Source organism: Paenibacillus kribbensis (assembly GCF_001705305.1).
In the GTDB taxonomy this organism is placed as follows: domain Bacteria; phylum Bacillota; class Bacilli; order Paenibacillales; family Paenibacillaceae; genus Paenibacillus; species Paenibacillus kribbensis_B.
The window spans coordinates 1-115,343 of the sequence record NZ_MCBP01000007.1; the positions used below are offsets into that span (position 1 = coordinate 1).

The 115,343-nt window shown below is 45.2% G+C and carries 101 protein-coding genes, 2 pseudogenes, 1 CRISPR repeat array and 1 other annotated feature (1 of these 105 running past the window's edge); of the genes and pseudogenes, 86 read left to right on the plus strand and 17 right to left on the minus strand.

All coding sequences use genetic code 11. The features are described from left to right. Positions 1 to 68 precede the first annotated feature (68 nt). The 10 genes from mauJ to BAZ21_RS14120 all read left to right on the plus strand — a co-directional run bounded on the left by mauJ (position 69) and on the right by BAZ21_RS14120 (position 10,670). Positions 69 to 650 (plus strand): methylamine utilization protein MauJ, encoded by a 582-nt coding sequence (gene mauJ, locus BAZ21_RS14075; RefSeq protein ID WP_068501686.1) that lies wholly within the window; start codon positions 69 to 71, stop codon positions 648 to 650. A 181-nt stretch (positions 651 to 831) separates the two neighbouring features. Further along, complete coding sequence (locus tag BAZ21_RS14080) at positions 832 to 1,977, plus strand: hypothetical protein (protein ID WP_068501691.1); 1,146 nt, start codon at positions 832 to 834, stop codon at positions 1,975 to 1,977. Between the two features lie 237 nt (positions 1,978 to 2,214). Then, complete coding sequence (locus BAZ21_RS14085; RefSeq protein ID WP_068501695.1) at positions 2,215 to 2,952, plus strand: abortive infection family protein; 738 nt, start codon at positions 2,215 to 2,217, stop codon at positions 2,950 to 2,952. 925 nt (positions 2,953 to 3,877) lie between these two features. Continuing rightward, a complete protein-coding gene (locus tag BAZ21_RS14090) occupies positions 3,878 to 5,995 on the plus strand; it encodes a BglG family transcription antiterminator (protein ID WP_068501699.1) in 2,118 nt (705 codons plus the stop codon). A 59-nt stretch (positions 5,996 to 6,054) separates the two neighbouring features. Continuing rightward, entirely contained in the window at positions 6,055 to 6,363 is a 309-nt protein-coding gene (locus BAZ21_RS14095; RefSeq protein ID WP_068501702.1) for a PTS sugar transporter subunit IIB, read from the plus strand. A 27-nt stretch (positions 6,364 to 6,390) separates the two neighbouring features. Next, complete coding sequence (locus BAZ21_RS14100) at positions 6,391 to 7,680, plus strand: PTS sugar transporter subunit IIC (protein ID WP_068501703.1); 1,290 nt, start codon at positions 6,391 to 6,393, stop codon at positions 7,678 to 7,680. A gap of 48 nt (positions 7,681 to 7,728) precedes the next feature. Continuing rightward, a complete protein-coding gene (locus BAZ21_RS14105; protein WP_068501706.1) occupies positions 7,729 to 8,127 on the plus strand; it encodes a hypothetical protein in 399 nt (132 codons plus the stop codon). A gap of 41 nt (positions 8,128 to 8,168) precedes the next feature. Continuing rightward, positions 8,169 to 9,035, plus strand: a complete 867-nt coding sequence (locus tag BAZ21_RS14110; RefSeq protein ID WP_068501709.1) for a class II fructose-bisphosphate aldolase — start codon at positions 8,169 to 8,171, stop codon at positions 9,033 to 9,035. Positions 9,036 to 9,148: 113 nt separating this feature from the next. After that, the gene (locus BAZ21_RS14115; protein ID WP_256021060.1) at positions 9,149 to 9,760 is read left to right on the plus strand and encodes an AAA family ATPase; all 612 of its coding nucleotides are present in this window, start codon (positions 9,149 to 9,151) and stop codon (positions 9,758 to 9,760) included. Between the two features lie 172 nt (positions 9,761 to 9,932). After that, positions 9,933 to 10,670: a tyrosine-type recombinase/integrase gene (locus tag BAZ21_RS14120; RefSeq protein ID WP_084011650.1), complete on the plus strand. Its 738-nt coding sequence runs from the start codon at positions 9,933 to 9,935 to the stop codon at positions 10,668 to 10,670. A gap of 72 nt (positions 10,671 to 10,742) precedes the next feature. Here BAZ21_RS14120 and BAZ21_RS30390 read toward each other — a convergent pair. Continuing rightward, positions 10,743 to 10,900 (minus strand): annotated as a pseudogene (locus BAZ21_RS30390) (IS4 family transposase); the annotation flags it as partial. Positions 10,901 to 11,060: 160 nt separating this feature from the next. Here BAZ21_RS30390 and BAZ21_RS14125 point away from each other — a divergent pair. The 7 genes and pseudogenes from BAZ21_RS14125 (at position 11,061) to comI (ending at position 14,717) form a co-directional block, all read left to right on the plus strand. Beyond that, positions 11,061 to 11,732 (plus strand): annotated as a pseudogene (locus BAZ21_RS14125) (response regulator transcription factor). Continuing rightward, complete coding sequence (locus tag BAZ21_RS29005) at positions 11,729 to 11,905, plus strand: hypothetical protein (RefSeq protein ID WP_176718152.1); 177 nt, start codon at positions 11,729 to 11,731, stop codon at positions 11,903 to 11,905. Before BAZ21_RS14125 ends, BAZ21_RS29005 begins: the two are co-directional and overlap by 4 nt. A gap of 55 nt (positions 11,906 to 11,960) precedes the next feature. Then, positions 11,961 to 12,383, plus strand: a complete 423-nt coding sequence (locus BAZ21_RS14130; RefSeq protein ID WP_068501716.1) for a hypothetical protein — start codon at positions 11,961 to 11,963, stop codon at positions 12,381 to 12,383. Positions 12,384 to 12,622: 239 nt separating this feature from the next. Further along, on the plus strand, positions 12,623 to 12,952 hold the full coding sequence (locus BAZ21_RS29665; RefSeq protein WP_256021063.1) for a DUF3024 domain-containing protein: 330 nt from the start codon (positions 12,623 to 12,625) through the stop codon (positions 12,950 to 12,952). Positions 12,953 to 13,021: 69 nt separating this feature from the next. Then, entirely contained in the window at positions 13,022 to 13,450 is a 429-nt protein-coding gene (locus tag BAZ21_RS14140; protein WP_068501719.1) for a hypothetical protein, read from the plus strand. Between the two features lie 232 nt (positions 13,451 to 13,682). Further along, a complete protein-coding gene (locus BAZ21_RS14145) occupies positions 13,683 to 14,279 on the plus strand; it encodes a hypothetical protein (RefSeq protein ID WP_068501722.1) in 597 nt (198 codons plus the stop codon). Between the two features lie 345 nt (positions 14,280 to 14,624). Further along, complete coding sequence (gene comI / locus BAZ21_RS29670; RefSeq protein WP_007431380.1) at positions 14,625 to 14,717, plus strand: competence inhibitor ComI; 93 nt, start codon at positions 14,625 to 14,627, stop codon at positions 14,715 to 14,717. 421 nt (positions 14,718 to 15,138) lie between these two features. On the opposite strand, the gene BAZ21_RS14150 is transcribed toward comI, so the two are convergent. Then, positions 15,139 to 15,564, minus strand: coding sequence for an exosporium protein C (locus BAZ21_RS14150; RefSeq protein WP_068501725.1), 426 nt, complete (start codon positions 15,562 to 15,564; stop codon positions 15,139 to 15,141). A gap of 390 nt (positions 15,565 to 15,954) precedes the next feature. On the opposite strand from BAZ21_RS14150, the gene BAZ21_RS14155 reads away from it, so the two are divergent. After that, a complete protein-coding gene (locus BAZ21_RS14155) occupies positions 15,955 to 16,554 on the plus strand; it encodes a YdeI/OmpD-associated family protein (RefSeq protein ID WP_068501728.1) in 600 nt (199 codons plus the stop codon). A 315-nt stretch (positions 16,555 to 16,869) separates the two neighbouring features. On the opposite strand, the gene BAZ21_RS14160 is transcribed toward BAZ21_RS14155, so the two are convergent. Further along, entirely contained in the window at positions 16,870 to 17,718 is an 849-nt protein-coding gene (locus tag BAZ21_RS14160; protein ID WP_068501729.1) for a sulfurtransferase, read from the minus strand. Positions 17,719 to 17,817: 99 nt separating this feature from the next. Beyond that, complete coding sequence (locus tag BAZ21_RS14165) at positions 17,818 to 18,762, minus strand: DMT family transporter (RefSeq protein WP_068501732.1); 945 nt, start codon at positions 18,760 to 18,762, stop codon at positions 17,818 to 17,820. Between the two features lie 249 nt (positions 18,763 to 19,011). Here BAZ21_RS14165 and BAZ21_RS14170 point away from each other — a divergent pair, with 249 nt between their 5' ends. The 10 genes from BAZ21_RS14170 (at position 19,012) to BAZ21_RS29015 (ending at position 28,585) form a co-directional block, all read left to right on the plus strand. Beyond that, positions 19,012 to 19,917: a hypothetical protein gene (locus BAZ21_RS14170; protein ID WP_068501735.1), complete on the plus strand. Its 906-nt coding sequence runs from the start codon at positions 19,012 to 19,014 to the stop codon at positions 19,915 to 19,917. Between the two features lie 212 nt (positions 19,918 to 20,129). After that, complete coding sequence (gene dapD, locus BAZ21_RS14175; protein ID WP_068501738.1) at positions 20,130 to 20,843, plus strand: 2,3,4,5-tetrahydropyridine-2,6-dicarboxylate N-acetyltransferase; 714 nt, start codon at positions 20,130 to 20,132, stop codon at positions 20,841 to 20,843. Positions 20,844 to 21,022: 179 nt separating this feature from the next. Further along, positions 21,023 to 22,159, plus strand: a complete 1,137-nt coding sequence (locus tag BAZ21_RS14180; RefSeq protein ID WP_068501742.1) for an N-acetyldiaminopimelate deacetylase — start codon at positions 21,023 to 21,025, stop codon at positions 22,157 to 22,159. Between the two features lie 76 nt (positions 22,160 to 22,235). Beyond that, entirely contained in the window at positions 22,236 to 23,345 is a 1,110-nt protein-coding gene (locus BAZ21_RS14185) for an ABC transporter ATP-binding protein (protein ID WP_068501747.1), read from the plus strand. Then, on the plus strand, positions 23,335 to 24,147 hold the full coding sequence (locus BAZ21_RS14190) for an ABC transporter permease (protein WP_010345230.1): 813 nt from the start codon (positions 23,335 to 23,337) through the stop codon (positions 24,145 to 24,147). Before BAZ21_RS14185 ends, BAZ21_RS14190 begins: the two co-directional genes overlap by 11 nt. Then, positions 24,137 to 24,958, plus strand: a complete 822-nt coding sequence (locus tag BAZ21_RS14195) for an ABC transporter permease (protein ID WP_068501751.1) — start codon at positions 24,137 to 24,139, stop codon at positions 24,956 to 24,958. Before BAZ21_RS14190 ends, BAZ21_RS14195 begins: the two co-directional genes overlap by 11 nt. Next, on the plus strand, positions 24,955 to 26,028 hold the full coding sequence (locus BAZ21_RS14200) for an ABC transporter substrate-binding protein (RefSeq protein ID WP_068501754.1): 1,074 nt from the start codon (positions 24,955 to 24,957) through the stop codon (positions 26,026 to 26,028). The genes BAZ21_RS14195 and BAZ21_RS14200 overlap by 4 nt, the downstream gene beginning before the upstream one ends. 463 nt (positions 26,029 to 26,491) lie before the next feature. Next, positions 26,492 to 27,634 (plus strand): hypothetical protein, encoded by a 1,143-nt coding sequence (locus tag BAZ21_RS14205; RefSeq protein ID WP_068501757.1) that lies wholly within the window; start codon positions 26,492 to 26,494, stop codon positions 27,632 to 27,634. A 14-nt stretch (positions 27,635 to 27,648) separates the two neighbouring features. After that, positions 27,649 to 28,032, plus strand: coding sequence for a hypothetical protein (locus BAZ21_RS29010; RefSeq protein WP_068501760.1), 384 nt, complete (start codon positions 27,649 to 27,651; stop codon positions 28,030 to 28,032). Positions 28,033 to 28,204: 172 nt separating this feature from the next. Further along, positions 28,205 to 28,585, plus strand: coding sequence for a hypothetical protein (locus tag BAZ21_RS29015; protein ID WP_068501764.1), 381 nt, complete (start codon positions 28,205 to 28,207; stop codon positions 28,583 to 28,585). Positions 28,586 to 29,045: 460 nt separating this feature from the next. Here the strand turns inward: BAZ21_RS29015 and BAZ21_RS14220 are convergent, their stop codons facing one another. Beyond that, complete coding sequence (locus BAZ21_RS14220) at positions 29,046 to 30,209, minus strand: aminotransferase A (protein WP_068501766.1); 1,164 nt, start codon at positions 30,207 to 30,209, stop codon at positions 29,046 to 29,048. Positions 30,210 to 30,524: 315 nt separating this feature from the next. Between BAZ21_RS14220 and BAZ21_RS14225 the strand changes: the two genes are divergently transcribed. From BAZ21_RS14225 to BAZ21_RS14270, 10 genes are all read left to right on the plus strand, one after another. After that, positions 30,525 to 30,926: a VOC family protein gene (locus BAZ21_RS14225; protein ID WP_068501770.1), complete on the plus strand. Its 402-nt coding sequence runs from the start codon at positions 30,525 to 30,527 to the stop codon at positions 30,924 to 30,926. Positions 30,927 to 30,967: 41 nt separating this feature from the next. Further along, positions 30,968 to 31,498 carry a GNAT family N-acetyltransferase gene (locus BAZ21_RS14230; RefSeq protein ID WP_068501773.1) on the plus strand — a complete coding sequence of 177 codons (531 nt, stop codon included), beginning with the start codon at positions 30,968 to 30,970 and terminating at the stop codon, positions 31,496 to 31,498. 202 nt (positions 31,499 to 31,700) lie between these two features. Beyond that, complete coding sequence (aspA, locus tag BAZ21_RS14235; RefSeq protein WP_007431358.1) at positions 31,701 to 33,110, plus strand: aspartate ammonia-lyase; 1,410 nt, start codon at positions 31,701 to 31,703, stop codon at positions 33,108 to 33,110. Between the two features lie 190 nt (positions 33,111 to 33,300). After that, entirely contained in the window at positions 33,301 to 33,891 is a 591-nt protein-coding gene (locus BAZ21_RS14240) for a restriction endonuclease (protein ID WP_068501777.1), read from the plus strand. A 172-nt stretch (positions 33,892 to 34,063) separates the two neighbouring features. Further along, positions 34,064 to 35,068, plus strand: coding sequence for a BMP family lipoprotein (locus tag BAZ21_RS14245; protein ID WP_068501780.1), 1,005 nt, complete (start codon positions 34,064 to 34,066; stop codon positions 35,066 to 35,068). A gap of 28 nt (positions 35,069 to 35,096) precedes the next feature. Beyond that, positions 35,097 to 36,761, plus strand: coding sequence for a methyl-accepting chemotaxis protein (locus tag BAZ21_RS14250; protein WP_068501783.1), 1,665 nt, complete (start codon positions 35,097 to 35,099; stop codon positions 36,759 to 36,761). A 177-nt stretch (positions 36,762 to 36,938) separates the two neighbouring features. Continuing rightward, entirely contained in the window at positions 36,939 to 39,380 is a 2,442-nt protein-coding gene (locus tag BAZ21_RS14255) for an AraC family transcriptional regulator (protein WP_084011652.1), read from the plus strand. Between the two features lie 129 nt (positions 39,381 to 39,509). Continuing rightward, positions 39,510 to 40,517: a tripartite tricarboxylate transporter substrate binding protein gene (locus BAZ21_RS14260; protein WP_068501786.1), complete on the plus strand. Its 1,008-nt coding sequence runs from the start codon at positions 39,510 to 39,512 to the stop codon at positions 40,515 to 40,517. Positions 40,518 to 40,565: 48 nt separating this feature from the next. After that, positions 40,566 to 41,567, plus strand: coding sequence for a 2-keto-3-deoxygluconate transporter (gene kdgT / locus BAZ21_RS14265; RefSeq protein ID WP_068501790.1), 1,002 nt, complete (start codon positions 40,566 to 40,568; stop codon positions 41,565 to 41,567). 143 nt (positions 41,568 to 41,710) lie between these two features. After that, the gene (locus BAZ21_RS14270) at positions 41,711 to 42,064 is read left to right on the plus strand and encodes a hypothetical protein (RefSeq protein ID WP_068501793.1); all 354 of its coding nucleotides are present in this window, start codon (positions 41,711 to 41,713) and stop codon (positions 42,062 to 42,064) included. Between the two features lie 195 nt (positions 42,065 to 42,259). Here the strand turns inward: BAZ21_RS14270 and BAZ21_RS14275 are convergent, their stop codons facing one another. Together BAZ21_RS14275 and fdhF are read right to left on the minus strand one after the other, a co-directional pair. Further along, positions 42,260 to 42,742, minus strand: coding sequence for a DUF1641 domain-containing protein (locus BAZ21_RS14275; protein WP_068501799.1), 483 nt, complete (start codon positions 42,740 to 42,742; stop codon positions 42,260 to 42,262). Between the two features lie 13 nt (positions 42,743 to 42,755). Continuing rightward, positions 42,756 to 45,698, minus strand: coding sequence for a formate dehydrogenase subunit alpha (fdhF, locus tag BAZ21_RS14280; RefSeq protein WP_068501801.1), 2,943 nt, complete (start codon positions 45,696 to 45,698; stop codon positions 42,756 to 42,758). Between the two features lie 723 nt (positions 45,699 to 46,421). Here fdhF and moaA point away from each other — a divergent pair. The 5 genes from moaA (at position 46,422) to BAZ21_RS14305 (ending at position 50,528) form a co-directional block, all read left to right on the plus strand. Beyond that, a complete protein-coding gene (gene moaA / locus BAZ21_RS14285; RefSeq protein ID WP_068501803.1) occupies positions 46,422 to 47,435 on the plus strand; it encodes a GTP 3',8-cyclase MoaA in 1,014 nt (337 codons plus the stop codon). 40 nt (positions 47,436 to 47,475) lie between these two features. Further along, complete coding sequence (gene fdhD / locus BAZ21_RS14290) at positions 47,476 to 48,288, plus strand: formate dehydrogenase accessory sulfurtransferase FdhD (RefSeq protein ID WP_068501806.1); 813 nt, start codon at positions 47,476 to 47,478, stop codon at positions 48,286 to 48,288. Between the two features lie 55 nt (positions 48,289 to 48,343). Then, positions 48,344 to 48,592, plus strand: coding sequence for a molybdopterin converting factor subunit 1 (moaD, locus tag BAZ21_RS14295; RefSeq protein WP_068501808.1), 249 nt, complete (start codon positions 48,344 to 48,346; stop codon positions 48,590 to 48,592). A 59-nt stretch (positions 48,593 to 48,651) separates the two neighbouring features. Beyond that, the gene (locus tag BAZ21_RS14300) at positions 48,652 to 49,356 is read left to right on the plus strand and encodes a molybdenum cofactor biosynthesis protein MoaE (RefSeq protein ID WP_068501813.1); all 705 of its coding nucleotides are present in this window, start codon (positions 48,652 to 48,654) and stop codon (positions 49,354 to 49,356) included. 92 nt (positions 49,357 to 49,448) lie between these two features. Continuing rightward, on the plus strand, positions 49,449 to 50,528 hold the full coding sequence (locus BAZ21_RS14305) for a thiazole biosynthesis adenylyltransferase ThiF (protein WP_084011654.1): 1,080 nt from the start codon (positions 49,449 to 49,451) through the stop codon (positions 50,526 to 50,528). Between the two features lie 98 nt (positions 50,529 to 50,626). Here the strand turns inward: BAZ21_RS14305 and BAZ21_RS28545 are convergent, their stop codons facing one another. Beyond that, positions 50,627 to 50,944 carry a hypothetical protein gene (locus BAZ21_RS28545; RefSeq protein ID WP_141694979.1) on the minus strand — a complete coding sequence of 106 codons (318 nt, stop codon included), beginning with the start codon at positions 50,942 to 50,944 and terminating at the stop codon, positions 50,627 to 50,629. A gap of 112 nt (positions 50,945 to 51,056) precedes the next feature. Here BAZ21_RS28545 and BAZ21_RS14310 point away from each other — a divergent pair, with 112 nt between their 5' ends. Together BAZ21_RS14310 and BAZ21_RS14315 are read left to right on the plus strand one after the other, a co-directional pair. Beyond that, positions 51,057 to 52,592, plus strand: coding sequence for a right-handed parallel beta-helix repeat-containing protein (locus tag BAZ21_RS14310; protein ID WP_068501816.1), 1,536 nt, complete (start codon positions 51,057 to 51,059; stop codon positions 52,590 to 52,592). Between the two features lie 285 nt (positions 52,593 to 52,877). Continuing rightward, positions 52,878 to 53,225, plus strand: coding sequence for a DUF2294 domain-containing protein (locus BAZ21_RS14315; protein ID WP_068501819.1), 348 nt, complete (start codon positions 52,878 to 52,880; stop codon positions 53,223 to 53,225). A 21-nt stretch (positions 53,226 to 53,246) separates the two neighbouring features. Here BAZ21_RS14315 and BAZ21_RS14320 read toward each other — a convergent pair whose 3' ends face one another. Further along, positions 53,247 to 53,675: a DUF4395 domain-containing protein gene (locus BAZ21_RS14320; protein ID WP_068501821.1), complete on the minus strand. Its 429-nt coding sequence runs from the start codon at positions 53,673 to 53,675 to the stop codon at positions 53,247 to 53,249. A 164-nt stretch (positions 53,676 to 53,839) separates the two neighbouring features. Here BAZ21_RS14320 and BAZ21_RS14325 point away from each other — a divergent pair, with 164 nt between their 5' ends. Further along, positions 53,840 to 54,520: a hypothetical protein gene (locus BAZ21_RS14325; protein WP_068501823.1), complete on the plus strand. Its 681-nt coding sequence runs from the start codon at positions 53,840 to 53,842 to the stop codon at positions 54,518 to 54,520. Between the two features lie 199 nt (positions 54,521 to 54,719). Beyond that, positions 54,720 to 55,012: a CRISPR direct-repeat array (repeat unit 32 nt; unit sequence GTCGCTCCCTATATGGGAGCGTGGATTGAAAT). A gap of 258 nt (positions 55,013 to 55,270) precedes the next feature. Here the strand turns inward: BAZ21_RS14325 and BAZ21_RS14330 are convergent. Next, on the minus strand, positions 55,271 to 55,486 hold the full coding sequence (locus BAZ21_RS14330) for a helix-turn-helix domain-containing protein (protein ID WP_068501826.1): 216 nt from the start codon (positions 55,484 to 55,486) through the stop codon (positions 55,271 to 55,273). Positions 55,487 to 55,658: 172 nt separating this feature from the next. On the opposite strand from BAZ21_RS14330, the gene BAZ21_RS27970 reads away from it, so the two are divergent. The 9 genes from BAZ21_RS27970 to BAZ21_RS14375 all read left to right on the plus strand — a co-directional run bounded on the left by BAZ21_RS27970 (position 55,659) and on the right by BAZ21_RS14375 (position 73,272). After that, positions 55,659 to 56,309 (plus strand): hypothetical protein, encoded by a 651-nt coding sequence (locus BAZ21_RS27970; protein ID WP_084011656.1) that lies wholly within the window; start codon positions 55,659 to 55,661, stop codon positions 56,307 to 56,309. Between the two features lie 578 nt (positions 56,310 to 56,887). Continuing rightward, positions 56,888 to 58,369 carry a carboxypeptidase-like regulatory domain-containing protein gene (locus tag BAZ21_RS14340; protein ID WP_068501829.1) on the plus strand — a complete coding sequence of 494 codons (1,482 nt, stop codon included), beginning with the start codon at positions 56,888 to 56,890 and terminating at the stop codon, positions 58,367 to 58,369. 270 nt (positions 58,370 to 58,639) lie between these two features. Beyond that, positions 58,640 to 60,109 carry a hypothetical protein gene (locus BAZ21_RS14345; RefSeq protein ID WP_068501831.1) on the plus strand — a complete coding sequence of 490 codons (1,470 nt, stop codon included), beginning with the start codon at positions 58,640 to 58,642 and terminating at the stop codon, positions 60,107 to 60,109. Positions 60,110 to 60,323: 214 nt separating this feature from the next. Next, a complete protein-coding gene (locus BAZ21_RS14350; RefSeq protein ID WP_068501833.1) occupies positions 60,324 to 61,202 on the plus strand; it encodes a hypothetical protein in 879 nt (292 codons plus the stop codon). Positions 61,203 to 61,397: 195 nt separating this feature from the next. Next, entirely contained in the window at positions 61,398 to 65,984 is a 4,587-nt protein-coding gene (locus BAZ21_RS14355) for a fibronectin type III domain-containing protein (protein ID WP_068501836.1), read from the plus strand. Positions 65,985 to 66,393: 409 nt separating this feature from the next. After that, positions 66,394 to 67,104 carry a response regulator transcription factor gene (locus BAZ21_RS14360; RefSeq protein ID WP_068501839.1) on the plus strand — a complete coding sequence of 237 codons (711 nt, stop codon included), beginning with the start codon at positions 66,394 to 66,396 and terminating at the stop codon, positions 67,102 to 67,104. Beyond that, positions 67,076 to 68,503, plus strand: coding sequence for a sensor histidine kinase (locus BAZ21_RS14365; protein ID WP_068501842.1), 1,428 nt, complete (start codon positions 67,076 to 67,078; stop codon positions 68,501 to 68,503). Before BAZ21_RS14360 ends, BAZ21_RS14365 begins: the two co-directional genes overlap by 29 nt. Positions 68,504 to 68,754: 251 nt before the next feature. After that, positions 68,755 to 71,889, plus strand: coding sequence for an efflux RND transporter permease subunit (locus BAZ21_RS14370; protein ID WP_068501845.1), 3,135 nt, complete (start codon positions 68,755 to 68,757; stop codon positions 71,887 to 71,889). A gap of 33 nt (positions 71,890 to 71,922) precedes the next feature. Beyond that, positions 71,923 to 73,272, plus strand: coding sequence for an efflux RND transporter periplasmic adaptor subunit (locus BAZ21_RS14375; protein ID WP_068501847.1), 1,350 nt, complete (start codon positions 71,923 to 71,925; stop codon positions 73,270 to 73,272). Between the two features lie 306 nt (positions 73,273 to 73,578). Here the strand turns inward: BAZ21_RS14375 and BAZ21_RS14380 are convergent, their stop codons facing one another. Further along, the gene (locus BAZ21_RS14380; protein WP_068501853.1) at positions 73,579 to 74,088 is read right to left on the minus strand and encodes a discoidin domain-containing protein; all 510 of its coding nucleotides are present in this window, start codon (positions 74,086 to 74,088) and stop codon (positions 73,579 to 73,581) included. A 762-nt stretch (positions 74,089 to 74,850) separates the two neighbouring features. Here BAZ21_RS14380 and BAZ21_RS14385 point away from each other — a divergent pair. After that, positions 74,851 to 76,464 (plus strand): pectate lyase family protein, encoded by a 1,614-nt coding sequence (locus BAZ21_RS14385; protein WP_068501856.1) that lies wholly within the window; start codon positions 74,851 to 74,853, stop codon positions 76,462 to 76,464. 116 nt (positions 76,465 to 76,580) lie between these two features. Here BAZ21_RS14385 and sigK read toward each other — a convergent pair whose 3' ends face one another. After that, positions 76,581 to 77,282, minus strand: a complete 702-nt coding sequence (sigK, locus tag BAZ21_RS14390) for an RNA polymerase sporulation sigma factor SigK (RefSeq protein ID WP_068501859.1) — start codon at positions 77,280 to 77,282, stop codon at positions 76,581 to 76,583. 252 nt (positions 77,283 to 77,534) lie between these two features. On the opposite strand from sigK, the gene BAZ21_RS14395 reads away from it, so the two are divergent. Then, on the plus strand, positions 77,535 to 78,005 hold the full coding sequence (locus BAZ21_RS14395) for a DUF523 domain-containing protein (protein ID WP_068501862.1): 471 nt from the start codon (positions 77,535 to 77,537) through the stop codon (positions 78,003 to 78,005). A 92-nt stretch (positions 78,006 to 78,097) separates the two neighbouring features. On the opposite strand, the gene BAZ21_RS14400 is transcribed toward BAZ21_RS14395, so the two are convergent. Continuing rightward, entirely contained in the window at positions 78,098 to 78,847 is a 750-nt protein-coding gene (locus tag BAZ21_RS14400) for a YdcF family protein (RefSeq protein ID WP_068501866.1), read from the minus strand. A gap of 192 nt (positions 78,848 to 79,039) precedes the next feature. On the opposite strand from BAZ21_RS14400, the gene BAZ21_RS14405 reads away from it, so the two are divergent. The 5 genes from BAZ21_RS14405 (at position 79,040) to BAZ21_RS14425 (ending at position 84,683) form a co-directional block, all read left to right on the plus strand. Then, a complete protein-coding gene (locus tag BAZ21_RS14405; protein WP_068501868.1) occupies positions 79,040 to 79,927 on the plus strand; it encodes a DMT family transporter in 888 nt (295 codons plus the stop codon). Between the two features lie 215 nt (positions 79,928 to 80,142). After that, positions 80,143 to 80,919, plus strand: coding sequence for an NAD-dependent epimerase/dehydratase family protein (locus BAZ21_RS14410; RefSeq protein ID WP_068501871.1), 777 nt, complete (start codon positions 80,143 to 80,145; stop codon positions 80,917 to 80,919). A gap of 203 nt (positions 80,920 to 81,122) precedes the next feature. Beyond that, positions 81,123 to 82,118: an ABC transporter permease gene (locus tag BAZ21_RS14415; RefSeq protein ID WP_068501874.1), complete on the plus strand. Its 996-nt coding sequence runs from the start codon at positions 81,123 to 81,125 to the stop codon at positions 82,116 to 82,118. 18 nt (positions 82,119 to 82,136) lie between these two features. Further along, on the plus strand, positions 82,137 to 83,030 hold the full coding sequence (locus tag BAZ21_RS14420) for a carbohydrate ABC transporter permease (RefSeq protein ID WP_068501877.1): 894 nt from the start codon (positions 82,137 to 82,139) through the stop codon (positions 83,028 to 83,030). A gap of 111 nt (positions 83,031 to 83,141) precedes the next feature. Continuing rightward, positions 83,142 to 84,683 carry an extracellular solute-binding protein gene (locus BAZ21_RS14425; RefSeq protein WP_068501880.1) on the plus strand — a complete coding sequence of 514 codons (1,542 nt, stop codon included), beginning with the start codon at positions 83,142 to 83,144 and terminating at the stop codon, positions 84,681 to 84,683. A gap of 341 nt (positions 84,684 to 85,024) precedes the next feature. Here the strand turns inward: BAZ21_RS14425 and BAZ21_RS14430 are convergent, their stop codons facing one another. Both BAZ21_RS14430 and BAZ21_RS14435 read right to left on the minus strand, forming a co-directional pair. Next, entirely contained in the window at positions 85,025 to 87,286 is a 2,262-nt protein-coding gene (locus tag BAZ21_RS14430) for an AraC family transcriptional regulator (protein ID WP_068501883.1), read from the minus strand. 221 nt (positions 87,287 to 87,507) lie between these two features. Then, the gene (locus BAZ21_RS14435; protein WP_068501886.1) at positions 87,508 to 88,221 is read right to left on the minus strand and encodes an expansin EXLX1 family cellulose-binding protein; all 714 of its coding nucleotides are present in this window, start codon (positions 88,219 to 88,221) and stop codon (positions 87,508 to 87,510) included. A 284-nt stretch (positions 88,222 to 88,505) separates the two neighbouring features. Between BAZ21_RS14435 and BAZ21_RS14440 the strand changes: the two genes are divergently transcribed. Together BAZ21_RS14440 and BAZ21_RS14445 are read left to right on the plus strand one after the other, a co-directional pair. Further along, on the plus strand, positions 88,506 to 89,657 hold the full coding sequence (locus BAZ21_RS14440; RefSeq protein WP_068501889.1) for an iron-containing alcohol dehydrogenase: 1,152 nt from the start codon (positions 88,506 to 88,508) through the stop codon (positions 89,655 to 89,657). Between the two features lie 178 nt (positions 89,658 to 89,835). Further along, positions 89,836 to 90,552 carry a metal-dependent hydrolase gene (locus BAZ21_RS14445; RefSeq protein ID WP_068501892.1) on the plus strand — a complete coding sequence of 239 codons (717 nt, stop codon included), beginning with the start codon at positions 89,836 to 89,838 and terminating at the stop codon, positions 90,550 to 90,552. Positions 90,553 to 90,651: 99 nt separating this feature from the next. Here BAZ21_RS14445 and BAZ21_RS14450 read toward each other — a convergent pair whose 3' ends face one another. Then, the gene (locus BAZ21_RS14450) at positions 90,652 to 91,731 is read right to left on the minus strand and encodes a M42 family metallopeptidase (RefSeq protein ID WP_068501895.1); all 1,080 of its coding nucleotides are present in this window, start codon (positions 91,729 to 91,731) and stop codon (positions 90,652 to 90,654) included. A 183-nt stretch (positions 91,732 to 91,914) separates the two neighbouring features. On the opposite strand from BAZ21_RS14450, the gene spoVAC reads away from it, so the two are divergent. The 16 genes from spoVAC (at position 91,915) to leuS (ending at position 107,689) form a co-directional block, all read left to right on the plus strand. Continuing rightward, positions 91,915 to 92,418 (plus strand): stage V sporulation protein AC, encoded by a 504-nt coding sequence (gene spoVAC / locus BAZ21_RS14455; RefSeq protein WP_068501898.1) that lies wholly within the window; start codon positions 91,915 to 91,917, stop codon positions 92,416 to 92,418. Next, positions 92,418 to 93,440, plus strand: coding sequence for a stage V sporulation protein AD (spoVAD, locus tag BAZ21_RS14460; RefSeq protein ID WP_068501901.1), 1,023 nt, complete (start codon positions 92,418 to 92,420; stop codon positions 93,438 to 93,440). Before spoVAC ends, spoVAD begins: the two co-directional genes overlap by 1 nt. Beyond that, positions 93,437 to 93,793, plus strand: a complete 357-nt coding sequence (gene spoVAE / locus BAZ21_RS14465) for a stage V sporulation protein AE (RefSeq protein ID WP_068501902.1) — start codon at positions 93,437 to 93,439, stop codon at positions 93,791 to 93,793. The genes spoVAD and spoVAE overlap by 4 nt, the downstream gene beginning before the upstream one ends. A gap of 207 nt (positions 93,794 to 94,000) precedes the next feature. Then, complete coding sequence (locus BAZ21_RS14470; protein WP_068501905.1) at positions 94,001 to 94,960, plus strand: AAA family ATPase; 960 nt, start codon at positions 94,001 to 94,003, stop codon at positions 94,958 to 94,960. A gap of 3 nt (positions 94,961 to 94,963) precedes the next feature. After that, a complete protein-coding gene (locus tag BAZ21_RS14475) occupies positions 94,964 to 96,211 on the plus strand; it encodes a DUF58 domain-containing protein (protein ID WP_068501908.1) in 1,248 nt (415 codons plus the stop codon). Then, positions 96,208 to 98,454: a DUF4129 domain-containing transglutaminase family protein gene (locus tag BAZ21_RS14480; RefSeq protein ID WP_068501911.1), complete on the plus strand. Its 2,247-nt coding sequence runs from the start codon at positions 96,208 to 96,210 to the stop codon at positions 98,452 to 98,454. The genes BAZ21_RS14475 and BAZ21_RS14480 overlap by 4 nt, the downstream gene beginning before the upstream one ends. Positions 98,455 to 98,599: 145 nt before the next feature. Then, a complete protein-coding gene (locus BAZ21_RS14485; protein ID WP_068501914.1) occupies positions 98,600 to 99,130 on the plus strand; it encodes a YqeG family HAD IIIA-type phosphatase in 531 nt (176 codons plus the stop codon). Beyond that, a complete protein-coding gene (gene yqeH / locus BAZ21_RS14490; protein WP_068501916.1) occupies positions 99,123 to 100,250 on the plus strand; it encodes a ribosome biogenesis GTPase YqeH in 1,128 nt (375 codons plus the stop codon). Before BAZ21_RS14485 ends, yqeH begins: the two co-directional genes overlap by 8 nt. A 107-nt stretch (positions 100,251 to 100,357) precedes the next feature. Next, positions 100,358 to 101,230 carry a shikimate dehydrogenase gene (gene aroE, locus BAZ21_RS14495; RefSeq protein ID WP_068501920.1) on the plus strand — a complete coding sequence of 291 codons (873 nt, stop codon included), beginning with the start codon at positions 100,358 to 100,360 and terminating at the stop codon, positions 101,228 to 101,230. Positions 101,231 to 101,299: 69 nt separating this feature from the next. Then, positions 101,300 to 101,596 carry a ribosome assembly RNA-binding protein YhbY gene (yhbY, locus tag BAZ21_RS14500; protein ID WP_025718850.1) on the plus strand — a complete coding sequence of 99 codons (297 nt, stop codon included), beginning with the start codon at positions 101,300 to 101,302 and terminating at the stop codon, positions 101,594 to 101,596. An 18-nt stretch (positions 101,597 to 101,614) separates the two neighbouring features. Next, the gene (nadD, locus tag BAZ21_RS14505) at positions 101,615 to 102,205 is read left to right on the plus strand and encodes a nicotinate-nucleotide adenylyltransferase (protein ID WP_068501922.1); all 591 of its coding nucleotides are present in this window, start codon (positions 101,615 to 101,617) and stop codon (positions 102,203 to 102,205) included. After that, positions 102,189 to 102,785, plus strand: a complete 597-nt coding sequence (gene yqeK / locus BAZ21_RS14510) for a bis(5'-nucleosyl)-tetraphosphatase (symmetrical) YqeK (RefSeq protein ID WP_010345307.1) — start codon at positions 102,189 to 102,191, stop codon at positions 102,783 to 102,785. Before nadD ends, yqeK begins: the two co-directional genes overlap by 17 nt. Continuing rightward, on the plus strand, positions 102,782 to 103,129 hold the full coding sequence (gene rsfS / locus BAZ21_RS14515) for a ribosome silencing factor (RefSeq protein WP_007431300.1): 348 nt from the start codon (positions 102,782 to 102,784) through the stop codon (positions 103,127 to 103,129). Before yqeK ends, rsfS begins: the two co-directional genes overlap by 4 nt. After that, on the plus strand, positions 103,126 to 104,034 hold the full coding sequence (locus BAZ21_RS14520; RefSeq protein WP_068501927.1) for a CvfB family protein: 909 nt from the start codon (positions 103,126 to 103,128) through the stop codon (positions 104,032 to 104,034). The genes rsfS and BAZ21_RS14520 overlap by 4 nt, the downstream gene beginning before the upstream one ends. A gap of 2 nt (positions 104,035 to 104,036) precedes the next feature. Further along, a complete protein-coding gene (locus tag BAZ21_RS14525; protein ID WP_068501930.1) occupies positions 104,037 to 104,810 on the plus strand; it encodes a class I SAM-dependent DNA methyltransferase in 774 nt (257 codons plus the stop codon). A 121-nt stretch (positions 104,811 to 104,931) separates the two neighbouring features. Beyond that, positions 104,932 to 105,189 (plus strand) — a binding site (T-box leader). Between the two features lie 61 nt (positions 105,190 to 105,250). Continuing rightward, positions 105,251 to 107,689, plus strand: coding sequence for a leucine--tRNA ligase (leuS, locus tag BAZ21_RS14530; RefSeq protein ID WP_068501933.1), 2,439 nt, complete (start codon positions 105,251 to 105,253; stop codon positions 107,687 to 107,689). On the opposite strand, the gene comER is transcribed toward leuS, so the two are convergent. Continuing rightward, the gene (comER, locus tag BAZ21_RS14535) at positions 107,670 to 108,515 is read right to left on the minus strand and encodes a late competence protein ComER (protein ID WP_068501938.1); all 846 of its coding nucleotides are present in this window, start codon (positions 108,513 to 108,515) and stop codon (positions 107,670 to 107,672) included. The two genes, leuS and comER, sit on opposite strands and share 20 nt — an antisense overlap. A 215-nt stretch (positions 108,516 to 108,730) precedes the next feature. Here comER and BAZ21_RS14540 point away from each other — a divergent pair, with 215 nt between their 5' ends. The 6 genes from BAZ21_RS14540 to BAZ21_RS14565 form a co-directional block, all read left to right on the plus strand. Continuing rightward, positions 108,731 to 109,357 (plus strand): ComEA family DNA-binding protein, encoded by a 627-nt coding sequence (locus tag BAZ21_RS14540; protein WP_068501941.1) that lies wholly within the window; start codon positions 108,731 to 108,733, stop codon positions 109,355 to 109,357. An 89-nt stretch (positions 109,358 to 109,446) separates the two neighbouring features. Then, positions 109,447 to 109,965 (plus strand): deoxycytidylate deaminase, encoded by a 519-nt coding sequence (locus BAZ21_RS14545; RefSeq protein WP_068501944.1) that lies wholly within the window; start codon positions 109,447 to 109,449, stop codon positions 109,963 to 109,965. Positions 109,966 to 110,219: 254 nt separating this feature from the next. Next, positions 110,220 to 112,790, plus strand: a complete 2,571-nt coding sequence (locus tag BAZ21_RS14550) for a ComEC/Rec2 family competence protein (protein ID WP_373441560.1) — start codon at positions 110,220 to 110,222, stop codon at positions 112,788 to 112,790. Between the two features lie 323 nt (positions 112,791 to 113,113). Next, positions 113,114 to 114,103 (plus strand): iron-hydroxamate ABC transporter substrate-binding protein, encoded by a 990-nt coding sequence (locus BAZ21_RS14555; RefSeq protein WP_084011660.1) that lies wholly within the window; start codon positions 113,114 to 113,116, stop codon positions 114,101 to 114,103. Positions 114,104 to 114,344: 241 nt separating this feature from the next. Then, the gene (locus tag BAZ21_RS14560; protein ID WP_010345316.1) at positions 114,345 to 114,893 is read left to right on the plus strand and encodes an RNA polymerase sigma factor; all 549 of its coding nucleotides are present in this window, start codon (positions 114,345 to 114,347) and stop codon (positions 114,891 to 114,893) included. Then, positions 114,890 to 115,343: the 5' end (the start) of an anti-sigma factor gene (locus BAZ21_RS14565; RefSeq protein ID WP_068501947.1), read on the plus strand. 1,013 nt of this gene lie beyond the right edge of the window; 454 of the gene's 1,467 nt are visible here — the first part of the coding sequence; it begins with the start codon at positions 114,890 to 114,892; the stop codon falls past the right edge of the window. The genes BAZ21_RS14560 and BAZ21_RS14565 overlap by 4 nt, the downstream gene beginning before the upstream one ends.

The window sequence follows — 115,343 nt, forward strand, 5'->3', positions numbered from 1 at the left end:
TTTCTTGAACTCTGCTGTAAAGGTACGTCGTTGTTTAGGCATGTAGATGATCCGCTCCTTATGAAGATATGTTTATTCTACAAGCCCTTATTTTTGTTGTCCAACTAAGTGTAGCCGATCCAGAGATCATTGCTGGTGGTGGATGGGCCTCTCATAAGACGCCTACTAACGTTGCGTTTCGAAAATTTGCAAGGATAGGTGGGGGAATAGATTTAACTAGTTACAGGCAAATAGCTTCAACACATGAACAGAAAATTGCTTTAGGAATTTATAGAGAAGCATTCAGTTCAAATAGTATTTTTTATAAATTTTTGAGTTGTTTTAAAATCATCAATATGACTTATAAGACGGGGAAAGAACAAAAAGACTGGATAAATAATAATATAGAGAAACTCATTAAAAGTAAAAGTAAGATTGAACAGTTGAAGCAGGAAGGCATCACTAACTTGGGAGAACATTTTTATCATTCCGGGAGATGTGCTATAGCACATTCTAATATCATTAGCGGCGAACCCATTGCAGATGCTGACAATCATGAAGATAACTTTAGGATTGGAAGAGAGATTGAGGTTATCAAAGAATTAGCGGAAATAATTATGAGTGATGAACTAATGATACCGACTAGTGGACAACTAATTAAGTATTATTAAGCGTATCCATGGAGTCACGGTACAGCACATAACATAATATTCACGTATCATACGCCCTCGGCCCGGCAGAGGGATTTCAGGGAAGCAGAAGCAGCCGGATATACCTGGCATACGCCAGGCGTCGTGAATACGGGAACGTTATGTGACACAAGAGCAAAGTAAATTATTGAGAGGGAATTCGATGATGCAAAACAGAAAAAATTATCTTAATGAAATGTTAAATGATCGTGGAAATGTAATCCGATTTATTAGTATTACTATATTATTATCTTTTGGACTTAATGTTATTGCTGGGAGTATAACCTTAACCAGTGGTTTTAATGCACAGACGGGTTTTTGGCTTGGAGGTGCTGTTTCATTACTTGTTCTTTGCTACCTTATTCGGTTCGTATTGAAGAGTTTGAGAAAGATTATAACTATTGAAAGTTTTATCATTCATGATAATAACGAAAATTCGCTTCTTGATATTGATAGGTACAAGTTTTCAAGAAAAATCAATGAATATTTAGTAGCTGCAATGTCAGAAGATAAAGATATTAAAGCAATTTGGGATCGAGAACCGATAGGGTGTTTCCATACAGTTGGTGATTGGATACATGGAAGAATAAGTAAGTCTAGAATTGTGATTGAAGAGCTTGTTGAATATTTTATTATCGAAGAATTATCAACTCACCTCACAGATTATTTTAATGATGACAGATATAATGAGAAAAATCTTCAAAAGATAGGGCGAAATGAGATTCCTGAAGTACTTTTCCAGAACAGATTTCTAAATTTATTTTCAAAGCCTATGGAAGAGAGGGCTTCATTTGAAATTAAAAAAAACAAGGTAGAAGAACCACCGAAAGAATATATTGTGAATGGCAAGAAGGTAGTTCTCAAGGTGGGTGAAACAGTTTTTGCATATGGTAAGGATGGGGCAAGATTTAATCGATTTGATTTAGTTTTACCTAGAAATAGTAAAGTAAAAAGAATTGATAAAAATACAATTCGATTAACAACTGATAGATTTGATATTGATATTTTTGTCAACTTTGAGGAGGAAAATTACTATCCTCCAGATGGATTCATTGAGCATTATTTATGCCCTGGGATAGACAGAACTGACAGTTTCTTTCGGTTTAAAGGATATAAAATTAATATTGAATTGCAAATTAAATTTAAAATTCTAAAATTTCTATTTAACGGAAAGTGGGAATTCTTTTACTGGCTGGATTCTTATTTAGATAAGATTAATAAGGATATGTCAGCTGATGTATATTTTGAAAGAATAAATTGGGAGTCTACTTATACGATGCTTGAAACAATCAAAAAGAATAAAGATTAATTTGCATTTCATAGAAGGCTATTGCGTCACATAACAACATATTCACACTTCAGGGCATTCGCCCCTCGGTCCGGCCGAAGTCAGATGTGGATTCAGGGATGCCATTGGCAGTAGCGGGGAGGATTATTCAGCTCGACACATCCTTCCCCCTAAGATAAGAGCTATCTAAGAGGGAAGGACGTCGTGAATACGGGAACGTTATAAGAAATCCCCATAAAATTAAAGAGGGTGAATTGTTTGGAAGACACTTTAATAGAAGTTGAGACATTGAAGAATATAGTAGTCTCAAAGGCAACAGGTGGTGTTGTCAACGAATTGGAGTATAGAAATCTCCGAAAATCATTACTCGAAAACCAACGAATTAAGAAGTACTTGCCACGGTTTATACATACTTGTCGTACTATTTCTGAATTTTGGGGATATATCAAGCAGGAATCGGATACTTATCAAGGGCGTCGTGATCATTTGAGAGATGAATTTGATGCAGTCCTTACTTTATTAGAGAACGACAATAGTATACCAGCAGATAATATAATTACTGAGACTCTTTCAGGCAAAGTAGATGCACATTATATCCAAGAAGCTTGGACAAAGTCCCTTGAAAGAAGAGAGTCTGATCCAGAAGGTGCAATTACGATTGCAAGAACATTGTTGGAAACTATTTGTAAATTCATAATGGATCAAGAAGGAGTGAAGTACGAGGATAAGTGGGAAATGCCTCAACTTTACAAGGGTGTTCAGTCGGTTTTAAACTTATCCCCCGATAAACATACAGAGGATATATTTAAACAAATATTAGGTGGATGCTCTTCGGTTGTTAATGGGTTAGGTTCCCTAAGAAATAAGCATAGTGATGCACACGGTAGAAGTCATAGAGTACCAAAGCCATCAAAGAGACATGCACAATTAGCTGTTAATCTTGCTGGAGCTATGGCTGACTTTTTATTTTCTTCTTGGGAAGAAAAACCCAAATAAATGAATAGTTGTTTGTATGAATTCCAGGGCTGACGTTGACATCTTATAACATAATATTCAAGCTGCGGCTCCGTTGGAGCCTTGGTCTGCGAGTTGGATTTCGGAGAGGCATATCAGCAAACAACCCCATTGGGGTTCATGAATACAGAAACGTTATAGGAAATATCAGCAAACCATAATGATCTAGAAATTTCAGAGAAGGAATGAACCGATAATATGATGATTTCATACAACGTTGGTTCAAATAAATTCCAATTTAGAGTCGCTAGTATTTTATTACATAATAATAAAGTCCTACTTCAGAGGTAACTGTTTTTCCATTTTCATCCTCGTTCTACTTGCTTTTCTACTTCGTCAACCACTAATTATGGTTTTGAGCCATTAAGCGGCCTTGGTCCTGAATTTCTTTGGACTGAGGCCGTTTTTTTTTGCTTGCAACCGTTCATAATTGTAAAAGTGGAGTAGGTCCTAATGTCTCTTTCAAGCTCCTCAAAGGTAGGATAAGTATCTAAATAATACCTCTCATTTTAAAGTTCCCCAAAACGATTCCATAGGGCTATTATCGATGAAAGCCAGCGAAGTGTATTGATAGCCTCAGTCACTATGAAGCATAGGTTTACTTCCCGAAGCTTCTAGTAAAGCTAATTTCAAGGTCTGGAACACAAGAAGCTTGTTATTTGGAACGCCCGAATACATAGGAGACAATGGATTTGTCATAAAGGGCCAAGAATAGCGCTCTTAAATACGCTTTTTGACCCCTTCAGCTTCATTAACCGGTACACACGTTTAAGGTAAATCTTTTTTTTCGTATGATATCCACCAGCTCGGTAGCGCTTACATTCTTGCGAATTAAAGTTGCAAAAAGCTGTACTAAACTTATTAAATTTAAATAACTATAATCAAATTAAGAAAGGGGTTACATTTTATGAAGGAACGGACACGACGAATATTTGCAAGATTTTTAAGAGTAAGTACGCCATTAACTTTTGAGGATTTGAGCAAAGAATTTCGTATCAGTGAACGTACTTTACGAAACGAATTGGTGCTGATTAATGAATATTTGGCTGAAAATAATTATCCAGTTGTTACTACTTCAAGAGGCGAAGGAATGAAATTGGTTCTGCCTGATAAAGAAACGAAAAAGTTACTGGCGCAAGTCGGTGACAATAAGGAAAAGAATTATTATCGACCGGATGAACGTTTTCTTGCCTTGCTGTTGGATATTACAGATACTACAAAAACCACGTTGCTTTATGAAATGGAAGGGAAGTTGCAGGTATCTAAAAGTACGTTGGATGAAGATATGCGTAAACTTCGTCAATATTTAAATCAATATGGGATTTCCGTCGAAAGCTTGACGAAGCAAGGCATTGTATTGCAAGGGGATGAGCGGTCCATACGGTCTATGCTGTTTGAGGTTATTAATAGTATGACAGATATTGATCAACTGATGCGGTATACAGATACCGTAAGTAAATTTGTACTGGATTATTTGGATCGAAAAGTATTGCAAACACTCGGGAAACATTATGATGAATTATTGAAAAAGTCTAATGTGGAGACTAATCATGTGTACCGTAACCAGATCACTTTGTTTGTAGCTATATGGGGAAGACGTGTACAAGAAGGAAATACCGTTAGTGAATTAACAAAGGCACGGGCAGAGATAAAAGAAGGCCCGGTAAGAAATTTTGTGGATTCGATTTGTGCCGATTTTTCATTATATCCTTCGTTAAATGAAATTAAATATATTACATTCACCATTGAATCGTTGAAACCAAAAGATATGAATAGTTCATTTGATTGGGTTGCAGCACAATTGTTAGCGATTCAATTAATAGAACATGTAGAGAAAGTAACGGGGATTCCTTTTTCTCAGGAAGAAGAAGATTTATATGAAGGTTTGTATAAGCATATCACCGGATTGTTAAGTAGAACCAAGAACGATTTACAGGTATTTAATCCATTGAAAGACACGATTAAAGAATCTTATGCAGTAATTTATAACGCAGTAGCCTGCTTCAGCAAGCGAATAGAGGATTATACCAAGAAAGCATTATCGGAAGATGAGATTGGCTTCCTAACCGTGTATTTTTCCACTTCAGCAAGCCGGATGAACCAAGAAGAACAAGATGTTTATCAGGCGGTTGTCGTTTGTAATCATGGAATTTCAACCGGAAAACTATTAGCTTCCAATTTAAAAAGGCAGTTCAATATCGAGATTGTAGCCGTTTTAAGCTCGTATGAATTAGCTTTTATTGACAAGTTGGATGTAGATCTGATCTTTACTTCAATTCCCATTGAGTACCCTAAAAAGCCGATTTTATTACTAAACCCTATTTTAATGGAAAGTGATAAGAAGGAAGTGAAAGCGTTCTTATTTGAACACCAAAATAAAAGAAGAACGATTTCCAATAAATTGGATGCCACGAAGCTTATCCAGGATGTTCTGGCATTGATCGTTGAAAGCGGCGGTACGATCACACAGGAAAGCTATGAGAAAGTAGAAGAAACTTTCAAACAACATCATTTAAAAATTAATACAAGGGAGATACAGCCGATGCTGCAGGATGTTTTAACGGATTCTAACATTTTACTAAATCAGGAAGGGCAAGACTGGAAGGAGGTGATAATGAAGGTTGCAATGCCTCTATTACAAGAGGAGGTCATCGAAGGGCGATATATAACCGCAATGATTAAGTCTGTTGAAGAATTTGGGCCATATATTGTTGTGGGAAAGCATCTAGCGTTAGCACATGCACGGCCAGAAGACGGAGTCAATAAATTAGGCATCAGTGTCATGACGTTGAAGGAGCCAGTTCATTTTGGCCATCCGGATAACGATCCTGTAAAAATTGTCTTTTGCTTAGCTGCAGTAAATTCACATTCGCATATAAGAATTATGAAAAGTCTGGTTGAGTTAATTGACGATACAGAAAAATTAAATAAGTTAATTGTTGCAAAAGATATGAGGGCTTTTAATGAGGCATTACACGGGAATCCCCCAATTCAGGATATACAAAGCGAGCAGAAGATTCAATAAGACAGATTTCAAGATAGGATGAGTAGAAACCAAACGATTTAAATTAAGGGGAGAGCAGTATGAAAAAAGTAAATATCTTATTTGTATGTGGAGCAGGCTTGGGAAGCAGCTTTGCTTGTCAAATGGCGGCTGAGGATGTTCTAAGGAAGCTGGGTGTTGATGCGAAACTGGATCATAGTGATATCTCGTCCGCAGTATCAAATAAGCCGGATATCATTATGACTGCACAAAATTTCCAAACTCAATTTGAGAAATTCTCAATTGATCCCAAACAAACGACAATTATTTATTTGAAAAATATTGTATCCAAACAAGAAATTGAAGAAAAAATCACCCCGGTATTACAGGAAAAGGGCGCTTTGGCTTAATCCATTCTGGAAATAAGGAGGGAGAAAATGGGAGTAGTAAACTTTATTATCCAGAATATCTTGACACAAGCATCAATCACCGTTGCGTTGATTGCCATGTTAGGATTGATTTTGCAAAAGAAGTCATTAGGACAAGTGATTTCAGGTTCGTTAAAGACGTTGTTAGGGTTTATGGTGTTGTCGGCGGGTTCTAGTATTATTGTCAATAGTTTGACTTATTTTGGAAAGATTTTCACAGAAGGGTTCCATATGCAAGGGATTATTCCTTCGATTGAAGCAATTAACGGTCAAGCAATGAATGACTTAGGTTTAGGTCGGGATATTGCATTAACATTTTTGGCTATCTTTGTATTCAATATTTTAATTGCGCGGTTTACGAAATGGAAGTATATCTTTTTAACGGGTCAGGCGATTCTTTGGATGTCAACGATGACAACGGTGTTTGGTTATTTCGCAGGTTTGCGCGGCGCCGCATTGATTTTGGTAGGCGGTTTCATTGGGGGGATTTTTGCCGTAGCTATGCCGGCGATTGCACAACCGTTTGTTCGTAAGATTACGGGTATGGATGAAATTGCTCTGGGACATTTTTGTACGGTTGGATATGTATTTGAAGCGGGTGTAGCGAAACTATTTGGTGAAAAGGGTGAAAACAAAAAATCAGTTGAAGATTTGAAATTACCAACGCAATTAGAGTTTTTACAAGATACGTATTTATCATTGATGGTATTGATGGTTCCGCTTTATATCATTACGGCAGCGTTTGCAGGTCCAGAGTTTGGTTCTACCTTATCGGGAAATACCAACTATATCATGTTTGCGTTTATACAGTCTATTCAATTCGTAGTAGGGGTATATGTCTTATTAGCCGGGGTTCGCTTATTGCTGGGTGAAATTGTTCCGGCATTTAGAGGGATCGCAATGCGCCTGGTTCCAAATGCGGTACCTGCGTTGGATTGTCCAGTACTGTTTCCATATAGCCCTAATGCAGTCATTGTAGGGTTCATCACAACTACGATAGGTTCAATTATTGCCATGTTTGTATTGCCTGTCTTTGGTTGGGCTATGATCTTGCCAGGTATACTAACAAACTTCTTCGCGGGTGGTACTGCCGGGATCTTTGGTAACTTAACGGGTGGACGTCGCGGAGCAATTATTGGAGGTATTGTACATGGCTTCTTCATTACGCTGTTACCGGCACTGTTAGTTACCATTTTCAATAATATGGGATTTGTCAATGCAACAGCGACAGATGTAGATACCGTAACAGCCGCTTTACTATATGCATGGATCATTGGTCCAATTCTAAAAGCATTTTAGGAATTTAAGTGGACCTTTTTAAGAAAGAGGTAGTGGGAGGTTTGCATCATGTTTGGATTTGGTAAGAAGAAGAATAAAGAACCGAAAAAAGAAGCGGCAGCAGAAGTGGTATTAACAGAAGAGCGTAAGGAAGAATTATTACGTACTATTTCCTTGAAGAAGGAAGAAGTAAGTCAAATAGCTGGAGAGGAACAAGCAAAAGTTTATGAAGAGATCGGCTTAGCATTTCATGAGCTTGGTGAAGAGGATGATGCGATCGATGCATTTGAAAAAAGTCTTCAAGCAAAAAAATCAGTTGGAGAAGGTTATAAGACTTTATTAAAACTTTATAACAAGAAACGTGCGGAAGCAGCAAAAGTAAATGATGAAGAATCATTACAGATCTATTTAAAGAAGATGGATCAAATGATGCAGGTTTCTAAAGATGTTACACGTGGTGTGCGATAAGGTAGCAAAATATAAAGAATTCTCAGGAGGGATATGATTTTATGTATATTACATTAAAAGAAGCAGCACTAAGAGCTGAAGAATTAAATTATACTGTCGGTGCATTTAACGCACATAATTTAGAGATGTTACCTGATATGATACGTGCGGCAAAAGAGCAAGGGGCACCCATTATTATTCAAACAAGTATTGATACAGCGAAATATATAGGTCATGAAAATTTCGTTGCCGTATGCAAGTCTATGGCTACAACAGAAATGGTAGATGTAGTGTTGCATTTGGACCATGCAAGAGACTTTGATGATATTAAAGAGGCAATTCACAAAGGATATACATCCGTAATGTTCGATGGTTCTCATTTACCTTTTAAAGAGAATATTATGAAGACAAGAGCGGTAGTAAACTATGCTCATAAACATGGTGTTTCAGTAGAGGGTGAATTAGGAACTATTGGCGGTACTGAAGAAGGGATCCATGTAGATGAAGATAAGAAGAGCTATACAGATCCCAAAGATGCCGTAGATTTTGTTAGAGCAACAGGAGTAGATGCTTTAGCAATCGCAATCGGTACTAATCACGGTCAATATAAATCCAAAACAGAAGTAAATATACCACTATTAAAAGAAATCAATGCGGTAGTCGATGTACCTCTAGTTATCCATGGGGGGACAGGTGTAAACGAAAAGGATATTCATGAATTAATTGATAATGGGATTCGTAAATTCAATGTTGGTACTGAGTTGTTAGTAACATGGACACAAACAGCGAAGGAAACATTTAGAGAAACAAAAGTAAATAAATCATTACGTCATAATATCATCCCATGTAATGAGGCAGTGAAAGAAGTTGTAAAACACAAAATAGGAATCTTTATGAATAAAGAGGGTCATCTCAATACAGTAAAATAATTACAAAAGTGTGTTAGTCTTTTTCATAAGGGATAATGAAGAGCAGAATAATAAGAAGAGTACAAGAATTCCTTGTGCTCTTTTTTAATGAGGTGATAGGGATGGATAGGGTTTTGATCTTATTAGCGGGTTTACCAGGTACAGGAAAAACTTATCTGAGCAATATCTTGATAAATTCTTTAGGTCCATTTCATATGCTTTCTCAGGATAGTCTGAAAGAATACTATTCTGATTTGTATGGTTACAATAATCTGGAAGAAAAGCAAGAGGTAGAGAAGATAGCATGGGTAAAATATTATGAATTAATGGAGAAACAAATGCAAGGAGAAAAAAATATCATATCTGATTATCCTTTTAGTCAGAAGCAAAAACCCAATATTCAGAAATTGGTAGAAGAATATGGTTATAAGGTTCTGACTATTCGATTAATTGGAGATTTAGATATTTTGTTTGAACGACAAAAAAAGCGGGATTTGGATCCGTCAAGGCATTTAAGTCATATTGTAACTTCATATAAAAAAGGGCGGTATTTGGCCGATAGAGGTAAAGCAGATCATTTATTGACTTATGAAGAATTTATAAAAAGATGTACAACAAGAGGATATGACACGTTTAAACTAGGGAAGTTATATGAAGTAGATGTAACAGATTATACAAAAGTGAATTATTCTAAGTTGTTGGAAGATATAAAACTGTGGGATGAAAATGATTGTGCAGAGAATTGAGTAAGTATAGGAAAATTCCTTGGTCTAAAGAATTAATCCTGAATTCGGTCAATATCGAGAATAATGTGAAGAAGATAAGAAGTGAATTGCCAAATTGTATGAATACAATAGATATATATACTGATGGTTACTACTTGAGGTTTCAACGGATTTTCTGAGGAATCAATTCATTATGGTGATGGTCGAAAAAAAGGGATACAAGCTCAATACGATCAATAACCGGATCAAAGCCATAAAACGACTCTTTCAGTTCCTATCGGACGAGGGCTGGATTGCGCATAATCCTGCTGAGCATTTGAAGTTGCGCAAAGGCCACCGGCCAACGATAGCTTCATTCTCAGAGGATCAGGTTATTGCACTGCTTCAGCAACCTGATCAGCAGACCTTCACCGGCTTCCGTGATTTCGTCATGCTGTCCTTGGTTTTGGATTGTGGTCTGCGAGTTGGTGAACTGACCAAGCTTAAAATGAACCAGGTCGATGTGAAGGAAAGCCAGTTGCTCGGGGTCATCGGGAAGAGTCGGAAGCCGCGGGATATTCCATTTTGTGACGATGTCCGCAAGTTGCTGATTCGGTATATCAAAGCCAGAGGAGAAGTACCGTCATCGCACTTTTTCGTCACATTGGATGGCCATTCGCTAGGGGTACGATCTGTTCAAGCCGCTATTCGAAAGTATGGGGAAGCGGCGGGGATTAAGGACGTACGCTCCAGCCCGCATACCTTCCGGCATACCTTTGCCAAGCTGTATATTATGAATGAAGGCGATCCCTACAGCCTGCAGGATATTTTGGGCCATACCTCGCAGGACATGGTCAAAGAATACGTGAATCTGTGGCGGCCGGAGATGAGATTCAAGCATGCGAAATCGTCGTCTATGAGGCGATTGTATAAAGAGAAGTTATTGGATTGAAGAGGGGAAATCGTGTGGGAGGGTATTGATGTATCTTCCCACTTCCATTTTGTGGTAATCCAATTACACTTGAAATAGGAGGACGAAGACGAGTTGAAACAGGCTGGCCGGACTGAAGTCCATTCGTTTACGGAATCCTGCTTGCCGAAGATATTTCATGACGTTCAGTTCTTGAAAACCAGACTTTACTTCGTTAGTAGTTGATCTAGATTGGGCTGATGGTCTATCATAATAGGTGACACCACTGAAATATATCGATTTGGTTCAAAGTTTGAAAACCATTTAAACGATAATTACAATTCCAATTAAATAATGTATTTTATCGGAGATTAGATTGAAGATTCCAATTTCGAGACGTTCACTGATCACAAAAAAACGGAAGTGGTGCTAATGAAAATATTGATAATTGAGGATAACGATGTCATCAGAGACGAACTGGCTCTGTTTTTGAAAAAATATGATTACGAGGTTGCGGCACTGACCCAATTCGATAGGGTAATGGAAGACATCGAACGCGAAAGGCCCGATCTGATCTTGCTCGATATTAACCTGCCTATGTTCGACGGATTTCATATCTGCAGAGAAATCAGAAAAAAATCAGATACCCCAATTATTATCGTCACAAGCCGCGACAGCGAGGTGGATGAATTGATGAGCATGAACCTGGGGGCCGACGATTTTGTTGCAAAGCCCTACAATACACAAATCTTGCTGGCCCGGATTGCGTCAATTTTGAAGCGGACTCGCGGATTATCGGTCAAGGCGTAAGACAGCCTTGCATACGGAGAGCTTAAGCTGAACTTGTTGAGCGGGACGATTGTCCATAAAGACAAAGAGCTCGAATTGACCAAAAATGAATTGAAAATCCTCTCTTATATGATCAGGAAGCAAGGGAGCATCGTATCTCGCGAAGATCTGATCGATTATTTGTGGAGCTCGAACCTTTTTTTGGACGACAATAATTTGTCGGTGAATGTCGTCCGGCTTCGGAAGAAACTCGAGGAAATCGGCATGCAGAACAGCATCGAGACGCGGCGCGGGCTCGGGTATATTTTGCCATGAGAATCGTGGATTATATCAAGGATAGATTGCTGTTCCTGATTATGAACATCCTCATCTTTGTTGTGCTGTGCTGGATGTTGATGCTTTTCCGGGTAGGTAGCGGACTGATAGCGGTGATCGGCTGCATATTGGATTTCGAAGAGGCTGGAGCAGGCAGACGAGGGAGTTCATGAATACAGAAACGTTAGGCGAAATATTGTGATCATACAATGAAGTTCGGGGAGAGCCATGAAGATATTCTTAAAAAAAACAGATGAAAATAGACTTGATGTACTGTCAGTAGATATGAAGTGTTTGTTGAAGACGAGTTTTTTTAAATCATTAATCTGTCCAGGAAAGTATCTTATGTTCACTTGTACTTGCGGTATATTTGGTTGTGGGGGATACTATGGTGAAGTCAGTCATGAGGATGATAGATTGTTTTGGTTAACTGAGCAATCGCCTTTTAAGGAACAATTCGTTAAGACTTCTAATAAATTTGCTTTCTCCTGGAACCAAATAGTCGATTTCTTAGAAGAATTAATACATAAATTTGATGATCTAAAGAGCATAATGATTACGCACGGCTTGAACTTTCAATATGATGTAGAAAGATATAGAGGAATAATTAAAGAGATAAAAGAGCGAGCAAATCAGAATAATAATAATTAAAGCAGGTTTAAAGAAGTTACAATGATTTCATTCAACGCTAAGGGCCGAGGCAAGTCGATCCGGGTCCCGGAAGCATTAGGCGAGGAAGTGACTGCTGGGACAACTTTGCACTGACTAAGAGCATCGCGCCCAGGCCTTCGGCCTTTAAGTCGGTGAGGGTTCGTGAATGCAGGAACGTTATGAGACATCATTGTGATATAATCATTGCAAAACGGATCAGGGCGGGAGAGACAAAATCCATGGATAACTTTACGAGTAAGCGGATTAATAAAATCATGGAAAAATATATACAAAATGCAGTACCAGAACATGTGAAAAACCAGATTAAAATCAGTTATAAGATCAGAGGAAATCATGTGACATTAATTGAAGAAAGACAAGGATTCAAAAGTGATCAATGGGTGCAGTTACCTGTAGCTCAGTTCAGATTAGATGAAAACGAATGGAAAATATATTGGCAAGACAGCAAGGGGAAATGGCATTTCATAGATGATATAGAACCGGATGAAGATTTTGAAAAACAGTTAAAGATCGTGGATGAAGGGCATAACGGACTGTTTTGGGGATGATTCAAAGAGGTCAATGACATCTCATAACATAATATTCAAATCGACCATATTATTTAAGAGGTAAGCACAATGAAGATAATAAGAAATAAAGAAGAACTTGAAGGCACTTGTTATATTGAAATTTTGCCTGGTAGATATCTTGGTCAATGTTGGAATGATACTTCAATCTTTTTGACTGAAGAAGTATTTGGTTTTATAGAGAAATCAATTGAAAGTGAATATACTACTTATGATCACTATGCTTTTAATGAGATTCAAAAGGAAATTTGGTGGAGAATCCTAGGGAGATTAGAAAGAGTAATGAATCTTCTTGAAGGACAACCCGAAATGAATACACTTAAAGAGCATATTGGCTTTTTCTTTGGATGTAGTGAAGATGAATTTATAAAAGACTATGAAAATAACATTGAAGAACTGAGAGAATTAATTAACGAATTTCAAACATGGATTAAAGAGCAGTTGAAATCCCAAAATTATATTTCAGTACTAGGCATTTAGCTAATTCGAGGAAGTTGTCGACATCACATCACATAACATCTTATTCACGCTGCGGAACTTGATGGCTCCTTGGTCCTCCCGAGGAATTTTCGATGGAGTGGATCTAGGCTGATAAACTTGCGAACCTAACCGCGTCGCGGCCGCCTCGTGGGGCTTAAAGTTCTCGGGTTCGTGAATACAAGAACGTTAACTGAAATTCCTGTAAGATAAATAAAATTAAGGGGAATCAACAGTGCCTTACACTAGAGCAGTAATAATTGATCCATATTATGATAAGCCTGAATGGATTACGAACGAAGTTACTCGAGAAGAAGTTATCCCCCTTTCTCCTCAATCAAGTGAGCAAGATGTTGAATTATTTTTGATTCTTCTATTTGGTTACAATCATATCAATATAGAACAATCATTTTGTTTGTCTTTCAATGAATTACTGCAGCAAGAAGAAGTCGCTATTTCAGGAGGGATTGCCTTCTTTGAAGACGAGAGTAAATATATATTACCAAGCTGTTGCTGTGGGTTAGAAGATTTTTCTAATGTTATTTACTCTATTTCAAATAAACAAAGTCCATGGATGGGACATGATCCTACCCCAGGTATTACATATATCGGTGATCAAGCATATGTTTGGCCAGATGGTCAAGAAACACTCGATAGTAATGTTTATTTCCCTATACAATATTCATATAAAGAACTAATAGACAGTCTAGATAAAACACGAAAAGAAATACAGGAATTTATTGAGGGCCCATTATATAAATGGATTAACAAGAGAGACAAAGAGATTGCTGGCACTATGAGAGACCGGATGAAACAATGGATTATGAAATAAGAAAGTTATGGAAGTATTTCGAAGAAGACGGGAACTCCAGTTAACATTGTATCTACGCTGCGGACTTTGCCCTTAGTTCATCAGAAGTTGTAAGCGAAGAAGCTGAATCAGTGAACAATCCTGCGAGGCTAAGTCCGTTGGATCCAGTTGCGTTGCTCCCTTAAGCCTCTCAGGTTCGTAGATACAAGAACGTTATTTGATAGAAATGATGGACAACAAATAGAATTAAGGAAAAATGCAAGAAAGTAGATAAGAACGCTTGTGCGCAGATGTAAATACAGGTAAAATATAGCTACAATTGAATCTTGGGTGGGTATGGGTTCCCTTCGAAAGGAGGTGAAACCCATGGAAGTGAAAGATGCGATGACTCTGATGCTATTATTTGGAACATTCATTCTTGCACTTTTAACGTATATTAATAACAACAAGAGAAAGTAAAAACCCACCCCAAGGTTAACGGCCAAAGGTGGGTTTCTATTCCATTGACTTTAGAAGGGATAAACCATCCAAGCCAATTGTACTGACCAAGTGTTGACGCACTTGGTCTTTCTTTAAGGATATGATAACACATGAGAAAAGATGAATCAAAGCAAAAAATAGATAAACGAAGTGAAAAAGCAGGCTAGCAAGCAACCTCGAAGAAGCATTTCCATCATATAACATCATATTCAAGCTGCGTCTCCGTTGGAGCCTTGGTCTGCAGATGGATTTCGGAAATGAGCAAAAGCAGCCCATCCTCTGACGAGGAACGAGCTGCTTATTACTTTTCTATCTCTTTTTCCATTTTGGAGTACCTATTCCCTCAAAATTGAGGTTTTACAGGGCTATCATTCAAGTACTGGAAATTGCAAATATGGTATTAGGTTCTCGTTTTAACGGCTAATCCACTAAACGATACAGGTCCAACAACATCGGCTCTTGTATTTGCAGTAAGGTTTTCTGCTGTGACTGTGTAAACATGGGCACCGGCTTTTACATTTCTATCTTCCGCCTGGAACGTAACTGCATAATTTTGTTCAGAACCAACAGATTCGATACCTTGTTGGGTGTTGAAAATCTCTCTTCCATCGCGGAAGATTCTAAAGAGTATTTGTGCAATGCCAGTGACACCTCGAACACCCACAGTTGCTACTAAATCTACCCGATTAGGTTGAGAATTGACTGGAATCCGTAAAGTGATTGTTGCCAGGAGAGATCTTGCTGGTGAACGTCGGATAATAAATGAGTTTGCTAAGTTGAATCTACGGCGCGGCTGTACAGCAGCCTTATCGAGAATACGTACCAAAATATTCACTCCTCTTGTTTGATATCTCCAAGATATGTTGGATACAAAGAGAATGATTGGGCAATTATGTAAGATGCTTTGATTTGAATCAAATACATTATGAACAATGGTAAAGAGCAAATTACAGGTGGTGGTGAATAATTGTAAGGGGACGTACAAGAAATCCTAACCTACTACGTATTTCATAACTGTAACGTTACTAAATAATTATAATCCACCAGGAGCGCTTCAGCAGACATAGAATGACGTTAGTGGGAAACGATAGTTAAAAAAGTGATTTTGTATTTCAATGAAGGTGCTGACATCCTATAACATAAAATATTTTTCTTGAGGTAATATGAAGATAGACATTCAAAGGGAAATAGATTAAAACAACAGGAGGAAACTAACATGACAAATAGAGATAAAATGAATCCTAAGGTTGATGTATATTTAAGTAAAGTCAGAAAGTGGCAGGAAGAAATGGAGAAACTGAGAGTGATCATTCTTGACTGTCAGCTGACTGAAGAATTGAAGTGGGGTAAACCTTGTTACACATTTCAGGAAAGTAACATAGTTATAATACAAGGATTTAAAGAACACTGTGCGCTTATGTTTTTCAAAGGTGCCTTGTTAAATGATCCCAATGGTATTCTAATCAAACCTGGGGAGGATACGCAGGCGGGGCGCCAGATTCGGTTCACCCATGTTGGAGAAATCGTTGAGATGGAAACCATCTTGAAAGCCTATATTGTTGAAGCCGTTGGAGTGGAAAAAGCCGGTTTAAAAGTGGATTTTAAAAAGAGTACAGAACTCATCATTCCTGAAGAATTTCAAGCTAAATTAGATGAAAATCCTGCCTTGAAAACTGCTTTTGATGCATTGACGCCGGGACGGCAAAGAGCATACGTTATGTATTTTTCTGCACCCAAACAATCCAAAACTCGGGAGTCAAGGGTTGAAAAATGTATGCAGGACATTCTCAATGGAAAGGGATTAAATGATCGGTAAATTCGATAAGAAATAAAGAATTGAATTAATAACTATAGTTGAGATCACAAGCCTGCGTTTTCGTACGAAAAAGGTAATATTAGAAAAATAAATCCCCCTAACCCCTCTTTCATTTTTCAAAGCAGAAAAAATCAAATTTATAACTAATAGTGAATACCTATTATTGGGTAAATGAATGAAAAATATTTTTTGAACTCTCTCTGCTTTTAGCTCAAGTTGATTTTTTTGACTTTTGAACAAAGCAAATATACTGCCGTAAGCCTAATCGCCTAGGACAGTGTATTTGTTTTTAGTACCTGTATATCCGTTGAAAACTTATTCTTCCCCGGTTGCCACCGGATTTTCCTCGTAACTGATCCAGTCGCTCCAGCTTCCCGGATATAAACGCACCTTACTAAACCCAGCTTCATTCAGGGCCAGTACATTGGGACAGGCGGATACGCCGGAACCGCAATACACGATAATTTCTGCATTTGGGTCAAGGTCGGCAAAGTGTTCTTGCAATTGTTCCGCATTTTTAAAGCTGCCTTTTTCGTCCAATGCTTCTTTCCAAAAGAAATTCACCGCACTGGGGATATGCCCCGCTGCTCTATCAATGGGCTCCTCCAGCCCCAGATAGCGCGGACGCTCACGCGAGTCGATCAATATATGAGAGCCTGCGGGAACGGAGCCTGCGGACACACGTTGCACCTCTTGCATACTTGTGAGCATTTGCGCCTGCGCATTCGGCGTGAATGTGCTTGGAATGCGAATCGGTTGATCTGCCGTAACGGGGAACTTCGCTTCCTTCCAAGCGCTGTAGCCTTCTTCCAGTACATATACCTGCTCATGGCCGAGATAGCGCAGGAGCCACCAGAAGCGGGAAGCCATCATACCGCCTTGGTCATCGTAAGCGATGATGCGTGAAGTTGCGTTGATTCCGGCACGACTCAGACGTGCGGCAAGTGTATCCACATCAGGTAATGGATGGCGACCACCATGCTCGCCAAGAGGAGCGGTAAGGTCTTCTTCCAAATCGAAGTGAATCGCCCCTGGAATATGGTCTTCATTAAATTGAGTCCGTCCAGCCCCGACTTGTCCGAGCAGGGAACGGCAGTCGGCAATGATAATGTCCGGCTCATACAAGCGAGCCAGCAGCCAGCGTTTGGATACGATGGATTTCATAGAGGATTCCGCCTTTCTTTTTTCAGTAATGTATAAGGGTTTCCGCAAAATCCTTACATTTATAAATTGAGTATGGTTTATGAATGTGGGGTAAATAAGCTAAGAACTGGCCTTAAGGGGGTGCTCCGTGTTGGACAGTTCACTTTGGTGGACGACTGGCTTTTTAAAATCCGTTCCGTATCGGATAAAAATCCATACCCCCAGCAGGATGAAGAAGCCTGCACCAAATTGCAGCGCTGATAGTCTTTCTCCCAGCAGCACCCAAGCTAGCAGGGAAGAAATAACGGGCTCGCCGAGTACCGCCATCGACACCGCGGTGGCGTTAATGTATTTGAGCAGCCAGTTAAACAGGTAATGTCCGAACAGTGTAGGCACAATCGCAAGCAACAGGAACAGTCCCCATTCCCGTGGTGCATAGCCAGTAAAAGGAATGGCATTGACCACATTATACAGCGCAAGTGATGTGGCTGCGATGATGAAAACCCAAAAATTATACACAAAAGCGCTTAAATGATCACGCAGATGCTTGCCCATCAGCATATGAATGGAAACAGCTACCATGCCTAAAAAGGAAAGAGCATCTCCGAGCAGAGCTTGCCCCGAGACGTGAAAATCTCCGGCCCCGATGGCCAGTGAGCCGACAAAGGCCAGCCCCATTCCCATGAGCATCGCTCGATTCGTGCCTGTCCGGAAAAACAAAAAAGAACCGAGCATGACAAGGATCGGCTCCAATGTCATAATAACGGTAGAGCTTGCAACGGTGGTCAGTCGCAGTGAGCCCATCCAGAGCAAGAAATGCAGTCCTAACGCGACACCGGACCAGAGGATCAGTATCCACTGCTTGCGGGTGAGGCTGAATAGCTCGGTGCGGTATTTCCAGACCAATGGCAGCATGACGAGATTGGTCAGGTACAAACGGTACATAGCGATGACGGACACCTCGGCTTCAGACCATCTGACGAAGATCGAAGAGAACGAAATGGCGATAATACCTACGATGTACAGTAATTCAAAAGAAAACGACGGTTTGTGTGCTTGATTCATTTGTGGCAGCTCCATCCGTATGGAGGAAAATAAATACGTCTATGTTCCTTCCAACGGTATCTCGAAAATTAGGCTTAATACAGCCCATTATACCGTACCTGACATCTGCGTGGTATGAGGATTTTGCAAACACCTGAGAATTTAAAAAAACAGGAGCAGGAGAAGGACATTAAAATGCAGGAGACTAAGTGTGCTGTAGCGTAGAACTTTTGCCGAACAAACTCGTCTATCATAATGGAGGTGGATTTTATGAAAAAAAACAACACATTTTCAATCATACTATTGACTGTAGTGGCAGTGTTGGCCCTGTCAGCCTGTGGAACGAAACCGCAAACCAATAACACCGCACCTCAAGGGGCAAACCAACCGCAAACGCAACAGCCACAAGTGAAACCGGAAACGGACGCTGAGCCGGAGGTCAAACAAGGCACAGGCGTATACAACGGAGCCGCTGATCCGCATACGGTTGAAATCGAAGTCAATGGCGAAGCCCAATCCTTCCAACTGGGGGACGGACTGGACAAGGTAGTGGCCGGACTTGAGGAAGGCGATTCAGTATCGTTTGAATATAGCGAAAAGGCTGTTGAGGGGGACGCGACCGCGAAGCAGCTCATTTTAACGAAAATACAAAAAACAGAAGCTGCAACAGGCAGCAAGGAAAACGGAAGTTCCAGTCAAGCAGTAGGCGGGGAACGCTCGAAAACGCAAGCCTTTGAGCTTACTCTTGAAGGGAAAAAGGAAACGCAGACGGCTACATTGGCACAAGGAGAGGGCTATTCGCTATATGTGTTTGATCCGATGTCTCTGTTTCCCGACCAAAACCGCGTAGCCTTGGCGGTAGATGATCATTATTACGCTGAGATTACGAAGCTGCCTTCGGATTTTAACCTGGATGAGCTTCAAAATGAAGGCGAGAAGGATCTGGCATCCATAGGCAAGGTGCAAAAGCTGGACAAAGCAGCAGTGCCTCAAGAGCTGTCCAGCAGCCGTCTGTTCTTGCAAGCGAGCGGTTCGAAGATCACACAACAATATATTGTTGTGGAAAATACAACGGGTGCTTTCATCGTGAAAGTGAACATTCCCCAAGGCGAACCTGCTGAAGGCTTTGAATCCTTCATTTATACATCGCTGGAGAGCTTACAAGCTAATAAATAACCCTGTTTTGATGTTGGGCGGTCGCTGGCTTACAATAATGAATCAAAGGCAGTCAAACTGCTGAAACTTGTTATTTTAGATACTAGCTTAGCACTCTGAAGATCTATTCTGTAATTGCGAGACCTGCACTTTTGTGCTATAAAGGATGAGAGAATAAGATCATTCCGGCTTGCGAAGTCGTATGAAGTGATAAAGGAGTTGTTCGATTTACTATGTCCATCGAAATGAATACACAAGAAGTCATCAACGTAATTAAAAACAGCAAGAAAAAGACGCCTGTTAAAGTATATGTAAAAGGAGCTTTGGCTTCCGCATCCTTTGGCGAGAATGTGCAAGCTTTTATTTCCGGAGACAGTGGTGTTGTATTTGGCGATTGGGCAGACATCAAGCCTGTACTGGATAGTGCAAACGCTAAAGTGGAAGATTATGTGGTGGAAAATGACCGCCGCAACTCTGCTGTGCCTATGCTTGATCTGAAGGGCATCAATGCACGTATTGAGCCAGGCGCATATATTCGCGATATGGTTGGCATCGGCAATAATGCAGTCATTATGATGGGTGCAGTGATTAACATCGGTGTTACGATTGGTGAAGGCACGATGATTGATATGAATGCTGTACTTGGCGGTCGTGTTAAAGTCGGCAACATGTGCCATATCGGTGCAGGCGTTGTCCTTGCGGGTGTTATTGAACCACCGTCCGCACAGCCTGTTATAGTAGAAGACGAAGTATTGATCGGTGCAAACTCAGTCGTATTGGAAGGCGTACGAATCGGTAAAGGTGCGGTTGTTGCAGCCGGAGCAGTCGTAACGGAAGATGTGCCTCCATACTCCGTGGTTGCTGGCACACCAGCACGTGTGATCAAACAGGTCGACGACAAGACGAAATCCAAAACTGAGATTTTGAAAGAGCTACGCGTTCTGTAAGAAAAACGTTTTTGAATGTACCAAAGGTGAACGATTCCTTGTCAGAGATGAGATGTACTGACACACAACTTAGGGACGAAGCACAACGGACAAGGCTCGGCGGCTGCGCCGGGCTTTTGTCCTTTTATTCTTTTGCCGGATAAAAGCTGGTGAGCTAGAAAAAGGAGGCGGAGCACAAAATGAGCACAGTTGATTACCGTTCTTTTGTCCAAATACGAAGAGATTTACATCAAATTCCCGAACCGGGTTTTGAGGAATATAAAACACAGCAGTATTTGTTGAATTATTTGGGAACGCTCCCTCAGGAGCGTCTGGAAATTCGCACATGGCGTACGGGTATAATGGTGTTCATTCATGGTACGGCCCCCGAACGCCGCTATGGATATCGTTGCGATATGGATGGCTTACCGATTGAAGAAGAGACGGGGTATGAGTTTCGTTCGACCCATCCCGGCTATATGCATGCTTGCGGACACGATTTACATATGACGATTGGGCTGGGAATAGTTACTCATTTTGCAAGCCATTCCATGAAGGACGATCTGGTTGTAATATTTCAACCTGCCGAGGAAGGGCCGGGCGGAGCGTTGCCGATGCGTGATAGCGCAGAGCTGGCAGACTGGCTGCCGGATGAAATTGTCGCGCTGCATGTGGCACCGGAGTATCCGGTCGGTACGATTGCGACTCGTCCGGGCATTTTATTTGCCAACACGTCGGAGCTTTTCATCGATCTGAAGGGTACAGGCGGGCATGCTGCCTATCCGCACAAGGCGAATGACATGGTAGTCGCTGCTTGTCAACTGGTGGGACAACTGCAAACGATTGTAGCTCGTAATGTGAATCCGCTCGATGCAGCGGTCGTTACCGTCGGTAAGGTTAGCGGCGGCACGAAGCAGAATATTATCGCGGAAACCGCACGTTTGGAGGGTACCATTCGTACATTGTCAGCGGGTACCATGAAACTGGTTAAATCGCGGATTGAAGCGTTGGTGCGCGGTATGGAAGCTGGTTTTGAATGCCAGGCGGAAATTCATTATGGCTCCAATTATTTGCAAGTGTACAATGAAGCCAAGGTGACAGAAGAATTCATGAACTGGGTCAGTGATCGGCAGGATGTGCAGCTCATTGAATGCGGGGAAGCGATGACCGGCGAGGATTTCGGATATTTTCTGGAGCGGATTCCGGGCCTGATGTTCTGGCTCGGTGTTGATACGCCTTATGGCTTGCACCATGCCAAGCTGGAGCCTGCGGAAGAAGCGATCGGAGTGGCCATTCGTGTGCTGACAGACTATTTTACATGGAAGTCTCAAGGGTAAAATGATACGGACTGAATAATTATATTTAATGAAGAGAATGAAATGGAATGAAGTCGAATCTTTGAAGGAGGGTGTTATGGGAGAGCAAACCATCATCCGATTTGAACGGGTGACGAAGCAATATGACAACGATCCCCCGGTGCTGGCGAATGTCAGTTTTGAGATTGAGCGTGGTAAATTTTATACACTGCTGGGCCCTTCCGGCTGTGGTAAAACGACGATTCTGCGTATGATTGCAGGCTTTGCAGAGCCGACAGAGGGCTCCATTTATTTGAATGACAAGCTCATTAATCGTGTTCCGGCCAATGAGCGGCAGGTCAATACCGTGTTTCAGGATTACGCGTTATTCCCGCATCTGAATGTGTTTGAAAATGTCGCTTTTGGTCTGCGGATCAAAAAGATGAACAAAAAAGACATTCAGGAAAAGGTGACACGGGCGTTGTCCTTTGTCAATCTGGAAGGCTACGGCGAACGGGAAATTTCCGAGATGTCCGGGGGCCAGCGTCAGCGTGTAGCCATTGCAAGGGCCATCGTCAATGAGCCGGAGGTTCTGCTGCTGGATGAACCGTTGTCTGCGCTGGATCTGAAGCTGCGTACAGAAATGCAGTACATTTTGCGCGAAATGCAGCAGCGCCTTGGAATTACCTTTATTTTCGTTACGCATGATCAGGAGGAAGCGCTGGCTATGTCGGACGAAATTTTTGTCATGAACAAAGGAAAGATTGAGCAGAGCGGCACGCCTAACGATATTTATGATGAACCGATCAACCGGTTTGTTGCCGATTTTATTGGTGAATCGAATATTGTCCCTGGGCGTATGATTGCGGACTATCAGGTGGAATTTAACGGTCGACAGTTTGAGTGTGTAGACGGTGGGTTGCGTCCGAACGAACCGATCGAAATCGTGATCCGGCCGGAGGATTTGGAAATTACCAGTGTGGCTGAGGGTAAGCTGCGTGTAAAGGTGGATACTCAATTGTTCCGCGGTGTTCACTATGAAATTAGCTGCTATGATGATTCGGGGCAGGAATGGCTGGTGCATTCCACCAAAAAGGCGGAGCTTGGCAGTGAAATCGGCCTGCACTTTGACCCGGAAGCGATTCATGTGATGCGTTTCGGGGAAACAGAGGAAGAATTTGATCGGCGTCTGGAGGCCTATGAAGAGGTGGAGCAGCATGTCCGGTAATACAAGAGCAGCGTATTTGCTGCCTTACTATTTATGGATTGTACTGTTCGTAGTAGCACCGGTGGTGCTTGTGTTTTACTACTCTTTATTTGATGTGGACGGTCATTTCACATTCAGCAACTATGCACAGTTTCTGACACCTGTTTACTTGAGCATGACGCTCAGCTCGTTTTGGTTTGCATTTTTGATTACGGTATTTTCGCTTCTGGTGGCTTATCCGGCGGCGTATTTGCTCACACGAACCAAGCATAAGCAGTTATGGCTATTGCTCATTATTTTGCCGACATGGATTAACCTGCTGCTCAAAACGTATGCTTTTATCGGTATTTTCGGTACCTATGGTCCGGTGAATGCTGTGTTAGGTATGGTTGGACTGGGGGGACAGCAATTACTGTTTACCAGCTCCAGCTTTGTGTTTGTGTCGGTGTACATTTTTGTGCCTTTTATGATTTTGCCGATCTTTAATGCGTTGGAAGGGCTAAATCCTTCATTGTTGGATGCAGCACGTGATTTGGGAGCCTCCAAATGGACAGCGTTTCGCCGGGTCATTTTTCCGTTAACGCTTTCGGGCGTGCGATCCGGCTGTATGGCCGTGTTCATTCCAGCGCTGTCGCTGTTTATGATCACCCGTCTGATTGCGGGCAATCGTGTCATTACACTGGGAACGGCGATTGAGCAGCATTTTCTGGTGACACAGGATTGGGGGATGGGCTCTACGGTGGCTGTGTTCCTGATATTGGCGATGGGTATCATTATGGTGGTCACATCGGGAACGAAACGGAGGGTACGACATGGCAAATAAAAATCGATTCGGGAATATGTATTTGGTGATCGTTTTTCTCGTGTTGTACGCCCCCATTTTGTATCTGATGTACTATTCCTTCAACAGCGGCGGGACGATGCACAAGTTTGAAGGGTTTACGCTCCAATACTATAAAGAGGTGTTTGCAGACACTCGCTTGATCATTATTGTCATTAACACCTTGGTGATTGCGTTGCTGTCGTCTGCATTGGCTACGATTATTGGCATCATGGGAGCACTGGCTATTCACCAGATGCAGAACCGTCGGGTCAAACATACGCTGCTGTCGCTCAACAATGTGCTGATCGTGAACCCGGACGTGATTATTGGTGCGTCCTTTCTCATTTTGTTCACGATGGTCGGGATTAAGCTGGGCTTCTATTCGGTCTTGTTATCCCATATTGCATTTAGTGTGCCGATTGCGGTCATTATGATTTTGCCGCGGCTGCAGGAAATGAGTCCATCTCTGGTCGATGCAGCGCGTGATTTGGGCGCCAGCCGTATGGATGTGCTGACCAAGGTCATTTTACCCTTTATCAAGCCGGGGATTTATGCGGGGTTCTTTATGGCGTTAACGTACTCGCTGGATGATTTTGCGGTGACCTTTTTTGTGACAGGCAGCGGCTATTCGACCTTATCGGTGGAAATTTACTCACGTGCCCGTCAAGGGGTTTCCTTGTCCATCAATGCGTTGTCCACGCTCATTTTCCTGTTTACAGTGCTGCTGGTGGTGGGCTATTACTTTATTATGCGCAAGGCGAACCGTAACGGGAAAAAAGAGCCTGCAGCGGAAATGGGGGTGCCTAGATGAAGTCGCTTGTGCGCGTATTTCTCTCCATTTTTATTATCTCGTTTAGCCTGATGGGGGTGGCGGCTTGGCTCAACTCCAGTCAGGGCTACTCTGGTGGCAATACGCTGACGGTGTACAACTGGGGAGACTACATTGACCCTGAGCTGCTGGAAAGGTTTCAGAAGGAGACGGGGATTACCGTCATTTATCAGACGTTTGACTCCAATGAGGCGATGCTGACGAAAATCGAGCAGGGTGGAACTTCGTTTGATGTCGCGGTTCCTTCGGAGTATGCGCTGGCTAAAATGAAGCAGGAGCACCTTTTGCTTCCGCTGGATCACAGCAAGCTGCCGAATTTGAAGCATGTGGATTCTCATTTTCTGAACCTTTCATTTGACCCAAGCAACGAATACTCGGTTCCGTATTTTTGGGGTACGGTCGGGATCGTGTTTAATCCGGAGCTAACCAAAGGCATTGATTTTCATAGCTGGGATGGCCTGTGGGACCCGAAGCTGCGCAACAATTTGCTGCTGGTCGATGGAGCTAGGGAGATTATGGGCATGTCGCTGAACAGTCTCCACTATTCCTTGAATGATACAAACAAGGCGCATTTGCAGCAAGCTTTGACGAAGCTGGAGAAGTTAGCGCCGAATGTCAAGGCCGTTGTTGGTGATGAGATTAAAATGCTGCTGGCTAACGAGGAGGCTGCAGCTGGTGTTGTCTGGTCCGGCGATGCGTCGGAAATCATGGATCAGAACGACAAGCTGGATTACATCGTTCCGGATGAAGGCTCCAACCTGTGGTTTGATAACATGGTTATTCCCAAAACGGCTACCCACGTGGATGCGGCCCATAAATTCATCAATTTTATGATGCAGCCCGATGTAGCCGCTCAAAATGCCGAGTTTGTAGGCTACTCTACTCCTAACAAAGAGGGTAAAAAGCTGCTGCCTGCAGATATTTCTGGCGATGAGCGGTTCTACCCACCGTCCGAAATTACCGACAAGCTGGAGGTATACGACAATCTTGGCAAGCGGATGCTAGCTCATTATAATGAGTTATTCCTGCAATTCAAAATGCATTTAAAATAATGGAGCGGCGCGTGGATTCAGGTTTTGAGCTTTAAAGGTCGCTGCGGTGGCGGATGGTGCTTACCATCGCTGTTAAATTCCGATTTTTTATGATTGGATATATAAAGGTTAAAATAGGAATTTAAAGGCGACCGTTTACGCTTGTCCAGCACCATTCCGCCCCCTCCGCTGCGTCGTGCTTAAAGCAACGCATCCATGAATCCCACGCCGAGGTGAGGGAGTAGAGGAAGAGCGAACAGGCCGTTGAATCACCTGTATGGGTGGTTTGCTATTATCCCTTTTGAGTAGACAGTTTGGAATAAGCCCCCTAACTATCTATATTCAAAAGGGATTTTTTTACGTCTTTTATCAAGTTTAAAATATGTTTACTATTTAATATTTTTCGTATATATTAATATTTGGAAATTTGTTTTATAAATTTTTCCTACAGAACTAGATTAAATCAACAGAGGAGATTACTTCAATGAGCATTTCATTAAGAATAGAACGCAAATCCGGTGGTGAGCCAATCGAGTTTGTAAAAGGTGAAATCATTGGTTTTACTTATATGAACAATAGTTCCAAAAACCTTTCAGCTAAGTCTTCAATTTTGGCACATTCACTACATATTCGGAGCAAAATTCCGCTTCATTCGCTTCCTTCAGTTATAGGCAATGCGGATAATTCCAACATGCTGTATACATGGGCAAACACAGAATATAAACCTGATAGTGAGGATTACTATCGAAAATGTAACATCCAAATCGTGAGAAATGAAAACACGATCCGAGAAATTGCGTTTACACACGCTTATGTAGATAAGTATCAAGAACAAATTGATACCAGCAGAGAGATACTTGAGTTTGAACTTGTTTTAAAACAAAAAGAAGATCAATTGGGAAAAATTCAATACAGCCCTCAGTTAGAACCTAAGGAAACAAGAGAAAAGGATCTGTCTGATGTCTCGCAGGAAGTACTGGAAGGCGCATATAGTAAGAATATGTCAGTGTATGCTGGAAATAATACTTTTCCGTTTGAAAATCCTATGGTAGAACTAGAAAAGGCTTGGGTGCGAGGTGTAGAACAGGTAAAAGATTCGACAGACACCGTAATACATTATCCTGATCGTAAAGCATTTACATTAGTAGCTGTTCCTATAGCTCGAAAGAAGTACGGGGACATCACAGCCAATTTACTTCAACATTCACTTGATTACAAACCAGGGAATTTACACTTTAACGAATGGTCATATGAGGCGCAGCAAGTTAAAAAATCTAAAGAGCACATCGCAATAGTTAATGACGAAGTCAAAAAAGCTAATGCTAATAAAGTTAAAAGTTTTTCATATAATGGATCTAAGGGATTAGAAAGTGATAAAGATTTATATAATGCTTTTCACAACATGTATTATGAAATAAATGGAAATTACGTTGACGGGCAATGGAAAATTACTACAATATATTATGATATATATAATTTCGAATATAATTTTAAACAAATGTTTACTGGGCACAACAAACTCGGTTGGGCTGCGGCCAATCTAACAAATTTAATGGAATCATGGGGAACACTCAATGAGTATACATCTTATGTTACAGTAACTGATGCAAGAAAAGCTTGGAAGTGAGGTGTGAATTGCAGATGAAGCGTAGATACATCTTTATCTTGATTGCTATACTAGTTACAACTACTACTCTAATTTTCCTGGTGAATTCTGGGGATAATACGAAGTATAAATACCCATCAGGCAAAGATACCGTAGAATATTTTGGTGATGGGACTTTTCAAATTTTTAGAGGGGGGCCGCACGACCCTTTAATACTTTATAATCATCTTGCTGATCCACTGGAAAACGCTGTTGATAATATTGTGTCATATAAGATAAAAAAAAATATCGTATATGTGGTTGGTGAAAATAGCTTCATTAAATTGGATTCAAGTACCAACACGTACGAGCAAAAGAAACGGATTTCCGACTTTACTTCCGAAGATAGAGAGATATTCAATAAATTAATGGAAAAATAGAGGAATATCATAAGCAAATGTGGTTGTACACAAGAAGAACTATATCAAAAACATATACAAGCAAAAATACTGACTCTTGAAATTAAAGATCATGGGGAACACTCAATGAGTATACATCTTATGTTACAGTAACTGATGCAAGAAAAGCTTGGAAGTGAGGAATAAATCGCAGATGAAGCGTAGATATATCTTGATCTCTCTACTAGTTATAGCTACTACTCTAATTTTACTATCAAATTCTGGAGATGATACGATACGTAAGTACCCTTATGGCAAAGATACGTTAGAGTTTTTTGGCGATGGGACTTTTCAGATTTACAGGGGAGGAGGATCGGGTGAGCCTCCAATACTATACACTCATCAAATTGAAGCACCAAATTCAGTGATTGATAACGTTCTGTCTTATGAGATAGAAAAAAATATCGTATATGTGGTTGGTGAAAATAGCTTCATTAAATTGGATTCAAGTACCAACACATACGAGCAAAAGAAACGGATTTCCGACTTTACTTCCAAAGATAGAGAGATATTCAATAAATTAATGGAAAAATAGAGGAATATCATAAGCAAATGTGGTTGCCAGGGAGCTTTAATTTGTTCACAAAGGTTAAGTTAACATGCGGTACTGGGAACACTAAAACTAACTGAAACGTATCCAGCTTGGTTTAAACAACAAAAGCCCGGTTGAATACCGGACTCAAGCAGCTTAGTTTAAGGACATTTTCTTTACTGTCAACTTGACAGGGGATAAGTTCAAATTCAAGGGCTGTCTTTATATTTACTCACCGTGCCAAGCGGTGAGTATTGTTTTTTAACCCTGCTGCTCCACACACGTTAGAGAATTGTGGGGACTTTAAGGCGGGTAGTAGCGAAGCGGGCCATTTGAATCTGGAGAAGCGGTAGCGTTCGCCTTTGCTGTGGGATTCTTACCTATAAATGTTTTATACAATCCAAGAATCCCACTGCAACAGCGATCGGAAGATCAAATGGACCGCGTAGCGCCTCCTCCCACCTTAACTCCTCACAATTCCTCTAACAAACCTTTCTATTTTATCCAGCCCCTGCTCAAGCACTTCTGGTCCGTAAGCGTAGGACAAGCGAATGTATCCTTCGCCATAGGAAGAAAAGGCATCTCCCGGCACGACAGCAACTCCATGCTCTTCCAGCAGTTTCAAGGTGAAATCCATCGAGCTTAATCCAAAATGGACGATGGAAGGAAATAGATAAAAGGCTCCCTCGGGTTTCTCCAGCGGAATTCCCATGTCTGTCAGCCTTCCGTGCACATAATCACGGCGCTTGCGGTATTCTTCGCGCATCGGAAGTGCATCGTCCACACCGGCGGTCAGAGCTTCCAGCGCAGCATATTGGCTGATCGAGCTGGCACAGGTCACGTTGTACTGATGAACCTTAACCATGTGCTGTGAAATTTCAGCGGGTGCAAGCGTAAAACCAATGCGCCAGCCCGTCATGGAATGTGACTTGGACAGTCCGTTGATGACAATGGTACGTTCCCGCATACCTGGAAGTGCTGCAATGGACACGTGGGGTGCATCGTAAATCAGTTCGCTGTATATTTCATCCGAAATGACAAACAGTTCGCGTTGCTTCAGCAAATCGGCGACCGCTTCCAATTCCTCACGGCTCATCACCCGCCCGGTCGGATTCGAAGGATAACCGAGGATGACTGCTTTCGTCCGCTCGGTCAGGTAAGGCTCCAGCACCTCAGCAGTGAGCTTGAAACCGCTGCTGCGAGTATCGGCAAACACTGGCACGCCACCTGACAAACGGATCAATGGCTCGTACCCCGGGTAGATTGGCACAGGTAGAATGACTTCATCGCCGGGTGACAAAATGGTGCGCAGGGTAATATCCAGTGCTTCACTGGCCCCGTTCGTTACGATAACCTCATCCTGGCCACGGTAATTCAGCCCGTATTTACGGGCTACAAATGCCGCTGCGGCTTCACGTAACTCGGGTAGTCCGGGATTAGGCGTATATGTGGTGCGTCCTTCGTTAATCGCTCGATGGGCGGCCTCCATAATATGCGCAGGGGTAGGGAAATCCGGCTGTCCAATCGTAAGGGACAGGGTTCCGGGCAATGTGGCAACCTTATTGGCAATTTTGCGGATACCACTGATTTGAATGTTTTTAACTTGATCGTTAAGCAAATGCTCCATAGCGTATGTGCCACCTTTTTCTGTATTAGAACAAGTTTACAATAATATGATCTGATTATGCTACGGCAAGAAGAATTCATTTTTGCTTTTTACATGAGGGCTTGCTGGAAAAGGAAGCGCAGCGATTACCCACGACTGTCAGGATCGGTCTATATGTAGCGCAGCGACTGTATTATCTCGGACCCTGGATAAGCTGAATTGGCAGCAATGGATCATGTATATGTCAGATTATTTGACTTTATACGATAGTTAAGTTATCTTTTTTGAGAAGCAGTATGAGAAAAAATTTTAAGACGTATGAAGAGGTGAAATGCCGTGGGAGTAACAGCCAAACAAATTTTTGTGAATTTACCGGTTAAAAACCTGCAGCACTCCATTGATTTTTTCACTGCAATTGGATTTGAATTTAATGCTCAATTCACCGATGAACATGCAACCTGTATGGTGGTTAGTGAGCATATCTTTGTCATGCTGCTGGTTGAAGAGCGCTTTAAAGCTTTTACGACAAAAGAGATCTCAGATGCAACCAAAAGCACGGAAGCGATTATCGCTTTATCGGTGGAGAGCCGAGCAAAGGTGGACGAGATTGTTCACAAGGCTTTGGAAGCGGGAGGCAAGCCTTCGAACGAACCTCAGGATCATGGTTTTATGTACGGATGGAGCTTTCAGGACTTAGATGGTCATCTATGGGAGCTCCTTTATATGGCAGAGCAGTAGCAGAAATAGTAGCGGAAGTAACGCCATTGGGAGGAATCATAGTGTCTAACAAAATAATAGTCTATCCTATCCAAGCTCTGAACGAAGAAGTGACAGATACACTGACTCGACTGTTAATCGACGTGGTGACAGACGGTGCCTCTATAGGCTTTTTACCACCACTGACCTATCCGGAAGCAGCTGCTTACTGGAATAGTGTGCTTAAGGATGATGTGGTGTTGTGGATTGCCGAGAAGGACGGAGTGCCTGTGGGCACGGTTCAGCTTCATTTGGCTCAAAAAGCCAACGCTACTCATCGTGCGGAAATTGCAAAGCTTATGGTGCATCCTTCCGGGCGCAGGCTTGGGATTGCACGGCGGTTAATGAAGGCGGCGGAAGAAGAGGCACTGCGTCAGGATAGATCGTTGTTGGTGCTGGATACACGGGTGGGTGATCCTTCCAATAGACTATATGAGTCCATCGGCTTTATAGAAGCGGGCGTGATACCGGGTTATGCCAGATCGGCTGATGGTCAGCTGCATGCCACGCGATATTATTATAAGCCCTTGAATCCGCATGCTGATCATTGTTGAGCATTTGTCGAATAATCATGGTATATACAGGAAATCATAACTTGTCATAAAATAGCGTAACCTTTTTTCGCGTTAATTCGACTGGAAAAGCACGGGAATGGGAACGTATAATGAAGGAGGGACCGTCCCAAGGTCTCTGTATGGTCAATTCGGCTGGTCTGGATTGAAGATCGTAGCACACACAGCGGAGGAATCGAAGAATATGAGGCTGGAGCATGATTTTTTAGGTAACAAGGAAGTGCCGTCAGACGCCTATTATGGTGTACAAACCCTGAGGGCAAAAGAAAATTTTCCAATTACAGGCCAACGGTTGCATCCTGAGTTGATTAAGGCCATGGCGATCGTCAAAAAGGGAGCAGCGACGGTAAATATGGAATTGACTCGTTTGCATCGCCCCAAAGCAGAGGCCATCATCCAGGCAGCTGACGAGATCATTCAAGGGCAGTTGCATGACCATTTCATCGTTGATCCGATTCAGGGCGGCGCAGGCACGTCTATTAATATGAACACCAATGAAGTGATTGCAAACCGGGCGCTGGAGCTGATGGGCAAGCAGCGTGGAGATTATCAGGAGATCAGCCCCAATAACCATGTCAATATGGCGCAATCGACCAACGACGCTTTTCCTACAGCAGTCCATCTGGCTGTATTAAGTATGATTGATCAGTTGCTGGTCACCATGAGTGAGCTTCAAGAAGCGTTTTCCCGTAAGGCGAAAGAGTTTGACAGTGTGATTAAAATGGGCCGGACCCACTTGCAGGATGCGGTGCCGATTCGCCTGGGACAGGAGTTTCAGGCCTATGCGCGTGTGCTGGGCCGTGATATCGGGCGCGTTCGTGCGACCAAGCAGCATCTGCTGACGATTAATATGGGTGCGACTGCGGTTGGTACCGGTTTGAACGCAGACCGTCGTTATATTCAGCGTGTCGCTGAGGTGTTGGCAGAGGTTAGCGGCTTCCCTCTGGAAGCTGACGAGAATCTCGTGGATGCTACACAAAATACGGATGCATACACCGAAGTATCTGCTGCGCTGAAAATTTGTATGATGAACATGTCCAAGGTGGCAAATGACATCCGTCTGATGGCCTCCGGGCCGCGTGCTGGTCTTGGAGAGCTGAGCCTGCCTGCTCGTCAGCCGGGGTCATCCATTATGCCGGGCAAGGTCAATCCGGTAATGTGTGAGGTCATTAACCAAATTGCTTTTCAGGTCATTGGAAACGACCATACGATCTGTCTGGCTTCTGAGGCAGGGCAGCTGGAGCTGAATGTAATGGAGCCTGTGCTTGTCTACAACCTGCTGCAATCGCTGGAAATTATGAAGCAAGGCTTCAACGTTTTCCGTATCCATTGTGTGGACGGAATTGAAGCCAATGTAGAGCGGTGTCGTGAATATGTGGAAAATAGTGTAGGCATTATTACAGCACTTAATCCTCATCTCGGATATGAAGTCGTATCCCGTATTGCACGCGAGGCCATCACGACAGGAAAATCGGTGCGTGAACTGTGTTTGCTGTATAATGTCCTGACCGAGGAAGAACTGGACATTATTTTGGACCCGTATCAAATGACTCAGCCTGGCATCGCCGGAGAGTCTTTACTGAATCGTGAATAATTTTGCGGAGTATTGAGTTTAGAGAGCTTTGAGGCAAGACGAAGATAGCCCCGTCGAATCTGGCGGGGCTTTTATGATGTTAATGTGAGTGTAACATGGGAGATGCAATACGTGTGGGCCAGGTATAACATAGGACTTATCTGTTAGTGACACTGCGACTGCACGTCTATTGTAGAAAAGGGGAAGAGAAATGCTGCTGGAGCAATTATCCGCATATAGGGAATTAGGGATAGGACTCATTGTAGTCTTCGTGTTGCTTGCACTTATGATAAGGGCACTTATACGTGGTCGCCGGAATCGAATTTTACGCGATCTGGACCCACGGAAAATCGGAATTCAGGATATCGATCGGATGGAGGACGGCTCGGAATTTGAGCTTTATTTGCAGCGGCTCTTATCCGCCCTCGGCTATCAAGACATCTATAAAACCACCGGCAGCCGGGATTTTGGCGCGGATCTCGTGTTTACAGACCGTGCAGGCGACAGAATCGTAATCCAGGCTAAGCGCTATGGTGTGCAACATCCGGTAGGGTTGGGTGCCGTGCAAGAAATTTATACCTCTATGCGTTATTATGCGGCAGACAAGTCTGTCGTCATTACCTCCGGGCGTTATACCGATTCCTGTAAAACACTTGCTGCTGTGAACGGGGTTAAATTATTGGACCGCAACGATTTGGTGGACATGATCGATTGGTTCAAGGCGAAACACCGAGAGGAAGTCATGGATTTAATAGAAAGTAAAGCAGATGTGATTGCTTCCAAATGGAGTAAGAGCAAATAGATTTGGGGACTGATTGTTAGGCGACGTGATTCAAGCCTGAGGATCAGTCCTATTTATTTTCTCATAATAAAATAAAAGAACTGAATTTACAGAAATTATCATGAAAAAATCTGCTATTACAACCGATATAAAGATGTTGGGGATTTGCAAATAATGTTGAGGTGATATGTTCATGAAGAAGCGAGCTGTATTATTAACTTTTAGGTGGGTTCCCATAGTCATCATTTTTGCATTACTGCTGGGGGCATGTGGACAATCGGCAGCACAAACCAAGGCGCAGCCCATGAAGGTGGGAATCGTACTGTCAGACATTGGTCTGGGCGACCAATCTTACAGCGACGCTGCTTTCCGAGGCTTGATCAAGGCACGGGATGAAGGGAAAATTGTGTTTGAATACCGGGAAATTTCGGAGACCAAGACGTATGATGCTGCTTTTGAGCAGCTTGCACAAGAAAAAGCTGATTTAATCATTGGATTGGGTTACATGGTAAAGGACAGTCTGGAAGCCGTTGCTAAAAAATATCCGGACCGCAGCTTTTTAATCGTGGATGAAAAATCGGATTTACCGAATGTGGCTTCAATCACCTTTAAAGAAGAAGAGGGCAGCTTTATGGCCGGAGTCGTCGCAGGTTTGACGAGTCACACAGAGCAGGTAGGCTTTATCGGAGGCGTGGAGTCTCCCCTGTTAAAAAAATTTGAGGCCGGATATCGCACAGGAGTTCAATCAGTCAAGCCGGATGCCAAAATCACCGCGACGTATGCCGGAGATTTTGGAAAGCCGGAGCTAGGCACGGAGATTGCACAGGATATGATCAATCGGAATCAGATTGATGTTATTTATGCAGCAGCAGGTCTTACGGGCGTAGGTGCGTTACAGGAGGCACAAAAACAGCAGAAATTTGCTATTGGTGTCGACAGCGATCAGTTTTTCATTGCGGAAAAAGCGGTTGTCACCTCAATGATTAAAAATGTGGACATTGCGATATATAAAGCAGTCACAGGCTTTGCAGATCATCAAAGAAAATTTACGGACAAGAATATGGTGTTCGGTCTTGCGGAGGATGGGATAGGATTAGCACCTATTCGTGTCGTGACACTGAATCCGGAGCAGCAAAAGTTGCTGGATGATTTAAAGGAAAAAATCAAGTCCGGCGCACTTGTGGTACCTGCCCAATAAATTTTCGCAAAACGGAGGATGAATGTTGATGAAACTGCAAGGTAAACTGGTGCTGAACGCGATGGTTTCCCTGATCGCTTGCCTGGCTTTAGTGGCATATATTATTTTCGAATTACTACGTATTAACTCGCAAAGCAGCAATCTTGTCCCTGCTATGTTAAATGTACAGCAGCTCAATGCTTATTTGATTCAATCGGGGCAGGCACTGCAAAATTATTCTTCTTCCATGACGGAGAGCAACAAAGCCGACGTGTCGAAGCAGCTGACTCAGTCTGAAAAAACGATTACATTGCTTTCGCAGGGCATGATGCAGACTGAAGCACAGCAAAAGCGTCTGAATACGATTAAAACCAAATTCAGCAAGTTTAAGGCAGCAACGGAAAAAGCAATGAGCACTCAAAATAGCCCGGAGTCCAAGCGGGAGGCCATGCGTGTACAAGGGATTCAAAACGATGTATTTATGCTGGACCTGCTGACTAAGGCACGTTATGACGAATACACAGAGGACTTAACCAAGAGCATTCGTTTTACCTGGCAATTGGCCTTGGCAGGTGCTGTTCTTCTTATGGTGGCGGTCGGGCTATATAATACATATACCTCCAGGCAGCTTGCCCTCAGAACCCGCAAGTTAACGGATGCCGCAAAGCAAATTGCCGAGGGAAATCTGACCGTGCAGCTCGCCCAAACGAAAGGACGCGATGAGCTGGATGAGCTCAACGAGTCGTTCCGGGTCATGATTGGCAACTTGCGTACCATCGTTCTTTCCATTGATCAGGCAGGCAATCGTGTCGATCTGATGGCTAGGGATATTGATCAGCATAATGAAGCCATGAAGGAAATTGTGACCCAAGTCAGCACGTCAACGGAGGAACTGGCGATAGGCAGCCAGAAAATTGCCGAGGATCTGTCGACGACGGTTGGTGTGGTGGACGAGATGCAGCAGAAGTTTGAGGCCAATCTGCTGGAAACGACGCAGTCGACCGCGTATAGTGAGGATGCTTTGCGTGCCGTTGAGCAGGGTACGCAGGTCATGAGCGATCAACTGCGCATCGTTGCGGAAAATCGTTCAGCGATGGCCGAAGTGGAACAGACGGTCAAGGAGCTGGAGGCCAATGCAGCCGAGATTACAACCATGACCGGCTACGTATCTGAAATTGCCAGCCAGACGTCGCTGCTGTCCTTGAATGCTTCCATTGAGGCTGCACGTGCAGGTGAAGCGGGGAGAGGCTTTGCCGTCGTAGCCAATGAAGTGAAAAAACTGGCAAACCAATCAGAGTCCGCTGTCAAGCAAATTTATACTGCTGTTGAGAGTATTACACAGGCCATGGATAAGGTGAAGACTTCTGTGGCGCAAAGTCAGGAGCTGTTCCGTGAGCAGGAGAAGGCAACCTCCTCCACCGGCGAATCGTTCGCAGAGATTAGTGGCAAAGTGCAGCAAATTGCTAGCCAAGTCAGCAAGCTATCGACAGATATGAATGTATCGCGGGAATTAAGCGTACAGGTGCAGCAAGCTATCGAAAATATGAGTGCTATCACTCAGCAGTCTGCCGCAGGCAGTGAAGAAATTACGGCATCCACGGTGGAACAGAAGCGTTCCTTTGAGGAATCGGCTGAGAAGGTGAAAGAGCTTCGTCAGATTCGCGAGGAGATGCAGCGCGAGCTGGATCGTTTCCAGGTGGAGAAAACGAGCTAAACAGCACGAAATGATCTGGAAGAAGTCTTACCCTTGTCAAGGGGGACTTCTTCTTTTTGATTTTAAAAGATGTAACTTCTCTGAAATTCCGTTATATATAGGCAGGGAATTCCCTATCTGGTGTCAAATAGATTTAGGAGAGTATGTCATTATATCTACATCCTGAGCAAGAGAAAGATGGAGAAGGAAGTCCGGAAGGATGAAGTTACGGGAATGTTGCGACTTAAGCTTCGACTAATGCTGAAAAATAAACAGACAAGACTGATTCTGCTGCTTACTCTATGCGTTTCGTTCGTTATTAGCGGGATTGGCCTGCTATCCTATTCGAGGTATCGTGAAGGTTTGGATACCGAGCTGAACACACCTAATATAGAACTGCTGCAAATTAATCTGGATGTGACCAATCGTGCTTTTCGTGAGTCAGATAACATGGCACTTGATGCGGCTTATCACCCCGATGTGGAGGCATTTGCTCGTATCCAAGCAGATGGAAATTCGCTATCCAACAGCGCTTCCATAATAAAGCGACTCCAAAAATACTTGAAAGCCCTTTCTTCACATGAAGAGATTGATTCGGTTGAAGTGATCTCATTGCAGAATCATGCGCTTGTGTCCAGCAATTACGGCTTCTTGCCTGATTGGAAACAGGCACCGGATACCACGTGGGTTCCCTGGATTCAGGACATCCACAGGAAGCCGCTACTGATTAAGCGGAGGTGGTATGGCACAGATCCTCAGCATGGGACGGTAGAGCTGCTATCGCTGGCCAGGCCGATTGTAGCGGATGGGAAGGTCATTGGTGCGGTGCTGATCAATCTGGATTACGACCGTTTTTTCTCCAAACTGTATATTCATTTATCCAACTCGCAATACGTGTATGATCTGGAAGGTGAACTGATCTATCCCAAGCTGAGATCGTCCGTACCCTTAAATGAGATGGACAGAGTTTTGAAAGAGCTGGATGTGAGTCCCTATGCTTATGTAGAGATAGGGGATATGGAATATATGGCAAACCAGACCTTTTCTGATGTAACGGGCTGGCGCCTGGTATCGCTCGTTCCTATGGACAAGCTCCTGAAAAATGTAAAGCTGGCGCGCAATATGATGCTGTGGCTGGCCTTTATCTCTATACTGGCTGGGTGCTCAGCGGTCTACTATTACAATTATGCGGCTTTTCGCCCCATGAAAAAAATTAATAGCCTGTTGAATTCGGGCAATAAGGGAACGCGCCAAGGAGGGTTGTACGACCTGGAGCCTGTGATTAGCAAGCTGGTTGGAGAGTTCCACCGCAATTCACTGGTGGTTGAGCGAAGCCTGCCAGAGCTGCGTTCCAAATATATTGAAGATGTCATCCAGCGTAGAATGGGCATACAGGAAATGCGGATGAAATGGGAGCAGTATTTTTCCGATTGGGACGGCAATCCCCTGGTTGTCATGATCGTGTCGATCGACCGATATTCCACGTGGGCCGCAAGTTTTCCAGAAGAGGATGCGATGCTGCTTAAGTATGCGCTGAACAATATTTTGCTGGAGACGCTGGAGCCTTGCTGGAAAGCGGTAAGCGCGCCGGATGAGGAAAGTGGCTTTATTGTGCTGCTACAGTTCGGCGAGAAAGCATACGAAGCTGGTACGGAAACTGCTGTCCAGGAGGGCATTGTGCTTTACAAAAGTGTAGACAGGCTAATCCAGGTTGTCAGTGAGCATCTTCCTTTGACGATTTCTATTGGAGTTGGTCATGTAGTCAAAGATATTCAAGAGGCGCGGGAGTCCTACGTAAAAGGAAAAGAGGCCCTTAACCTGCGTTTGTATGAGGGGTATGGACGTTCACATACAAATATGGACTGCGACGTATATGTGGAAAAGGATGGCTCAGCGGATGTGCTGCCACAGGAGCAGACTCGGGATTCAACGATGCTGGACAATCGGCGGATTGAAATGATTCATACTCTGGAGTCACAGGAACCGGGTGCAAGTGCCAAGCTGATCGGCCAATGGATAGAAGAGCTTCGTCTTCACAGGACAGCTCCAGCCCAAGTTTACCTCTTTGTCCATGAATTGCTGGAAGATTTGCTAAAATGGTGTACCACCCAAAGTGTGACACCGCCGGATAAGCTTGCTGATTACCATTGGAATCAGATTCTGACGCAGGATCTGCAAGACATTGAGGCATTGCTGGTCGTCATTTTGACGGATATGGAAGAAAAATGGAATGGACGCAGACAATCCAAGGATTTTGTGCGTGTGCAAGAAATGATGGATTATATGGAGCATCATCTGCATTTAAACATAGGGCTTCAGGAGATTGCGGATCAGGTTCACATGAGTGTATCCTCGGTGAGCAGCATGTTCAAGGAAGAGACGGGGAGTACCGTTTACGACTATTTGACTGGATTACGTATGAAAAAAGCATGTGCTTTACTGTGCGAAACCCATTTGAAAATTAGTGAAATTGCAGACCAGGTCGGATACCGGAATGAGAATAGCTTTATTCGTGTATTCCGCAAGCATAAACAGGTGACTCCCGGAAAATTCCGGGAAATCAGCAAATGTTCTAATGAATATGCAGATCGACCAAAAGGTCGAGACGCTGGCGTTTTAGAGGATAAATACGAAGATTAAGCGATAGCTGTGGCCCTCCACGGTGCGGTACATTGGCTTTATGTAAGCGCAAAACATGGCCGAATACGTTGGGGGGTGAAAACGGGTTCATAGTTGACCCGGTTTATTTTTTGGAGAAGAGGGCACGAAATGAAGAAAAAGTCATGGCAAAAATATGTGCTGGTTGCGGCAGGAGTAGCTATGCTTTCTGCCTTGAGTATCAGTGAATATGTGGATCACCGCACCCTGCGGGATCACAGCAGTACATTTCCTGCGAAGCCAATTACGCTTGTCGTTCCTTATGCGGCGGGGGGCGGTACAGATATTACCGCCAGAGCGTTGGCAAAGGCCGCTGAAAAGCATCTCGGTCAGCCGATCATCGTCGTTAACCGGACGGGAGGCGGCGGCTCCGTTGGGCTGATGGAGGGGGCTGAGGCGCAGGCGGATGGCTACACTGTAACGTATCTGGTTGCGGAGCTGACTACGTTACCCCATTTGGGACTGCTGCCGCTCACCTATGAGCGCTTTAAGCCGCTGCTTCAAACCAATATGGACCCTTCTGCCATTACGGTCAGGGCGGATGCGCCGTGGAAGACAGCGGAGGCATTTCTTGAGGATGCCAGGGCCCATCCCGGCAAGCTGAAAATGGGCAATGCAGGCACGGGGAGCATCTGGCACCTCGCTGCCGCGATGCTGGAGCAGAAAAGCGGTGTTCGCTTCACTCATATCCCTTATGAGGGGGCGGGGCCAGCCGTTTCCGCTTTGATGAGCGGATTCGTGGATGCTGTACCCGTCAGTCCAGCAGAAGTGAAAACATATGTGGACCAAGGGAAGCTTCGCATACTGGCTATCCAGGCAGATACTATTTCGGAAGCGTTTCCAAGTGTGCCGACACTTCAGCAGGCAACTGGGCTGCGTGTACATTTTAACGGCACTTGGAGAGGGCTGGCTGTACCAAAGGATACACCGGATGACATTGCCGGGACGCTGGCAGACGCACTGATCAAGGGGACTGAGGACGAGGAATTCAGGGAGGAAATGCGTAAGCATGGGTTAGGACTGCGTGTCAAGGATGCAGAGGCATTCGCACAGCAGTTGAAGGAGAGCCATAATACCTTCGCAAGACTGATTCCTGATCTCGGCCTGAGCCGCAAATAAACCGGCCTTGTTTTTGCATTGGCAAAAACGAAAGGGTTGAACGAAGTTATGAAAATTAAACAAAGCATTGATAAAATTCCAGGGGGCATTATGCTGGTGCCGCTGTTTATTGGCGCACTATTTCATACGTTTACGCCATGGGCAGGAGACTATTTTGGATCTTTTACCAAGGGGCTAATGACGGGGACAGTACCCATTTTAGCCGTGTGGTTTTTTTGTATGGGTGCTTCCATTGATGTTCGGGCGACAGGTACTGTATTACGTAAATCAGGTACGCTTGTATTGACTAAAATCGCAGTCGCCTGGGTAGTGGCGATCATTGCGTCCAGACTGCTGCCTGTGGGTGGTGTGGAAAGCGGGCTGTTTGCAGGTTTGTCCGTACTGGCGCTGATTTCCGCCATGGATATGACCAACGGCGGGCTGTACGCCTCTATTATGCAGCAATATGGCTCCAAGGAAGAGGCGGGAGCATTCGTGCTGATGTCCCTGGAATCGGGTCCATTGGTGACGATGCTGATTTTGGGCAGTACCGGATTGGCCGTTTTTGAGCCGCAGACATTTGTGGGCGCTGTATTACCATTTTTGGTCGGCTTTGCATTAGGCAATCTGGACCACGATTTCCGTAAATACTTTGGTAACGCAACTCAAGCCCTGATTCCATTTTTCGGCTTTGCACTTGGTTGTTCCATTGACCTGAGTGTCATTGCCCAGACGGGCGTGCTTGGTATTTTGTTAGGCATCTTTGTCATTATTATTACGGGTATCCCACTGATTCTGGCGGATAAATATATCGGCGGCGGCAATGGTACGGCAGGGATTGCAGCCTCCAGTACGGCAGGTGCAGCGGTAGCGAACCCGGTCATTGTCGCCAACATCAAGCCTGAGTTTCTGCCTGTAGCACAATCAGCAACGGCATTAGTTGCGGCTTCGGTCATTGTAACCTCCATTTTGGTACCTATTCTGACGGCATACTGGGCCAATTATATGAAGCGCAAAGGAGAGTCCAAAGGCGCAGGGCCTGTAAATCCGGGCGCGAATGTGCCTAAATAAAGCTCCGATTGCGCAGTAATATTTGCTGTTATGGCTCATTCCATTACCCGGGAAATGCTTTTGCAGATACACTGTGTTTTCTTACATTACAAACCTGTCCTAAAACGCTCCTGCAAGCATACATATATAAGCAGAGGAGCGTGATGGATTTGGAAAACAAGGTGCGTCGCTACTATCAGCTAAAGCAGAAGCAGAAAGAAATTGAAGGCGAGTTGAATGATCTGCGTCATGATATTACGGAGCATTGCGCCCAGCAGGGAGTGGCAGAATGGGAAATTGGCAGTTACCGCGTCAAGGTTGTGCAGCAGCACCGCAAGGAATATGATCACACCAAGCTGTATAATTCACTGCCAGATCCGCAGCTATGGCGCTTGTTTTCCAAGCCGGATACTACGAAGATAGCCAGCTTGCTTAAACTGAAGGTCATCGCGGAGGAGCAAATCAAAGATGCCGTTTCGTTGAAAACGGTGACGCTATTGCAGGTGGATAAAAAATAAAAGAGCTGTCCCAAAAGCCATGAAATAGCTGCTTGGGACAGCTTTTTTTCTGGAGAAGGATCGACTTGGGAACTCGGTGTGGACGCTCCGCGAATGGACCGTTGTTCCAATCGTTGTGTCACCACGATCCTCTTCGCAAACGTCATACCGAAGCTGTAGCTGCCAAGATTGCACACTAAGGGAACGTTGTATTAGCTATTTATTGGACAGCCCTTTTCCCATCCCTTTAAGAAAATGAATGCCAAAGCCCATCGCCCGGTTTACATCCGGATCATTCATCGCCTTCATGAGATCGCGCAGCCGGGTCTTTTTTTGCTGCTGAAGATGCTCTTCGGCTTCGCTCAGGCCTGAAGTCACACTGCTTGCCAGCTTGTTCATCAGCTCGGGGTCTATCTCGGACAGCATTCCGGCTGCTCCCATCAGATTATTGATGATATTTGTTACTGGTTTGCGCGTCGCTTGTCCCACAGCGATTTTGGCAATGCTTTCTTTGGCTTTCAGCATAGACTGTGCTGCTTCGAGAAGACCGCTGTCGTGCAGCTCACGTACAATTTCGAGCGTTTTCTGCAATGCGGGCCCGTTGTCTGCCAGATCAGCAGTAAGCTGATCCAGTGATTGTTGTTGTCGTTCTTCTTCTGTCAAAACACGTTTTCTCACAATTGAAATAGGCTTAGCCATGAGTCCGACCTCCTTACTTTTGATCCACCAAATCGACGTAACCGGGACGATTCCACTTACGGTCCACTTCAACCCCGTTTTGCGGATGGCGCTTTTTGTAGCGTGGATTGATACGCGGCAGCGGATTTTGACCGTCTACCTCCAAAACTTGCATCCGAACCTTGGCTTGTTTATAGGCCGGTGTGCGGGTAATCACGTCGAAGGCTCCACCGGTTAACAGGTTTACAGCACCATCATGGCTGGTGGAGTGCATGGGTACATAGATTTCAGTTCCCTGTACCCGGTCCGTGACCAGAACACGCAGCTTGACCGCACCATAAGGCGACTCCAATCGGACCAGCGATCCGTTTTGGACTCCGCGCTCCTCAGCCAATTCGGGTGACACCTCCACAAATACTTTGGGGAGCTTGAGCTGGATACCTGCTGATTTGGTTGTCATATTACCTTCATGGAATTGTTCAAGCAGCCGGCCGTTATTCAAGGTCAGATCGAATTCAACCGGGAACTGTACCGGTGGTACATATTCGAAAAGTCCCAAACGCGCCTTTTTATCCGGGAAATTAAAGCCGTTGGTATGCAACAGCGGTGTATTGCTGCCATCCGGCGATCCCCAATGGAAGCTGTTCCAGCCTTCCAATACGTCATAATTACATTGGGAGAAAAATGGGGTAAGCGACGCCATCTCCTCAAAAATTTCACGCGGATGACTATAATCCCAATCAAATCCCATATGCTTGGCAAATTGGCTGAAAATCCACCAATCCGGTTTGCTGTTCTCCGCAGGGCGAAGCGCTTCGTATAAACGTTGTACACGACGTTCGGTATTGGTGAAGGTTCCGTCCTTTTCCAGTGAAGGTACGGCTGGCAAAATAACATCTGCGAATTCTGCTGTCTTGCTCAGGAATACATCCTGGACGACAAGGAAATCCAAATTGGCAAGCATATCCTGGGTATGGTTGGAGTCCGCATCCACCCATGCCATCTCTTCTCCAGCGATATACATCGCTTTGAGCTCACCAGTTTTAATCGCCTCCAGCATTTGAATGTTGTCCAGTCCGCGTTGATTCGGAATCTGTACGCCGTAGGCCGCTTCGAACTTGGCGCGAATGGCATCGTTCGTCACCGGCTGGTAGCCCGGTAAAATGTCCGGCATCGTGCCCATATCGGCAGCACCCTGAACATTGTTATGTCCGCGAAGCGGGTATGCACCTGCACCCGGACGCATAAAGTTTCCAGTCACCAGCAGCAGGTTGGCAATCGCAATCGAAGTATAAGAGCCTGCGATATTTTGCGTCACGCCCATACCCCAGCAAATGGCAGTGCCGTCGGCTTCATGAATCATGGTTGCCACCTGAATCAGCGTCTCTTTGGAAATACCTGTTTCCTGTTCTGCAAACTCCGGTGTGAAGGTCTCCAGCAATTTCAAATATTCAGGATAGAAATTGACATGTTCTTCAATGAATCTAGCAGCATGCCAGTTTTGGTCGATGATGTATTTGGCTACAGCAGATAACCATACATAATCCGTACCTTGCTTCGGGCGAATGAACAGATCTGCGCGATCCGCCATTTCGTGCTTGCGCAGATCCACCGAAATCAGCTTTTGTCCGTGCAGCTTATGCGCACGTTTGATGCGGGTAGCCAGCACCGGATGTCCTTCTCCAGGCGCACAACCGACCAGTATGACCAAGCCTGCTTGAGCAATGTCTTTAATCGTACCGCTGTCTCCGCCGATGCCTCCGGTGTATTGCAGCCCCCATGACGCAGGAGATTGGCAATATCGGGAGCAGTTATCGACATTATTCGTCTGGAAGACCTGACGTGCCAATTTTTGCAGCAGATAATTTTCTTCATTGGTAAATTTGGACGAGGAAATAAAGCCGAGCGCCTTGCCGCCATAGGTTTCTTTAATAGCTCCCATTTTGCTGGCCATCAGGCTTAGTGCTTCTTCCCAGGTTGCTTCCACGAATTCGTCGCCTTCACGAATTAAAGGCGTGGTCAAACGCTGATCGCTGTTCACAAAATCCCAGCCGAATTTCCCTTTAACACATGTCGAGATACCGTTGACAGTCCCATTCGAGGTAGGTTGTACCTTTAAAATTTTGCGGCCTTTGGTCCATACCTCAAAGCTGCAGCCCACGCCGCAGAATGTGCAGACGGTTTTCGTTTTTTTCGTACGGGTTTCACGCATTGCTGCTTCCGCCTCGGAAATGGCAAATATCCCGCTATAGCCTGGCTCCACTTCTTTAATTAGATCCACCATCGGATTTAATAAGTCCTTATTCATGCCGCTCATGAAGCCTGCTTCTCCCAGCATAGATTTCTCCATCAAGGCATTGCAGGGGCAGACCGTTACACATTGACCACAGCTGACACAGGAGGAATCGTTAATTGCGACTCCGTCATCCCATATGACACGAGGGCGTTCAGCTTCCCAGTCAAGAGACAGCGTTTCATTGACCTGAAGGTTTTGGCATACCTCTACGCATTGGCCGCATGCAATACATTGATTGGGGTCATAGCGGTAAAAAGGATGGGACATATCTACTTCCGTCGGGTCGACCTTCGGTCGATACGGATATTTTTGATGCTCAATTTCCATAAGCTCTGCTGTATTATGCAATTTACAATTACCGTTGTTGTTATCGCACACCGTGCAGTAGAGGAGATGATTTTCCAGCAGTCGGTCCATGGCCTCTGTTTGAGCTGCTTTCGCGCGATCCGAGTGTAATTGAATGTTCATTCCATCCGAAGCTCGTGTCGAGCAGGAACGCACCAGCTTTCCGTCCACTTCGACGATACAGGTATCACAGGTGCGGATCGGATCAACCTCGGGAACATAACACAGCTGGGGATGGGCGATGTTGTTTTCGTTAATGATTTCGAGAAGTGTTGCGCTGTCTTTCGCTTTCAGCTCCTGTCCGTTTAATGTAATTTTGATTGTACTATCAACCACGGTTCAGGCTCCTTTCAGATTTTGAATTTGAAAATTAGAAATAAAAAAACTCCACCATAAACACAAGTGCCTGATCATGAGCACTTGTGTTTATGGTGGAGTAGTGACCAAGCTCTAAGTCCTGGAGGCCAATCCGCCATGGGAATATGTATTAATAACAACCAGTACACACCGTTTGTATATCAATAGCTTGTTAATCATAAAGAAATGTCATTTTCTGCATATCATCTGGTGTAACTATAGCGTAAAATTTAAGATAGTTCAACAGTGTATATTAAAATTTTTATATCAGGATTTTTCAAAGCCTTCCATTGATAATGATTATCGTTTGAGAAATTGAAAAAGCATTGACAAACGTTCGAGGATTGCTAACAATAGAAATGTAAAACTATTGCAGTGCATTCGTGAATGGAGTGTACGTGGGGAAGCGCGTATATTTTATTTGTCGCAGCGCTTGTTAGTTTGATTTTTCTATATCATATGATGTAAGGATTTGTGAAATCCTGATGTAGATAAATTAACCGGCATTTAGCAGATTCTTCGATTTCCAGAGGCGAAGAAGTTGTTGCGATGTCGGTTTTTTGGCTATAGAGCAAGCTAAAATCAAGGCATGCATGAGGCGCGGCTGCGTAGGCGAAGGGTGCTTGGTCGCTGTTGCCCAGATTTCTGGAATGAAGGCACCGTTGTAGAAGTCTATAACGATGACAGATTGAGGTGAACGTAATGGCAAACCGGAGCGACGATCAAAGGAAACGTCCGTTGCGGGACTTGAGGATATCCGTTATAGACCGATGTAATTTTCGGTGTCGGTATTGTATGCCGGAAGAAATCTTTGGGCATGACTATCCGTTTTTGCCAAAAGAAAAAATATTGACCTTTAAGGAAATTACACGCCTATCCCGTATTTTTGTCTCGCTTGGCGTTACGAAGCTGCGCATTACTGGCGGTGAGCCGTTGCTGAGAAAGGACTTACCTTCGCTCATTCATTCGTTAACGGGGCTTGAAGGAGTCAAGGATGTTGCAATGACGACGAACGGGGTATTTTTGCCTAAATATGCTGTGGCACTGCGAGAGGCAGGACTGAGGCGAGTGACGGTCAGTCTGGATTCACTTGATGATGATCGATTCCGCCGAATGAACGGGGGAAAAAGCACTGTAAAGGCTGTGCTGGATGGTATTGATGCTGCAGCTCAGGCGGGGATGCAGGTAAAAATAAACATGGTCGTGCAAAAGGGCTTCAACGATCAGGATATTGTGCCTATGGCCGATTATTTTCAAAGGAAAAAGCATATTTTGCGTTTTGTTGAGTTTATGGATGTAGGCAACACCAATGGCTGGAAATTGGATCAGGTCGTTTCCAAGCAGCAGATCCTCCAAACCATTCATGAGCAGATGCCGCTGGAGCCCGTCCCGCCCCAGTACACAGGTGAGGTGGCGACACGCTATAAGTATCAGGACAGAGACGGGGAAATCGGCATTATTTCGTCGGTTACGGACGCCTTCTGCTCCACATGTACGAGGGCGAGAATTTCTGCTGAAGGCTCCTTGTACACGTGCCTGTTTGCCTCTCAAGGGTACGAGCTTCGCACGATGCTGCGTTCCGAACAGTCCGATGATGAGATTAGAGCTTACATTGAACGTGTTTGGAGTGGGCGTACCGACCGCTATTCGGAGGAACGGCTGACCCATACAAAGCAAGCGTCGTCCAAAATTGAAATGTCACACATCGGCGGGTGAACCGAAGAGCCAGCCTGCCAGAAACAAGGGAGTTGAGCACATGGAAAAGCCAGCTGAGATAAAGCGCGAGATTTTGTCTTATCGAGATGGTCAAATCAAGCATTTGGAGGATATTGTGGTGACGGAGCACCCGGTAACCATCAAAATCAATCAGCAGGAATTTGCTACCATGGTTTGTACACCGGAGTATGTGGAGGATATGGCAGTAGGCTTTTTGGCCTCTGAAGGCGTCATTCAACGGTACGATGATATCGAAGATCTGTGGGTTCAGGAAAAAGAAGGTTTTGTTCATATCAAAACCCGTCGGATGAACGAGTTTTATCAAAACTTTCATTCCAAACGGTATATTACCTCCTGCTGCGGGAAGAGCAGACAGGGCTTCTACTTTGTGAATGATGCCAAAACGGCCAAAAGAATGAATGACATCCATGTAACGCTGACTTGTGACGATTGCTTCCGCCTAATGAATTTAATGCAAAGCTCGGCACATACGTTTCTGGAGACCGGCGGCGTTCATAATGCCGCGCTGTGCAACAAAAACGGGATCATCCTGTCGAGAATGGATATAGGCCGCCACAATGCGCTGGATAAAATTTATGGGCATTGTCTGAAAAATGATATTGTATTACACGATAAGATCATTGTATTCAGCGGGCGTATTTCATCTGAAATTTTGTTGAAGGTCGCGAAGATTGGCTGTGAAGTTGTTTTGTCCAAATCAGCTCCTACGGAGCTTGCGCTTGAATTGGCCGAGGATCTGGGGATTACCACAGTCGGCTTTATACGAGGTCATTCTTTGAATGTGTATACGCATTCTGGACGGATTGATGAAATGGTTGAATCTAAAATATAATATAAAAATCCTCAATATACACAGTCATTGTACCTGAAAGGGGGGAACATGTGAAATGAAATATCATATTCAAGTATTTGCTGGCCTTGCGGAACAGATGGGTGGGCCTATGATCACGGTGTCTACTGAGCAGGAAACGATGACCGTTATCGCATTAAAAAGCTTGTTGTCTGAGCGTTTTCCTGAGGCAGCCGCCCAACTGCAAAGCGCTTTTGTTGCCAGAAATCAAGCTTACGTCGCCCCGGAGGAGCTAATCAGTATACATGACGAGATTGCGATCATTCCCCCGGTTTCTGGAGGGTAGATATTCTTACAGGCTGTTTACATTCGATAGAATAGGTGCAAAAAAGGGGTCAGATGCATATGCAGTACCGAATTCAACTATCCGCGGCTATGGCGGAGCAGCTTGGTGATGCAATCACGGTGGAGCTTTCAGAGGAAAGGGTGACCATTGCAGACATTCGAAAAAGACTGAATGAGCAATACCCGGAGATGGCTTCACTGCTGCAAGGTTCTTTTTTTACCCATCATAAAAGGCTGGCTTCTCCAGATGAGCTTGTGCTTCCATCTGATGCAGTCGCTCTTCTTCAATCGGCACCCGGCATGGAAACGGTTGTTTCAACATGTGGATTATTCGCAATCACATACGACCCGATTGATGCCAATGAGGTAGCCTCCAAGGTGCATGACCCTTCTCATGGAGCCTCGCTGACCTTTAGTGGAACGACTCGGGAATATACGCAAGGTCAGCGAACCGTGCTGCTTGAATATGAAGCGTATGTCCCGATGGCGATGAATACAATGAAGCAAATTGGTGACGAAATTGCAGAGCGCTGGCCGTCTACACGTACTGCAATGACACATCGGCTCGGCACGGTGAGGATTGGAGAGACGAGTGTCGTGATTGCTGTTTCTGCTGCGCACCGCGATATATGCTATGAAGCCAGCCGTCATGCCATTGAACGGTTAAAGCAAATCGTACCGATTTGGAAAAAGGAAGTGTGGGAGGACGGCTCAGAGTGGAAGGGACACCAATTGGGTGGCTGGAACCCTCATAATACCCAATAGCTTCCGAATGAGAGCGAGTATATCTGGACTTTCAGCTTGTCTGATCAACTTGTAGCTATCAATGGACAAGAGGTATGGGGGCGTAAATCACGATGTCAGAAATAAACAAGGACCAGAAAACGGATGCTGATGCACAAGCACATACACATGTGTCTCATGCCCGTTATTCCAGACAGGAATTATTCTCAAAAATTGGAACGGCTGGCCAGCAACATATTCGCAGTAAGCACGTGCTGATGGTGGGTGCCGGCGCCCTGGGTACGGCCAATGCGGACATGCTGGTGCGAGCGGGCATTGGACGGCTGACGCTGGTAGACCGTGATTATGTAGATTGGAGCAATCTGCAACGCCAGCAGCTCTATGACGAAGCAGATGCCCGTGATCAAATGCCCAAGGCGGTGGCCGCACAGAAGCGATTGCAGCAAATCAATTCGGACGTGGACATCCGTGCGTTAGTCCGGGATGTATCACTGGAGGAAATCGACGATATCGCAGCAGGGGTGGACCTCATTGTAGATGCCACCGACAACTTCGATACACGCCTGCTGATTAACGATTACGCCGTCAAGCACCGAATCCCCTGGATTTACGGGGCGTGTGTGGGCAGCTATGGGACAACCTTTACCATCGTGCCGGGGCAGACACCGTGTCTGCACTGCCTGCTCGGAACGGTACCGCTCGGCGGGGCGACCTGTGACACGGTTGGTGTGATTAGCCCTGCTGTTCAGATGGTGGCGGCTTACCAAAGCGCCGAGGCATTGAAGCTGCTCACCGGGGACGATTCAGCCTTGCAGAGCAAGCTGATTTCCTTTGATCTGTGGAACAATCAGCATCAGGCGATCCATATAAACGCCATGAAGAAGGTCGATTGCCCAACGTGTGGTGAGCATCCGGTGTATCCTTTTTTACAATCAGAGCATCAGGCTAAAACGGCTGTCCTGTGCGGGCGCGATACGGTTCAAATCCGCCCGGCACCGGGCGCTGTACGTGATCTGAATGAAGCGGCGCGCCTGTTATCCCGTCAGGGGGGCAAGGTGGAGCATAATCCCTACTTGGTATCCGTCGTTATCGGGACGCACCGACTCGTTCTTTTTCAGGATGGACGTGTCTTAATTCATGGCACGAAGAACATCGCCGAGGCGAGATCTGTTTACCACAAATATTTGGGTTGACCCCATTTTCGTCATCTCATTCCGGAATATATAGGACAGGGGAGCCTGCTAGCGTTCCTGCCGGACAGTATTCCAAAGAATCGCTGACAGCCATCATTTTATTCTCTTTTATTATGCTTATGCTTTCGAATCGACTGGTGAAGGATCAGTCCTTTGGAGTATGGAACATACGCAGTCTGCCGATAAGGCAGGCTGCGTTTTATTTGTCTTGAGAAAATAAAGTCTTTGTGTTCAGTGGGCGAGGTCGAGGATTTCATGTGGCAACACCGCCGTCCCAGGGTACCCGTCAGCATAGGACGGTAGCGATCGGCATGGAGCATCAGATCACCGGCGGCCAGGGAAATCGCAGGCAGGCCGGCGCAGCGAGGAACTGCTGCGATTCTCCATGCCTGCGATTCGCTGTCGACGCTTGGCATTGGAGGCACCGGGAGCCTGCCGACCGTGAGGCCGTCCTCCGTTTGCAAGCGGGACAGGCTCAGTGAATTTGTGGTATAATTTTCAAGACCAAACAAAGGGGGATGAGGAATTATGAAGAAATTCAGGGGAATTTTTCTGATAGGTTTAGTCATGGTTTTGGGGCTTGGTCTGGCGGCCGGAAATGTGCAGCCCCCCTCCGCCTCCGCGGCCAGTACAGAATATTATGTGGCCACGAGCGGCAGCGACTCCAACGCCGGAACGAGCGACGCGCCGTGGAAGACGCTGCAGCACGCGGCCGACGTGGCTCCTGTGGGCAGCACGGTTTACGTCCGGGGCGGCGTGTACAATCAGAAGTTGAAGATTACCCGCTCCGGCTCCGCTTCGCAGGGTCCCATTGTGTTCACTAACTATGGGACGGAGACCGCCATCATTGACGGCACTGGACTTTCGGTCAGCGGGACTGAAGGGCTGATCGAACTGGCCGATGTCGATTACGTTACCGTTCAGGGGTTTGAAATTCGCAATTTTACCACTGCTTCCAAGAACGCGGTGCCTGTAGGTATTTATGTCCACGGTTCGGGCGGCTTCATTAATCTGTCCAACAACAAAATCCATGACATCAAAAACACGGTCACCCCGACCGGCAAAGATCGGCTGGGCCGGGACGCCCACGGCATCGCTGTTTATGGCACGAAAGCTCCGGCTTCGATTCACGACCTTACGATCAGCGGCAATGAGCTGTACAATCTCGTGCTAGGCTCCAGCGAATCGCTCGTTTTAAACGGCAACGTGGATGGCTTTGCGGTGACCGACAACCTCATTCACAATAATGACAACATCGGGATCGATCTGATCGGCTTTGAGGGAACCGCTCCGAATACCGCTTACGATCAGGCGCGAAACGGGTTGGTGAAGGGGAACCGGGTATACAATAATTCTTCCAATAATAACCCGTCTTACAAGCAAGACGACAACTCGGCTGGCGGCATTTATGTGGATGGCGGCAAGGACAGCATTATCGAGCAGAACTACAGCTACAACAACGACATCGGCATCGAAATTGCCTCCGAGCATGTCGGCAAAGCCACCAGCAATATTACGGTCCGCAGCAACGTGATATATAACAACCGGCTGACCGGCATCGCCATGGGCGGTTACGATGATGAGCGCGGCTCAACGGTAAACTGCAAGATCGTGAACAATACGCTGTACAAGAACGATACGTTTGGTGGTGGAAGCGGCCAGCTTTTCATTCAGTACGATACGCAAAACAACGTGATCAAGAACAATATTTTCGTGGCCAGCTCCACGGATGTGTTGATCTACAATGAATACACCAAAAATTCCGGCAATGTTGTGGATTATAATTTATATTTCGCTCCGGGTGGCAGCTCGGAAGTCAACTGGATCTGGAAAAATAAAGAATATACGGGATTCTCCGCGTACAAATCGGGAACCGGCAACGATGCGCATTCTCTGTTTGCCGATCCTAAATTCGTGAATGCCGCGAACGGCGACTTCCATTTGCAGTCTTCGTCACCGGCGATCGATGCCGGGAACACGGACCGTGCCATCATCGGAACGCTGGATATTGACGGGAAGCCTAGAGTACAGGGAGCTGCTGTGAACATCGGCGCCTACGAATAAGCCTCATATTCAATGAAAAACAGTGCGTACCGATACTATGCGGTGCGCACTGTTTGTACGTTTTTACAATATTCCTTGTATAGAATCAAAAAATAAAAAGTTTAGAGATTTGTTGAGTAATCGTATGATTAAACAAGGTAACAATGACTTCCTGGAATATCGAAAGTAGGCAACAAAGTATGTTCCAAAAATCACTTTCGCTTGCTCTCTGTTTTATATGAAAGGAATCGGTTATGATGGAAATAGTAACAGAGATTTTAGTAGATTTTAGGAGAGCGGTGCGATATGAGAAAGGAAACGGGTTTTAACGAAATTATTCGAAAAGTACGTAAGGAGCTGTTTGGGAAAGGCCCGGAACGCATACATACGACCTTTGTAAATAATATGGCCATCACCATGCTGTATGGCAATTTAACCCCATCCGAAAAGTTTCTGGCACAAGAAAAATCAGGGGAAGAGATGGTACATGCAGCCCGAACCAAAATGGTGCAAAAAATATATCCCACGCAGTTCAATAAAGAACTGGAGGATTATATGGATTCCCGGCTACTGCACCTCTTTTCAGATATTAAAGTGGAAGAAGATATAGCCATCTCCGTTTTTGTGTTTGAGAATAATATAACGGCGAAATAGGGCGAGGGTGAAGCTGATTTTTTATACATGATTTTTTCTTCGATATTGATATTGGGACCACTGGTAGAGAATAAAGCATCCGATACAAAAACCTAGAATCGCAACTGCTGCTGCTACCAGCACCATCGCCGAGAACACATAAGCAACAATGCTCCACTGGAATATAAATCCTATCCAAGCCACCAGCAGGAAAAAGACGGCCAGGAGTTGATTAAACCTTTGCTGTCCCCGGTCTTCTTGTATATACAAGGAAGGGCTTTTCCTCAAAAATAGCTTAGCTATCCGCATCACCGGATTGAAGTTAAAAAGCACGCCGAGCAACCCCGCTACAAGCGGAATAGCCAGCACCCAGTGTACTCCTGTAATCCAGGTGAAAACTACAGACAGCACAATCACCCACTGGTTAACTCTGACTAAAGGACGTGGAATCGAGGCTGCAGCTTGACTCATATATATCATCCTTTTCTTATCGGAATAAAATAAATAGTTAAAATTATTATAACCTAATAGTGAGGGAATAGATAGCTGAAAAATGGTTTGTTTGATTATTACTATAGACCCATTACCAAAGACATGGTAGAGTTTTGGTATATATTCGGTAAAGGGGTCAGTTTATGAAAAAGATATTTTTATGGTTATTTGTAGCAGGAATCGTTCTATCGGGTTGTACTACTTCCAAGAGCGGTACCACGAGTACAGAGAGTGCTACAAGTTCAAATGCATCAGGAGGCTCTGCCAGTTCATCTGTACATGAGACGGTAGCGACTGAAAATAATGGATATCAAGGTAAAATTTCATTTCGTAACGTAGGTTGGGGGATGAGTAAAGAACAAGTAAAGGCATCTGAAGATATGAAAGTTGAGGAAGAAGATCATGAGTCAGTGGCCTATTATTCCAAGATCTTGGGACTTGAAAGCGGACTTATGTACTTATTTGTGGATGATCAATTGGTTCGTGCAGCTTACGTAGTGACCGAAAAACATACCAATAAAAATGAATATATTGAGAATTATAATGACTTAAAAAAGAGCCTAACGGAGAAATACGGCAAGCCTAGCAGTGATGATACCCTTTGGAAGGGAGATTTATACAAAGACACGCCAAGCCAATGGGGAATGGCTGTAGCGACAGGCCAATTACATTATCAGGCAGCATGGGAGACAGAAGATACAGAAATTTTGCTTGATTTACAAGGTGATAATTTCGAGCCCCGCCTGAGTCTAGTGTATGACAGCAAGGAACTACAGCATTTGAGTGAGCAGCAAAAGGATCAGGAATTGAAAAAGAATTTATGACAGTACAAGGCATGGGTTCCATAGGCTTTGAGTGCGAACCCCAAGTGCACATGAAATCCCCGGAACATTCGCACCCCGCGCCAGATAAGGGATTCAGCGATTTTGGGGTGTGATTTTTAACATTTATTGGTGAGTTGAAAAGACATTCGCGAAAAAGCGTTTACAAAGCCTTGCTAGGTAAGGCTTTGTAACGTGTGCAGTCGCTCCCTATATGGGAGCGTGGATTGAAATGTCGAAACCGCTTGTTTCCCTCCATGATGGTACACGTCGCTCCCTATATGGGAGCGTGGATTGAAATATCGCTCACCGTATCAAAGGGCTATTCGCGTAATGTCGCTCCCTATATGGGAGCGTGGATTGAAATGTTTCAAGTGGAATGATCCTGATTCCCAGGACAAGGTCGCTCCCTATATGGGAGCGTGGATTGAAATCTTTACTTTGTGTATTTCCTGTATGCGCTGTCGCTCCTTATGTAGGAGCGTGAATTGAAAGCACGTATTTCTCATACCACACATACAGCACAGCTATGACGTTCCTCATTTTTCATTGAAATACACAAAAAGGTTTGCCTTAACACTTGGCAAGCCTTCTTGTGCTGGTTGTAAAACGGAAATAGGTTCATAATGAACTAACATTTTTATAGATGTGGAACTGTTCGGGCCACCATTTTAAAAAGTGGAACACAAAAAAGAAATCCGTTTTGGAATCAGACTCCTTAATGTCTTCCCACGCTAACATGCACAAACCACGCTATTCTTTTTCTTCAAACTGCATTAACACGGAAATGTCTTTGATCTCCAGAGCATGAGCGATCTTTTCAAGCATAAGCAAGTTTACTTCTTGTCTCCCATTTTTACAAAGCTGTGAAATTCTTGCTTGGTTAACCCCAGATTTTTCCGAAAGTTGCATTTGCGTCATATTTCGCTCTTTTAACACTTCTTTAAGCCTTATATTTAATTTTAGCAAGAAAAAGAAACCTCCTAAAAACTCATTGACATTATTCATTTATGCGAATAATATAATGCATATACAGTTTATTCGCTAATGCGAATATGATATCTTTCCAAAGGGATGTATCCAACATACCCTTAGCTTTGCTATTGCCATTTTACCAGAATTTCAATGGAGGATGATACCTATGACTGAAAAACTGAAAGCGAATGTGCAAGCGATCAAGGACATTGTACGCATGAATCCCGTGTGGGAGCAGGAAAAGGGAGAGCAGGAAGCATCGGAGCTGCACTACTATCATATTGTGGATGCGCTCAATCGAAAATGGCAAACCATCGGTGTCGATGTTTCGGACGCGATTCAGGTTTTTGAAAGAGGGCATAACGATGCATGGACACGGATTATTGAACCAGCCCCCTGGAACCCGAATCTAACCACTAATGATTTAATTCACCTGCTCAAAATCAGTCCGGAAGCTGTACAGATTCGTCATGCTATGCAAATCATACTGAATACCGTTGAAAGACGCAATGCGTTTATCCGTTGTATCATTAATGTGAATGAACAGGCAATCTGGAGTCTGCTCTGCCAGATGAAAGACGAATACCTACGTTATGAGCAACTCTCGAATGAAACCTTTATGGCTATGTATGCTATGAATCCGGTTGAGGCCTTATCTGTATATTTTCTTGAATCCGTAGATGTACATATGTACTGGGAATGGTGTGATGCTGGCGGTACAGGCAAGCAGGCCATTCAGTATAAGCAGGAAGATCCTTTTATGACGCTAATTCAAGCGATTGAAAGAGTAGAAGAGGAAATGTATGCCCGTACATAACAATCCATAAGTGTAGTTGCTACGCTGACGACAAAATGGCTTGGGTGGGTAGTTGGCTAGTCTCCTGCAAAGGATGTGAGGGCTGTGGAGGTTAAGTCGCACTCTATATGAGTGCGTGGATTGAAATATTATTAGCGACCACTATATACTCCCGGTCAGTAAGTCGCACTCTATATGAGTGCGTGGATTGAAATTTCCGGGCTGAGGGTGTACGTTTTGACGTCACTTGGAGTCGCACTCTATATGAGTGCGGCGGATTAAAATCGCGAGCAATTGAAGATTTTACGACTGCTTAACGTTGTTACTCCACTTAAGGGAGTACGACGTTTTCGCTAAGTGTAGATACAAATCTAATTTAAGCTGGCTTCCTTTTAAATCAAGGGAGCCTTTTTCGTTGTGTTTTTATAGACAGAAAAAGAGAGACTTCTTCCGTGATGATAACTCAAGTAATAAAAAAATTTGAAGAAGTATCTTCCATTAGAACCAGAATTAATTTATGATAGAGTTATACATCCTAGAATTTTCCTGCGTTTATTTAATAGCTGAATTTTTTAACACATTTGAGAGGAGATTTCAGAATGAAAAGATTCAGAAAAGTGATTTCAGTTACATTAAGCTCAATGCTCCTGCTTTCATTCGGGATGACGGCGAACGCGAGTGCGGGCACAGAGGGGAAGACGGATCAAGCGATTCAAGCGGCTTCCAGTGTACAGCTAACAACGGATAAAGAAAGTGTTATAAAACAATTAACGCGTGCGGACAAGCCTGAAAGTATCACAGATTCGGTGTATACCATTACAGAAAATATCAACTTGGCGACACCGCAGAAATCTGAGTTGAAAAAGAGAGTTACCCCTTCGCTCAAAGCTAGTTCAAAGTCTGCATCAGCTAAAACCGTAACGGCCGTAGCAACTGCGTCCACGGCTACATATTCCGGTACGATTACAGAAGAGGGAGGCACACAGTTTTTATATCCGATCTATTTGCAGTCGGGTGAATTGTTGCAGGCTCAGTTGGATGGTCCGTTCTCAGCACAACTTGACTATGACTTATACCTATATGAGTTTGATATGACGACAGGTGATATTAATTCAAATCCAATAGACGTCTCCAATTACGGAACTTATGTTAACAATTATGAACAAGGAGCTGCGTCCCTTCCCGAAAACGTAGGAGCTCGCAATAAAACAGGCTCTGCAAAGGCTTATGCGATTGCAGTCCATGCCAAGAAGGGATCTAGCATTAATGACCCTTTCTATTTAACTGTAGCCGTAAGCTCCAACTATGATGCCTATGAGCCGGATGACAGTGCCTTTCATGCTTATAATTTTACTGTTAACGACAAAGGCTCCTCAATTAACTTCCGCACCATCCATTCCGGTATAGATAACGATTGGTATCAGGTTACAGTACCGGCAAGCCGTAATTATGATGCATTAAATGTAAAGCTGGATAGCATCTCGGAAGGCTATGGGTACAAAGCGGAAGTATATGCAGCCCTCACAGGCAACCAAATGGTGCTTCTACCACAAACCAATCATAATGTTACCCTAAATACAGGAACCTACTATGTACGAGTGTACAGCACAAGTCAGTATTCAGCTGACCATTTGTATACACTAGCAATCAAACCAGTGCTTCGGGCTGGTAAAATCGAAATTACCGGCTATAACTCCAATGGGTATTATGATTATCCAACGTATTCTTACGGCCGGCACTATCGTATTAATGGAAACAGTAATCTAATCGTGAATGGTGTTGTTAAAACAACGGATGGACAGCTGGTTCCCAATGCTCCTGTCACTGTCGTTTGGCTGGATAAGAACTGGACCGAGGGCAGTGGTAATCGTACGAGAACGGCTTCAACGTATACAGATGATAACGGAAATTTCAGTGTGACTCTTGCACTTCCGCCATCAACAGGAAAAAATGTGGAATATATAAGTGCAATCGGCTCCACACATTATTTTGATCTTACTGGAGTAGCAGCTCAGGTCGATGGAACTTCGATTAGTACAACGGATATTGTGTATCTTTTTGCTTACAGCTTGAGAAATTAACACCTATTTTAATGTAGTTTAATTCATAAGAGCCGCTTTTTTTGAATGGTTTGCTGAGGCTTTCCATTTTTAAGAGGCGGCTCTTCATGTTTTTTCATCAAGGCTAAGCAAATAGTCTTGTTTTCATAGATTACAAATAGAAAATTTTTTGCATAATATATTCCAATAGAACCAATGTTGTTTTATGATAGAGCCATACAGCCTAGAAATCACCCTGGTATATCCGGGGAATAGCAGGAATTCCTAAACCATTTGAGAGGGGATTTCAGTATGAAGAGGTTCAAAAAGGCTATTGCAGTTATGTTAAGCACGATGCTTTTGTTTGCTTTCGGGATGACTGCGAATGCGAGTCAAAGCACAGAGGCTGCACCGGATCAAGCGATCAAAGCGAAGTCCGATGTTCAGCTAACAACTGGAAATGGAGACGTAATTAAGTATTTAACTCGGGTAGACAAGCCAGACAGCGTTACGTCTTCGGTTTATGTATTGCAGGAAAATCTCAACTTCAAGACACCAGAGACAACCTCATTGAAAAAGGAGACCGTTTCTTCGCTGAAAGCAAGCCCAATGGCCGCATTAGCCACAGCTTCCTCTGCTACGTATTCCGGTACGATTACGCAAGAGGGAGGCTTACAGTTTTTATATCCAATCTATTTGCAACCTGGTGAACTGTTGCAGGCTCAGTTGGATGGTCCATTTTCAGCACAGCTTGATTATGACTTATACTTATATGAATTTGATATGACCACAGGTGATATTAATCCTAATGCCATTGACGCCTCCACCTATGGTACTTATTTTAACAATTATGACCAGGGGGCTGCATCACTTCCTGAAAACGTAGGAACCCGCAACGCTGCCGGATACGAAAAGGCATATGCGATTGCTGTCCATGCTAAAAAGGGAACCAGCATCAATGATCCTTTCTATTTAACAGTGGATGTAAGCTCCCAATATGATGCCTATGAGCCGGATGAGAGTGCTTTTCATGCCTATAATTTTACCTTTAGTACGGGTGGATCATCGCTTAATTCCCGTTCTATTCACTCAGGCATTGATAACGACTGGTATCAAATCACAATTCCTGCTAATCGTAATTATGATGCATTAAATGTAAAGCTGGATAGCACCTCTGAAAGCTATGGATACAAAGCAGAAGTTTACGGAGCCCTTTCCGACAACCGAATGGTGCTTCTGTCCCAAACGAATCACAATGTGTCTTTGAATACAGGAACCTACTATGTACGAGTATACACAACCAAGCAGTATTCACCCGACCATTTATATACACTTACACTCAAACCGGTGCTTCGAGCTGGAAAAATTGAAATTATCGGCTATGATTCCAGCAATGGTCCTAATGATTATCCGAGCTACTCATATGGTCGTCATTATCGGGTTAATCAACGCAGTAATCTTACCGTGAAAGGTGTTGTTAGGACAACTGACGGTTATGCAGTGGCAAATGCGCCAGTGGATGTAACCTGGTTGAACCAGAACTGGACTGAAAGCAGCGGAAATCGCACTCGTACAGGCACTGCTTATACGGATCAGAATGGAGCCTTTAGTGTAACCCTTTCCCTGCCATCTTCAACTGGAAGTATTGCGGAATACCTGCCTGGAGCCATCAGTTTTACACACTACTATGATCTTTCAGGGGTAGCTGCTCAAGTGTCAGGTACTTCGATTATAGACACAGATATTGTATATCACTTTGCCTATAGTATTTATGGCGGGTGATGGGTGGACTCATAAAGAAATCACCACAGTAACTTGTTACTTGAATATTTTATATTTGAAGCCAAGGTAGCTTTTTTTCAATATTTGTTCATTTTTGGGACAAAGCATATATTCATTCCATATATGCTTTGTCCGATATATATACAAACAGGGTCACATTACACTATACATACGCCTTAGATTGCCTGTTACAAACATGACAGGAGGAAATAGGATGAATTTTGGGCCTCTTAGAGCACAACAAGCAGTTCTTAACTCTAGTAGCTTACGGATAAATCCGACAACTAAGCAAGTCTCATCCCCCCAGTTGCATGAAGAAAAACTCTCTAGAGTGGTTGTCCAAGACACTGTGGAGATTAGTGAGACTGGTAGACAACTGGCGGAAGGAGCTATTGTGTCACATGCTGCCAAGTATTTTGGTACAACACAGATTAATGATTCATTAAACCGGGTTTTGGAAGGTCAACCAGAAGAAGTGTCCAATGCAGTGTACAATATGATTCAATCCAATTTTATTGTCGACGGGACGGTAACGGATGAGAATCAGCGAGCAGTGCTGCTGGAGATGGGAGTTTCCCAATCCAAGTATATTGCAGATCATTACATGGAAGGCGATAAGGCCAAAGAATTTCTGGAAACCATGAACCAGATAGCTGGAATTGCTTTGACACGATCCATTGATTCAGAGACCGGAGATATTAGCTACACGACTCCAACAGATCGCCCGTTAGGTGCTCCTGAGGATTACGTCAAACTGTCGGAAGTGATGAAGCAGGCGGATCCTCAACAATATGCCGCATTCATGAATGACATTAAAGGTGGAGGCAATGGACTGAGCCAACTGTTAAGCTTTGCGCAAAAGGTCCCTCAAAACCCCGATTGGATTAACAAATACAAGGAACGTACGGGACAGACTGAAGAGCTGTTAAATAACACACAGTTGAAGAATCGGTTTGACAAAGCTGATACAACTTCGGCTTCCGCATTTATGAACAGTATGCAAACTCTACTTAAGGGAGCTTCCGCTACTCAGGATTCTTACATGCAGAATATGCGAGGATTTTTTCGAAACTTGGGTGTTCAGGTAGATTAAAACCTTTTAAATAATTTTTACACTTCTGTTTACATCCTGCCTGGAACAAAGTATAATAGCTTCAAAACATACTCGTGATCTAGAGGAAGCACCTCAAACTTGGGCATTAACGCCTTCGTTTGAGGTGCTTTTTCTATTTTAGCCGAAGCGAGTCTGTAAAGCTCTTTGAAAATAAAATAAAGTAAGGAGAAGTGTATGTATCGAAAAAATAAGCGAAAGGTAAGGAAGTATAGCAAGTGGGTATATGGATTTTTGGCTTTACTACTCCTGTTAACGATGATTCCCATATTTCCTGAAAGGGTATCAGCCGCTACCCAAGAGATCATCGGCGGTCCTTTTTGCCAAAACAATTTGCCGGGTGGGGGCGACAGTTGGGGCTCTCCGTCAGGAAGCGGGGTAGGAGCAACGGAAGTCTACAGTGGCATGGGTTCGGCAAGATACAAATGTGATGGCAGTGTGCAGCCAACCAATCGTTTTGTTGATATTGGAAGGTCTATTCAGACTGCTGATTATAGGATTTTTGTTTACATTGAAGGGTCTTATCATACAGAAATATATGCATCTAATGCTGCAGCGGGGAGCAGCTGGAGACCTGACGGGACGAATTTATATACATGGACTAATGTAACAAAATTCTATGCCGATAGCTTTTATCAAGGAAAATGGGTAGAGATTACTGACTCTATTACATTAAGAGATATTCGGTATTTTAGAGCCATGGGGTACAATCAGCAGACAAGTAATGAAATATCCAGGTTTGGCATCCGTCTCATTCCCAAATCGGACCTGATGCCTACACCGCCCCGGATTCATGCAGGTGCAGAGGGGCAATCGATTACAGGCTGGACCAAAGAACCTGTAACCGTTTGGATTAACGGGGACGTGGCGCCTGAAGGGCTAAAATACTATGAATATAGCCTGAATGGAGGAGCATTCCAGCCATATACAGGATCCTTTACCGTATATGACCATGGCGTAAATACGATCTATGCCCGGACAGTGGACGTAAATAACCAATACAGCGGCCTTTCCTCCGGGAAGGTACGAATAGACAAGATGCCGCCAACTCCACCTATCATCGGCGCAACGGGAAACAGTAATGACTATGCCATTTCATTGCAGCCGGGAACAGACGATTATTCTGGACTGGCTCATACTCAATTTCGTATGACGGGTGTTGTCAATCAGGATTGGCAAGACTATGGTGGAGTGTTTCATGTAAATAAAGACGGCAAAAGCACGATTTATGCACGGTCTATAGACAGCGTTGGTAATATGAGCCAAGAAGTAAGCAAAGAAGTCATCATTGATAAAAAGGGGCCGACTGCTCCAGTCATCCGGGCTAGTGAGGCGGGTCCAACGACCCATGATGTGAATATTGCCATTGATTCAGGAAGTGATCCTGCAAACGGAATTAAGATGACACAGTATCGCCTGAGTCCGGCAGGGGAGTGGCAGACATATTTTGGCGCTTTTACATTAACTGCTGAAGGGAATTACGAATTATCAGCACGGACAATCAATAACCTTGACGTACCTAGTCCAATCGCGACTCAATCGGTCATGATAGATCGAACCAAGCCAACGCCTCCAGAAATTACATTTTCCGAGGTAACGATGCCGACCCGATATACCAATAAGCCAGTGCAATTTGCTTTATCAGGTGCGACGGATATTACTGCAGTACATTATGAATATCAATGGGGTTTTGGCGGCTATGTGCCTGGGTCATCGGGAATATTAAATCGCTCCGGTATCGTAAAAGTGACTGCTCAAGCTGTAGATGCAGCTGGAAATCGAAGTGATCCGGTGTCTGAAACGTCTTATATTGATTTGGAACCCCCGAAGATCCAACTGACGCCGAATTCGCGTGAATGGAAGGATTCGAGTATTGATGTGGAGATTCGATATACCGACCAGCATTCGGGGATCGAACCAGTAACAATGCAGTATAGAGTCACAAACAGTCCTGATTCACCCGAAAATTGGGATACAGCAGCCGATTCGGCAATCCGATTGAATCTTTCAAATGAAGGTGAATGGTATGTTCATGCCAAGGTCAAGGACCGTACGGGTAACATTTATCAAACGGTCAGCGGTGTACTTCGCATTCAAAAGCAGCCCGAGCCGGTTGTGCTCTCAGTGACATCCATACGAAACTCTGAGGCCGATTTGCAATGGACTCTTCCATCCGGCTTTAATGATGGCTACGTCTATACCATCCGTAATCTAACAACCCAAGAGGTTTGGGAAGTTGCGCATCCGACAAATTCGTTTACAAATAAAGGGCTGCAAGGAGGGCAGCAATACGAATATGAAGTGCGTTCCAGTAATCATGTAGGAGGCAATGCATATTCCAATCGAGTCCGTATTTTAACGCTGCCTAATGCGCCTGATCATATCCGGTTAAAAGCTGTCTCCCATCATCCAGCAGAAATCATAGCCGACTTTACCCCAGTTGCATCTGCTAACAAATACAATATGATAGCAACGGACGTAAGTACGGGAGAAGTCATATTTAGGGATACGGTTACACAGGATGTTTATAATCCAATTACGGGTATGAAACCTGGTAAATATTATGATGTCTCTGTATCAGCTATAAATGACACTGGAGAGGGTGCGGCAAAGCATGTATCTTTTTTGAGCCTGCCAGACAATCCAGCCGGATTCCAAAATGTAACTGTAAGAGAAGATGGAGCCGAATTGAAATGGAATGATGTAGTCACAGCCACATACTACGCCTTAGAACGAGACAACGTATCAGTTTATCATGATGTGTATACGGAATTCACAGATACCGACCTTCAGGCGGGAACAGAGTATGCTTATCGCATTTCGGCTGAAAATACAACCGGATTCGGAGATTATGCTCATCTGGGAGTCATCACATTACCGGCTCAGGTAACTACGCTGGCGAGCGTGACGAAGGATGTATATTCCGTCGGTGTAGCGTGGCAAGATGTGCAGGGGGCTGACGGTTACATTTTGAACGTGAACGATGAACCGAATATGCGGGTTCCCCGGGGTATCCATTCTTATACTTTTGAGGGCTTGCCAGCGGGGAGGTCTGCAAGTATTCGAATTCGGGCCTACAATCGGAGTGGTATAGGTGAAGATGCGACTATCAATGGATTGACACTACCTGTTTCGGCAGTACAGCTTGCAGCAGTAGATGTTGGGGAGCATGAGGCCACATTGAAATGGGACCCGGTTGATGGAGCAACTCAATATAAGGTAACGATCAACGATCAAGATTATTACAGCACCGAGCCATTTGTAGCTGTATCTGGATTAGAAGGTGGGGAAAACTATAATTTTCAAGTGAGCAGCGGTAATAGTAGTGGTTTCAGTCAGCCAGCGTGGGGTGAACTGCTGACGCTTCCGCCTCAGGTGCAAAATGTCAAAGTTACAGAACACGGGAATGGCCAGATTTCGCTGAGCTGGGATGAAGCTAAGAGCGCTTATCAATATGCTGTAATCCGCAGAGATACGGGTAAAGTCTTAGACACCAGAGATGCCCATATTAAGCTTTCAGGTATCCAGCCCGGTATGATTTACTCGTTTGGCATTCAAGCAATGAATACGAGCGGTGCAGGTGACATAGCTCCCTTTAGGTATCGTGCGTTGCCAGATGAAATACCAGACAACAGGTTAATTGTGAAAGACGTAACAGATACGAATCTGGTTGTTACGTGGAAAGAAGCTCCAGGCGCAGACGCTTACAATGTATACCAAAATGGGGTACTTATCGGTCATACGGACCATCATGAGTTTAAAATAGACGGATTAGACAGTTCTACAGTGTATCGTATTACCGTCAACCCGGCTAACACGAGTGGTGAAGGTAAGCCGACAGAAGCTGAAGTAGAAACGCTGCCGTCTCCAGATTTCAAATTGTCGAAAACGGAAACGACGAATAATGAGTTTATCATCCATTGGGAGTCAGAGCATAAAAATGATATTTTCGTGCTCACTAGTGAGGAAGGAACAGAACTATACCGTGGCAATGATCGAAGCTTTATCTGGAGACAGCTCAGAGAGAAGCAGTTGTATACAGTTCAGCTCTGGGCAGAAAACAGTCAAGGAAAACGTACAGAGGCAAAGCAGGTGACCGGTCAAACTACGGGGAATCCTGTGGACACAGGTGGCGGAGCAGGAGGTGCGGGGGTTGCAAAACCGATTCAGCCTGTTGTGAAGGAGCAGATAGAAACAAAGTTCATTCAAGCCCCGTCAGTTGAGACGAAGTCCAATCATTTTACTGACATTGATCGGGTATTTAATAGAGAGAAAATCAATGCACTTGCTGATTTGGGTGTAGTGAAAGGGACGACCCACACGTTTTTTGAGCCGAACAGACCTGTAACACGTATGGAATTCACTTCGATGCTTGTCCGTTCTCTGAAATTACCGCTCGAAACGGATGTGACTTTAGGCTTCGAGGATATCAATCCATCAGCGTGGTATGTTGAGTTACTCAAAACGGCGATTAAAGATCAGGTCGCTCGCGGGTTTAGCGACAGAGAATTTGGCCCGGATCGGGTCATAAATCGCGAGCAGGCGGCTAAAATGGTGAATAACGTTATCAAGGCTACACCACAACATGAAAGCAGCGTATACTCAGATACCTCTCAAATTGTGGAGTGGGCCAGAAAGGATGTTCTTGGTCTAACCGAAATTAATTTAGTACAAGGGTATCCGGATGGAAGTTTCCGTGCCAAACAGGAGGTCACACGTGCGGAAGCGGCTGAGATGATTTATAATATGCTGCAAATGAAATAGAATGAATCAAGGGTGTGAGTAACCAATATAACTGAGACTGTTTTAAGTAATAACTGAGACAGGTTTACAATACATGTGTGAGACAAAACCGGAAACCTTGATTCATCAAATATATTGATGGATCAAGGTTTTCGGTTTTTTTAGAGGGTGGAACCAATCCTTAGGCTCGTTAAAAAATGGGTGCACCTATGAACGAAATTATGAGCAATTATAATTGAGATAAGTCGTATATACGTCAGAAAGGATAAATGTATTTAAAAAGTGAAAAAATCTTCAGATTATCTTTAGATTGAATTTATAAAGGATTAAGAGTGGTTCATTATAATACAATAGTTGACAATCGTCTTTATTTTAGAGGTAAACTATGTGTAAATAAAATCCTTTCATTGAAAGTGGGAAAATATAAAATATGAAGTACCGTATTCTAATTGCAGATGACGAACCGGAGATTTCAGAGCTGCTTCAGTTGTATCTTGAAAAGGATTATGAGGTGTACTGTGCAGATCATGGACATCTGGCATGGGAAATTATACAACGCGAGCGTATTCATCTCGCGATTCTTGACATCATGATGCCAGGCATTGATGGTCTGCAGTTACTTAAGAAAATACGCAGGTCCCATCTGATGCCAGTACTTTTTTTATCGGCAAGAACCCAGGCGTCTGACAAAGTTCTCGGTCTGGGTCTAGGCGCAGACGATTATATTGCCAAGCCCTTTAATCCCTTGGAAGTCGTGGCACGTGTGGAAGCACTGATTCGAAGGGCCTACAGATTTGAAATGGCTTCCAATCCCACGGAGGAGAATATCCAAGTCCTTGGTGATCTCGTATTAGATCGAAATCAGTGTACTCTATTTCGTCAAGGAAATCCTGTGGCTTTAACATACACGGAGTACAAAATAATGGATCTGCTAATGTCTGTGCCAGGCCGTGTTTTTACCCGCAAGCGCATATATGAAAGCGTATGGGAAGATTACTACGCCTATGAGGATAGTACCATCATGGTTCATATCAGTAATATTCGTGAGAAAATTGAGCAAGATCCAAGACAGCCGCAATATTTAAAAACAATCAGAGGGTTGGGATACAAAATTGAAGCGTCTTTGGAAACCGAGAAATAATCGTAGACTACAATCTTCACTGGTCATTGATTTTCTATTGTTTATGCTGTTTGTGATTGTGCTTTTTGTAGCTCTACAAGGTCTGATTTCATTAGGAAAAGCACCTACGTCCCTGAACGACAGGAAAGTCGTTCCTGAACTTAAGGTAGCCGCACGTGACTACATTGCGGACTGGCAACAAGGTGGTGGAACTGAATTAGACGGGTTGTTCCAAAGTGAGGGCTGGATTGAAATTCTTGATGAGCAGCGTCATGTAGAGCAAGTAGTAGGGGATAAAAAGGATACAATATTTTATTATTCGCAAGAAGGACTCTACGACCTGCTGGGTAATTCCCGCGATCAGGGATATTACTATTCTATGTCAGTGGTCGAAGATTCAGAAAAGATAATAAGGTATATAGTCGTCAAGATTCCGCGTAATCTGGTCAGTATCTCTGTTTATGACAGCCAACTAGCTATCCAGCCCCCAAATCCGATTCCCTTTTACGTCCTTCTCTTTATTGCTTCAATCATTCTTCTGGTCTTTGGATACAGTTACTGGATTGCACGTCGAATTCAAAAACCACTGGACTCAATCTTGCAAGGGCTCAATGAAATGATTGCGGGTAACTATAGCAAAAGGCTGTCGATCTCAGCCGAGAAAGAGTTCATGCTTATTGAGGAAAGGTTCAACTATATGGCGGATGTTATCGAGACAACCACTTTTGAGAAACGTATTGCGCAGGAAAGTAAGCAGCGTTTGATGATGGATTTGTCTCATGACCTCAAAACCCCTATCACGAGCATTCATGGATACGCCCAAGCGCTTGTGGAAGGGAGGGGAGAAGACAGGGACCGGCAGAAAAAATATCTTACTTATATTTACAAAAAATCCATCCAGGTAGCACAGCTCATTCAGAATATGCTGGAGTTATTTAAAGTGGACATGCCTGATTTTAAGCCGGAGGTGGAACGGCGGGAAATCGGTGAGTTTTTGCGGGAACGGCTTGCAGATGTCTATGGCGAGGTGGAGCAAAAAGATTTTTTATTAAACGTTTCTATTCCTCCCCACGATGTCTTTGCTCAATATGATCCAGAACTGCTGAGCCGAGTTATCCAAAATCTAATCTCCAATGCGTTATCATATAATCCGAAGGGTACTCATTTGCGGGTTGAACTGTTTGATCATGAACAGGATGTTAGCATTGAAATAGCTGATACCGGAAAGGGTATTCCCAAGGAATTGTGGACTACGATTTTCGATCCCTTTGTCCGTGGTGACCAGGCACGCACTCATACAGGCGGTACAGGACTTGGTCTTGCGATTGCACTCAAAAATACAGAGAAAATGGGTGGTACCCTAACCTTGCGTTCGGAGGGGAGCGAATCATCTATTTTCACTATTCATCTGATTCATTGAAAAAGTTCCTAGGCAGCAAGCTGGCGTCGGTAATATATCGGCGCCAGCTTTTTCGATTTTCTATTATCTTTGGATAACCTTATGACAATCCTTAGATTCAATTTATGCAATATTAAGAGTCGTTTCCTATAATTCTAAGTGGATTTGTAAATATTTATATTTTGCCTCCTAAGTGAAACCTCTGTCTTATTACAGAGTGAGCTCGAAGGTATGGCGACTTATATATATAAAATCACTTAGGGAGTGAGTAGATGTCACAGTTTTCAATACGCCGTCCTGTAACCGTCTTTATGCTGGTTGTGGCTTTATTTATCGGGGGCGGCATATTTACGTTAAGGCTTCCAGTTGAGCAATTGCCGGAAATGCAAAATCCCGTTATAGCAGTTGTAACCAGTGTGACGGGCGCTACACCTTCGGAAGTTGAGGAAATGGTAACCAAGCCGATTGAAAGCAATCTTGGGTCTGTAGAGAACGTAGATACGATCAGTTCTCAATCGCAGGAAGGCTCATCCAGGGTGACCGTTCAGTTCAATTGGGGGGTCGATCTGGATCAGGCGGCTTTAAATATCAGGGATAGTCTGGACAGTGTCAAGAATTCTCTGCCTGACTCCGCCGATTCTCCAAGGGTAATGAAACTGGATTTGAATGCAGAGCCCATTGTTAACCTCTCTTTAACTGGAGATAGTGATGTTAATACATTAAGACCGATTGCTGAGGATATTGTCCAACCGAGTCTTGAAAGAATAGCAGGGGTAGCTTCAGTAAGCGTAGCAGGAGGACAGGATCGCTTAATTCGCATACTTCCGGACCCAAGCAAACTTGAAAGCTACGGGATAACACTAGATCAGGTAGCCCAAGCGCTTTCGGCTAATAACCTGTCGGGCTCTGCCGGTGCTGTGACGAAAGGGAATAGCGAAGTGCAAATTCGTATACAGGGAGAATACGCTGCAGTCTCAGAGATAGGCGAAACCCTGATTCCAGTAGGCTCTGGTACTGTCAAATTGAACGCAATAGCTACAATAAAGGATGCTTATTCCGATGTAACGTCTATCTCTACCTACAACGGAGAACCCAGCATAAATATTGGGGTTACTAAAGCATCTGGAGGTAACACTTTGCAGATTGCCAAGGCTGTAAAGGAAAGTCTGGACTCAATTCAGCAGGAGTTGCCAGAAGGCACAAAACTTGAACTGATTACAGATTCCTCCAAGCCAATCAGTGATTCTGTGAATCTGTTAATAGAGCATGCTATTTTGGGACTTGTGATAGCAGCCATCGTTCTATTATTGTTCCTGAACAGTGCCCGTTCTACCATCATTGCGGCTATTGTTATTCCGATTTCATTCGTGGCTACGTTCATGATGATGTATTTCACCAATCAGACGATCAATATTATATCGCTTAGCGGTTTGCTGTTGGGCCTTGGTTCTTTTGTAGACTTTGCAGTTGTTATTATTGAGAACATCTTCAGGCAACGGCATGAGGGGAAAAGCATGCTGCAGGGCGCCATTGAAGGCTCGAAGCAGGTTGGTAATGCTGTTATGGCGTCGGCACTTGCCCAGATCGTAGTTTTTCTGCCGGTTGTATTCGTAGACGGGATTGCAGGGGAACTGTTCAGGCCACTCGCGTTAACGGTAATTTTCTCCCACATTTCCGCTTTGATTGTTTCGTTGATGATCGTTCCAATGCTCAGTTCCCGCTTTCTGCCTGAGCTTCCGGATGAGTCAGTATATACGTCAGGCAATTATCGAGGTGTAAATCCAATTGTTTGGTTCAATATTGGATTCGAGAAGTTCAAAAAAGGTTACGGTAACGTGCTGAATTGGAGTATTCATCACAGGAAGACCGTTATTACGGTTACAATTCTTATGTTTATAGGTGCAGGAGCGCTGACACCACTAATCAAGTCAACTTTTATTCCGAGTGAAGACCAAGGGCAATTTAACATTTCAATAAAAATGCCTAATGGAACGAAGCTAGAGGAGACGAATAAGGTTGTCGAGCAAGTAGAAAATGAAATACTGAATATCCCTGAATTGGATAAGATAACAGCAAATGTTGGTTCTTCTGGTGGATATAGTACCGAAAGTTTGGCAAAGGCAGCCACAATCAGCGTAACCCTTATTGATAAACGTACTCGTTCCACCGATCAAGTAGTCACTGAGCTGCGCGGTAAAATCACCAATATACCGGATGCAGATGTTACAATCAGCGCGGCCGAAAGCTTCTCTGCTGGAGCTGGTGTGCAAATCAACTTGAGAGGCGACGATATGGACGTATTACGAGAGCTCTCCGATCAGCTTGTCGCGCAGGTTAAAAATATTAAAGGAACCGTTAACGTGAGCAGCACGCTGGATTCCGTCCGTGAAGAGTATGAAGTGAAGGTTAAACGTCAGTTTGCATCCCAGTACGGACTATCGGCATCACAGATATTGTCGGCAGTGCGGACTTCCTTCAATGGTAAGGTTGTTACAAAATTCCGTACCGGAGACAGTCAGATTGATGTCCAGATTTCATTGCCCGAAGCATACAGACAGGACTTCTCCTATCTTGAGAAGTTTCGGATTACGACCGACCAAGGTCTTAATGTTCCACTATCTGCAGTGACCACTCTGAATCAGGTGGAAGTACCTGACACGATTACACGTGAGGATCAAGTCCGTCAGGTGGAAATTACTGCAGATGTAGGCGAGGCAGATGCAAGTAGTGTTAACCAGCAAGTTACTAATCTAATAAGTAATCTGCAACTTCCTAAAGGCTACTCTGTTGATACAGGCGGCGGTGAAACGGAGCAGATGATAGAGTCCTTTGTAAACCTCGGTATTGCAGTTTTATTTTCTGTTGTTCTTATTTATATGGTTATGGCCGGTCAGTTTGAGTCCATGTTTACTCCATTTGTTATTATGTTCTCAATTCCGCCAACTTTTATAGGAGTTGTTCTAGGTTTGGTGTTAACGGGAACAACTTTAAGTGTCATGGCCTTTGTCGGATATATTATGCTGGTAGGCCTTGTCGTTAATAACGCGATTGTTATGATTGACTTTATTAACCAGCTCCGCAAAGAAGGAATGGACAGGAAAAAGGCAATATTACTGGCCTCTTCCGAACGTTTGCGGCCAATTCTTATGACCTCGCTTGCGACAATTCTTGCCTTGTTACCAATGGCATTTTCCAGTGATCCAAGTAACCAGATGATGGCGCCCATGGCAATTGTCGTTGTATTCGGTCTTGCTTTTGCGTCGGTAATTACACTGATTCTGATTCCTGTCGTATATATTTTGTTGGATAACATTAAGGTTAGACGCAATATTCGTAAAGTGAAACGACAGCAGAAAAGAGAGGCCCCAAAACAGACTAAGCCTGAGCATAATAGTGCGCAAGCCTAATAGATAAGCAGAATATCGTGAGGTGAGAAAACCATGAATAAAAAAAGTATTAGCTTGTTGTCGGCTATGGTTTTATCCATGGCACTGGCTGGTTGCTCGGGGGGAGAACTCCCGACAGCCGCGTCCGCGGAACAAACGGCCATAGCTGTAGAAGTAGGCGAAGTTATAAGGGGGAGTATTGGAAATGAAGCGGGTGTTGTTGGTACTCTGGCTCCTAACAAGACAGTCCAGGTATCTCCCAAGATCAACAGTACAATTGAAAGCATCGACTTGAAAATCGGCCAAACTGTTAATGAGGGCCAAGTCTTGTTCACGCTGGACCAAAAGAATATCCGTGACAGCATCAAACAGTACGAGGAATCCTACAACGTTGTGCTTGCCAATCTGAAACAAGCACAGAGCAGTTCCAAAGAGTCCATACAGCAGGCTGAATCCGGCGTTGACCAGGCTAAATCTGCCCTCGTTCAGCAGCAAAGTTCCATAGATCAGGCACAGAACTCGATTGCGGATGCGGAGAGCTCTCTGCGGGATGCGAAAAACAACCTGAACCGCACACAGCAGTTGTTTGCGGCAGGTGCGGTGTCCCAGAGCGAGCTAGAACAAGTACAGACGACAGCGAAGCAGGCGCAAAGCTCATTGGATAATGCAAGGCTGACGTTGAGCAACGCCCGTTCCTTGTTGGAAAGTGCACAAACGACATACCAAAACGCCATAAAATCACTAGAGTTGGCCCGTAAAAACACCGGTGTGGATGTAGCTCAAGCCAATGTCGAACAGGCGCGCTCTGCTCTTGAGACAGCCCACAGCCAAATGGCGGACGCTACGGTTAAAGCTCCTGTGTCTGGAACCATTTCGGAAGTCAGTGGAACGGTCGGGCAGATTGTCAGTTCTCAGACTTCCGTGGTCACCATTGCGCATACCAATCCAATCCTTGCAAAAGTTAATTTGGCCGAGTCAGAGATGATGAATCTCAATGTAGGTGCCTCTGTAACTGTTGGTATTCCTTCTTTAGATAAGAGTATCAACGCTAAGGTTACGGCGATCAATTCGGTCATGGATCAGAAACTGAAGGCTTATCCTGTTGAGATTTCCATAGTTAATCCTTCAAATACACTCAAGGCAGGCATGGTAGCCAATGTGTACATCCAATCAGGGGAAGCGGAAGGGCTACTTATTCCTCAGGCTGCTGTAACGGAGACGGCGGGCGCAAAATACGTCTATATAATAGAAGGAAATGTAGCCAAACAGGTAGAGATTACAACGGGAGAAGAGAGTTCTGATCAAGTGAAAGTGACTGATGGCCTCACAGAGGGGCAGAAAATCGTTGTAAAAGGTGCAACTATGCTTTCTGACGGTGCAGAGGTAGTGATCGTAAATCAATAATATGCTGAACCGGCCACTGTTTTTCAGTGATCCGACTAAAACTTAGGTATTGTTTAAAGGAAAACGCCGAGCCGGTATAGGCTTGGCGTATATTTTCGCAATATGAGACTCCGAGAATAGGATTTACGTTAGATTTTTCTGGAAAATATCAGTTATAATACAAAAAACACAAAAAATATCAGTTGTGAGTAAAAAAAGTCTCAGTTATAGCCGTAATTATGGGAGGAAATAGTGTTATTTTCGTATCAATTATAACTGTAACGCACAGGGGCGGCGTTGGCCACCCCTTTTTTGTGTGTACTGATCTTATTCCGCAATAGCGGGGTTTAAATTGGACGCTCTGTAGGCAGGAACACCATTGATTAGGGCGGTTCTTAACTCAATATATCGTATACCATAATATGAGGTTGAACTATTCAGCCCTGATGAAAGTACAGTGATTTTATAATATTGAAAAGGAATCTCATTACTAAATTGGTAGGTTGTTTTTGCAGTAGTTGGCAAAGTCTCGACTTGGCCTAATCTAAACCAATTTTCTCCGTCGTTAGAGCCATGAAAAGAGAATGAAAGAATAAAGGCTCTGAAAGTGGGCTGAGCCAAAAGGATATCATTGATCGTTTTACCTTCATCTAATTTGAAGATAATTTCTCCACCTTTGCCGCTCAAGCTGCTTTCCCAATAGAGATTATTATCGACTAAAACATTTTTCGGAAAGGTATTTTTGGAATCTCCGTTGGTTGAAACATTTTCCTCTGCAATAACGACAGGATTCATGAAAAAAGAGTAATTTTCTGGATTTTGATTGAATTTTGCCATGCTGGATTTCCTCCATTCGTTAAATTCTTTAATTGGTTAAGAACGCTGTTATATATTTATTGAATCTCTAAATGTATTCCTTGATCATGAAATACATATTGTGACCGCCTGAATATACAAGGTAATATGCCAGCAGCAGATGGAGATGATCGTCTTCATAGCTCCAATTGGAGGGGAGCTAAACCCGGGTTAGAAATAGCACCTTATTGTTTTCTTATGTGTATACACAATTCTTGTTTGGATACTATTCATGACGACGCATACAGTATAAGTAAATATAGCATATTCTTAACATCCACATTGAACAGTAATTGAATCAGCTTATCGGGAACAAAAAAATGAAAAAGGCAGGGCGACACGGCTAAAAACATCCTGTTCATTTCAAATTTTTTATAATTCCAATAATTTCAATAGGATTCAATCAAGGTAATTTCATTACCCTCAGTTGAGGAAGTGTCGATAGCTTGCCTTGACGGGCCAGTTTTTTTGTATTTATCTAAAATAAATATTTAATTACAATATTGCAAATAGAATATCATTAAGGAAATTTTATCTAATCGCAATCGGTGAATATGCCGATATTTCATCTAACATCTGAAGAAGTCACTAGGATAAAGTTACTAGGATTGCAACGGCTACAGGAAACGAAGGCGGTAACAAATGGTTTCCAATCATAATTCTTATCTTTAGGGAGGTGATTCTATGGGCTGATAAATGAAGATAACCCGGAACAAAATTTTAATTGAGATGGAGGCGTATTACATGTTGAAAAAGAGCAAGGGTATTAAGCGTGGAGCATTTCTGTTATCTATTATTGTATTCATTAATCTGATTTCATTTTCTTCTTTTACAGAAGCTTCAAATGCAGCAGACTCGTATCCTTACCAGGCCATGAGAATAGAAAATGTCAATAAAGGCTGGAATCTTAATATATTGGGTTACGGGAACAACTCGGAAGTCAATGTGTGGCCGACGAGAGGAGAAAGCAATGAAAGATGGAAATTTTCTACGGCAGACGGAGTATATTTTAAATTGACCAACGAAAGAACAGGACTGCTGCTTTCTCCTTTAAATTGGTCGGTCACTGAGGGCAACCCCTGTGTGCTGTATCAGGATTCCAATAGGGATGAACAATTATGGAGAATCATTGGTGTGGACAAAGATGTGAATGGTGATGATTTTACCTATCGAATTGTCAACAGGGCTAACAGCAATATGGCGCTTATGCTTAATCTTGACACAGGCAAAACCATGCTCGGGAATTATAAAGGAAACTCCACACATAAGTGGAAATTGGTGTCCGATGGACTGGTTGGCTTTGCCGGACATGCCAAGGATTTGAATGGAAAAGACAAAACAGGAACCATTGGGGGACTACTAGGTAAAACCGTATTTGTAAATACACTTGCCGAGCTCAAGGAAGCGTTGCTTGATAAAAATCCGCTTACCATTGTGATCTCCAGTAATATAGACAATGCCAATTCAGAAACCTACGATCTGAGAATAGCATCCAATAAAACCATCATCGGCTCTTATGCTGCCAACAGGCTCACCGATCCACGTCTGAGAACGGATGATTATTTTAAAAAAGAAGGCGTAAGCAATAATATTATTATAAAGAATATCAATGTAGAGGTTAAAAATCGAAGAGATGTCGTAGCGATTGCGATCTATGGGTCACGGAATGTTTGGATTGATCACAGTACCTTTAGATCGAGTTTGGGCATCGACAAGGATGAGGTGGGTAAATTTGTTTGGGTTAATACCAGTACTTATACTAACACCGATCCTGACTACGTTACTCTGTCATACAACAAATTTTCTAACCGCTATTGGACGGTAGCCTTCGGCACCACGTCCTCATTAATCAAAAATAACGCCACGGTCATGTTAAATTATTTTGACTCCTGTGTACGGAGAACGCCTCAGTCTGGCAATGGCCGTCTGCATGTACTGAACAATTTAATTCAAAGAACACTGCCAAGTCGAGATGATGCCGGTTATGCTTCCATCATCGGTGGCGAGGGCGCACACGTTTACTCCGATTCCAATCGCTTTGACAACTTTAAGAAAGCATCCAGCGGATACTGGGATACAGAGATCACCATTGACCCTAAAGCTTTTGTAAAAGATGTGGGCTCCTATACCAATAAAGGAGAAGTATCCCCGGTTGCCAAGCCTTATACATTGCCCGCTCCCAATGGAACAGCAACCTCCTTCGATCCAGGTTCAAAATATAGCTACCCGATTATAAAAGCCTATGATGCCGGCGGAAATGATGTAAAAAGATTCAATATGGCTTATACGGGGGCAGTTAATAATGCTTCTGACCTAAAATATATACACTTTCCCGAATTTCAAGAATATCTGAAGTAAGTGCCGTACGTATTGCCTGTTTCCGATACGAAAGATGGAAACAGGCTATTTTCCAAATAAAAAAAGGTCACTATATTCAATGGCACAAGTAGTTCATGAAATGAATTACTGATCCATTACCCCTTCTGCTTGTAAAATTCATGGTACAACTTCATCAGCGCACGCTTTTCAATCCGTGACACATACGAACGCGAAATCCCGAGCTCTCGGGCAATTTCCCGCTGTGTACGTTCCTCTCCTCCGGCTTCCAGGCCGAATCGACCAATCACTACTTCTTTTTCACGCTCATCCAAAATATCCAGGTTGCGATAGATTTTACTCTTTTCGATTTTAAGCTGTACCTTATCTATAATATCGTCTGTATCGGTGCCCAGGATATCAATTAAAGTAATTTCATTACCCTCTTTGTCCGTCCCTATAGGATCATGGAGAGATACGTCTTTGCGTGTTTTTTTCAGAGATCTTAAATGCATCAAAATTTCATTTTCTATACAGCGAGCTGCAAATGTTGCCAGCTTTGTGCCTTTTCCGGTCTGAAAGCTTTCGATGGCCTTAATCAGTCCGATGGTGCCGATGGATATGAGGTCCTCCAAATCTTCGCCTGTATTATCGAATTTTTTCACAATATGGGCCACCAGTCGCAGGTTGTGCTCAATGAGTGTGTTACGCGAATGTGCATTGCCTTCAGCAAACAGCTTTAGGTGTCGTGCTTCCTCTTTCTCGGTCAATGGCTGCGGAAAGGCGTTGTTTTTCACGTAAGAGACGAGTAACGTCAATTCCTTGATGAACAGAGCAATAGCGCTAAATAGTCCGGGCACGGATGACACCTCCTGAGGTAGTTGCGAACTTACCAGCCTTTGTTACTTACCGGGCTTGCGGTCTGTTTATTGTATGTGGGCAGGTGCCCATCCGTGCCTGTACTCCTAAAACTGCTGCATAACAATTTATGGGTCTATCCTATACGAGTACATTGCTGAAGTTTAATTTTTGTGCAATGACGCTATGAGAAAATTTGATTATACTTAAACTGCTTAAAACTGAAGAGCGCAATGGATATGAGGAGGAAACCAGTGATTTTAGTCAGTTCGTGCTTGGCAGGAATGAAGGTGCGGTATAACGGAACGGATAGCCTGGATGTACATATTCAGAAGCTGGTAGAGGAAAAGAAGGCTATGACGATCTGTCCTGAGCTATTGGGGGGCTTTATGACTCCGAGAGAGCCTGCCGAAATTGTTGGGGGGACAGGAGAGGATGTGCTGAACAGCACGGCCAAGGTGGTCGAGTTCTCGGGTAACGATGTCAGTGATATGTACATTAGAGGTGCACATGAAGCTTTAAACATAGCTAGAGAAGTTAACGCAACCCTAATCGTTTTAAAAGAAAACAGCCCGTCCTGCGGATCTGCAGCCATCTATAATGGGGAGTTCGAAAACCGTAAAATAGCGGGTAATGGAGTAACCTCGGCTTTGCTAAAAAAAGAAGGCTTTAAGGTGATATCGGAAGAACAAATATCGGAAATCTTTTTGCATGAGGATATGTAGGAGAAAATCAAGCGTCTTGACAGCTTACAGGCTAATACACCTGTGAGCGCAAGACGCTTGTTCGTGTGTGTCGTTACACCATAGGCACCACATTATTTAAGCTTTAATGCCAAAATTCCTAGATATTCCTTGAGAGCTGTTGCTGTTGTAGACATGGCTCCGCCAGACGGCGAGAGCTTGGCGGCATACAGTGACAGATTTTCACTCGCCAGATAATCGGTCGGATAAGGTGTGATCTGCATACCTGCACGCTGGAATTCCAGCGCAGCACGTGGCATATGGAAAGCAGAGGTCACCAGAATGGGTTTTGAGAGCTGGCGCTGTTTCAAAATTTGAGCTGTAAAGGCGGCATTTTGCTGTGTATTCAAGGAACGGTTTTCGATCAGGATATCCTTGGCCGGAATACCGAGTCCGAGAAGCTGCCTTTGGGCAATATCCGCTTCATTACCACTGTCGCCAAACACTTGTCCACCGGAAAAAAGGATGGGTAAGCCTGTTGCTTCGTGCAACCGGGCCGCAGTGAGTAGCCGATTGGCCGCAGAGCCTAGCAGATTGCCTTGTCCATTGATGTCCGGTGTTCCCTCTGTGGCTCCGCCTCCCAGTACGACAATGACATCTCCTTGAACGGTGCGAGGTTGTGGATACTGCTTTTCCAGGCTGCTGATTAGCAAATCTCCAACCAAATTGGTGGAGGAAGCATATAGCAGCAATGTGACCACAAGCAGCACGACAGCAGGTTTACGTGCACGTTTCCACAGCCAGACTACAAGCCCGACCATGGCGAGAATAAACAATCCGGGAGGGAGCACGAAGCTGTACAAAAATTTGATGATATAAATCAAGTGTGGATAACCTCCTATCCCTATAAACTCTATCTATCTTTTTGGTATATTGTAACATAGGCAAATGCCCGAATTCCTCTGCCCGAAGACCGCTTCACTTGTACAGCACGATCCCGCCTTGTTTGATAAAGTTGCTTGATAGGCGTATTATATAAAGCCTGATGATTTTTTTCATAGAGGAGCGAGAGCATCATGGGAGAGTTGACAACAGCCAAGCGAATAATGATGATCGCGCTGCTGGTTGTATTGTGGGGCATTTCCTGGCCCATTTATAAAGTGGCACTGCAATTCACGCCTCCACTTCTGTTTGCAGGACTGCGCACGCTGCTCGGAGGCTTGCTGCTGGGGGTAATTATAGCGCCCCGATGGAATCGCATCCGCTGGAAAGAAAATTGGCGTGTGTATGCCATTTCCGGTATTTTTAATGTGGTTCTGTTCTATGGTTTGCAAACGGTGGGGCTGATGTATGTACCATCCGGCCTCTTTTCTGTGCTGGTATATCTCCAGCCCGTACTGGTTGGCATTTTTGCATGGATATGGCTGGGTGAAGCGATGTCCGGCCTCAAGGTGACCGGATTGGTTATCGGATTTTTGGGTGTTGCAGCCGTCAGTATCGGAGGATTTTCAGGACATGTGGCTGCGGCAGGTGTGATCATTGCTATTATTACAGCCGTGAGCTGGGCGTTGGGAACAGTATATGTGAAAAAAGTAAACCAGCGTGTGGACTCGCTGTGGCTGGTTGCATTTCAATGTACACTGGGAGGTATTGTATTAACGGGAGTCGGAACGGTGACGGAAAGCTGGTCAGACATCGTATGGAATGTCCCGTATTTGTCGGGGCTGATATTCGGCACAGTGCTGGGAATTTCTTTTTCCTGGCTGCTATATTTTGCACTTGTTAATTCTGGAGATGCGAGTAAGGTGGCGTCTTATACGTTTTTGGTGCCTGTGATCTCGGTGTTTGTCAGCTCGTTGGTGCTGGGCGAAGCGATTACGGCTTTTCTACTGATCGGTCTGGTATTCATCGGATTTAGCATTTATCTGGTTAATCGCAGAGCAAGAGTGGTTCGGCAAGCCTGAGCATAGAACTAGAACCATAGAACTTAAAACATAGTAACAAGTAAGGACTCTGCACAGGTAGCAGGGTCCTTTTTATATGTCGGCAGGAGGCACTGCTAAGTGAGCAAATGACCTGTGTAGTTCATGAATTTTAAGGGGTTCCCTCCCTGGGGAGTTGGTTAAGATTAAGATATGGATGACAGCGTACAACCAAGCAAAGAAGGGAGAAGCGCACAATGACACGCAAATTGTTGATTACGGGAGCGGCGGGTACAATTGGGAAAGTATTGTATGAAGGGCTGAAGCGTGAAGGAAAATATGAAATCACCGCCGCTGACTTGAAGAGGGATGAAGAGGCGGGAATTGTGGAAATGGACATACATGATGCCGCACGACTCGATGAGCTGACACGCGGGGTGGACACGGTGCTGCATTTTGCATGGATCAAGGATGAAGGGGATTTCCTCGGCAAGGTACTGTCTGGCAATGTAAGTGGAGCCTATAAGCTGTATGAAGCGGCTGTACAGAATGGGGTTAAGCGTATTATTTTCGCCAGTTCCAATCATGCGACAGGATTTTATAAGGTGGGCGAGACCATCGATGTGGAAGATCCCTACCGACCGGATAGTTTTTATGGCTTGAGTAAGTGCTACATTGAGCTGTTGGGCCGATTGTATGCCGATCAGGGTAAAATATCCTCATTTAACATTCGTATTGGCAATTTCCCCGGGGATGATCGACCTCATTCGGAGCGTGCCGCGCATATTTGGATCTCCGAACGCGATATGCTCCAGCTGACCGTCTGCTGCATTGAGGCTCGCCCGGAGATAAGCTATCTTAATTTGTACGGCACATCCGCCAACACGGATAATTATTATGATATCGGCTATCTGGAGGAGCTAATCGGATATAAACCGCAGGATAATGCCGCTGAGCTGCTGGAGCAGGCGAAGATGACCGGATTTCGGGTGAAGCAGGACGAGACCGCTTTTCAGGGTGGACAAAAAGAATAGAGTGAGGCGCCAATCTGGCGCCCTATATTACACAATACTTCACAAATATCCGAATTGTTCACTCCCTGGGACACTCCTTTGTTCATGAAGCATGCAAGGCTTCACTTCCCATTTTGAATGCGCTTACATAAAATAAGGTCATACGACGGCGGTGCTGCAAACCATGCTGTCGGTAAACATATACAGAGGGGGAGTGACTCACCTTGAATCAACCTTTACCTAAGAGTTCCGCTATGCTTGCCACAGATTCCCGTCTGAACGAGAGGAGGATGGCAAGCGGCAGGAAAAAAGGATTTTTCCATGAATTGATCCGCAATCGGATATTATTTCTGATGCTGCTGCCGACCTTGGTGTTTTTCTTCATTAACTCTTACATTCCAATGGTGGGTATCTATTATGCATTTACCCAGTTTGACTTCAATACCAGTTTGTTCGATGCCAAGTTTGTCGGACTTCAGAATTTCCAATTTCTATGGCAATCCGGTACGCTGACGAAGTTGACATTGAATACGGTCGGATACAACGCAGCATTTATTTTATTGGGCAACGTGTTAGCGATTGTTCTCGCTATTTTGCTGAATGAGCTGCGGGGGCGTTACTTTAAAAAGATTGCTCAATCCGTGATGTTCCTGCCTTATTTTGTTTCTTTCGTTATTCTAAGCGTTATCGTGTATAACATATTTAATTATGATAATGGCTTTCTGAATACGCTGCTGCTGCAATTCGGCGGTGAACGTGTGGATGTATACAACAAGCCGTGGGTATGGATTTTCCTGATTATCCTGTTCTATCTGTGGAAAAATCTCGGTTACAGCATGGTGATCTACCTGGCTGCGATTACGGGGATCAGTGACGAATATTATGAGGCGGCAAAAATGGACGGTGCCAACATTTTTCAGCGAATCTGGTACATTACCGTCCCTATGCTCAAATCGACGTTCGTCGTGCTGCTGCTGTTTGCGCTCGGCAGTATTATGAAAGGACAATTCGATCTTTTTTATCAATTAATCGGCAACAATGGGGTGCTGTACAATACGACGGATATTTTGGACACTTATGTATACCGTTCGTTGAAAGTAACCTTTGACGTGGGCATGGCTTCGGCCGCAGGTGTATATCAGTCCTTGTTCGGCTTTGTATTGATCATGACCGTGAACTATATCATCCGCAAGCTGAATGACGAATACGCCTTATTCTAGAAAGGAGGACCCAAAAGGATGGCGATCAAAGAGGATGCATACACTCGAATTTTTAAAATAATCTCTTATACGATCATCATTGTTGCTTCTATTGCTTGTTTACTCCCGTTTTTACTTATTATTTCGGCCTCACTGACCAGTAATGAGTCGATTATCAGGGATGGATATCACTTTATTCCACAGCAATTCTCGCTGGAAGGATACCGGACGGTGTTCATCTTTCCAGAAGAGGTGCTGCGGGCATACGGAGTGACGATTTTTACCACTGTCGTAGGCACGACGCTCGGCCTGTTCCTGATGACGATGGCAGGCTATGTGCTGGCACGCAAAGATTTTAAATATCGGAACGCATTTTCATTTTATATTTACTTTACGACGCTGTTCGGGGGCGGGCTAGTACCTTGGTACATTATGCTGACGAAGTATTTAGGGCTGTTAGATACGTATACGGTGCTTATTTTCCCGGGATTAATGACTCCGTTTCTGATCATTTTGATGAAAAACTTCATTCGTTCCTCCATGCCGGAAGAGCTGTTCGAGTCCGCTAAAATTGACGGTGCGGGTGATTTTAAAATCTACTACCGGATTGTGCTGCCTTTATCTACGCCGGGCATTGCCACTGTGGGGCTGTTTTTGGCCCTGGCTTACTGGAATGACTGGTTCTCATCCTCACTCTTTATCAATGATCCGCATAAATACCAATTGCAATATTATCTGTATAATGTAATCAACTCCATGCAATTTATTGCCCAAATGGGGGCAGGTACTGGGGTATCACTATCCAACGACATGCCGACCGAGTCGACCAAAATGGCAATGGCTATCGTGGTTACCGGGCCCATTTTGCTGCTGTATCCATTCATTCAGCGTTACTTTGTCAAGGGCCTGACCATTGGTGCGGTAAAAGGCTAAAACGGGATTCATGGCTTGGGATGGCATGACGTGCCGACGTTGTGCCATCATAGCAGCACTTTTTGTAAGCGTTTTATTTAAAGAGACAGCCATTTCAAAAGGAGGATTCACATGACATTTACAAAGAAAAGAAAACAACGCATGTCCATCCTGATTGCAGTAATGGTCATCATGGCGCTATTGGCCGGATGCGGAGGCGGTAGCGGGAACAGCGCGCAAAAGGCAAACGGAGAGGATGATAAATCCCAAAAAGTCCAGCTGCAATTTTATATGTTGGGTGATGCTCCAAAGGATCTGCCAGCCGTTGAGGCTGAAATCAATAAAATGGCGGAAAAAGATCTGAATGCCACCGTCAAATTTAACTATACGACGTGGACGGACTGGGACCAGAAGTATAAGCTGCTGTTGTCTTCCGGTCAGCCGATTGACCTGATTTTCACTGCAGACTGGACACAGTATCAGGCCTACGCCAAGAAAGGCGCGTTCCTTCCGCTTGATGATTTGCTCCCGAAGGCCGCACCTGCCCTGCAAAAATTTGTACCCCAGGACATGTGGGATGGCGTTAAAATCGGAGGTAAAATTTACACCGTGCCTGGCACATACAAGGAGTATGTAACCAACGGATTTGTATGGCGTGAGGATTTACGCGAGAAGTATAACCTGCCTAAGCCTACGGATATCAAGAGCTACGAGGCTTATATGGATGGTATCCGCCAGCATGAGCCTAATATGAAGCCGGTCTCTCTGAACAGCGATATTAAAGGGAACCTGCATGATCGCTATTCCGAATTGGTAACAAAAAGTGTGGGAGTTCTGCCTTATGGCATCGGTATCAAGTATGAAAAACCAACAGAGGTTTACAAGTATTGGGGATCAGATGAGCAGAAGGAAGAGCTGAATACTTACAAACGCTGGGCTGAAAAAGGATTCATTCCTAAAAATGTACTGAACGTAAAGGATACGCTTCAGGATCAAGTGACTTCCGGTAAAGCTGCGAGTATTTTCGGTGACAATCCTACCCGGTTTAATGATATGGTCATTAAGCTCAAAGCGTCTCACCCGGACTGGAAGCTCGAATATTATCCGTTTCCGCTGACGACGGGTTTTGCAACTCCGGTGCATCCGATTCATAACGGCTTTGCAATTCCAAAAAGCAGCCCTAATCCGGCGCGCGCCTTGGCCTTTTATGAAAAGCTTGTGACGGACAAACGCTATAACCTGCTCACACAATACGGTATTGAAGGCAAGAACTATGAAGTCAAAGATGGTTACTATCAAATGATAGGTAGTGGCAGTACGAACGGTTTTTCACGGGAAGGCATGAACAGCTGGGCTTGGCGTAATCCGGAGTACATGCTGTTTGATTCAGGCTTTGACCGTGTGAAGAAGATTTTCGCTGAGCTGGATAAAATCCAAAAGCCTGATCTGTTTACCGGCTTTGCAGAGGATTATACAACCTATCAAGCTGAAAAAGCAGCCTTGGAGCAGGTTGAGAAGCAATATTTGTATCCGCTCGAAGCTGGATTGATTGACAATGTGGATCAAGGTTTACAGACCTTCCTGCAAAAGGCAAACCAGGCTGGCCTGGAGAAAATCCAGACGGAATACACCAAACAATGGGAAGCCTACGTGAAGGAGAAGGGTATTAAATAGTTTGCAAGCTAAGCGAGATTTCAAAAGTTGTTATGATATAAAGAAGAAAAGCAAGTCTCCAGAAAGTTGGAGGCTTGCTTTTCTAATGTCAGTCTATTTTTTATGGCATTCACGAAGGCTGTGGTGAATAGAAAGTGTTTACTTTGAGAAGTTTGAAGTTGGCAGGAGGTGACCCGCTAAAAGCAGCGGAGAGGGTGGAACGATTGCGTACAAGCGTCAGCGCTCGCCTTTGTCTCCGGATTTATACCGCTAAGGGAAAATCCAAAAATCCGGAGACAACAGCGATGGGAGCAACGTTCCGTTCTCGGAGCGGTCGCATACAGCGCCTAACTATGCCTCGTTTATTGAGCATTCGCTTTAGAACGACGAAAATCTGTTGGCGTTACGCCCAAACTGCGCTTGAACATGCGGTGAAAATAAGAGCTGCTCGCAAATCCGGTTTGCTCTGCCACGTCAGCCACTGACCAGTCGGTCTGCTCCAGCAGCTCACAGGCTTTGCGAATGCGCAGCTGTTGAATGACGTCTACGATGGTGGACATCGTTTGTTGTTTATATAGCCTGCTGACATAGATCGGCGACATATCCAGCTCTTCCGCAATCTGATTGAGACAAAAGTCGGGATCAGCATAAGCTTGCTCAATTCGTTCATTAATTTGTCGTACCAGTCGTTCCTGCTTCGTATTTCGTTTATCCGCCAGACTAGAGCGAACATGATCAAAGACCAATTGGTAATGCTCGATAAGATCCACTGCGGTCTCTAATCGATCCGGGGATGGTAATTCAGGCTTGGATTCCATTGCAAATCCATTGCGCTCGCTCATATGCCGAACGGCATTATTGACACTCATGATGAGTCGGGATATCGCTACCTTAACGGTGGAAAACGGATATTCCTCCATATGCATCAGCAAATCTTTAAACATGCTGTGAGCATCCTTGGTATGACCGGATAGCAGCGTATCGAGCATTTTCTTCTCCTTATCTGCCGGGTATACGTAAGTATTCTGCACATCTTCGTCAGTTGTGTTTTGTGCATTAATAATGCAGCCATGACCACGAAAGAATCGGTGCATGGCCGCTTCCTGTACCTGGCGGTACAGCAAATGCAACCGTTCCGGCTGACTCGTGATGGCGCTATAGGTGAGCGATACACTCAGCTTCAAATATTCAAAGCAGGCTTCGCGTATTTGGCGCAATAAGGTTTCCAGCAGTACCGGGTCTGTATACTCCGCGGGATCAAGAATATTGAGCATCAGCAGGATGCTGTCCTCGTCCATATCAACGGTTTCCACCCGGTACGTCTGCCCGCAAATTTCAGAAGCAATATTCATAATGGCAAATTTATAGGGGAGAAGATCAGGGCCGCGTTCGTTTTGCCATCGGGCATACTCATCGATCCGCAATAGTACAAGACGGTAGTCTTTGTCGAACTGGAATGTAATTCCAAGCTCACGCAACCGTTCTGGCTCTTCTCCGCCAGGGAGCAATTGGATACCCCGAATAATATTCCGCAAAATATTTTGCCGAATCGTGTACATACTGTTGCGTTTCTCCGATTCCAGCGAATTCATATGAATAACAATCTGCCCAATAGGTGTATACAGCTTTTTGGACAGCAGCCACGAAGCCACGAAGCCTGCGAGTGCAATGATGGCGGCTATCAGGAGCATGGCATTACGAATGACACTCGCCATTTTGATAACGCTTTCATACGGAGTGACACTAATATACTGCCAGCCTAGACCATCCGGAGAGGTGTAGGAAATAAGTGATCTTTTACCATGGAAGTCTTCTACAAAGTAGCCTGTTTCCTGCTTTTTGACTCGTGTGTGCAGCCATAGCTGCTCTTGTTCGTTCAAAGCTTCTTCTGTCAGTGTTGTGCCGGACAACAGTCTGCTTTGATCATCCAAAATATAAGCAGTTCCGCCTGAGGCCGGGCTTTCCGCCATTTCCTTGTTCATCCAGGATGCAGACACATTCACAATCACGGCCGAATTCATGGCTTCATTCGAGCTGATTGCGTCATAGCATAAATACGTATAAGCTGCGATATGTGTGCTTGCTTGCTCTGCTCCAGCTACGGAGTCTGAGGCAGACAGCAGCGGATACGTGCGCGGGATCGGTGTGAATGGTTTATAGTCCTGATAATGATCCAATACCCGAATGATATCTGTGTCCACCAGCTCATTTTTGCTGAATAACCCATTTTGGCCTCGTGAGGATGCAATGTAGAAGGTTCTGCTTTTGGGATTATACACATAGATGGACTCAATATACGGCATCGAATTGAGATAATTATTTAATTCACTCATGGCAGCGGTTACATCATATACATTGGGCTTGGGATAATACAGCAGCTTGGACAGGGTACTGCTGCGATACATTTGAAACGCCAGTGATTGAGCAATAGATGTCATGTTAATGACCTCTTTGCTTCTCAATGTCAAGCTGCCATGATTGGCCTCGAACGCCTGCTCCTTTTCCACCCGAATATAGTAGAAATAATATACAGTGGTAGATACCAGCAACGTTAGCGTGATACATAACGTGATGCTGATCAGCAATTTGCTGTGAAGCTTGTGATGCTTTTTGAAATTGCTCATATGGACAGGCCTCCTGTCTGTGTGCACATAGCTGTACAGTACACCCTATTTATGTATTCATTATACGTTTGTTGCTGTGAACAGGACAGTGAACAAACCGATTTTTTGTGAAAAATCATGACTTTTTCGTAAAAAGGCCGGGAACACCTTACGCAGATTGGATTGCGTCGGTTCCCGGCCAGGTTGTCAGTTCAGACGAAAGAAAGCTGACGGTAGTGGAATCAGTTAGGGAATTGCACGTTGCCTTTAACGATATAGGCTCCGCCTGAGCCATTTTCCGCTAGAGCTGGAATGGTATCGTTCAGTACGACACCCCGAATGTCTGTAATCCGGATTTTGAGAGGCTGGTTGCCTAAATTAGTGCCCAAAAAGTGGTTATAGTCCTGTTTTTCAAGATTGAGCCATTGTCCGTTCTGTTGGACCTCCATTTTCAAGACCGGGTATTTATGATTGCGTACTTGAATAGCTGCCCACCATCTGCTGCTGCCTTCTTTAATGCGATAGGAGACATTACCGGTAACCGGAGCCTTGACAACCTTCCATGAAATATTGATTTTTCCATCAATTTGATTGCCGATCTGGTTGAACGCATTTGGAGACAGATCAAGCGCGCCGCTTGGACCTTCAGGATAAAGATCCGTTACATATACGGTTGTTTTCCCTTTGGGGCCTTGAACTTCCAGATAGGCGCCGGCTAATGCGGCCTTGATTCCATTATAATTCAGCTGGGTGGGGTTAAGAGCTGTAATTTTGGCATCTGAAGGAATGGGATCAAGCAGCAATGCCCCTCCCGAATAACCTGATCCTGTATAGGTGGCGTATCCCGTGTATGTATCATTCCAGGCTGCTGAAGCGGGAAGAGCGAACAAAACAAGACTGAGCAGCGATGCCACACCGACAGTTTTAAACTTGCGGAACGCAGATTTTTTTTGCATAATCATTTCCTCCTTGTTCAATTAATAGATTTATATAGTAAATATAAACACTATATTACCTAATATTTCAAATTACACAATAGGCCTTTAAGGCAAAAAAATATATATAAAATATTTGTTAACATGGGCATAGGCCATATGGCGTGTTTTTTGGGAAGCGGGTAAACTGTGCTTTTTTTCGCAGACTGATTATAGAACAGGTGGTAGACTCAGAAAGATGTAGCTTGATAATAGAAGGTAGAGATAACCGGAGAACGATAAGCATAAAGAGGAGGTCTTTGAGTATGGGAACGAATGTCTTTTATGTACCGCCTGTAAACTTAATGGGAAGCGGCTGTCTTGGGGATCTGGGACCGTTATTGCAAGAGAGGGGATTTTTGAAAGCGCTTATCGTGACAGATAAATGGTTGCGCCGAAACGGGATTGCAGATCGAGTAATCGCTGTGCTGGAGCAGCATAGAATTCCATATATGGTGTATGACGGAGTCCAGCCTAACCCTACCTGTGACAATGTTCACGAAGGGGTTAAGGTATTTCAGGATAATAAATGTGATGTTCTCGTCTCGGTGGGAGGCGGATCGCCTCAGGATGTGGCCAAAGCAATAGGCATCATTGTTACAAACGGAGGACATATTTCAGAATATGAAGGCGTTCACAAATCCAAGCAGCCATCCGTTCCGATTGTGGCGGTGAATACAACCGCAGGGACTTCCAGCGAGGTCACGATTAACTATGTCATTACCGATGAGAAGCGCAAGATCAAAATGGTTATGGTTGATAAAAACAGTTTGGCTTCCATCTCTGTCAATGATCCTGAATTAATGGTGGGAAAACCGGCTGAATTAACTGCAGCAACAGGTATGGATGCGCTTACACACGCGATTGAGGCACTGGTTACTCCTGGAGCCTATCCGGTTACGGATGCCACAGCGCTAGCTGCTGTTGAGCTTATATTCCGTTATTTGCCTCTGGCTGTGGAGAACGGTCAAAATATCGAAGCCCGGGAAAAGCTTGTATACGCTGTTTTTCTGGGGGGAATGGCCTTCAATAATGCGGGCTTGGGATATGTACATGCGATGGCCCACCAGCTCGGTGGTGTGTACGATCTTCCGCATGGTGTGTGTAATGCGATGCTGCTGCCCTATGTACAGGAGGCGAATGCACAGCATGTTCCCCGTAAATTCAGACCCATCGCTAAGGCGATCGGATTTTCTATCAAAGGGCGAACTGACGAGGAATGCGCTGAGTTTGTTGTGGATGCCATCCGTAGTTTATCCCAGGAGGTCGGAATCCCGAAACGTTTGTCTGAGCTGGGAGTAACCGATCCGGACCTCAATCTGTTAGCAGAGCATGCGATGAAAGATGCATGTGCACCTGGTAATCCATTTCAACCGACCAAAGAAGAAGTTATTGCTCTGTTTCAAAAAATACTTTAAAGCGTATGTTTGTACTCAAACGCGAATATTTGGACTGGGACTTTTGGACGATATCCTTTAAATAGAATAAGCGAACTATTGTTCTCCTTTTCTTTGTCGTATACAATCGAATCATGCTGATTTAAATGGAGTGTTGTTGAACTCTGTTGTATGCTGCAACGAAAGGATGTTATGCACCATGATGGGAAGAGCCCATTTGATTATTGGAACCGGGGTCTCCCTGTCGGTATTAGCTTTGAGTGGACACGAAGTGACTCCAGCTGCCGTGGCTGCTGCTGTTGTTGGTTCACTGTTGCCGGATATTGACGAACCTAATTCGATGCTCGTGAGTCGTGCATTGCCTACGAAAATGCTTAGACTCGTGCAGCTTCTGATGATTGGGGCTGCCGGCTGGGTATTTTTCACCCGTGTGGCCCCGCCGCCGTGGAATCTTGTTCTGGCTTTGCTGATGATCAGCGCTTCTTTTATGCCTTCACGATCCATGCGCAAGGTCATTATTTTTTTAATTGGTATCGGCTTAGCCTGGTACGGGGAAGCATATGCACCGTGGAATTACATTGCCGGGTGTCTGCTGATTATTTGTACACTTGTCCCGCATCGGGGCTTAACACACACGGTGTACGGAACAGCGGCATGGACTGCGTTGCTGTACGGTACGACCCGTTTGCATGGGGATAGCATATGGCTGGCCGGAGGTATGGCGTACTTGCTGCATTTACTGGCTGATTCCCTGACGAATAACGGTATTAAACCTTTGCCGCCGTTCAAATGGAAGCTGCGGTTTAAGCTCATGAGCACCGGAACCCGCAAGGGGGCCAAGGTAGAGAGCATCTGCATTGCTTTAACGACCGTGCTCGTTATTATTGCTTTGCTTCGCTATAAGCAGCTGATTTGAGACTTCCATTCTGTAACTCTATCAAATCTAAAAAACAGTCAATGCACGTACAACGTGTTTTGACTGTTTTTTAATAGGATGGAACCTCTCTATTACCTCTTACGCGCGCTCAATAATGGTATTCAGCGTGGTACGATCCAGATTTTGTACCAGCTTGACGATCAGCTCTTTGGCTGCATCGTAATCATCGGTGTGAATAATAGAAGAGGAAGTATGGATGTATCGTCCGCAAATGCCAATGACGGTGGAGGGTACGCCAATTCCGCTCAAGTGCACCTGACCTGCATCTGTTCCCCCTGTAGAAATGAAATATTGATATTTGATTTTGTGCGTTTCCGCCATGTCCTGTACATATTCTACGATTCCGCGATGTGTAATCATACCTGGATCAAATACCCGCAGCAGGGCACCTTTGCCAAGCTGACCGTATGTATTCGGATCTCCGCCCATATCGTTGGCAGCACTGCAATCCAGTGCAAAGAAAATGTCCGGCTGAATCAGATGGGCCGCTGTGCGTGCACCGCGCAGCCCCACTTCCTCCTGAACCGTAGCTCCTGCATACAACGTATTGGGGAGTTTGTTCTTTTCCTTATGTAATGCCTCCAGCAGTTCAATCGCCAAGCCCACGCCATAGCGGTTATCCCATGCTTTAGCCATGATTTTTTTGGGATTCGCGAGTGGCGTGAATTCACAGATCGGTGCAATGGCCGTTCCAGGTACGATCCCTAGATTTTGCGCTTCCTGACGGCTGTCTACTCCGATATCCAGATACATATGCTTGATGTCCATAGGCTTGCTGCGTTGAGATTCATCCAGCAAATGGGGCGAGACGGAGCCGACTACACCGATCACCGGTCCGTTTGGAGTTAGCACCTGAAGACGTTGTGACATGATGGCCTGACTCCACCAGCCTCCAACCGGCTGAAAACGAATCATTCCATTTTCCGTAATCCCGTTCACGATAAATCCGACCTCATCCAGATGGCCTGCCACCATCACACGTGGTCCGCTCTCTTCACCGCGCAAAACGCCAAAAAGACTGCCCAACCGATCTTGCACGATTTCGTCCGTATAATCGGATATCCGCTCTTTAACCCATGCCCGCAGCTCTCGCTCATGACCTGGAATGGAAGGAAACTCCGTTAAAGTTTTAAACAATTCCAATGTTTTTGATTCCATGTTGCATACCTCACTCCTTATTAATTAACCAGTGGTCGCATGTAATCAGTATGAATGCATTTGTACGGAATGTCCACGATATCATTTTCCTGACATAACAATTCCCCATAAAGCTAATAATGATAAGGACTCAACAATCAGAACCGCCAAGTGCGGAATTTACGGTAAAAGGGGTGGTGAATGATGCCAGCTAAATCAGGGCAACGCGGTTTTCGTACCAATACGTCCCCGCTGTCCATAAATGAGAAGGACTATCAGAGTGTTTCACAAAAGCATGAACCTTCCAGAAAGGTATTTGCCAATTGTGTGCGCGCTTTTCTGGTTGGGGGCGTCATCTGTGTGATTGGGCAGGCGATTCAAGAGGCTTTTATGGCAGGTATGCACCTTTCTGCCAAAGATGCTGCTGCGCCGACTTCATCCATGATGATCTTGCTATCAGTCATATTAACCTGCATCGGGGTTTACGATAAGATTGCCCAATGGGCGGGAGCGGGAACCGCTGTCCCCATTACAGGCTTTGCTAACTCGATGTGTTCAGCGGCATTGGAATATCGTTCCGAAGGACTGGTGCTCGGAGTGGGCGCAAATATGTTTAAGCTTGCAGGCTCGGTTGTCGTATTCGGGGTTGTGGCCGCATTTGTCGTGGGTGTTATATATGCCATCCTCGGTTTGGGGGGCCATCACTAATGAAAAGACAGGGAGGACAAACCTGGAAGTTTGAGTCGAGACCGCGCATCATTGGGAGTGCAACCGTTGTAGGCCCGGATGAAGGTGAGGGGCCGTTGTCCACAGATTTTGATTATATTTATGACAATATCGAAATTAACGAGAAAACATGGGAAAAAGCGGAACGCAGATTAATTGAGCATTCTACTGAGCTGGCGCTAATAAATGCCAATCTAAACAAAGAGGAAGTGCAGTTTTTTATCAGTGGTGATCTGATGAATCAGATTATCAGCAGTTCCTTTGCTGCCAGCAAGCTGGCCATTCCTTATTTGGGTGTTTTTGGAGCCTGCTCAACCTCGATGGAAAGCTTGGCCTTGGCCGCGCTTATTGTGGATTCAGAGGCGGGCGACTACGTGTTGGCGGGTACGACCAGTCATAACTGTACGGCGGAGAAGCAGTTCCGTTATCCTAACGAATATGGATCACAGAAGCCGCCATCGGCTCAATATACTGTTACAGGCTCAGGCGCTGTAGTGGTGGGTCATGCCAAGACAGGCACAGTGGTGGATTGCGCTACCATTGGGCGTGTTATGGATATGGGTATCAAAGACCCTTTTAACATGGGCGGAGCTATGGCTCCGGCAGCGGCGGATACCCTGTTGTCTCATTTTCGGGATACAGGCCGGGACCCTGGTTATTATGATCTCATTGTAACGGGGGATTTGGCTTCGGTAGGACTACCGATTACCAAGGAGCTGCTAAAAAAAGACGGGTACGATATGAATCAGACGGAATTTAATGATTGCGGTTTACTGATTTACGATATCAATAAGCAAAAGAAAGTCATTGCAGGCGGCAGTGGTTGCGGATGCTCGGCTGTGGTAACCTACGGGCATCTGTTAAAGCGGATTGAAAAGGGAGAACTGAAAAAGGTACTGGTTGTGGCAACCGGGGCTTTGCTATCTCCTTTGTCCACACAACAGGGAGAAAGCATTCCCTGCATTGCACATGCTGTGGCTTTCGAAGCGGGAGGACAAGTATGATATATCTATGGGCTTTTTTAGTTGGCGGTGCCATTTGTGTCGTAGGCCAGTTAATGATGGATTGGCTTAAAATGACACCGGCACATACGATGAGTACGTTGGTGGTAGCAGGTGCCATTGCAGATGGCATCGGGATCTACGATCCGCTTATCAAATTTGCAGGAGCAGGTGCGACGATTCCAATTACCAGTTTTGGCAACTCACTCGTACACGGCGCCTTAACCGAATTGGAGAAGGACGGATGGCTTGGTGTCATTACAGGGATTTTTAGTGTGACTAGTGCAGGGATTTCCTCGGCGATAATTTTCTCTTTTCTGGCATGCTTGTTTGTTCGTCCAAAGGGAAGTATATAATTTAAATATGACATAAGTGAAGTGAATAAGTATATACGTGAGCCCTTCGGTCTGATGACCGGAGGGCTTTTGATATGCTGTACACACGGCATGATGCGAAGGAAGGATGCATTTTGAAGAATATGGGAAAGGGGTTAAGTGTACTCTGTGCCCGCCTTCATGTACAATAATAGGAAACATGTTGCTATCTAGGAGGTTTACTGAGTTATGCCCGTACGTCAAGAATCTGCGCAGATTGTATCTGCAATCCGTTCGAATCTAGAATCATGTATATTAGGAAAATCCTTTGAAATAAAATTACTGCTTACGGCTATGCTGGCAGGTGGGCACATTCTGATCGAGGACGTTCCGGGTACGGGAAAAACGCAAATGATCAAGGCTCTTGCTAAATCCATGCGCGGTGATTACCGCCGTGTCCAATGTAATCCTGATATTCTCCCAAGTGATATTACGGGGGTTTCCATATTTCATCCACGGGATGAACGTTTTTATTTTCGTCCGGGTCCTGTGATGACAAACATTTTGCTGGCGGACGAAATTAACCGCGCCACGACGAAAACTCAATCGGCTCTGCTGGAAGTGATGGAAGAGCGCAGTGTGACGGTGGATGGGGAAACGCATATGTTGCCTCATCCTTTTATGCTGTGTGCGACACAAAATCCGATTGATTTTGAAGGTACTTATATGCTGCCGGAAGCGCAGCTGGATCGATTTATGCTCAAAATCAGTCTGGGCTATCCTGACATGGAGACAGAGCGGAGCATGCTGCTTCATCATCAGGTGGGGCAGCCGGCAGACCGTTTGGAGGCTGTAGCCCATATGGAACAGATTGCTGCGATCCAGCAGGAAATCCGAGAAATCTATATGGACGAGGCAGTGACGTCCTACTTACTTGATATTGTGCGTGCGACGAGAGAACATCCATCGGTGCTGCTGGGAGCCAGCCCACGGGCAGCGCTTGCTTTTGTAATGGCCTCCAAGGCGTACGCTTTTTTGAACAACCGTGATTATGTGCTGCCTGATGATGTGAAGGTGCTGGCACCCTATGTGCTGACGCACCGGTTGTTGCTTCGTCCCGAGGCGCGTCTGGATAGCTCGAACGCCCAGTCCGTGCTTCAGGCTGTTCTCCGGCAGGTTCATGTACCTGTACGGATGGAGCGTTCTTAGGGAATGAATATGGTCAAAAGAAAACGCAGGGTTCCCCGTCTGTCCGGCCGCATCTGGCTTCTGATGGTCATATGGTTGGTGTGCCTGCTGTATTTGTTGTTTCAGGGCGGCAAGACGTCAGTGATGCTGTTGTGTATGGTTACGCTGATGGGTGTTTATTTATGGATCGTTGGTCTGAGCGGGGTCCGTCGTGTTCAAGGCTCACGGCATCTGTCGCATGGCTCGGAGTTTGGCGAGCTGCTGCATGCGGGAGATCAGGTGCATGTTAAGCTGGATCTGCGTATCCCTGGCTTTCTTCCGTTGCCGTATATCATTGTCCGTGAGGTTCTCAAGCGACATACAGGCGAGTCCTGGTCGTTTGAGGACAGCGTCATTCCCAGTCTGAAGGGGAGCGGGCAGCTTACATTCCAGACTCCTGCTTTAGAGCGGGGCAGCTATCATTTTGAGGAAACCGAATGTGTCAGTGAGGACATCTTCGGCCTGTTAGAGCACAAAGGCAGGTTGAACGCACGCGGTGAATTTCGGGTACTGCCCCGAACGGTATTCATCCCGTATTGGCAGGTGAATGACCGTCGCTCAAGGATGTCCGGGCCGCAAACGGTTCAAACTCGAACACGGCGTGAAACGACGCAAATTAACGGTGTGCGAGACTATGTATATGGAGACCGATTTTCACGTATCCACTGGAATGCGACTGCTCGTACAGGTAGCTGGAAATCCAAGGAATTTGAGCATGAAACGGTTCCCAAAACCATGCTTGTACTGGACCTGCAAACGAAGCATTACATAAACGCTGACCAGTTCGAACTGGCTGTGTCCTCTACCGCTTCATTGCTGGAATATGGCGGACGGGAGCGAATGGGGGTCGGCCTGTGCACGGCCGGAGAGAAAGGCACTGTTTTTCAACCCAGTGAGCAGATGATGGAACGACAACGGATGATGCATCATTTGGTAGACATACACATGACTTCACAAGCCAGCTTGATGGCTGCTGTGGAGAGCAGTGTTCGTCAATTTCCACAAGGCTGCTATTTTGTGCTGGTCAGTCCGTTGAAGGATCAGCAGGCGCTGGAACTTCTTCGCTGGGCTGATACCCGGGGGATGACTCCATGCCACGTCCGAATTGGAGGAGGCTCCGCTGAGGTAAAAGCTGAAGAATGGTTAAGCATGCTTCGTACAAGGGGAATACAAGGCTATCATATTCCGAGCCTTGAAGAGCTCCCGGCTGTAATGGGAGGAGGGACACTATGAAGAGCTGGTTACAATCGTTGAAGGGTTCGTGGGCGCTGGCCTTTACCTTTTTGTGGATTATTATTATTGCCATGCAATGGGTGTCCTTTGCTTCCGAATTGTGGATGGAGGAGACAAGAACACTTGTATTAATGACCATTACGATGCTGGCTCTGGTGAAAATTTTATTGCCATTTCGACCATGGATTGAATTTATCATTAAGGCGGCGACGCTCTTTTTTATCTTGTATCGGACACTCGTGGCCTACTCAATCATCATCCCTTTCGGGGGTGCAGCCAACCGCTTGGATCAATTCATATCGAATATGTCCCCTTATATTTGGTTTTCTCTGATTGCTTGGCTAATCATTGAAATGGTGCCGCTCATTGTTACGACCAAGCAAAGAATTATCGTATTTGTAGGTCTCAATATTGCTGCGCTGGCGGTGCTTGATTCATTCACGCCAACGGTGCTCTGGGAGGAAATAGCGTGGATTGTCTTTGCCGGTATGGGCTGGCTGGTGACGCAGCATTTGCAGTATTTTCGCCAGCATTATCCACAAGGCTGGAAACATATTCGCCGCTATCCGTATAAAATCGCAGCCAATATTGCGGTTATTTTCGCGCTGATTATCATGGTTGGCGTGAATATGCCAGAGGTACAGCCCGCCTTGACAGACCCCTATACGGCGTGGACTCAGCGGAATAGCTCTACTACTGTCGGGACCAACAATGGACCTGGGGCGATGAATCAGCGGATGAGCACTGCGTCGGGCTATAGTCGCCAGGATAATCGTTTGGGTGGAGGTTTTAATTTTGATTATTCTCCTGTTATGACCATTACGACCAATCAGCGAAGCTATTGGCGGGGGGAGTCGAAACGGATCTATTCGGGTACAGGCTGGAGTGATGCCGGCAACGATGATCAAACACTAAATGATGTGTCCATGACCGCAGAACTGGAAAATACACAGGAAACGCGGCATTCGACCGAACAGGTCGTTCAAACGATTACGATGCAAAATGATCAGAGTTATCCGGTTCTGTTTGGCGCCTATTCGATACATCGTGTTCAATCTGTGGACAGAGATTCTCGGGCCAATGGGTTACGTTGGAATCCGGAACAGGCAGAACTGTTTTGGAGCGCAGGCTCCCGAAGAACTGCTTATCCCAAAACGTATACTCTGGTATCACATGTGCCTGTAATTTCCGAGAAGACGCTGCGTACAAAAACCTTTAGTGATCTATATGGGGCAAACAAACAGGAAGCTTACTTGCAAATTCCAGATGAATTGCCGCAGCGAGTGCGCGATTTGGCTAGAAACATAACGTCAACAGCCAAAACGCCGTATGAAAAGGTCGGACTGCTACAGAAGTATTTACAGCAAAATTATGTATATACCAATAATCCGGACCTCTCACGAAAAAGAAGCAAGGATTTTGTAGATGCTTTTCTGTTTGAAATCCGAGAGGGCTATTGCGATTATTACTCGACTTCGCTAGTCATGATGGCTCGTTCGATTGGGGTTCCGGCCCGTTGGGTCAAAGGATATGCGCCTGGTCAGCAGACGTTTTCAGATGAAGCAACAACGGACGATGCTGGTGAAAATATGTCCTCTTACTCTGTAACAAATGCAGATGCCCATTCCTGGGCGGAAGTATATTTGGGTGAATACGGCTGGGTTCCTGTAGAAGCTACGCCGGGCTTTGATATGCCGTTGCTTACCGAACAGGAGGATACAAAGACGCCTGATGCTCCCGAGGTGAAGGATCAGCCTGAACCGGAACAGCCTGGACAGGCTCCTCAGGTTAATCCAGAGGAAGGGTTAAAGATTCATCCGGCCTTTATAGTTGTGGCGGCTGCGATCCTTGTGCTGTGGGCTGCATATATTGTCTGGCGTAATCGCGCGGATATCCACTTTTACCTGCTGCACTTGCGCAGAGGGAAGCCGCTGACCCCAGATGAAAAGGTAATTGTCGAAACAGAGCACTGGTTAGGGTACATGCGAAGAAAGGGATTTGGGCGTGCCAGTCACGAGACGCTGCGAGAATCGGTTGGCAGATGGTCGATAGAAGCACCGGAACGTGCTGCCATTTTACAACAGCTGCTCAGACGGTTTGAGCAAGCGCGTTATAGTCCATCTTCAGTAACCGTGGAGGATTGGCGCCAGGTTCGAAAGCAGGTTTCCCTGTTGCATAAGGAAGGACGGGCAAGACGATGGGCTGGACGAAAAGCTGCGCCAGGTCAGAAAGATAAAGTGTAGTCATTTTCTCCAGGCTCAAATGCCGCCGATTTTATAATCTTTATCTATAGGCTGGGTAAAAAAGCTGTCCGTTTGTTGCGGATAGCTTTTTACTAAGCCATAGTAATATGGTATAGTTTGTCGTATGAAACTGAGGTGACCGACGTTGTTTGAAATGCTCATGCCCAAATTACGGGTGAATACCGTCTTTGATATTGATCTTGAAGGCTTGTATGCTCAAGGATATCGCGGCATTATTACGGATCTGGATAACACGCTGGTCGGCGCAAAAGCGCCGAATGCGACTCCCGAGCTGGTGGCCTGGTTCGAAAAGGTCAAACAGACGGGTTTTAAGCTTGTCATCGTGTCCAATAACAATATGAACCGTGTATCTATGTTTGCTACACCTTTGGACATTGAATTTATACATGCTGCACGGAAACCCTCCAACTCGTCCTTTCGCAGAGCCATTCGTATGATGGGGCTTACTCCGGAAGAGACTATGATGGTCGGGGACCAAATGTTGACGGACGTATTAGGTGGCAACCGACTGGGATTGCATACGGTGTTGGTATTGCCAATATCCATCCATGATGAAGGAGTCATGACCCGCTTTAATCGGCGGTTGGAGCGAATCGCGCTCACAAGGTTACGTAAGAAAGGCTTATGGCTTGAGGAGGAAAAGAAGAATGACTGAAAGACCTGACGGCGGAACTGCCGTCAAATGTAGCGGCTGCGGTATCACAATGCAGACTACTAGCCCGGAACTCCCGGGATATATCCCGGAAAAATTGCTTACATGGGAGCCTGTCATCTGTCAGCGCTGCTTCCGGATCAAAAATTATAATGAAACGTCTTCGGTGGCAGTGGACCAGGACGAGTTCTTAAAGCTGCTCAGTCAGATTGGGGACAAGGACGCGCTCGTCATCCACATTGTAGACATCTTTGATTTCGAAGGCAGCTTGATTTCCGGCCTGCAACGTTTTGTAGGCTCCAATCCGGTTATACTGGCTGTCAACAAGACCGATTTGCTGCCTAAGGTAACGAATTGGAACAAGGTTCGTAACTGGGTACAAAAGCAAGCGAAGGAGCAAGGACTGCGTACGGCAGATATTGTACTGTGTTCGGCTAAGAAAAATCAGGGCTTTGACCGTTTGCTGGATGTGGTATCCGAACTGCGTGGCAACCGAGACGTATATGTGGTCGGTGCGACAAATGTGGGTAAATCCACTCTCATTAACCGCTTGATTCGTGATTATAGCGATATGGAACAGGAGCTTACAACGTCCCGTTACCCGGGAACCACACTCGATATGGTGAATATTCCACTCGATGACGGCAAGCATATTATTGATACTCCAGGGATTGTGTATCCTTGGCGGTTCAGTGAAATCGTCTCCCGTCAGGATTTGAGCGCCATTATGCCGGACAAGCCACTGAAGCCTGCTGCTTATCAACTGGATTCCGGGCAGACCTTGTTTTTCGGCGGTATGGGCCGATTTGATTTTATAGAAGGTCAGCATCAATCCTTTACCTGCTACATTAACGGTGGACTAAAAATACATCGCACGAAGCTGGAGCGGGCAGATCAACTGTTCGCTGATCATGCCGGGGAATTGCTCTCTCCGCCAACGCGCGATCAATTGGCAGAAATGCCGGAATGGACGAGACATGAGTTCCGTGTTCCCCGTAAAGCTCCATCGGACATCTATATTTCCGGTCTGGGATGGATCAGGGTGAATAGCGAGAGCGGAGCTCTGGTAGCGGTTCATGTCCCTCGGGGAATCCGTGTCCTTTTGCGGCCTGCGTTGATTTAACGGATGTTGTAAGCCATGTTATAGGGCGGCAAGGAACATGTTCAGGTTCCTGCCGCCATTCATGTATTTGTGCAGCCTAATATTTTGCAGTATGGGAGAGATCAACGATGAGCAGCAGCGGGGAGTCTGGAGCGACCGAGCAAGGTCTTGTACTATTAGGCGTATTGGGGGATCCGATCAAGCACTCCAAATCGCCTCTTATGCATAAAATAGCTTTGCAGGCAGCGGGAATTGAAGGGGATTTTGTACCTCTTCACGTCAAGCCGGATCAGTTGGAGGATGCCGTGAAGGGAATTCGGGCATTGCATTTCCGCGGAGTCAATGTGACAATTCCCCATAAAGTTGAGGTTATGAAATATCTGGATGAGATTGATGAAGGGGCCAGGCTGATCGGCGCCGTCAATACAATTGTGAATGACAACGGACGGCTCAAGGGTTACAATACCGACGGAATCGGCTATGTGCGTTCCCTTAAGGAAGAGACTTCGGTGGAATTGAAAGGTGCAAGAATTGCCGTTCTTGGAGCCGGAGGGGCTGCTCGCGGCGTGATTCATGCTCTTTTGGAGGAGCAGCCGGAATCGGTTATTATTCTGAACCGAACACGCGACAAAGCTGAGCAACTGGCACAGGAGTGGACGACGGAAGCGATTCCGGTAACGGGCTATGCCAACAGTGAGGCGAAGAACGTGCTTGCAACGTCGGATGTGTTGATCAATACAACCTCGGTGGGAATGTCTCCCTTATCAGATGAGCTTCCACTGGAAACGAGCTTGATTCCGAAGGGAATCATTGTGAGTGATTTGATTTATAACCCGCTGGAAACAAGGCTTTTACGTGAAAGCCGTGAACAACGTGGCTGTATTGTGCATGGTGGCTTGGGGATGTTCGTGTACCAGGGGGCAGTGGCCTTTGAGTATTTTACGGGGGTTGCCCCGGCGGTAGACCAGATGAGAACGGCGGTGCTAAGAAGCCTGTCATAGGTCAGATTTTACATTTAAAATTATGGAAATGCCGCATTGCATATGTGGCGATGAAGGGGTTAATTATACATGTTAACAGGTAAACAAAAAAGATATTTGCGTTCAATGGCGCATCATTTGGACCCGGTTTTTCAAGTAGGGAAAAACGGCACAAATGAGCATCTTATGCGTCACATCAACGATGCGATTGAAAAACGTGAGCTGATGAAGGTGCAAATTTTGAACAACTGTCTGGACGACAAGCATGAAATTGCGGAAGAGCTGGCTGCGGAAACAGGTTCCGAGCTTGTGCAGATCATCGGGAGCACCATTATTTTGTACAAGGAATCCCGTGATCACAAGCAAATCGAGCTGCCAAGAGGATAAACACGCGGGGAGAATACTATGAAAATCGGTATTATGGGCGGTACATTTGACCCGATTCATATTGGGCATCTGCTGGCTGGAGAGGCGGCAAGGGATGCCTATGCGCTGGATCAAGTATGGTTTATGCCTTCTCATATCCCTCCGCACAAGCACCAGGCGGGGGCGAGCGGTACGGAGCGTCTGGAGATGACGAGAGAAGCGGTGGCGGGTCATCCCGCTTTTGAAGTGCTGGATATTGAAGTGCTTCGCGGTGGGGTATCTTATACCATTGACACGATCAAGGAGCTCCAGGAGCTGCACCCTGCGGTGGATTTTTATTTTATTATTGGTGCGGATATGGTCAACTACTTACCTCATTGGCAGGGAATTGAGGAGCTGGCGCAGCGAATTTGCTTTATCGGTGTCAGACGTCCCGGATTCCAGCTTGCATTACATGAGTTGCCGCATTATTTAGAGAACAAGATATTGCTGGCGGACATGCCAGTGGTGGACATTTCATCGACGGATATTCGGGAACGTGCTGCGGAAGGGCGTACCATTCGTTATCTTGTGCCTGACCGTGTGCATGACTATATTACAAGGGGCGGTTTGTATGAAGTACAGCCGTGAGCAATTGATGGAGGCCGTATCCGGTCAGATGCCTGAAAAACGCTGGAAGCACACGCTGGGTGTTATGCATACCTCCGTGGAGCTAGCCAAGCGTTATGGTGCGGACCCGGAGAAGGCCGAACTGGCGGCTATTTTGCATGATGTAGCGAAATATTGGCCTGTTCAGCAGATGGAAGAAGTGATTCGCAGTCATCCCGAATGTGATCAGGAGCTTTTGGAGCATGACAAACAGCTCTGGCATTCTGAGGTGGGATACTGTGTTGCCGCAAGAGATTACGGGGTGGATGATCCGGAAATACGAAATGCGATTCGCTGGCATACGTCAGGGCGTGTAGGCATGAGCCTGCTGGATAAAGTCGTGTGTCTTGCTGATTACATCGAGCCGGGCCGGGATTTCCCCGGGGTCGATCATATCCGAAAACAGGCCAAAAAAAGTTTGGAGCAAGGGCTTGTCGCTGGATTTGACTCTACGATTTCATTGTTGCTGGAGAAGCAAAAGGTTATTTTTCCTTTGACGGTCTTGTCTCGCAATGACTTGATTCAACAACTAAAACAGAGAAAAACGGAGGTTCATGAATGACCCTAACGAATGAGCAATTAATGCAAACTGCGGTTGATGCTGCTAATGATAAAAAGGCAATGAATATTGTTGCACTGGATTTGCGTGGAGTATCACTTGTAGCGGATTATTTTGTGATCTGCCACGGTAATTCGGATACACAGGTACAGGCGATTGTAACAGAAATTCGCAAACGTGCTCATGATGAAGGTGTAACAATCAAAGGTATCGAAGGCATGGATTCCGCACGCTGGGTTCTGATGGATTTGGGGGATGTCGTAGTGCATGTCTTCCATCGCGACGAGCGCGAATATTATAACATTGAACGACTTTGGTCGGATGCTAAGGTTGTGGAGAAGGTATGAGTCTGATTGCTGGTACTTATGTCACCATTATGGTGGACCGTGAGGTGTCCCCTTTCGGCTACTTTCTCACCGTCGGTGAGCAGGATGTGCTGCTGCATTATTCGGAGCTGACACGCGAGATCGAGGTAGGCGAACGGTTGGAGGTATTTATTTTTTACGATACAGAGGACCGTTTGGCCGCAACCATGAAAAAGCCGTTCTTGTCGCTGGGCGAAATGGCAAAGCTTGAGGTGGCTGATGTCCACCCGCGCTTGGGATGCTTCCTGGAAATGGGACTGGGTCGCCAGCTTTTGCTGCCGATTCGCGAGCTGCCGGAGAACCGGGACTTGCATCCTCGGGTGGGCGACTACGTATATGCGATCATGGAACATGACAAGCAAGGCAGACTGCGGGCCAAGCTGGCAGGAGAGCAGGAACTGGCTCCGCTGTGCTTCCATGCCCCTGATTCGTGGAAAAATACATGGGTGCAGGCGACCGTGTACAAGCCGCTTCAGATGGGCACATTTGTCCTGGTGGACGGAGGGGTGCTTGGTTTTGGGGCCATTGGTATGATTCATTCCTCGGAACGTAACCGGATGCTCCGCTTGGGCGAAGAGGTTAAGGTACGGGTCGCGCTTGTTCGTGAAGACGGCCGTGTCAATCTGGCGATGTCGCCACGCAAGGAAGTGGGCCGTAATGAGGATGCGGATCGGCTGATCGCTTTTCTGAAAGAGCGCCCGGGCGGAGGTATGCCTTATTCTGACGCAACCCCGGCCGACATTATCAAGCAACGGTTTGGCATCAGTAAATCTGCCTTCAAGCGTGCGATGGGCAAGCTGATGAAGGAAGGACTGGTTATACAAAAGGAAAACTGGACCTACCTGGTGGAAAAAATGCCTAAACCGAAGGACGGGAATGAGGAATAAAAATGGCTTCTTACCGGAAGTTTGCCTATGTGTATGATGAGCTAATGCAGGATATGCCGTACCCGGACTGGTTGCGCTTTGCACGGCAGGCTTGGGAACAGTATGGTATGCCGCATACGGTGGCCGAGCTGGGCTGCGGAACGGGCTCCATTACGATTCCCCTGGTTAACTCGGGCTTCGAGGTGACCGGCATTGACCTATCCTCTGATATGCTGGCGGTAGCCCGTCGCAAAATGGAAACGACTCCGCAAGGACAGCGGCTGTTTCGTGAGGGAAGCGTCCGCTGGCTGCAGCAGGATATGCGGGAATGGAATTTACCCGAGCCAGTCGATTCGGTGATTTCTTTTTGCGATTGCCTGAACTATTTGCTGGAGGAAGAAGATATAACGGCTACGTTTCACAGAACGTATGCAGGTCTTAAGCCCGGCGGAACCTTCTTGTTTGATGTACATCATCCCCAGACGTTTGTACGTTATGATGAAGAGCAGCCTTTTGTATTGGACGAACGCTCCATCTCGTATATATGGACCTGTGCGCTGGATACGCCACGCTGTGAAATTGAGCATCATCTTAGTATTTTTGCGAGAGCAGAAAATGAAGGACGCGATCTGTATCAGCGGTTCGAGGAAATTCATGTGCAGCGTGCCTATGACCCGGACTGGATGAAGGCAGGATTGTCCAAAGCGGGTTTTCGTGATGTGAAGGTGTATGCAGATTTTGAATGGGTAGAAGCAGAGGATGACGCGGTGAGACTGTTTTATGTTGCTGTAAAATAGTGAAGCTTTATTATGAGAATATGGGAAAAAGAAGGGCGCTTTCATGATGACATGAAGGGCGTGTAGTCCTTATTTGACTTTTTTCGCGGTTTTCAATATAATAGTGCCATTATTAACGGTTAAACAATCGCTGATGAGGAATAGTAGTTTTGTCTGGACATGTAGAGAGCTGGCGGGTGGTGCAAGCCGGTTGACAGGGCAAAGTGAACTCACCTCGGAGATATGCGCCCAACGCAGGAACGCCCTATATAGGTGCCTATATTCTGTTATTAACTCGCATCGGATCACCTCCGTTATCAGGTGCAAAGGGAGTAGAACGCGAAGAACGCTTTCTGCTAACTAGGGTGGTACCACGGGAATATAACCTCTCGTCCCTAGCGCTGACACGCTAAGGGATGCAGAGGTTTTTTTGTTGCATACCGTTTGAGGAGGAAATGACAATGACAGACACACAGCCGAAGCACGGCTATCAACCGCAAAGTATTGAACCAAAATGGCAGAAATATTGGGATGAGAACAAGACGTTTCGTACCGGGGAAGAGCCGGGCAAACCGAAGTTTTATGCTTTGGATATGTTCCCGTACCCGTCTGGAGCTGGTCTGCACGTAGGCCACCCGGAGGGTTACACGGCAACGGATATTGTTTCGCGTTATAAAAGAATGCGCGGCTACAACGTACTGCATCCGATGGGGTGGGACGCCTTCGGTCTGCCTGCTGAGCAGCATGCGCTGGATACAGGTGAGCACCCGCGTGAAATTACGGTGAAAAACGTAAATAACTTCCGCCGTCAGATCAAATCACTCGGTTTTTCGTACGACTGGGAGCGTGAAATCAGCACAACTGATCCTGATTACTACAAATGGACACAATGGATCTTCATCCAATTGTACAAGCGCGGTCTTGCTTATGTAGCTGAAGTGCCTGTGAACTGGTGTCCTGCACTGGGAACAGTGCTGGCGAATGAAGAAGTTATTGATGGTAAGAGTGAGCGTGGTGGTCATCCGGTCATCCGTAAACCAATGCGTCAATGGATGCTGAAAATTACGGAATACGCGGATCGTCTGCTGGACGATCTGGAGGAGCTGGACTGGTCCGAGAGCATTAAGGACATGCAACGGAACTGGATCGGTAAATCTACCGGGGCAGAGGTTCATTTTCCAATCGAAGGCCATGACAAGCAGCTGACGGTATTTACAACCCGTCCGGATACGCTGTTTGGTGCAAGCTACTGTGTGTTGGCCCCAGAGCAGGAACTGGTGGAACTCATCACTACACCTGAGCAAAAGGATGCAGTACATCAGTACCGTGAGCAAGCTGCTCGTAAAAGCGATCTGGAGCGTACGGATCTGGCTAAGGATAAAACAGGCGTGTTCACAGGTGCTTATGCGGTGAACCCGGTGAATGGTGAAAAGCTGCCGATCTGGATTGCCGACTATGTGCTGGCAGGCTACGGAACAGGCGCAATTATGGCTGTACCGGGTCACGATACACGTGACTGGGAATTTGCCAAGAAGTTCGGACTGAAAATCACTGAGGTTGTCCAAGGTGGAGACGTGGCTAATGAGCCATACACCGAGGATGGTCCGCACGTCAATTCAGGCCCGCTGAATGGACTTATCAACGAGGAAGCGATTCCGAAGATGATCGAATGGCTGGAAGCCGAGGGTAAAGGACAGGGCAAAGTAACCTACCGTTTGCGTGACTGGCTGTTTAGCCGCCAACGCTATTGGGGTGAGCCTATTCCGGTAATTCATCTGGAAGATGGTACGATCAAAACGGTTCCTGAGGATCAGCTGCCGCTCATGCTGCCGGAGATGGATAACATCAAGCCTTCAGGCACGGGTGAATCCCCATTGGCCAATGCGACAGAGTGGGTAGAAACTATTGATCCTGAGACAGGTATGAAAGCACGTCGCGAGACCAACACGATGCCGCAATGGGCAGGAAGCTGCTGGTACTACCTGCGCTTTATTGATCCGAAAAATGATAAAGAGCTTGTATCCAAGGAGAAGCAGCGCGAATGGATGCCTGTTGATCTGTACATTGGCGGAGCGGAACATGCGGTTCTTCACTTGCTGTATGCCCGTTTCTGGCACAAGGTACTGTATGATCTCGGGGTAGTGGAAACGAAAGAGCCTTTCTACAAACTGGTCAACCAGGGCATGATTTTGGGCAATAACAATGAAAAAATGAGTAAATCGCGCGGTAATGTCATTAATCCTGATGATATTGTGAATACGTTTGGCGCCGATACGCTGCGTATTTATGAGATGTTCATGGGGCCGCTCGAAGCGACCAAGCCATGGAACGAGAACGGAGTTGAGGGAGCGCATCGTTTTCTGTCCCGCGTATGGCGCCTGTTTGTTTCCGAGGATGGTAGCCTGAATGATAAAATTACAAATGACGGCGGAAGCGATGAGTTCAAGCGGACCTGGCATAAAACGCTGAAAAAAGTAACTGAAGATCTGGATGCGCTTCGCTTTAATACGGCGATCAGCCAGCTGATGATTTTCACCAACGATGCATACAAAGCAGACCTTCTGCCGCGTGCAGCGATGGAAACCTTCGTGCAAATGCTGTCGCCGCTTGCACCGCATCTGGCCGAGGAACTGTGGCAGCTGCTGGGGCACAACGAGAGCATTACCTACGCGGCTTGGCCTGCTTATGATGAAGCATGGACGGTGGACGCCGAAGTGGAAATTGTCGTGCAGGTGAATGGTAAAATCGTGCAGCGTGCAAAGATTGCCAAGGATCTTGATGCCAAAGAGATGGAAACATTTGCTTTGTTGCTGGACAACGTTCAGCAAGTGCTGGCTGGCAAAACGGTTCGTAAGGTAATCGCTGTTCCAGGCAAGCTGGTTAATATTGTTGCCGGTTAATCGGTTTTAAGCCAAAGGAGACATCTACCTTTTGCATGTCCTCCTCATACTTGTTGTGTGTAGCCCGTATCAGTTCGGGAAAGACACTGTGCAGGCTGTTGTCCAGCAGTGCAAGGGCTTCGGCGGTAATACCTCCGGGAACTGCTACCCTGGCCTGCAACTCGGCTGGTGTCATCCCGCCTTCCGTGAGCAGTTTTCCTGTGCCGATGATCATTTCACCGGCCAGGGCACCTAGCTCCGTACGGTCTATACCCGTGGCTTGAACGGCTGCTTGAATCCACTGGTCCATAAAAAAGGCCAGGAAAGCAGGTCCGCAGCTGGAGAAATCCGACGTGATCCGCGTATAAGACTCTTTAACCCGAATCGGCCTGCTAATGTGAGACATAAGCTCTTCCAGAAGGGAACGGTCCTCCTCTGTAATCCGGCTGCCATGGATGCATAGTGAGGCTCCGCTCCCCACCTGGTGGGTGATGCTCGGAATAATTTTGGACACTTTGGCTTTCAGTGCATGCTCCAAAATACGTACCTGCACCGGACTTGTGATAGATACGACGATTTGCTCTTCTGTAATGACGTTGCGTATTTCATCCGTTACGGCTTTTGATTCCAGCGGCTTCACGCAGATAAACAGAATATCGCTTTCCGCTGCCGTTTCACGGTTGCTTTGGGCTGCATGCAAACCTGGATAACGACCGGCCAGCTCGGCTACCTTGGAATGCGTTCGATTGCTTGCTGATATTTGCAGTGGCTTAAGTGCATTGGATTGAATAAAAGATTCAATTAGCAGACTTCCCATGCTGCCAGTCCCGATAAATCCAACTTTCATTGTTCAACGTCCTCCTTTCATACTTTGCGGTATAGACGCTGTCATTCTTCTTAGTGTATGCACCCGGTCTTGACCGACATGACGAATTTTATGTCTGAATATATAAGATCGTTCCCGGGGTTGTACCTCTCTTTGGAAAAAGGGCTCACAGCGAAACCGTATGGAGGTTGTTTACATCCTCCCAAAATCCATGTGGAGTAGGGGATGATACGAACATGAAACGCGTATGGACAGGAACAGCGATAACGCTGGCTGTAATCGGGAGTGGGCTTATTTTGTTTGCCGGAGGGCAGCGCACAGAGCCGCAAGAAGAATGGACTTTGCTTAACCGCAAGGTGGAGCAGGTATTAGCGTCGGAGTCAGAGCCCAAGGAATTGCAGGGCAACAGTGACGACGCATCGGGAAAGCGTGCTACAAAAGCGAATTCAGACCAAACGGAACGCAGCCCGGATGCCCAAGCTGCTGGCACTATGAAGCATAGTCCAGTGCAGGGGGCTGCTGCTAATGTACCGGCTGCTGTCGAAAACTCCGCTATCGGAAATGCAGGTACCGTTAAGCAACCCGACGTGGCGAATTCAAGTTCAGACACAGAGGGTGTCAGTTCGAATGGTACGGTGACTAATCCAGCTACCACATCCGTATCCGGTGAAAAAAAGGTGAACATCAATACGGCGACTGCTGCCGAGTTAATGGAGCTACCGGGGGTTGGGGCTAAAAAGGCCGAAGCCATTTTAGACTACCGTAATCAGCATGGGCCGTTCCAACGTGTGAACGATTTGGATCATGTGAAGGGCATCGGCGCTAAAATGCTGGCAAAAATGAAGCCTTACGTCAGCTTGTAAGCTATACAAAGATTACGGTGATCAGGTTTTGAAAATGAATTTTAGCGGAATGATATACGTTTTAACTTGTTTATACGGGAGAGATGGTTATGAGTGCAGATGTACGCAAGGACTGGGACACTTACTTTATGGATATTGCTTATATGGTGTCCACCCGTTCGCGCTGCTCGCGGCGTCATGTCGGAGCCGTACTTGTGCAAGGTAAAAAGCTTTTGGGCACCGCTTATAATGGTGCACCGTCCGGGGTACCTGACTGCTCTGAGGCAGGCTGTATGATCTCGGAGGAGTACGAGGTTGTTCATCGTGATGGCCGTGAGGAAATGGTTAAAAAGCAACGCTGCATCCGTACGATTCATGCGGAGCAAAACCTGCTGCTGTTCACTGACCGGATTGATCGCGAAGGCTCCTCGGTATATGTTACTGACCAGCCGTGCTGGACGTGTGCCAATATGCTGGCGAACAGCGGTATTGTGGAGATTGTATACCATCGGCCCTATCCCAAAGATGCCGACAAGGTTCGTGCCATGATGGAGGAGAAGGGAATTGCCTTCCGCATGCTGGAGACCTATCATCCACCCAAGGAAACGCTCATGGATGTTAAGAATTAAAGAGTAAACGAGGAAGAACCTCTGACGAATGCTATTCTGTCAGGGGTTCTTCTTTTGTTTTGCAGCTTGGACAGCAAGCAGTATTTTGCTACGGGGGTGATTGTATTCAGGCCAAACTTGTTCTAACCAGACCTATTCTGACCCTAACCATATGTTGGATTGCAGGAATTGCAGGAGCTTGCCTTTATTCTGGACGTATGCTTTTGTTGCTCTGGACGGGAGTAACTTTAATCCTCCCTCTTATAGCTCTATTGATGAAAATTCCCGTGCGGCATGTGGTATGGCTATGGCTTGCTTTGAGCGGTGGTGGATTCCATTGGTTTTGGCATGATACGCATAATGTGAGCAGCATTCCCGACGCTCTCCATGCATCGGCTTCAATGGTGGAAGACATGCCTGTTCAAGCAATGGGGTTTATAGCTTCCGAGGTGCAGGTAGATGGTGATCGAGCGCAGTTTGAGATGAGAGTCACTGCTATTCATCAAATGGGACGTAATTCAGAAAAGAACAAGCAGCTTGCATCTATCTCTGAACAGGTCATCGTTCACATCAAGCTGGCTGCCAAGCAGGAACAGCAAGTTGCGGCAGCATGGCAGCGTGGAGATGCAATTCAAATACGTGGCAGCTTGAAGGCTCCTGCCAAAGCGGGGAACTTTGGCGGCTTTGATTATAGTGAATACCTTCACACCCAGGAAATTCACTGGCTTTTTAAAGGGAATGGAGTCACTTCACTACAGAAGCAGCAAGCTTCCCTGTGGAACCGTTACATTTTGCTCAGGTGGAATGATCAGCTTAGGGAGCAGCTAGGGCAACGAATGGAAACGGCATTTACATCCCTTAATCACGCAGGATATATGAATGGACTGGTACTAGGAGTTACAGATGAGCTCGACCCGGCAACGTATAACGAATTTACACAACTCGGGTTAACGCACATTTTAGCGATATCCGGTATGCATGTGGCGGTATATGCAGCTACACTGCTATATTTACTCAAGCTGATGCGAGTGAGTCTCGAGACATCACTGACCGTCGTGATGGTACTTATTCCGGCTTATGTTCTGCTGACAGGTGCTTCTCCATCTGTTGTGAGGGCCGGGATCATGGCGATGATCGGGTTATTTGCAGCCAGGCGAGGTATGCTCAAAGACGGGCTTAACATTTTAAGTATATCAGCGTTGCTGATGCTGCTTTGGAATCCCTATTACCTGCTTAGCGTCAGCTTTCAGCTTTCCTTTTTGGTGACAGGCGGGCTGCTCATTTATATGCCGCTTATGAAGCCGTTTTTCGCTAAATGGCCTCTCCTGCTCGGCGGTGAGATTGCGATTACCATTACGGCGCAGCTTGTTTCGTTTCCAATGACGGTATTCTACTTTAATCAATTTTCGCTGTTATCGTTTATAGCTAACTTTGTGCTCGTACCACTGATCACGTATATCGTGCTTCCATTGGGTACAGTAGCGATGGGAATCGCCTTTTTGTGGGGGGATGGGGCTCGTATTCTTGCGTGGCCAGCAGAGCAATTAAACGAGCTGACCTTTTTGCTTGTGAAATGGTTGAACGTGGATGATGTTTATGTGAGTATTTGGCCATCTTCCTCCATCCTGTGGATCATGGCGTATTATGCAGCTTTGTACAGTGTTCTGTATTGGCTCAAAACGTGGCTGACATCCCGAAGGCAAGCGAACGAAAAAATGACTGCTATAAGCTCTACTCCTATCTCATCACCCATACACACCGGATTAGCAGCTTCTGCGGAATGGGCGGCTATCCTGCAAACGGCTCATGAGCCTGAGGGTGCAGGTCAATATGCGGGTCAACAATGGAACAGTTATCGTTATTTGGCATTGGTTTTAAGCGGTATAGCCTGGCTTGGCATACTGTGTGTAGGTTATCAATCTCCAGGTGGAGGGAATATCGGGATGGTTCAATACCTGGATGTGGGCCAAGGTGACAGCATTCTAATTACAACGCCGGGCGGCAAACACATTTTGGTGGATGGCGGTGGCACAATGGATTTTGCAACAGAGAAAAATGCCTGGCGCAAGCGTAAAGATCCTTACGAGGTCGGTGCGGATACGATTGTACCCTTGCTTAAGCAGCGTGGTGTGCAGCGGCTAGATGCCGTGATTTTAACACACGGAGATCATGATCATGCCGGAGGGTTACAGGCTGTACTTGACCAGATTCCCGTAACAAGTTTGTTTTTCAACGGTACCCTGACAGACAAAGCACCGTTTCGCAACCTGTTGAGCACGGCTTTAAACAAGCAGATCAAGCTGTACAGTGCATATCATGGTATGGGATGGGAGCCGGATCAGGATACGAAAATCCGCTTTCTTTATCCTTTTCCGTTGCAGGAGAACGAATCTGAGCCGTTACCTGTTATAAAGGAGCAAAATCATTATTCCGTTGCCATGATATTGGAAATGGAGGGAGCCTCATTTTTGTTCACTGGAGATATGGATGAAGCAGCAGAATCGTTGTTGCTTTCTGAATTAGCCCATTCTTCATCCCGTATGGAAGATACGGGGGAAATGGGGACTGTAAGGCAAGCTGTAGACGTCATGAAAATAGCACATCATGGCAGCAAGTATTCCACCTCGGAAGAGTGGCTATCCTACTGGCGACCAGAGATATCTGTCATTTCGGTCGGTGCGAGCAATACCTATGGACACCCGAATGAAGCGGTATTGAAGCGTTTATCGTCCGCAGGCTCTGCTATATATCGAACAGATACGATGGGAGAGATACAAATCCGTGCGCAGCAAGGAAAAATGAGCGTGCGGTACAAACACAAACGTGAACAAACGGGTACAAAATGAATTTTCCGATTATTGTTTTGTAGGCATTGTATAAAATATTTGGAGGAAAATGCAGCATCCGTGGACGTTGAACTGACCTCAGAGGAATTAGCACTCATTGAAGCCGTAAGTCCAAAAAATGAGGTGTATGGCAATCGATATGCCGACGCCCAAATGAGTTCCTTAAACAAGTAAGTATATGAGTCTCTCGATCAAAATATTAAACAGCTCACTCTCAAGAGTGGGCTGTTTGCTTAAGCCGAATTGGCATGGACATCATCTGTGAGATTTGATAGAATTACATAGCAATGAAAATGAGAATCATTATTAATTGGAGGATTATTGTGAACTACTCAAATATTCGAGTATCGGCTTGCTTCTTCCTTATTTCGTTGGTGCTGGTACTGAGTGCATGCGCTACAAGTGGAAACGGGAACTCAGCGGTTGATGGTCAAACAGCAGATTCCAAGACCGCCTCGACCAGTGATGCAACTGCTACACGTACATATGAAAGTGATAAAGGTACAGTTACTCTTCCTGAGCATCCGCAACGTGTCGTTGTAGCAGTTGGCGACTATGTGGGCGATGTGCTTGCACTTGGGGTTACACCTGTAGGGGCTCCGGATACCGTTTTTAATGCTCCATATTATAAGAAATACTTGAATGGGGTTGAAAATATTGGTGATAGCTCAGCACTGTCCCTTGAAAAAGTGACTACCCTGAGTCCGGATCTGATCATTACCTATGATGACAAAGCTTATGAAAATCTAAAGAAAATAGCACCGACGGTATTTATTCCATATGGTAGATATGATTACAAGAATCGCCTAATGGAGCTGGGCAAAGTGCTGAACAAAGAGCAGGAAGCGAAGGAGTGTCTTGCTGATTTTACGGCTAAAATCGCTGAGAAAAAGCAAGCCTTGTCTGATGTCATTAATTCAGGTAAAAAAATTGCCATTTTCGAGATTACAGGAAAAGAATTATATCTTTATGGAAAATCCTATGGGCGTGGCGGAGCCATACTTTATGATGGGTTGGGACTTCATGCTCCGGAGAAGGTAGAAAAAGCAGCGTTCAAGAAGGGCTGGGCAAGCATTTCATTGGAGGCTTTACCGGAGATGCTCGGTGATGCCGATTATCTGATGTTGGGAATTCGAGGCGATGGAGTAGATCAGGGGAAAGATATTGAATCTAAAAGTGTATGGAAGAACCTGCCTGCCGTTAAAGCAGCAAAGGTGTACCCATATTCGATCGACGACTTTTATTTTCAAGATCCGATTGCTCTGACTTACCAATTAGAACGGATATCGGATTTTCTGATTTCTAAAAAATAACCCGAAAAGCAACAACATGCTTATGCGGTTCGACAGATTCCAACAATGTGATGTCTTGTGAGCCAAGGGAAGGTGACTACCTTCCTTTTTTCTGTTATTCTAAGGAAGGCTATGATGGGGATTCTGGGCTTTTTGGTATAATTTTTTACATTAAAAAAATAAAATTAGCGTCAGACGTCTATCCTGCAACAATTTGCAAAGAGGATGCGTCTGTAATATTGCAGGGAGAGGGGGATCCTTTGTGGTAGAGCAGGGACTCATTCGAGCCGCTCAATCGGGCGATCGCGACGCTCTCATTACCCTATTAAGAGAGATAGAACAGCATGTGTACCGTACGGCATATTACATTCTGAACAATGAGCAGGACGCCATGGATGCTTCACAGGAAGCTCTCATACGGATTTATTCCAAAATTAACTCTTATGAGGAAAAAGCGCAGTTCAAAACCTGGGTTCAACGCATTGTTACGAATATATGTATCGACAAATTCAGAAGGACGAAACCCTCGGTTTCCATTGACGAGCACGACATGATCTTCAACGATCCCCAAAATGTAGAGGTTGAGGTGTTAACCTCCTACATGGCACAGGATGTTCGTGAAGCGATACAGCAGCTTCCAGAGCACCATCGGACAGTGATCGTCTTGAGATATTTGCAGGATTTCTCCTATAACGAAATTGCCGATTCTTTGGATTTGCCGCTCAATACGGTCAAGTCATACTTATATCGTGCAAGACAGCAGTTGCAAGGGCTACTTCAGGATTATCAGAAAGGTGGTGTATCAGGATGAAGTGTGAGGAAGAGGTGATGGATTGGATGCAGCGTTATGTGGATCATGAGCTGGGCGAAGAAGAGACGTCCCAATTAATGAACCATATTGCGACTTGTCCGGACTGTGCGGAAAAATTTCATATTCTTCAGACACTCTCCCGCGAGCTGGAGGAATTACCTGCCGTTTCCCCGGCGTTCAGCCTGGTGGATTCCATCATGCCTCAGTTGGATGCCATTGACCGCGCACGTGAGGAGCAGGGAAGTGCGCTTCAGGAAATGCAGCCGGTGGCTGTTGATCCTGGACCTGGGCCTAGACAGCGTACCCAGCCTACGCCTTGGTGGAACCGGATGGGAGGGCGTGCGGCCATGGGCGTGGCTGCCGCTGCTGTTGTACTGGGAATTGTAGTATTCAATTTCCAGCCTAAAACAGTGCAGGATGCGGAAGGCATACTTACATCCCAGTCGCCTG

Excerpts from the sequence above, each read along its gene's own strand:
- mauJ (WP_068501686.1), top strand. The coding sequence starts at position 69 with ATGTTTATTCTACAAGCCCTTATTTTTGTTGTCCAACTAAGTGTAGCC.
- BAZ21_RS14080 (WP_068501691.1), top strand. The coding sequence starts at position 832 with ATGATGCAAAACAGAAAAAATTATCTTAATGAAATGTTAAATGATCGT.
- BAZ21_RS14090 (WP_068501699.1), top strand. The coding sequence starts at position 3,878 with ATGAAGGAACGGACACGACGAATATTTGCAAGATTTTTAAGAGTAAGT.
- BAZ21_RS14095 (WP_068501702.1), top strand. The coding sequence starts at position 6,055 with ATGAAAAAAGTAAATATCTTATTTGTATGTGGAGCAGGCTTGGGAAGC.
- BAZ21_RS14100 (WP_068501703.1), top strand. The coding sequence starts at position 6,391 with ATGGGAGTAGTAAACTTTATTATCCAGAATATCTTGACACAAGCATCA.
- BAZ21_RS14105 (WP_068501706.1), top strand. The coding sequence starts at position 7,729 with ATGTTTGGATTTGGTAAGAAGAAGAATAAAGAACCGAAAAAAGAAGCG.
- BAZ21_RS14110 (WP_068501709.1), top strand. The coding sequence starts at position 8,169 with ATGTATATTACATTAAAAGAAGCAGCACTAAGAGCTGAAGAATTAAAT.
- BAZ21_RS14120 (WP_084011650.1), top strand. The coding sequence starts at position 9,933 with ATGGTGATGGTCGAAAAAAAGGGATACAAGCTCAATACGATCAATAAC.
- BAZ21_RS29005 (WP_176718152.1), top strand. The coding sequence starts at position 11,729 with ATGAGAATCGTGGATTATATCAAGGATAGATTGCTGTTCCTGATTATG.
- BAZ21_RS14130 (WP_068501716.1), top strand. The coding sequence starts at position 11,961 with ATGAAGATATTCTTAAAAAAAACAGATGAAAATAGACTTGATGTACTG.
- BAZ21_RS29665 (WP_256021063.1), top strand. The coding sequence starts at position 12,623 with ATGGATAACTTTACGAGTAAGCGGATTAATAAAATCATGGAAAAATAT.
- BAZ21_RS14140 (WP_068501719.1), top strand. The coding sequence starts at position 13,022 with ATGAAGATAATAAGAAATAAAGAAGAACTTGAAGGCACTTGTTATATT.
- comI (WP_007431380.1), top strand. The coding sequence starts at position 14,625 with ATGGAAGTGAAAGATGCGATGACTCTGATGCTATTATTTGGAACATTC.
- BAZ21_RS14155 (WP_068501728.1), top strand. The coding sequence starts at position 15,955 with ATGACAAATAGAGATAAAATGAATCCTAAGGTTGATGTATATTTAAGT.
- BAZ21_RS14160 (WP_068501729.1), bottom strand. The coding sequence starts at position 17,718 with ATGAAATCCATCGTATCCAAACGCTGGCTGCTGGCTCGCTTGTATGAG.
- BAZ21_RS14165 (WP_068501732.1), bottom strand. The coding sequence starts at position 18,762 with ATGAATCAAGCACACAAACCGTCGTTTTCTTTTGAATTACTGTACATC.
- BAZ21_RS14170 (WP_068501735.1), top strand. The coding sequence starts at position 19,012 with ATGAAAAAAAACAACACATTTTCAATCATACTATTGACTGTAGTGGCA.
- dapD (WP_068501738.1), top strand. The coding sequence starts at position 20,130 with ATGTCCATCGAAATGAATACACAAGAAGTCATCAACGTAATTAAAAAC.
- BAZ21_RS14180 (WP_068501742.1), top strand. The coding sequence starts at position 21,023 with ATGAGCACAGTTGATTACCGTTCTTTTGTCCAAATACGAAGAGATTTA.
- BAZ21_RS14185 (WP_068501747.1), top strand. The coding sequence starts at position 22,236 with ATGGGAGAGCAAACCATCATCCGATTTGAACGGGTGACGAAGCAATAT.
- BAZ21_RS14190 (WP_010345230.1), top strand. The coding sequence starts at position 23,335 with ATGTCCGGTAATACAAGAGCAGCGTATTTGCTGCCTTACTATTTATGG.
- BAZ21_RS14195 (WP_068501751.1), top strand. The coding sequence starts at position 24,137 with ATGGCAAATAAAAATCGATTCGGGAATATGTATTTGGTGATCGTTTTT.
- BAZ21_RS14200 (WP_068501754.1), top strand. The coding sequence starts at position 24,955 with ATGAAGTCGCTTGTGCGCGTATTTCTCTCCATTTTTATTATCTCGTTT.
- BAZ21_RS14205 (WP_068501757.1), top strand. The coding sequence starts at position 26,492 with ATGAGCATTTCATTAAGAATAGAACGCAAATCCGGTGGTGAGCCAATC.
- BAZ21_RS29010 (WP_068501760.1), top strand. The coding sequence starts at position 27,649 with ATGAAGCGTAGATACATCTTTATCTTGATTGCTATACTAGTTACAACT.
- BAZ21_RS29015 (WP_068501764.1), top strand. The coding sequence starts at position 28,205 with ATGAAGCGTAGATATATCTTGATCTCTCTACTAGTTATAGCTACTACT.
- BAZ21_RS14220 (WP_068501766.1), bottom strand. The coding sequence starts at position 30,209 with ATGGAGCATTTGCTTAACGATCAAGTTAAAAACATTCAAATCAGTGGT.
- aspA (WP_007431358.1), top strand. The coding sequence starts at position 31,701 with ATGAGGCTGGAGCATGATTTTTTAGGTAACAAGGAAGTGCCGTCAGAC.
- BAZ21_RS14240 (WP_068501777.1), top strand. The coding sequence starts at position 33,301 with ATGCTGCTGGAGCAATTATCCGCATATAGGGAATTAGGGATAGGACTC.
- BAZ21_RS14245 (WP_068501780.1), top strand. The coding sequence starts at position 34,064 with ATGAAGAAGCGAGCTGTATTATTAACTTTTAGGTGGGTTCCCATAGTC.
- BAZ21_RS14250 (WP_068501783.1), top strand. The coding sequence starts at position 35,097 with ATGAAACTGCAAGGTAAACTGGTGCTGAACGCGATGGTTTCCCTGATC.
- BAZ21_RS14255 (WP_084011652.1), top strand. The coding sequence starts at position 36,939 with ATGGAGAAGGAAGTCCGGAAGGATGAAGTTACGGGAATGTTGCGACTT.
- BAZ21_RS14260 (WP_068501786.1), top strand. The coding sequence starts at position 39,510 with ATGAAGAAAAAGTCATGGCAAAAATATGTGCTGGTTGCGGCAGGAGTA.
- kdgT (WP_068501790.1), top strand. The coding sequence starts at position 40,566 with ATGAAAATTAAACAAAGCATTGATAAAATTCCAGGGGGCATTATGCTG.
- BAZ21_RS14270 (WP_068501793.1), top strand. The coding sequence starts at position 41,711 with ATGGATTTGGAAAACAAGGTGCGTCGCTACTATCAGCTAAAGCAGAAG.
- BAZ21_RS14275 (WP_068501799.1), bottom strand. The coding sequence starts at position 42,742 with ATGGCTAAGCCTATTTCAATTGTGAGAAAACGTGTTTTGACAGAAGAA.
- moaA (WP_068501803.1), top strand. The coding sequence starts at position 46,422 with ATGGCAAACCGGAGCGACGATCAAAGGAAACGTCCGTTGCGGGACTTG.
- fdhD (WP_068501806.1), top strand. The coding sequence starts at position 47,476 with ATGGAAAAGCCAGCTGAGATAAAGCGCGAGATTTTGTCTTATCGAGAT.
- moaD (WP_068501808.1), top strand. The coding sequence starts at position 48,344 with ATGAAATATCATATTCAAGTATTTGCTGGCCTTGCGGAACAGATGGGT.
- BAZ21_RS14300 (WP_068501813.1), top strand. The coding sequence starts at position 48,652 with ATGCAGTACCGAATTCAACTATCCGCGGCTATGGCGGAGCAGCTTGGT.
- BAZ21_RS14305 (WP_084011654.1), top strand. The coding sequence starts at position 49,449 with ATGTCAGAAATAAACAAGGACCAGAAAACGGATGCTGATGCACAAGCA.
- BAZ21_RS28545 (WP_141694979.1), bottom strand. The coding sequence starts at position 50,944 with ATGCCAAGCGTCGACAGCGAATCGCAGGCATGGAGAATCGCAGCAGTT.
- BAZ21_RS14310 (WP_068501816.1), top strand. The coding sequence starts at position 51,057 with ATGAAGAAATTCAGGGGAATTTTTCTGATAGGTTTAGTCATGGTTTTG.
- BAZ21_RS14315 (WP_068501819.1), top strand. The coding sequence starts at position 52,878 with ATGAGAAAGGAAACGGGTTTTAACGAAATTATTCGAAAAGTACGTAAG.
- BAZ21_RS14320 (WP_068501821.1), bottom strand. The coding sequence starts at position 53,675 with ATGAGTCAAGCTGCAGCCTCGATTCCACGTCCTTTAGTCAGAGTTAAC.
- BAZ21_RS14325 (WP_068501823.1), top strand. The coding sequence starts at position 53,840 with ATGAAAAAGATATTTTTATGGTTATTTGTAGCAGGAATCGTTCTATCG.
- BAZ21_RS27970 (WP_084011656.1), top strand. The coding sequence starts at position 55,659 with ATGACTGAAAAACTGAAAGCGAATGTGCAAGCGATCAAGGACATTGTA.
- BAZ21_RS14340 (WP_068501829.1), top strand. The coding sequence starts at position 56,888 with ATGAAAAGATTCAGAAAAGTGATTTCAGTTACATTAAGCTCAATGCTC.
- BAZ21_RS14345 (WP_068501831.1), top strand. The coding sequence starts at position 58,640 with ATGAAGAGGTTCAAAAAGGCTATTGCAGTTATGTTAAGCACGATGCTT.
- BAZ21_RS14350 (WP_068501833.1), top strand. The coding sequence starts at position 60,324 with ATGAATTTTGGGCCTCTTAGAGCACAACAAGCAGTTCTTAACTCTAGT.
- BAZ21_RS14355 (WP_068501836.1), top strand. The coding sequence starts at position 61,398 with ATGTATCGAAAAAATAAGCGAAAGGTAAGGAAGTATAGCAAGTGGGTA.
- BAZ21_RS14360 (WP_068501839.1), top strand. The coding sequence starts at position 66,394 with ATGAAGTACCGTATTCTAATTGCAGATGACGAACCGGAGATTTCAGAG.
- BAZ21_RS14370 (WP_068501845.1), top strand. The coding sequence starts at position 68,755 with ATGTCACAGTTTTCAATACGCCGTCCTGTAACCGTCTTTATGCTGGTT.
- BAZ21_RS14375 (WP_068501847.1), top strand. The coding sequence starts at position 71,923 with ATGAATAAAAAAAGTATTAGCTTGTTGTCGGCTATGGTTTTATCCATG.
- BAZ21_RS14380 (WP_068501853.1), bottom strand. The coding sequence starts at position 74,088 with ATGGCAAAATTCAATCAAAATCCAGAAAATTACTCTTTTTTCATGAAT.
- BAZ21_RS14385 (WP_068501856.1), top strand. The coding sequence starts at position 74,851 with ATGTTGAAAAAGAGCAAGGGTATTAAGCGTGGAGCATTTCTGTTATCT.
- BAZ21_RS14405 (WP_068501868.1), top strand. The coding sequence starts at position 79,040 with ATGGGAGAGTTGACAACAGCCAAGCGAATAATGATGATCGCGCTGCTG.
- BAZ21_RS14410 (WP_068501871.1), top strand. The coding sequence starts at position 80,143 with ATGACACGCAAATTGTTGATTACGGGAGCGGCGGGTACAATTGGGAAA.
- BAZ21_RS14420 (WP_068501877.1), top strand. The coding sequence starts at position 82,137 with ATGGCGATCAAAGAGGATGCATACACTCGAATTTTTAAAATAATCTCT.
- BAZ21_RS14425 (WP_068501880.1), top strand. The coding sequence starts at position 83,142 with ATGACATTTACAAAGAAAAGAAAACAACGCATGTCCATCCTGATTGCA.
- BAZ21_RS14430 (WP_068501883.1), bottom strand. The coding sequence starts at position 87,286 with ATGAGCAATTTCAAAAAGCATCACAAGCTTCACAGCAAATTGCTGATC.
- BAZ21_RS14435 (WP_068501886.1), bottom strand. The coding sequence starts at position 88,221 with ATGCAAAAAAAATCTGCGTTCCGCAAGTTTAAAACTGTCGGTGTGGCA.
- BAZ21_RS14440 (WP_068501889.1), top strand. The coding sequence starts at position 88,506 with ATGGGAACGAATGTCTTTTATGTACCGCCTGTAAACTTAATGGGAAGC.
- BAZ21_RS14445 (WP_068501892.1), top strand. The coding sequence starts at position 89,836 with ATGATGGGAAGAGCCCATTTGATTATTGGAACCGGGGTCTCCCTGTCG.
- BAZ21_RS14450 (WP_068501895.1), bottom strand. The coding sequence starts at position 91,731 with ATGGAATCAAAAACATTGGAATTGTTTAAAACTTTAACGGAGTTTCCT.
- spoVAC (WP_068501898.1), top strand. The coding sequence starts at position 91,915 with ATGCCAGCTAAATCAGGGCAACGCGGTTTTCGTACCAATACGTCCCCG.
- spoVAD (WP_068501901.1), top strand. The coding sequence starts at position 92,418 with ATGAAAAGACAGGGAGGACAAACCTGGAAGTTTGAGTCGAGACCGCGC.
- spoVAE (WP_068501902.1), top strand. The coding sequence starts at position 93,437 with ATGATATATCTATGGGCTTTTTTAGTTGGCGGTGCCATTTGTGTCGTA.
- BAZ21_RS14470 (WP_068501905.1), top strand. The coding sequence starts at position 94,001 with ATGCCCGTACGTCAAGAATCTGCGCAGATTGTATCTGCAATCCGTTCG.
- BAZ21_RS14475 (WP_068501908.1), top strand. The coding sequence starts at position 94,964 with ATGAATATGGTCAAAAGAAAACGCAGGGTTCCCCGTCTGTCCGGCCGC.
- BAZ21_RS14480 (WP_068501911.1), top strand. The coding sequence starts at position 96,208 with ATGAAGAGCTGGTTACAATCGTTGAAGGGTTCGTGGGCGCTGGCCTTT.
- yqeH (WP_068501916.1), top strand. The coding sequence starts at position 99,123 with ATGACTGAAAGACCTGACGGCGGAACTGCCGTCAAATGTAGCGGCTGC.
- aroE (WP_068501920.1), top strand. The coding sequence starts at position 100,358 with ATGAGCAGCAGCGGGGAGTCTGGAGCGACCGAGCAAGGTCTTGTACTA.
- yhbY (WP_025718850.1), top strand. The coding sequence starts at position 101,300 with ATGTTAACAGGTAAACAAAAAAGATATTTGCGTTCAATGGCGCATCAT.
- nadD (WP_068501922.1), top strand. The coding sequence starts at position 101,615 with ATGAAAATCGGTATTATGGGCGGTACATTTGACCCGATTCATATTGGG.
- yqeK (WP_010345307.1), top strand. The coding sequence starts at position 102,189 with ATGAAGTACAGCCGTGAGCAATTGATGGAGGCCGTATCCGGTCAGATG.
- rsfS (WP_007431300.1), top strand. The coding sequence starts at position 102,782 with ATGACCCTAACGAATGAGCAATTAATGCAAACTGCGGTTGATGCTGCT.
- BAZ21_RS14520 (WP_068501927.1), top strand. The coding sequence starts at position 103,126 with ATGAGTCTGATTGCTGGTACTTATGTCACCATTATGGTGGACCGTGAG.
- BAZ21_RS14525 (WP_068501930.1), top strand. The coding sequence starts at position 104,037 with ATGGCTTCTTACCGGAAGTTTGCCTATGTGTATGATGAGCTAATGCAG.
- leuS (WP_068501933.1), top strand. The coding sequence starts at position 105,251 with ATGACAGACACACAGCCGAAGCACGGCTATCAACCGCAAAGTATTGAA.
- comER (WP_068501938.1), bottom strand. The coding sequence starts at position 108,515 with ATGAAAGTTGGATTTATCGGGACTGGCAGCATGGGAAGTCTGCTAATT.
- BAZ21_RS14540 (WP_068501941.1), top strand. The coding sequence starts at position 108,731 with ATGAAACGCGTATGGACAGGAACAGCGATAACGCTGGCTGTAATCGGG.
- BAZ21_RS14545 (WP_068501944.1), top strand. The coding sequence starts at position 109,447 with ATGAGTGCAGATGTACGCAAGGACTGGGACACTTACTTTATGGATATT.
- BAZ21_RS14550 (WP_373441560.1), top strand. The coding sequence starts at position 110,220 with ATGAAAATTCCCGTGCGGCATGTGGTATGGCTATGGCTTGCTTTGAGC.